Here is a 115,343-nt window from a genome sequence, read left to right on the forward strand (position 1 = left end):
TGCATTATAAACGGTATTATTACCATTAAGTGGACTATAAGAAAATAATATACCTTCATTATGCCTGGTCCTATTTAGGTCATTTACTATAAAATTAGCAGATGATAAGGCAGTTTCCAGATATCTTTTATCCTTTGTAATCTCAAAAGCTTCGAACAATGCCGAGGAACAAAAAGTAGTTGCTACAACGGTTGGTGTCTCTTTCGGAAATAAGAACAATCTTCTGGCCTGCCAATCGAAATTATATCCCCAGCAAGCACCAGAATAATTCTTGTTTTGTAATTTAAGTAATAGGTTAGAAAGATAATTTACCTTCTTGAGTATTTCCTCCTTTTTTCCAAACCTAGTATTCCCGGTTTTAGCTATTCTATAAAGATTACAATAACCACTTAAGAATAATCCTATACCTTTCGAATTATATTCCTTGGGAACCAATAGGAATTTGCGAAAATTAATTGGACTTCTTTTAAAACCCTGTATCCATGCTAACCTGGCAAGGTCCCAGTTTTGGAGACCCGTAGCATTAAACACCATAGAATTTAAGCCGTCATAAGGATCCCAGCCTTTAAACTCTTCTGTTTCGCAGTAATTCTTTAAATCGATAAAAGAGGCTATATTCTTAGATTTCAACTTGTGCTCCTGCATTTTTAATTGATTCAAGAACTTTAAAACTCGCTTTGGTTACGGCATATAAATCTTCAAAGGGAATAGGAGAAGATCCATCTTCAATTAGATGATCCATAAAACTCTCAACCATTTCTTTTTGTCCCTTATTCTGATTTAAAAGCTTTTTCTTTGACGGTTTTCCCTTACCATATATTTTCAATTCTTTAAAATCATTGATCACAGCAGTTGTGCCCGATGAGAATATTTCAATGTACTCCTTTGGAAGCTCCTTAGCACCATTGGCGTAGTAAGCTACTATCCCAGTCGAGCCATTTTCAAATTGAATTAAAATATTTACGGTATCATTTAATCCCTGTTGGTCTGGAAGCGCATTAGCAGAAAGCTTTACAGGCTTACTTCCATTAATAAAGGTAAGATAATCTATAAAGTGACATGCTTCCCCAATTATTCTACCGCCACCAATTTCCATATCCTGTATCCAAGTATCCTTAGGAATTGCACCAGCATTAATTCTATAGATCATAGACATTGGGCCGTCTCCAACCTCATTTTTTAAAGCCTTACTAAAAGGCGCGAATCTCCTGTTCACACCCATCATTATAGCTTTTCCAGATCTTACCTGCTCCTGCTTTATTTCATCAAGTTCTTCCTGATTTAGGCATAATGGTTTTTCAACAAAAATGTTTTTGTCTGATCTTAATCCCTTAAGTACATAAGAACCATGAGAGTCATGCCGGGTAGCTACAAATAAAGTATTTGTTTTGATATCGAGCACATCCTCCTCTCTGGAAGCGCAGAATTCAAAATTGAATTTTTCCGCAACTCTTTTAGATGTTGTACCATTATTAGTAAGCACTCCAATACGTTGAACCTCTTTAGTCGCTGGGAGATTTGGCAATAAATTACCCTGGGCATAACTGCCGGCTCCAATAAATGATATATTGATCTTTCCTGTTGGTTTTTTAGAGTTCGTTAGAACAGGTTCCTTTAGTTGTTCATTTCCAATATTATATTTTAAAGCTAATCCAATAAAAGGTTCTGTTTTTTTGACTACTAAGTCAAAAGCCTTAGGGGCGTCCTCGAAATCAAATTCGTGTGTTGTGAGGTAATCGATGTTGATCCTTTCCGCATTCAGTAAATGCTGAAAAGCTTCCATATTTCGCTTTTCGGTCCATCTTACAAATGCGACAGGATAATCCTGGCCTTTTTCCTCGTAATCCAGGTCATATCTTCCCGGTCCATAGGAACATGCCATTTTTAATTCCAATTCTTTTCGGTAATAATAAGGATCACGATCAAAACCGGTAGGCACAGCTCCAAGGACTACTACTTTTCCTTTTTTTCTGGCTATAGCCCCAGCGAAATTCACCGGGTCTAAACTTGAAGTTGCAGCCGCGATTACAACCGCATCAGCTCCTATCCCATTTGTAGCATTCAAGATTTTATCTTCAATGCCTCCCGTGTTCCGGCTAAAACCGTGATCAACTGCACCATTTTTAATTGCTAAATCGACAGCAGCATCTGAAATATCAACCCCGATAACATTTACACCGGAGGCTTTTAGAATAAGGCATGCTAATTGGCCTAACAATCCTAAACCAATGACCACACAACTTTCTCCCAGCCGGAGATCTGCCTGCCGGACTCCCTGCATGGAAATTGCTCCAAGCGTATTGTAGGCTGCGTTTTTTAAATTAGATTTTTCCTGTAGCTTTACACAAAGGTTTACCGGCACGGAAACAATTTCGGCATGATTTGCATAGCCGGCTCCGGCACAAGCCACCTTGTCTCCCACTTTAAATTCAGAAACTCCCTCTCCTACTTCTACCACTTCACCAGCACTACTATACCCAAGTGGTGAGTAAGCATCCAGTTTTTTTGTAACCGCTCTGTAAGTTTGTACTGGTCCTTGCTTTTTTAAAACATCCAGCACTTGTTTTACCTGCTGTGGTCTTTCTTTTGCCTTTCCAATCAGACTTTTTCTTGCAGCCTGAACGGTAGAACCTTCTGTTCCTGCACTAATAAGTGAATAATGATTTTTTACTATAACCATTCCTTTGCCTACCTGAGGATATGGCACTTCTTGTATCATCATCTCACCAGATCCAAGTTTTTGTGTAAGCTGTTGCATTTATTATATATCTAAGTGTTGGATAAAATATTTTAACTTTCCCGATTTTGTTTTCGGAATATACTTTGTGGAGTTAATATCTATTTTAAAATTATCAAACCTCTCAATCAAAATATTTTTTAGTATTTGATCATTGCAATTTTCCGAAGGAACATATAAAACATTTAGAATGCCCTTTTCTGACTGCGTGAATTGTATGCTTTCGATATAACTCCAAAAATTACCATGTATGCCAAATAAGTATGGACCAAATGCTTTTTTTTGACCTTGATTATCTAATACATATTCCTGCTTTCTCCCAATTATTTCATTTACTTTGAAGTACGAATCATCGCCACAGGTTCGTACTGATTTAGTAGCGTAGTCTTCGGTTATATAATTCTTGAATTGAGTACCATATTTATTAAGTGAGGTCGCAATTAACATGTGCTCATCATTTCGATCCTTATCTTCCATCAGGTTAACTTTTCCATAAGTAGGATAAAAATGAAATTCTTCGCAATTCCAGCAAAACCTGGCCAGAATAGCATATTCGCTATGGCCATACCAGTGAGCTATCGGAATACTAAAGGTTTTCATAATCCACTTCATCTGACTAATCGGAAATGTTTCCGAGCCCGCCATAATACCTTTAATGGGAAAAATTTTAAACATTTTCTCTCCAAAGAAATTAATTAACGACATCAACGAACTAGGATAAACGTGCAGAAAGGATGGATTTTCGTAGAAAAGCTGTTGTAAATAAATTTTATTTTTAGGGATAAAAAAGTCTTGAGAAATAATAAGTGCATTTTCAAACCAATTGTATTGAATACCATTTTGAGGTATATTACCTCTAACAACTATTCGAAAATCAAATGGATTGTACCCAATGGTTTTCCAAATATCATATATATATGCTCTCTCCTTTTGGCGAGCAAAAATTAAATCTTGATAAAAAATAAATGGTTTACCACTTGTCCCTCCTGTACTAACCTGTTTTATTGGTACTAGAGGATGCTTTTTTAGAAAATACAGAAAGTCATTTTTAATATCATTTTTGGAAATTAATTGCTTCTCTGATATGTTTAAATTTTGGTAGTCATCAATTCTATAAATATCCCACTTTTTTGACTTTCTTATTTTATCCACGTGAATCAAATAAGCAGGACCTAATATTAACTGTTTAATCCATTTCAGGAGATTTAACTGATTAACTATATAAGTAAACCTACTTTTCATCCAATAAACGACTATATAACTTTTCTATCAATTTAAAGTTCACTTCCTCTGTATATTTTTTATTAAACTCCCTCAAGCTATTCCCCCCTAATCTTTTTCTATAACTTCTATCAGTTATTAAAGATTCAGCACCATCTAAAAAGCTTTGGAGATTGTTAATATTATAAATGATGCCATTAACACCATTTTCTATTAACTCATTCCTAGGCCCAAGATTAGATGCTAAAACGGGGACACCCTGTGACATGGCCTCAAGAATTGTGATAGGCATACCTTCATACAAAGTCGAAGGGAAAACCATAAATGAACTTTCCCGTAGAAATTTCTTCACTTTAAGATTATCCATTTCTCCCATAAAGATAATGTTGGGGTTACTGCTAGCTAGAGATTTTGCACGTACTCCTAACGGTCCAGCGCCTATTATATAAAGAGGATAATCAATGTTTGTCCACATTTTTATTAGCTGTAATATTCCTTTTTCGAAGGACAACCTCCCAATGAAAACTGCTCTTTCTTTTTTTATTTCTTCATACCTCTCAATGGCGGAATTATCTATAAAGTTAGGTTTGACTCTAATTTTATTTATAGGTACTCCAGTTTGTGATAATTTATTCTTAGCAAACTTTGAAAGAACAATGTAGTTATCAACTAAATCTATAAGTTGATTCAATTCATCCTTTGTTTTCGTGTAAAGTCTATATTGTAGGCTACTCTTCAAAATTGAACCTTGCGAACAGCGGTGCAAAATAACATTAACCGGACTTTTGGTAACACATTTTTCACATGCTCGCCCTTTCCTATCCATAAAATTTCCACAAGGCACCATCAATCTGTAATTATGCAGTGTAAGGACAGTTTTTATACCTCTATCTTTAGCAGCTTGGAAAATAGAAGGAGTTAGAACGAACTTATAATTATGAACATGGAGAATATCAGGTTTAAATTCATCCATTATAAAACCAATTTCCTTTTTACTTTTTTCAGACCAATGGATGTTTTTAAATAATTTTAATTTTTTGTAATAATTAAAATCATCTATCTCTGAATTGCTTCTTTCATAAGTTTTAACCTTAACTCCGTTTTTTTCTAATAATTCTACTTCCGCTCTAAAAACCATAGCCTCTCCACCTACTGCAAAGTCGCCATAGTGATTATGGACAATTAAAATCTTCATACCACTTCAAAATTTAGATTTGGAAATTGAACAAATGCTTTCATTTACAATAATTCATTGTAATGGGTTCCAACTTATCTTTATATTAAACTTCTTTAAGGGTGACTTTAGAAATGGTTTGATATAATCCCTAGACAACCATAATTCTAGCCAAATTTGGAAGAATAAGAATGAATTTAGTTTAGTTATTTATAAAAAAACCTGTAATCTCCTTAGCTTTTGTTATTCCATTATTCTGTTCAGAAACGAGTTTCGATTTCGAAGCAATCTCATTTCGAAAATCATCATCTTCTATCATTTTCGAAAGTTTTGTCTTTAAATCTTCTAAATCTGTAGGATCGAAAACAATATCCTGATAAAATTCTTCAATCAAATTATCATGGACACCAGATTTATTTGATATTAAAGGAGGCAGACCGCTGCATATAGCTTCAGTATAAGTTTGAGGCCACCGATCTTTTAAAGATGGATGAAGGAATATATCTGCATTACGATAATAAGAATAGATGTCACTAGGATCTATAAATCCTGGAAATTCCACTTTTAGATTATGTTCTTCCGAATACTTCATTAAACGTACCTTCTCCGGTCCTTCTCCAACGACAATTAATTTGATGCCTTTTGTCACTTCTAAAGAACTTAAAGCTCTTAAAAGGAAAATTGTATTCTTAAAGTCGAATTGAAATCCAACCGTTAATAACACTAAATCAGTCTTATCATTGGAAATTGGACTGGCAACGAGATTTTTATGAAACTTTTTATCATCTCTTGTATTATTCCCTAAAATAAATTCATCCTTAAAATTGGATTTTAAATTGTGTAAATAATCCTGAGATAATTTTGAATAATATATTGCTCCATCAAATGACTTTAAGAGTAAAACCCTCACTATTTCATGGGCTTTGGAAACGCTGCTCTCGGAAAGAATCGTTCCTCCCCACCAAATATAATTTTTGCATCTAAATATTATACGGTAGAATAATGGTGAAAGGTAATAATACGGCATACCACCTATTACTATAAAATCTGGTTTTTTACTAATTAAGAATTTTAATAATTCCAGCAGAACTGAAATCTTATAACTAGAATTTATAAATGTAGAAAAACGTAAAAATGACTCATTTTCAAATAAAGATACCTTTGATTTATGATTTGAACGATCTGATACAAATATGAAATTATATTCAATTTGTTCGTCTTTCACAAGTTCATTAAAAAAGTCTACCCGGTAAGAGACAGGAAAATTAGAAATTAAAACTCCCTTTTTTTTCATCTCAAATACTCTTCAATTAACCTGGAGTGCTGATCCCAAACCGGCTCCCTTAATACTTCATCAACTAATAGTTTGCCGTTGGTCTTTAACCTATTAAGTAAACTAGGGTCTTCAAATAATCTTATTATCTTATTCTTAATGTCCTCAGGGTTACCTTGCTTAATAAACAGAGCATTTTTTTCATCATCTAACATATAGGGAATACTATTGACAGCTGTCGTAATTATTGCAGTGTTAAAATACATAGCTTCATAAAATACCCGTGGGAATCCCTCTGAATAACTAGGTAAAATTAAGACATCAGCTTGCCTGTATTCTCTAAATAATTCAGGACCGTTTTTAATAAAACCCTTCAAATTAATCCGATCCTGAAGATTGTTTTGTTTAATGATAGTTTTTAACCCTTTTTCCTCAACACCTTCTCCAATTATTGTCAATTTGAAATTATCTTGTGGATTAAGCATTATAAATGCTTCAAGTAAGTCATAAATTCCTTTTTGACTTTTTAATGAACCTACAAATAACAGTTTATATTCTTTACTGTCTACTTTTGATACTTTAGTATTATCATCGGAAAAATTCTGTAGATTAATTATCGGTTTAGTTTCAAAAACATCATCATTCCATCGATCATATTTCTTTTTTAGTTGTCCACCTGTAACTAATAGTGCGGCACTCTTCTTTGAAATTAGACTATCAAAAAAATTATTCAAGAAGGGAGTAAAGGATAATAATTTCCTCTTAGTATTCGAAAGGACCGTTAGCGATTCTCTCGTATTTAGTTTCCAATCTGTTCCATGATACAGGATATATTTCTTTTTAAAAATAAATGAAATAAAAGCTGCAATTACTCCTGTGTAAGTTGGCATAAAAATCAAAGAAATATTTTCCTTTTTAACCTGCCTGCATATAAGTTTAACCCGTGACAAATAAGAATTCGGCAATTCAATTACCCTAATTTTTTCAGTGTTCAAATTTTGAGTATGGAAGGAGAGTTTTTCCTCCGAAATTGGAGTTATAATAAAAATATTTTCTTTTTTTGAAAGGTTTTCGAGGTAATTGACAAATACCTCTTTCGCGTAAAATTCATTACCTTTTCTACCTATATTAGAATGAAAAAATATATTCATTATTGACGTAAAAGTTGATAATATTTATCAAGTGTGTTCTCTATACCAAAAGTTGAAGCAGATTCCCTTGCACTAATAGCAAAAACAGCTAATTCTTCAGGTGATAATTTCAACATTTTTAAAATTTTCTGAGTCAGGTCAGGTACATTATCCTTTTCGAAATGAAAGCCATTCTGCCCATCTTTGACCATAGAGGATAATGATTCGATATTACTGGAAATAACAGGGATTCCCTGGGATAAAATTTCTATTAAGGAAATGGGCAAACCTTCTCTTCTAGAAGGCATAATCGCTATATCTGCAGAGGAAATATATTGAAATGGTTCAGTTTTACTTCCTAAGAGGGTAATTCTATCTTCAAGATTATTTATTTTAATTAACCTTGAAATATGAGAATACAATTTACCATCTCCAATCATTTTCAGATGCCAATTATGTTTAAGGACATCTGGATTATTTAAAGCTTTAATTAAAATATCATAACCTTTCGCATCTACAAACCTCCCTAGGGTGAAAAAATTTTTTTGATCTTTTATATGACCATCTGAATATTCAGGGTTAATTCTAGAAAAATCAATGCCATTTCTAATAACTATAACCTTTTCAGGAGGCAGTTCCAAAACCTCTGTTAAATAAGATTTGACCGATTCAGAAATTGCAACGATTTTTAAGGAACAAAATTTGTATAAGATTTTGGCTATATATTCCTTCATTCCCCCCTTAGGATAAATATTTGTGCTGTGTACTACAGGAAATATTTTAACCTTGGAAAGTTTTGCAGAAATAAGTGAAATTTTATTAGCCCTTTCCAAATGTGAGAATCCGTATTTAATATCATTTTCTTTAAAGTATTTTGTGAGGGCCAAAATATTCTTCAAATTATAATTGCTATCTATTATCTTGACAATAGTTCGTTTGTTACTGATTTGCGGCAATAACATTTTACCGCCAGAGAGAAGTATTAAGTAAATCTTATCTTCATCTTTCCAATTATTGATAATATCGACAACTAATTTTTCTCCTCCACCCATTTGAAGAGAATTAATTACAAATGCAACATTCGCCATAAATTAATGGATTATATTGTACTGAAAGATTTCAGTTCAACCCTTTTTAAATCAGCCTTTAGGAAAGGTATAAGTGCTGTAATGATAAATATATGTTTATAATGAACCCCGTGATTATCTAAAAAAGAACCTAAGATCATAATTAGGGGAACTGTAAGAAATACCCAGCAAATTGAGATATATAAATAATCGTGTTGTAAAATTGTAGAGATTCTCTTTCTTAGTTTAAAACTGAACTTTATGAGACTAATAAGAAATATATAATATAAAAGAAATCCTAGAATACCGGTTTCAGATAAATATTGTAGAAAAACGGAATGTAAAGATATTTTTTGAGACGATCCGAACGCATGTATGGTGTTATATGGATTATTAATATCACTAAAACTTTTATATCCATAACCAAAAATAGGGTGATCCATAAACATTGTCCAGGCATCTTCATAAATCACAGACCTCCCAGAACTTAATGAAGCTAGACCTTTATCTTCGAAATCTAATTCGACATTAGAAACATCACTCGATTTCCTCAAAAAGAATTCTTCTCCAATAGGGGAATTTAAAAACATAACTAGGACAATACACAGAAAAGCAAACCCGATAATTTGATTAATATTAATTCTTTTGCCAAAGGAATAATTTAACAAAATAAGAAGGACCCCAATTCCAAAATTTAATCTTCCTTGAGTTAAAACCATGGCGAAAAATAGAAATATTAGAGTCTTATTATTGAAAAAAAAGCTCCTATAGCCGCTCCTTATTCCCGCAATGCAAAATATAATTGAAATCAAAAGGTAAAATCCAACTTGTCTAGGATTTCCAAACAGTGAAACAAAAGTAATAAATGAATCTAACGATAAAATTAAACCTACAAGGACAAAGAGTTTACAAATCTTATACCATATCTCTTCTAAATCTTCCTGAACAATGGAACTTTGAACAATAAAAATTAGAAAGAAGTTGTTGAAAATTGTCAGATCAATAGTTCCAAAATATTTGAAGTTTGTAAAAGCGAAATAAATAATAGTAACTAATAAAAGTGAAATATGCTTATTGAATTTGGCAACTATTCTACCATTATTAGCTATTAATGATATTACTATACTAAAGAGAAATATAGCTGAAAATGGAATTCCTCCTAATGATTCATAAAATCTTATTGGTAACATGCTATCTATAATAGCCACATATAAAATATTGACTGGATTTTTACTACAATACAGAAATACACTAAACCAGGTAAGGAGAATAAGACCTACTACCATAATTTGTTTTTATTAAACATCCAAAACAAATTCTTCCACACAAAACTTTTATTCTCTTCGAGAACCTTGTGATAAATATCTTTAGTTTTAATTGCCCCTATTTTTGAATCATATTCCGCTTCAATATATTGCTTATTAAATCGTTCATAAGGCTTCAAAGAGAAGCCTGTATCGTCCAATTGTTTTAAAATTCGGTGTAAAGAAAACTCAACACTATTTTGCCCTAATTTTCGACCTGAAAAATTATAATTAGAGATATGTTCCACATTAGATTTATTAACCAGGACAGAGCCCTTCTCATCGAAACCTAATAACACTACAGCCTTTCCTAAAGCCATTGCTTCTAGAAGGCCTCGCCCATGACCTACGGTTAATTTACTATTGACATAATATTGATAGATTAAGTCTTGATCATTTAGTTCACCTAAAAACTTGAAATCAATTCCATTTTCAGATTTCAAATTAATCAGGCTTGCTCTTTCTTGACAATACCCACGTAACTCTCCATCTCCGGCAATAACAATATTTAATCCATGCTTTGGTTTGCCAACTTTTTCTAATTCATCAAATAAATTATCCAGCAATCCTTTCTTAGCTTTCATTAACCTCATTGCGATAAAAACAAAGTCAGAATCAAATCCGGATTTCTTTTTAAAAACCTTAAAATTATCTATTGGTAATCTTTCTTTGATCAAAAAAATTCTGTTTAAATCAAAAAAATAATTATTTGTATTATATGCATTTTCTAATTCTTTAGAAAAGACAATAAGGGCATTGGAATATGGTAGGAAGAATGGAAGTGGTTTACCCCCGGCCTTCGTAAATACAATTTTTTTTTTGACAAAAAAATTGTTCAAAAGAGCAGCCAAAAAACCTCTATAATCCATCGCATGTATTACTGAAATTCTATTTGCAGTAATACCTTTTAAAATTTTAATAAAATTATACAAGGCAAATAAGACATTATTCCTGGAAAATTTTAAGGGTATATATCTAACACCTAATTCTTTGAAGGCATCAGCTTTTTCTCCATGAGGAGCCATTAAAACTATATTGTGAACCCCCTCTAATTTTCTCAGATCTTTTATTAAGGCATACGTTGAATTAATGTGCCCCCCCTGTCCCAAGGGCCATCCTATGATAAATAAAATTTTCACCTACCTGATTAAATTATTCTTTGTTCTACTTCCAACTGAACCCCAAAGTGTTTAAGAACCTCTGATTGAATATGATCAATTAATTTTAATATATCGTAACCGGAAGCATTCTCATAATTGATTATAAAACCACTATGCTTTTCAGAAACCATTGCTCCTCCTACTCGATATCCTTTTAGTTTCAATTCATCTAACAATGGTCCAACAAAACGTCCTTCAGGTCGCTTAAATACACTTCCACAATTTGGATAGTTCCGAGGTTGCTTGGCCCAACGTTTCATTTTAATTTCTTCCATTTTAGCATTAATAGCTTCCTGATTGCCTTCTTTTAGACGAAACGATGATTTAAGGACTAATTTATCTGGATTCTGTTGGAAGAAACTATTTCTATATTCAAAGTGTATGTCTTCCACAGATATTTCTTCAATAAGATTCTTTGACCTATCAAAATATCTGACCTTTGTAAGTAAATCTTTAATTTCTTCTCCACTAGAACCGGCATTCATTACTACTGCACCTCCCACTGAACTTGGAATGTCGTAAAACATTTCAAATCCAGACAATGATTGATTTAAGGCAATTTGACTTAACTCTAAGAGAGTGGCTCCAGCTTCAGCAACAATTTTTGAACCTTCAACTTCAATTTTATTAAAACATCCATTTAAAATAATAAATGGTTCATCATATTTCTCCTTTGAAAGAATTAAATTATTTCCATTCCCAATTATATATGGTTGAGAATCTTTCAATTCTGAAAATAATCTAACTATATCACTTTCGCTATCCGGAAAAAATACTGTATCACAGTAACTGGTAATTCCATAGGAATTAAATTTTTTCAGATTAAAGTTCTTGAACGACTTCACCCTTTAAAATTTTAAAATTTGAAACTCCTAAATTTTTAAGTTTATTTTCTAGATTTTCGTAACCCCTTTCTATCATCCAGGCGTTTTTGATGGTGGTTGTGCCTTCTGATATAAGTCCCGCTAATAATAACGAAATTCCAGCCCTGAGGTCAACAGCAATAACTTCGGTACCGTATAATTTTTTGCCTCCTTCAATAACTAAAAGATCTCCTTCTACACTATAATTCAACCCCATCTTTGCAAATTCTTCCGCATAACCATATCTTCCTGGAAATCTAAGGTCAACGATTTTAGAATTACCTTTTGAATTAGCACCATAAAGCGCGAATAACGGTTGCATATCTGAGTTTATTCCGGGATAAGGGCCTGTACTTATTTCTACTGGATAAGGAATACCTCCCCTTACTATCATAGAAGAACCATTACGATAATATTTCATTCCACTTTCCCTTAAAAACACCATAGGCACTTCAAGATGTTCAAATGGAAAGTTCTCAATTTCTACGTCACCACGGGTAATTGTTGCTGCAATAGCCCAGGTTATTGCTTCCATGTTATCTGGTATGACTGTATGTTGAGTTCCTGAGAGTTCATTTACACCATTTACAACTATACATTTTTGCCCTTGAACCTCAATACTAGCGCCCATTTTATTCAGCATTTCAATCAAATCGAGAACCTCGGGCCTAATATGTGGGTTCCAAATTGTTGTTCTTCCTTCTGCTAATGTTCCACATAATAAAGCATTTTCAGTAGCTCCTGTCGATCTTATTGGCAATTGAATATCGGCGCCTTTCAAATTACCTTCAACACTAGCACATAAACACTCGTTTTCCTCCCATACTTTAGCTCCCATACTTTCAAGAACCATAACATGTAAATCAAATTTCCTGTCCCCTAATTTACATCCACCGGGCATAGGAACACTTCCTTTACCAAATCTGGTTACAAGAGTACCTAATATCAATAGTGTGTTACGAATAGAACGATCTTCCCATTTTAGTTGAGTAATTGGAGAATCTGTATTTTCAATAATAGAAACCTGATCATTATGAATTCTATATTCTTTTCCTAATTTTTTAATCATTTCCAGATGTATTTTCACATCTAGCAATCCGCTAGGAAAACCATATAAATGTATTGGTTCCCTAGTAAGCAAAGAGGCAGCAATTAGTTTAAGGGCACTATTCTTTGCGCCACTTACTTTAACCTTACCCTTTAGAACCGATTTTGAAATTTTAAATTCTTTTTTATCCATCATATTTTTCTGATTTAATACATCAGTTTGCTTAAATTTTCATTATTGCACTTAAACCGTATTCGAAAAAGTTTTAATACCACTAATTCAACCTCATTTTAATTAACTTAAACATTATTACTAAAAAGGTGATTAAATAAAAGCTTGCTAGAACCATTGAATATAATAAGATCGAATAATTAGAGCTAATATTGAATAAATAAGCACAAGCAAAGGAAACTGTAATTAGAATAATTCTAATTATGTTAATCCTAAGTTGTAAATATTGCCATTCTAATACATTCAAAATATGCATTACCGGACTAACAATAAATTTCGCAGAAACTATAAAAATTAAAAATCTGGAAATATTACCAGCATCTCGCCAATTCTCTCCAAAAATATATTCGAACAAATCTGGGCCAAATAATAGAATAACAAATAAGGCCGGCAAGCTCAACAAGGTTAATTTTTTTATTACTCCAATCGTTAATTCATAGATTTTTCTATTATTATTTTTCCCATATTGGGCTATTTCAGCAAAATAAACATGGGAAACAGAGCTTCCTATAAGATTAATAGGAGCACTGATTATAGAGCTAGCCAGTGCGAATAAGCCTAAAAATTTCACTCCAAATAATGCCGCTATAAAGAATAAAGGTAGTCGCGGCCCAAAACTTAAAAGGAATTGGGAGCCGGTTTGATACAATGGAAAATCCTTATATTTTCTTCCAACTACTAATAATTTTTTATAATTGAAATTATTAAATAATCTGATTTTATTTTTCCGAACACTTTTAAACAGAGATATAATACCGGCACTTTTTTCAGATGTCCCTCCTATAATTAAACCATAGCCTCCAAAACCGGCAAATCCGGCAAAAATTTTAAAAGCGGATCCTGTTATGCTTTGAGCAAATTTTGTTTTGGTTAATATTTTAAAATCTTTTTTCCTGATAGCCCAATATGAAAATAGATTATACATTCCTATCAAAAGACATACAATAGGAATAACCCACAAAAATTCTCTTAGAGATTCAATACCGAAAAAGGTTAAAAGAAAACCTCCAAATGAAAATATAGTAAGAGCCAGTATGGTAATAAATAAAATAAGAACCAATATTCCCAGCTCTATCACATATTGAGCTATTTTATCCGATTTGGCTATAGGGATTACTACTTCATATCTTAGTGTACTTATAGATGCCAAAATTCCGATAATAGAAAATAGCAGAGAGTAGACGCCAAAATCGTCTGGAGTATACAACCTAGTAATTAAAGGAGTTGTAAACAACGCTAAGGCTTGAGCTAATGCTGTTCCGGAAGAAACTAATAATACATTTTTTAAAAACGTATTATTTCTAATTTTAGTAATTAAAGCTTTCAACTTACTCTATAAATACGGAATAATTATTTAGACCACTGTTCAATATATTATATATTAGATAATTCTCACTTTTATAATTTTACAGGCCTTAAATTTTCCCAATACCATTCCACCGCCTCGGTAATTCCTTCTTCAATTTTAAATTTTGGGTCATATCCCAATAAATGTTTTGCTTTATCTATAGAGGCTAAAGAATGAGGAATATCCCCAACACGGTTTGGCCCATGCTTGATCTCAACCTTACTAATTTCTGGATCAAATTTAGATAAGTGGGTTTTAAGCAAGTGAGTTAATTCAAGTAAATTAGTTCTATCCCCTACAGCAGCATTGTATATTTGATTGAGGGCATTTTTATTTTCTGTGGTAATAGCTAACAAATTCATTTGAACCACATTGTCTATATAAGTAAAGTCCCTGGAATAAGTACCATCGCCATTAATTACAGGACTTTCATGGTTCATCAGTTGGATCACGAATTTTGGAATAACAGCTGCATAAGCACCATTAGGGTCCTGCTTTCTTCCAAACACATTAAAATACCTAAGTCCGATAGTATCTAAACCATAAGCCTTATGAAAAATATCTGCATAGAGTTCATTGACATATTTCGTTATGGCATAAGGAGATAAAGGCTTACCTATTTCATCTTCTACCTTAGGTAATTTCTCGGAATCTCCATAAGTAGAAGAACTGGCAGCATAGACGAAACGTTTAACACCCGCATCTCTAGCTGCTACCAACATGTTTAAAAATCCAGATACATTAACCTCATTACTGGTTATTGGATCATTTAAAGACCTTGGCACAGAGCCTAAGGCAGCTTCATGCAATATATAATCCTTACCGGCACAGGCTTTATGACAGGTTTCCAGGTCTCGTATATCACCCTCTATTAAGGTGAAATTCGAATGATCTATTATCGCATCAAGATTGTACTTATGTCCGGTAGCAAAATTATCTAGACAGGTAACTTCTGCCTCTAACATTATTAGTTCTTCACAAAGGTTAGAACCAATAAATCCAGCTCCGCCAGTAACTAATATCTTTTTACCTACTAATTTTTTAAATCTCTCTTTTTGCATTTAAAGTTTACCGTTTACGGTTTCCAATATTCCTTTTACATCATACACCACAGCGTCTTCATTCTTAAGCGCATCCAAATCCATTGATAAAAACTCCTTATGCGCCACGGTTAAAACGACCGCATCGAACTTTTGCCCTTCGACAAGCTCAGGACTGCAAGTAAGTTTATATTCGTGCTGAACCTCTACTGGATTTGCCAAAGGATCATAAATAGTAATATTAGTGCCGTAGGATTTCAATTCTTCGACCACATCTACCACTTTAGTATTACGTACATCAGGACAATTTTCTTTAAAGGTGATTCCCAGCACCAGGATGTTTGCTCCCTTAACCTTCAGATCATTTTGAAGCATCAGTTTGATGACTTCTGAGGCTACATATTTACCCATGGAGTCGTTCATGCGCCTTCCAGCAAGGATGATCTCTGGGTGGTATCCAATTTCCTGTGCCTTTTGAGCCAGGTAATAAGGATCTACTCCTATACAATGACCACCAACAAGTCCGGGTTTGAAAGGTAAAAAGTTCCATTTGGTGCCAGCCGCCTCTAAAACATGATTAGTATCGATATTCATTTTATTGAAGATCTTAGCCAATTCATTCACAAAAGCGATGTTGATATCACGTTGTGAATTTTCGATCACTTTAGCAGCTTCTGCTACTTTAATAGTCGGAGCTAAATGGGTCCCGGCAATAATAACCTCCTTATAAAGTGCATCTACTTTTTTACCAACCTCGGGAGTTGACCCTGCAGTAACCTTTAATATCTTCTCTACCGTATGTTCTTTATCTCCGGGATTGATGCGCTCGGGCGAATAGCCTACGAAGAAATCTTCATTGAATTTCAAACCACTTACTCTTTCCAGCACTGGCACACATTCGTCCTCGGTAACTCCTGGATAAACTGTAGATTCATAGATCACTGTATCTCCTTTTTGTAACACTTTTGCTACAGACTCACTGCTTTTGTAAAGTGGAGTCAGGTCTGGACGGTTATTTTTATCAATTGGAGTTGGAACTGTAATGATGTAATAATTACAGTCTGCGATTTCCTCCAGGTGACTAGTAACATATAAACCAGTGTTAATTTCTTCTTCAATCTCGAAATCACCTGCTATCTCAAGCTTAAAGCTTTTTACAGGATTTGATTGCTTTAATACAGCCTGAAGAATATTATCTTCAACCTCTAAAGTACTGTCATGTCCTTTTTTCAGCTCATTAATTCTTGACTGATTGATATCGAATCCTACCGCAGGAAATTTTGTAGCAAATAGCCTGGCTAGTGGCAAACCCACATATCCCAATCCAATTATGGCAATTCTTGGTCTTTCGTTGATCATTTTCTTAAAAATATTGAAGTAAAAACAGGGCTTCGCCGCCGTGAGTCACATATGGTAACTCTCGTAAAAATTTTTGATAAAACCTGAGTGGATAATCCTAATCAAGGGCATGACCAGGAAAAATGATAAGTAGGGTTAAGTTCAGGTTGTTTCTTTGAGGCGGCAAATATAACCTCACCTCTTAGGAAGCACAAAATTATAAGTGTTAAATTTTTAACTTAATTTTATAAGTCTTTAACGAAAAGGAAGAAAACTAAAAAATAGTTGAAAGATACTCAGCGTTTTGAGTTAAAATATGGTTTTATTAAGTTAAAAAAAACTTATTAAAATTACACAAAACACTGTGAATCAGACTGCAAAACAGCAATAAAGGCTTAAAAATCTATCAGAAATAACAGCTTCCTCCGCGCCGGGTTGAAGATGAATTACTCCCGAAAATCTTATAATTCAGACTAAGCAACACCTGGTTTAATCGACCTTCATCAAAATAAGCCCGGTTGCCGTTATTATAATTAACAATTTGAAAGTCCTCAGACGGAAAGGTGAAGTCATATCTTAGATCCAGTTCCAGCCTATTAAAGCTTATTTTAAATCCAATTTGAGCGGCCAGATTACTATGATCATCTAACAATGGCTCCCGGGTGTTTTCCATTTCTTTATTAAGAATGAACTGGTAGGCTGGGCCGGCATATACATCCAAAGACTCCAAAACATTATATCCAAATAACAAGGGCAAACTGAACTTTTCTAAACTATAGGTAGAAGGTGACTCCTGAAACTCAAATTTCCCACTGGTCTTATTTAAAAATACCTCCGGTCGCAATAGCCACTTACCGAAACTCATCTCGAGAAAAGCACCGGCCTGGTAACCAAAATCAGATTCTGCGCTATATTGCACAGCATTTCGAAGTACTTCAGACCCATTATCATTCAGGCTATAATTCACCCCGGCCTTTACACCAATACTATATTTCTGGGATTTTACCGCGTGGCTTGAAAGAACTGAAAGTAGAATTACAGCTATAATTATTCGGGGATTTAACTGGAAAAATGTATTCATTTATTTATAAGTAGGCTTTGATTATATAGGACAATAAGGGATGGAATTCTATTGATTATGATGGCAAATTAAGGGTTAAAGCATTTATAATACATCCTGAACATTAGCGGTGAGCGTCCACCCTATATCAGGCAGGATTAGTTTAAGCTTCTTACTCCCGACCTCTTTAATGATGGCCTCCTTTTTTGCCAGTTTACCCGATTTTATCTCGACTTTATCCCCAGGTTTCAGGTTGTTGACTTCAAAACCATCCAGGCGGTCATTATTCAACCAGGATCTTATAGCTTCGATCTCTTCGGGTTTAGCAATAGCGGGTTTATTCAGCCAGTTTAAAAAACCAAGAACTCCTGGAGCATCGAACACACGGTTTCGATTACTATTTTCCAGATTAGCAAATAGATAGGTTCTAAATAAGGGTAAAGTAACTTTCTTTTTTCGATCTGTCCATTGCCTCACTTCTGTAATCACCGGACAATAAACATCCAGTCCTAGATCTTCAAGGATCTTAGCCGATTTGATTTCATGTTGCGGTTTTGTACGTATTACATACCAGGGCATACTGCGATTTTTATCTTCAGAATGTAAATTTCTCGCAGTAGGGTATCTATGAAAGTGGAGAAATTTTGAATAGGCAAAAATACAATTTTTTAACGAGCTGTCAAGGGAGAAGTTAGTTGTGAGTTGTGAGTTGTGAGTTGTGAGTTGTGAGTTGTGAGTTGTGAGTAAATTAAAATTTAGAATTGAATATTGTTCATTGTTCATTGTTTATTGAAAAGACAGCCTTCGACTGCGCTCAGTCTGACAGGCCATATCGCACAAAGAACCATAAAATACTAAATACATTTTACAGTCTAAAGATTACAAACTACGAACACCGAACTACGAACTACCATAGATTTCTCCCTTCGCTCGAAATCACACTGGAAGTGAGAATACTGAAAATTCTTTATAATAACTGTTTATTGTTTATTGTCTTTGCGAGGCTTCGCCGAAGCAATCTCAACTATAGTATCCAGATCAAAGAACTACAGACTAAAGGCTACATTCTAAAAACTATGAGCTACAAACACCGAACTAAAAACCATAAACTAAAAAAGCCTGAACTTTCGTTCAGGCTTTTTGCACTTTGTTGGCCTACTAGGGCTACTATACTTTTTTAATAGTTTTTAACCAGTATTAACGCTGTGTATTAGCGTGTGACTACCATTGGTTTAATCCTGTTTAATCGATGTTAATCAATTTTATAAAATTTTTTTCCCCCTATAGAGCCCCCTGTTTAATCAATTTTAATTAGTTTTAATAAGAATTCCACTACATTCTATTAATTTCAGTTCAAATATATGCAGGTATCCTTCACCCTTCGAAAAGATAAAATCACTAAAAGTGGGCTGATGCCTGTAAGAATGTTGATTACTTCTAATGGCGAGAGAATTCGAAAAAGTGTGCGCAACGTAAAAACCCTAGAGAAGTATTGGAAGAATCAAAGAATTAAACCTAACCTGAAATCTGAGGATTATAATTTTCATGTAGAATATAATAAACAGCTAGATGATCTGGAAAATAAGGTTAAACTAATATTTCGATATGCTCTTTTGAATGATATCGAAGCTGACAAAAATTATATTCTGCAACAGTTAGAGAACAAAAACTTTGGCAAAAACTCCATCGCTCCCAAATTCATTAAGTCGTTTGATGAATTTATAGAAACTAATCGCAGCTCTAAAGCAGAGGGTACAATAAAAAAATATGTATCAACCATAAATTTTATAAAAGACTTCCAAAAGTATTCAAATTACGATCTAAGCTTCAATAATATCGATTTGAATTTCTATGAAAAATTCCGTGATTATGCTTTCAATGAAAGGAATACTCTAAATAATTATTTTGGAAGACTCATAGCTGGAATCAAAACCTTTATGAACTGGGCTTATGAAAGGAATTATCATGAGAACCTTGAGTTTAAAAAGTTCAAAACGATTCATAATACTATCGAAGTTATTTACTTAACGATGGATGAACTGATGGCGCTTTATAACTATAAGTTCGATTCTAAAAGATTAGAGCACGTTAGAGATTTCTATTGTATGGGTGCGTTCACCGGGCTACGTTTCAGTGATTTGAGCCAACTAAAGCCATCTAATATTTACCCTGATGAAATTCGGCTGAGTATTCAGAAAACTAAAAGCATAGGGCATGTAACACCTCTCAATAATTTTTCTAAAGCGATACTTAAAAAGTATGCCGGCACCATCTACGAACCTATTCCTTCAATTTCTGGACAAAAATTTAATAAATACATAAAGGAATGTTGCAAAAAAGTGGGAATAGATACACCAGTTAATACTACAAGATATATTGGTCAAAGACGAGTAGATAAAGTACAGCCAAAGCATGAGCTCATCACTAGTCACACCGCCAAAAAGACCTTTATTACAAATTCTCTATTCCTCGGAATGAAGGAAATGGTTGTTCGAAATATAACTGGAAATATTGATGAAAAATCATTTAAGCGTTATGTAGAAATTGCTGAAGATTTTAAAAAGCAGGAAATGGATAATACCTGGAATAAGCTTTAAAAAATGCGATTTAATAATAAAACTAAGGTGAGACACCTAAAAAAACTTAAATATAGATATCCCGTATTATTCCATAAAATCATGTACTTGGATGATATAAATCATCTAAATCCAATAGATAGATCATTCTACTTTATTCAATTAAGGGAGAAATTTTATAGAATAAATAAAAATAATATAGGTGAGGATGAATGGATTGATGAAGAAGGTATTATTGAAATTGAAATAAAAGATTTTAGACCTGTAGGAATTAAGAAAGAATATACTTGGGAGAAATTCATCAGCGATATAGATGAATATTTGGTAAACAAAATTAAAGCTTCATTAAATACTCTAAAAATAAGCTATGGACTCTCCGATCTTGACTGGGTATTGACCAATCCAAAACCTATTTTACTGAACGATCCTAATTTGCTAGCCATTTCACCATTTCTTTTTACTCTGAAAGATTGGATGAAAATAATAAAAAACGATCTTTCAAAAATTTATGGAAAGTCTGAACAAAAGATTATTAATAATAGAGATTTAAGTAAACAGGCTAAATTAGCGTTTAAAAGAAAATTAAGCTCACTACCGAATGAAATTGAAATTCGAACTGGAACGAATTCAATTAAAGATTACAAACAGAATTTTACCTGGGTATACCTTAAAATGTACAAAACAGACCTTTCATGGTTAATTTTAAATTTCGATTTTCAGCAGAATTTAGGTAAAGAAAACATCTATTTGTATTTAGAAGGATTCGTTACACGAAACAAAAAACAAAGACTAAGAAATTTACTTGCTTTTAATTATGATAAAAAGAAAATCTATACAATATTTTTCATATGGCTCGATATAAAAAAACAAAATAAAGAGAAAAGAGAATTAATAAAGGAGTTCATAGACACCTTTCATTCCTCAAGCAACAATTTTGAGGAAATGAACATCCCTAATTTAAGCGTTTTTAAAGAATCAAGATATGAACTATTATCTTTAATAAAATTTCTATCCAATTGGCCTAAAAATATAAATAGGGACAAAACACCTACTGAAGAAATAGTTAAGTTTAAAAAGGTTCCAGATCTTTTAACCCTGTTTAAAAAGCTTCAATTATTTCAAGAAATTAATGATCCAAATACCTTCCGAAATTATTATTACAGCAAGACAGAATTTCCCAACGAAGCTGTAAAAAGAATAAAACATCATTTACACTGAGGAAATTATTATCCTGCTTAAAAGCAACGATAGCTAACATTTCGTAACTACAAAAAAATGTGATCTGCCAATTTTTTAGAACATTAATAGAATTTAGCAAAACAGAACAGAAATGAATTGTTTAACTAAATTTATTATTTATGTACAAACCTATTCTTTATGGTTTCACAAAAAAAGACCTTGAATACACAGTAGAACTGGTTGTAAACAGGATTCGGAAAACCGAGTTAGTAAATCAGACCGTTATAGATCCAAAAGAAGATCGACTTTCCCAAAAAGAGGCAGCTAAATTATTTGGTAAAACTGAGCAATGCTTAATTGGGTGGAGGAAAAAGAATCTTATCCCATTCTATAAAATAGCAGGTTCCGTATTCTATTCTAAACGAGAACTTCTCGAAACCGCTCGAAATAATCCCGACTTGGTTAAATCTTAACTAAAAAAACGTGGAGCTGTCACTCCACGTCTAATTCTTTTTACAACCGTTTAACTAGTTGAAAGCTATGCAAATATACGGCTTTTCAACAAAAAATTCATTTTATGAAAGCTAAAAATATTTTCTATGGATTTGAAAACCCAAAGAACAAAACCGTTTACCATCAAACTTCAGATTACATCTTTTCCAAATACAAATTGCGCTACAATGAAATTTCCCATGATTACGAATTACGACTTTTAAATAATACTAAATGGCGAATATTGAATTTACAGTCTTTATTAATTGAACTTGAAAGTGAGGGCATAAAAATATCAATAGCTAAACTCGAAATCTTTATCAAATCTGATTTTATAGAGTCCTATAATCCTATGCGCGATTATTTTGAGAATTTACCGGAGTGGGACAAAGTTGATTGGATAAAAAAATATGCAGAATTTGTCCCAGTAGAATTTGCGGACCAATTCCAATATCACTTTAAAAAGTTTTTAGTACGTGCTGTAAGATGTGCATTAGAACCTAATTATGTAAATAAACAATGCTTTGTCTTGGTACATCCAGGTCAGAATTCTGGTAAAACTTCCTGGTGTAGAGACATTTGCCCACCTGGATTGAAGGCATATTATACTGAAGAAATTGGCCGGGGAAAAGATGCAAACATTCAATTAACCAGGAATTTCCTAATTGTTTTTGATGATTTTGATGGTGAAAATAAAAAAGACTTGGGTTCGCGGAAAGCTATGATGTCCAAGATGAGAATCAACGAGAGACTACCTTATGATCGTAAAAATTCTAAACTCCCACGCATATGCTCATTTCTCGGATCTACTAACGAATTCACATTTCTGAAAGATGAAACTGGCTCTGTTAGGTGGCTTTGTTTTGAATTGAAAGGTAAAATAGATTTCACTTATAAATCAGAAATAGATATAAATAGCATTTGGGCTCAGGCCTATTATTTAGCCTATAAGGATAAATCTTTTGAGCCAACCTTAACTCTGGAAGATATCCGATTAAATGAGATTCGAAATTCTAAATACCGAGAATTATCTCAGGAAGAAGAAATTCTTACAAAGTACTATTACCCAGGAAAAGAAATGACTGATTTCTTAACTGCAACAGAAATTACCAATGACCTTAATTCTCTCAATTTGTCTTTAAGTAAGATAAATATGGGAAGAGCACTTAGCGCTCAAAATTTTCCGAGAGTGAAACATCCAAAGCGACAACTGTATGGCTATTTGGCAAAACCTCTATTCAAAGTTAGCCCTTGGGAATTAGAAAATAAATAAATATTAAAATCATCTTACCTATTTACCTAGATAAAGGTGGTTCCCTAAATATCAAGTATTTCAAATAGGTAAGATTAATGAATTAAAGTCACCTTCAGCTTACCTCAATTAGAGACCTTAGGTAAGACAGGCGACTTAATTAATCATTGATTCCAACTACAAATAATTGATTATCAATACATAGGTAAGAAGGTAATTTAAAATTTTAAAATATGAAAAAAAAGATAAATTGTGAGTCAGCCAAAAAAATCGACTTACTTGATTTACTGCAACAATTGAATGCAGTATGTAAAAGAGAAAATAATAATGAAGCCTGGTTTCTCAGTCCTTTCCGCAACGAAACTAAACCCTCTTTTAAAGTTTCAAAAAGATTAAATAAATGGTATGATCACGGGGAAGGAATCGGGGGAAACCCTATTGACTTGATTACCCATTTAAAAAATTGCTCAGTAAGCAGTGCATTAAGCTTTTTGGGCGAGGGTTCTTTTTCTTTTCAACAGCAGAAAATTTCAAGAGGAAAAGAGGAATTTAAGTATGAAGTCCTTAAAGAACAGAATTTACAGAATAGAGCGTTATTAAATTATCTGAAATCCAGAGGTATATCTCAAACTATAGCAAAAACCTATTGTTTTGAAGTTTACTTTAAGTGCCAGGGTAAGAATTACTTCGCCATTGCATTCAGAAACAATTCAGGTGGTACAGAGCTTCGCAATAAATATTTTAAAGGTTGTAAAGGCGCAAAAGATATTACCACTATAAATAACAACTCACACACAGTAAAAATTTTCGAAGGTTTTATAGACTTCCTTACTTATCAGGATTATTTTTCCTTCAATTCAAATGCTTCTGATTTTATCATTTGTAATTCCACAGCATTAGTTCGAAAAGCAACTCCCCTCCTAAAAAATTATAACTCTATAGAGATATTCTTTGATAATGATGATGCCGGTAGACGTGGTTTCAATTTCCTAAAGAGTTGTAGAACAAACGTCATAGACAATAGTCAGAAATACAAAGATTTCAAGGACTTAAATGAATTTATCATGAATTCTCAACCTCATAAATAATTAATTAAACAGAGTGGCATTTCAAGAGGTGTGCTTGTGGCCCAAAGGCCAAAACACACTCTTGTTTTGCTCATTCTATTCACAAAAAGAAAACAAAAAAAATGAAACAAGTAGTTACAAAATTTCGATGTACCATTTTTGAAAAAAAACTTATAAGAATAAAAGCCAAAAATGCTTCTTTAAGTGTTAGTGAATATTGCAGAAGATCAGCTATGGATAAAAAAGTCGTTCAAAGGTTAACCGAAGAGGAAATTGAAATATATCAGAATCTGGTAACATTCCACAACAACTTCAAATGGATTGGTAATATGTTTAGGAAAAAAGATCCAGGTCTAACCAAGGCGGTATATGATTTAGCTGATGAAATAAAAGAACAATTAAAAAAATTAAATAAATGATAAGTAAAGCCTCTTGTTTATCCCACACTAAAGCTTCCATTAAATATGGATGGAACAATGAAAAAGACGCTGAAATTGTGTTTAATCAAAATTTAATAGGAGATAATCCTGCAGAGATCTCAAAGGAATTTGCAATGATTCAGCGATTGAATACGGTTTGTATTAAAAATACTATAAGTATTGTAATAAGTCCCTGCATAGAAGATAAAGAAAAATTGAATAAGCGATTGTTGAAAAACATTTGTGAACGGTTTATGGAGAAACTTCAATTTGGTGATCGTCAAGCCATAGGATTCACCCACAACGACAAAGCACATTTGCATATTCACCTTTACTGTAACCGCATCAATTTTCAAGGTAAGGCTTATAATGATTCATTTATTAGCAAGGAATGTCAGAGAATTGCAAAAGAAATAGCAAAAGAGTTGAATCTTACTACTGTCGAGGAAATTCAAATAAGGAAAAGAAACAAAACAAAAGCCGTACGAAATGAAATCCTTAAAAATCATCAATCGGTAATAAAGAAAAAACCGAAAACTATAGATGAATATTTCAAACTTTTAAAACAAAAGGAAATTGAAGTCAGACCGATTATCAATAAATCAAACCAGTTGCAAGGATTCCGATACAAATTCAAAAACTCAGAATTCAAAGGCAGCGAAGTAAATTGGAAATTGACAGGTTCTAATTTAATTAAAGAATTATTTCTTGACTCGAAAACTATTAAAAACAGGAAAATTGAAATAGGGTCTGACCTTTATAGTTTACATCCTAGTCTAGAAAAGGCGTTAAAACGCGATAACGGAAATAACAGAGGAATAAATAGATAAGTATGGCAAAAATTGAAGAAATAGTCGGTTTAATGACCGAAGAAATTGCTGAATTCAGAACATCAGTAGAAAAATTAGCTGAGATAAATAAAAAACTATCTCAAATGAAAGTAAAGCTAGATTTAGATGATGTAAAAAACACTTTAACTAAAAACCTTGAGGAGCAGAATAAAAAACAGGAAAGATGCCTTTGTCATCTTCAAGAAGTAGTAACAAAAACTGTAGATTCTCAAGAACAACCACGCTGGATGATTATCTCTAAATTATCTCTTGCTCTGCTATCCTTGCTTTTTGTATCCTATTCAATTTATAAAATCAGTTCTATCCCAGATATAGAAAAGGCAGCATATGATAAAGGCCAGGAGCAGGTTCTAACTCATGTTAAAAAATTTCTCAGCGAGAATAAAGATGCTAGTCACATTTATAATGAATGGTTAACCAAGAGCAATTGATCATTAAACCTAATTAATTCCTTTTTAATTAGAGACTTCACCTCTTTTTTCTTTAGCAAAACTAGCCAGTTCATTTTGATAAGCGCCTTAAAGCCGCGATGCTTTTTACACGCTTTTATCATAATGAATTGGCTTTTCTGTTATGCACGAAAAAAAAATGTTGAAATTTTAATTAATTAAAACCTGAATATTATGAAAGATCAGAATTCTAAAAAATGTTTAACTAATCAAGAGATTATGGAGCATATTATGAATGATATAGAGAAAATTGATATCGGCAGATTTGATTATATCTACATCCCAAATAAATCCGATTTTACTAAAGCAATGACACACTCAATACTAGAAACATGTAAAAGACTCGATTTGAGAGTCGTACGAGAGGTAGATATCAAAATGCCAGAACATATAAGAATAGCCCACAAAAGAAAGACCTGCATTGGGAAAGTAGATTTCATAATAATTAACCCCGATGAGAAAGATATTGCGATTGAATTAGATAGTTCTAATAAGCAATACAATTACAAAAAACTGGAGGTATCTGCAGAGATTGGCTACAAGGCCGTTTGGATCGTATGGAAAAGAAATACATCTGGTAAACCCTACAAGTCTTCTTATAAGGATGATCATAGCCAAAAAAATCATGAATTAGGATTTGTGAACAATAACGTAAGTATTTTAAGACACACTTTTCATCCCAAACTGAAATAGAAGGCCTAGGCTCTTTCTACTAGGAAAGAGTCTTTTTTTGTTGATTTTGATGATATGCATTTAACAATCATTCAACACATTTTACTTGTCTAGTTCCAGATATTATTAATATAAAAAACCCCATAATATAATATTTATTGAATATTATATTAATGGATTAATATTTTAAAGCTTTATAGTATAAAACCTATTCAACCTTAAAACAGAAAAAAATTTATATCGACCCAAGTCCCAATTTAGAATCTCAGAAGATGATTGAAATGTATTTCACAATTAAAACCATTAATGATATTGAGGGCTTTGTTTATTCGGAAGAGGAATTTTTAAAGAAGTTTAAAAACGGCTATCCTTTCAATGATTTAAGAACTGCGAAATATTACGCCATTTATAAAGACCGATGTCACAACCAGGAATTTGAGATTATTATCAATAGCAGGACTCTACTATATGAACATCTAAACTCACCTATTGCTATCTGCAACGGATGTAATATTACTCAATCTACAAATGACTCCATATTTAATTCGTCTGTATAGTTCCCATTTTTTTCATTATGTAATAGGCATTTTGATGTATGATTTTTTTCCAGATTTACCTTGATAATTTCAATATTTTAATTGCCCCACGCATCACAAATGTGAAGACAATACCGCCAATGATCAAATCTGGCCATTTACTTCCTAAAAAATAAACCAAAACACCCGCCAAAATTACTCCGCCGTTCACGATAATATCATTTGAAGTAAAAATGGCACTGGCTTGCATGTGGACTTCGTTACTTTTAGCTTTGTTGATTAGCCATAATGAGATTAAGTTTCCGGCAAGTGCCAAAGAAGAAATAATAATCATCCACTGGAATAAAGGAGTTTCACTACTCATAAAAAACCTGCGCAAGACTTCTGTAAATCCAAGAGTCGCCAGTAACATTTGAAAGTACCCACTAAATTTTGCGACCTTCTTTTTTCTTGAAACTGCACCACCTACTGCAAATAAACTCAGCGCATATACTATCGAATCTGCCAGCATATCAAGAGAATCGGCGATAAGGCCCATCGAAGAAGATATCCAACCCGTAATCATTTCAACAAGAAAAAACCCAAAATTAATACCCAACACCCACCAAAGAATATTTTTTTGTTTGGTTTCGTTTTCCATAACTGGAACTTCCGCCTCTTCTGATCCTATAAATTTATCACCCAATTTTAATTCTGAAATCGAGGAATGAATGTCTTCAATCCCTTCATGATGATATACTTCAAGTTTTCTATTGGGGATATCAAAATCAAGATACTTTATCTGTTCATAAGATTCTAGTTTCATCCTGATCATCTGCTCCTCGGAGGGGCAGTCCATTTGACTGACTATGAAGGTACTTTTGTTCATTTTTTATAAGCTAAAAGTCTTAATGCATTAAATACTACCAAAAGTGTGGAACCTTCGTGTATAACTACCGCTACTCCAATATTTGCGAAACCAAAAATTGTTGCGGGGATAAGCAAAGCCACAATTCCAAGACTTACCCATAGATTCTGCTTAATAATTGCTTTAGCTTTTCTACTTAATCCAATAGCAAAGGGAAGGGTTTCCAATTTATCGGCCATAAGAGCAATATCAGCGGTTTCTAAGGCAACATCACTTCCCGCAGCACCCATAGCGATTCCTACGGTGCTATTTGCCATGGCAGGCGCATCGTTAACACCATCGCCTACCATTGCTACTTTAGATTCTTTCTTTTTCAGTTTTTTTATAGCTTCTACCTTTTCTTCCGGCAATAAACTACCCCAGGCATCGGTCAATCCTATTTCTTCTGCCACAGCGTCTGCTACCTTCTGGTTATCACCGGTAAGCATGATCATTCGTTTAATTCCTATTTCCTTCAATTCAGAAAGGGTCTTCTTTGCTGCCTCCCGTGGGGTGTCCATTAATGCAATGATGCCTATATATTTTTCATTCTTACGAAGAAGCATCGTGGTGTTTCCACCACCTTCGAGATCGCGTACTTTTGTAATTATTTCTTCCGAAGGATTAGTATCATTTAGTTCTTCATATAGATCCAAATTACCAACATAGATCTTATCATTTCCCAAAGTTGCTTTAATACCTTTTCCTAACACGGCTTCCAGATTGGAAGCATCCGGGCTTTCCTCGCCTTCCAGGCGCTCCTTTCCATCACGAACTACTGCTTTGGCCAGGGGATGATCACTTAAACTTTCTACGGCTACTGCTATTTTGAGAAGTTCATTTTCTGAAATATCCCCAAGTTGTACTACTTGCGTAAGTTTTGGCTTTCCTTCCGTTAGAGTGCCGGTCTTATCAAAGGCGAGGGCGGTCAATTCTCCCAAATCCTCTAGTGGTCGGCCTCCTTTAATTAATACACCACCACGGGCCGCTCTGGCCACTCCACTCAATACAGCACTCGGGGTCGAGATTGCCAACGCACAGGGACTTGCAGCTACCAGTACCGCCATTGCCCTGTAAAAGCTGGCGCTAAAGGGTTCGTCAATAACTAAAAAAGCGAACAAAAGAATTCCGACCAAAATAAGAACGGATGGCACAAAATATTTTTCGAATTTATCGGTGAGCAACTGGGTAGGCGATTTTTGAGTCTGAGCTTCGTTAACCAGTTTCACCAACCGGGAAAGCGTTGAATCTTTGGCTGCTTTGATAACTTTAATCTCCAAAGTATTGTTCCCATTGATCGTTCCTGCAAAAACGCGGTTTTCATCTTTGATATCATCTACCTCAGAGTAATCCTTCTCAACATTTTCTACGGGAACTTTATCTACCGGTACACTCTCCCCGGTTATTGGAGCCTGGTTTACACTACTCTGCCCGTCTACCACTACGCCATCTGCTGATATTTTACTATTTGGTTTTACGACAATGATATCTCCAATAGTGAGTTTTTCGATACCAACTTCTTCCGTTTTACCATTTTTCTTAACCAAAGCTGTTTTTGGTGCCAATTCTGCCAATGCGGCTATAGATTTGCGTGCTTTGTTCATTGCATAATGCTCCAGGGCATGCCCCAGGCTGAAGAGAAATAATAATAATGCCCCTTCTGCCCATTCTCCCAAAATAGCTGCTCCAATAGCTGCGACCAGCATGAGAAAATCAATTTCAAATCCACCTTTGGCTACGGTTTCCACAGCTTCTTTAGCAGTATAAAATCCTCCAAAGAAATAGGCTCCTATATAAAGTGCAAGGCTAATCCATTGGGGAACTGATTCTACAAAGGATAATCCAAAACCTATTCCTAACAAAACACCACAAATAATAGCAAAAATAAGCTCTGTATTTTTCCCAAAAATACCTCCGTGTGCGTGGGAATGTTCTTCACCTGCCCCGTGGCTATCAGCCTCTTCATGATTCAGTTCATCTTCAACTTCATGCTGATGTTCCTGGATCATCTCATTTTCTTTATTTAATTCATCAGAGGTTTTTTCCGAAGATTTAAAGCCGTTGTCATGACCAGAGGAACTTTTCTTGACTTGTAGGTTTTCTTTTTTAAGCTTTGTAGTTATCTCATCAAAACTTGTTTCTCGTTTATCATATTCTAAACGGATCATTCCTCCGGCATTGGCGGAACCTTCCAAAACACCATTGGTATTTAGCAGACTCTTTTCTATAGTTCTTGCATGTCGGGTATGTCTAATCCCCTCAACCTCTATAAGAAAATGTCCATATTTCTCGGTAATTTCAGCCCCGGTTCTTTCTGCCAATGATTGAATGCGGTCAATAGAAATAATGTCGGGATCATAATGAAAACACAGTTGTGGCACCGTATCTTCCTGATCGTCTTTTATATGCACTTTATCAAGACCTTCCTTGGCTTCTAATTCCTCAATGAGCCTTTGCACACAGGTATCTTTTTCATTTGGCACCTGAGGTAGCAGTACCGGAATTTTGAGTTGTAATTTTTTCATATCCCTATTGGTTTTAAATCCATCTTTTAGCCTCTTCCTTTTCGGTAAGGTCGAAATATTTAACTTCCGAATTTGTAAAAACATCAGTAGCTCTCGCCGCCCATTGCTGCCATTCTTTTTCACCTACAATAGCCATTTTTCCGTAATCGGAAATATGGGCGGCATCAACTTTTAAATCTGCCCAGATGCCCTTGAGATCATAGCCCTCAAAGTCAACCAGCTCAAAAAAGAAATCCACCTTATCCCCATTTTCGACAATATTATGTATCAAGGGATGAATTTTCTCTATATCCTCCTTAGATATTTTACCATTGATAGTAGCGGATATCAAATTGCTTTTTTCCGTTTTGGTTATATGGATCATAGTTATTTCTGTCTTTTAAGTGATACTATACTTGATTTCTCTTGCTTTGGTATAGGCTTCCCAACCTTCCTTTGCTGCATAAGGTACAATGAGCAGTGCCGCGACAGGATCTGCCCACCACCAGCCCAGCCAGTTTACCAATAGTAAACCGGCAAGAACAACTACGGTTTGGTATAGGCAGATAAAGGTATCTTTGGCATCGGCAAGTAAAGCTGGGCTGTCCAGCTTATGTCCATATTTTCTTTTGAAATAGATAAGAATGGGATTGATGATTAGAGAAATAATTAAAATGATTAATCCCATGGTACTCCAACTTGCAGTTTCCTGACTAAGGAGTTTTGTGATTGAATCATAAGAAATGAATATGCAGACCAACGTAAATGATACTGCAATTACATAAAGCGTGATCTTCTTGCGTTTTTTGACTTTTTCTTCGTCAATGCCCTTGAGCTCGCCGTGCAGCCGCCAGCCTAATGTGGCCGCACTTATCACTTCTATTGTACTGTCCAGTGCCCATCCTATAAGAGCAGAACTATTGGCAGTTATTCCTGCAATTAGAGATACTATTACTTCAATGGTATCATAAATGACATTCCATATTTGAAGCGTTCTTGCCTTTTTTAAATCGTTTTTTCTTTTTGTTTCCATAAGCTGATTTTGGTAATCTCCATACTATATAGTTCCATTTTCACCTTTTTTTTAAATGCTTCCTTCCTCTTCAAAAATTAAACACCACTACATTTCTCACATATTCCCTTTACTACCAGGTTTACATTTTCTGCCATATATCCCTCTGGCAGGTTAATATGTGGAATCTTATGATCGGTCAAACAAACAGTTTCATCACAATTATTGCAATGAAAGTGGATATGTAAGTCCTGTTCTACTTCGCAATTACAATCACTTTCACAGAGCGCATATTTTGGTATGCCTGTGCCATCATCTATTTGATGCACAATGTCCTTTGTTTCAAATGTGCGTATTGTTCGAGATAATGTAGCCCGGTCCGCTTTTCCAAAAGCATTTTCAATTTCGGTAAGGGTTACGGCCCTGTCTTTTTTGGCCATAAATTTATAGATCAGGATACGCATGGCTGTTGGCCGAACTTCGTGTGCCTCTAAATTTTTTTCGATATCACTCATTTCCATCATTATTTAATCCAGATCGATTCAAAGATTCTCCGGTTTTTATTCGGAAGGCATCTTCAATATCTGAAAGATAAATAATTCCATCACCGGGTTCAGTTGTTTTTGCATTCTCAAGTATAATATCGATTGCTGATTGTGCTTCTTCATTTTGACATACCAATTCTAACTTTACCACCGGGCTGTCGGTTACACGAAAATCCAAAGAAGGCGACGCGCCTTTTGCTTTAAATGCCCCGGTACCTTCCCCCTGGGACAGCGTCATACTTTTGAATCCGCTTTCGCTAAGGGATTCTATCACTATTTGAACCCGTTTTGGTTTTATAAATGCTTTTATTTCTTTCATCGCTGTTTTATTAATTCTTTATTAAGGATGAACCCTCTGGAACTTTAATTAAGACAAACATTTTACAGAGAGCCCATCCATCTAAATTTTTAAAATTCTATTTAATGACCATGGGAATTTTGGCTTTTCTGCATTTCAGATACCAGGTAATAGGCATTATCATAAGCAACTAAAGTACCTTCTGGAAGTGGCTCCAGGAGTTTAATTTCAACCCATCCATCTTCATTTATCCCTGTCCTTACCTGTATCGGTTTTAATTCCCATTCTGTTTTACCTTCTTCCTGATGTTTTTGAGCTGTAAAGATGTAAGGATTTCCCTCTTCTTCTATCACTGCCTCTTCAGGTAGAGCAGGCACTGCTTCTTCTCCTGTCCGAATTTTTCCTTTAATATACATCCCCGGAATAAGATAATCTTCTTTGTTTTCTATTTCTGCATGAACATGCACCGCTTTGGGATTTTGTTCAAATTGCTTCCCTACAGAATATATTTTTCCTGTGAGATTGCTACCGGGAACTGACTCCAGGGTAAAAGAAATCTTTTGACCTTCTTTAACCTTATAAATATCTTTTTCAAAAACCATTAGATCGGCATGAACGTGCTCATTATCAACTACCATGAACATGCTGGTTTGTGGTTCTACATATTGGCCAATTTGCACCTTTACTTTTTCAATATAACCTTCTATAGGGCTTACTACCGGGATATATTCATACAGGGTGCCATTTCTTACCTGGGAGGCTCCCAAGTTTAACTGTCTTAACTGGGATTCGTAACCACTTACCTCTCCCTTTACCGACTGAAAATCTGCCTGTGTTTGTTGAAATGACTTTCCAGAACCTACTTCTGCCTCGTATAATCGCTTCTGTCTTTCAAATTCCTTTTCCAAAAACTGCATACGGTTATAGGCGTTAATATATTCCGTTTGTATTTTCGTCAAATTGGGATGAGATAGATACGCCAGTACCTGACCTTTATTTACCTTATCACCTTCAATAACTTTTATCGAATTAATATTCCCCCCTAAAACGGCAGTAACCGTAGCTTCATATTGCGGCGGCACTTCCAACTGCCCATTGGCTTCCACTATTCCTGATAATGCTTTTTTAGGTAAGGTATCTACTTTGATTCCCAGACTATTAAATTTCAATTCTGAGAGATGAACCGAACGCATGCCACCTTCTTCTCCTTGAGATTTGTCTTCATTCATAGTTGGATTTTCAGTTTCTAGAGAAACAGCTTCTGATGTTTCAGAATTTTCTTTACACCCAAAGAACAGACTCAATGATAGGGCAAGCATTAGAATATTTATTGATCTTTTATTCATATCGTTTTTCTTTCTTAGTTTTAGTTTGATTCTGTGAGGTAATATTCGAGCTGATAACGACTATCGAGATAATCATCAAAAGCACTCCATGCGTTTACCTCGATTCTAATAGCATCTCTTATATTTTGAAGGAAGGTTACGTAATCTATAGCACCTTCCTTAAATGCCAATACTGATCCTTCTTGTTGCTCCTTAGCCAAGGGAAGCGCTTCATCCCTATAATAATTCCATGAGTTTCTCCATTTTATGAATTCTTCTCGCATATTTTTATAGGCAGTTTCGAGCTCGAGTTTATCCTGGTAAAAATTTTGCTCTGCAATCTTCCGATTTACTTGTGCTTCCTGAGTACGGCCTAACTCAGGTCCAAAGAATAACGGAATTTGAATTCCGATTTGATATTGGAAGAAACCCGATTGTCCATTAATTTCCTGCCTGGCATACTGACCCTGAAATTTGGGTAGAAATTCAGATTTTCGTTCTCTGGTAACCGCTTTTGCAACATTCACTCTCTGTCCTGAAACTTCAAGAGCCGGATGCGATTTGAGCGAATCTATCAGAAAGTTTAAAGGTTCATCTAATGCTTGGGAAGGTAAATCTGGCACATCATAGATCGTATCACTAACAAACCATAAATTTAAACGCTGTAATGATCTCAGGTAATCTCTATAAGCTTGTTCTAACTGTATTTTCACCTCATTCCCCTGATTTGAAGTAGCAAGATACTCCAGTTTAGAGGTAGCTTCTGTTTCATACCTGATTCGTGCAGCTCTTTCAATGTCTTCAAAAATTGAATCCATTTTCTTATATACCCGATACCTCTTTTTACTTGTATAAACTGAAGCCCAGGCCCTGCTTACTTCACGTTCCACTTCTAAGGTATTTAGTTCTAAAGCATTTTCAGCAAGTGCCACCCTTTCTTTTTGCAATTTTAACCGAGGGGCAATTCCAAAAACATCTATGCCTTGTTGTTGAACACCAATTTGAGTATAGATCCCATCAGAACCATTTCCTACCTCTTCTTTTCCTGTAAAGATTTGGGTATTCCCAAAATCATAGGCAGTTTTACGCAGTACTTCTTCGCTTTCAATTTCAAGCTGGGCAGCTTTTAGCTGAGGAAAGTTTTTGATGGCTATTTCGCGGGCTTTTTTCAAACTTATGGTCTGTAAAGTATCCTGTAGTGGATATTCAGATGAAACAGCATCAGATTGTGCATTTACGGAAAAGGTTCCGCCTAACATCAAACCAATTATCAAAATCGTAGCTAAAGATCGCGTATTGGAAGAACCTAGATTGTTCTGTTCCTTCTTCTCACGTCTTCTCTCTACGAAGGTATATAACACTGGTAATACAACCAGCGTAAGCAAGGTAGCCGTAAGCATACCACCTATTACAACTGTAGCAAGTGGTTGTTGAACTTCTGCACCGGCAGATGTGGAGAATGCCATTGGTAAAAAACCGAAAATATCTGTTGTTGCTGTTAACATAATAGGTCGTATTCGTTCTTTGGTTCCTGTAAAAATTCTATCTTTTATACTGGTTACTCCCTCTTCTTTCAAAGAATTGAATCTGTTTATTAGTACCAGTCCGTTCAAAACTGCAACACCAAACAGTACAATGAAGCCTACACCTGCTGAAATGCTAAATGGCATACCTCTTATCCAAAGGGCAAATACACCTCCGATAGCAGCCAATGGTATCGCCATATAGATCATGATAGATTGGGAAAAAGATTTTAAGGCAAAATATAGAAGCACGAAAATCAGGAATAAGGCTATCGGTACCACAATCACTAATCGATCTTTGGCACTCTGAAGGTTTTCGAACTCCCCTCCATAAGTAATATAATAACCTGGTGGCAATTCTAATTCCTCATCTAATTTTTGCTGGATGTCGTTCACCACAGACTCTACATCCCTTCCCCGGGCATTTACACCTACATAGGTTCTTCTATAGGTATCATCTCTTGAAATTTGCATAGGGCCCGGAACATACTCAATATCTGCTATTTCTTTTATAGGCACCTGAGTTCCGTCTGGAAGATCGATATACATACCACGCAAATCATCAATATTCTTTCTATGATCTTCATCAAATCTCACAACTAAATCGAATCGCTTTTCACCTTCAAAAATGACCCCTGCCGTTCCTCCGGCAAATGCTGTACTTATATAATCATTGACTTTCTGAATATCCAGTCCATATTGGGCAACTTTATCACGGTTAAATCTAACTGTCATTTGTGGGAGACCGGAGGTTCTTTCAGCATTAACATCACCAGCTCCAGGTACAGTTTGGATAATATTGGCCATTTCCTGCACTTTTTCTGACAATACCTCTAAATCCTCACCGTACAACTTAACCGCAATATCTTCTCTAACCCCTTCTAATAACTCATTAAATCTCAATTCTACAGGTTGAGTAAACACTAGATTAACACCTGTAAGATCTTCATTTAGTTTTTCCTTAATCTGTTCAATAAGCCCTTCTTTAGTTTCAGAACTTGTCCATTTATCTTTGTCCTTCTCAAGGATTAAGTACATATCGGCAATATCCATTGGCATGGGATCTGTGGGAATGTCAGCTACTCCAATTCTGGCCGTTACCGTTTTAATTTCAGGAAAGTTTTCTAAGAGTATATTTTCAATTTTTTTTGAAACTTCAATAGACTCTGTTAGTGAACTACCTGGTCTTATTAGAGCCTGCATGGCGATATCTCCTTCATCAAGTTGAGGCACAAATTCTCCTCCCATTCGGGAAAAAAGAAAACCGGCTATCACAAGTAAAACAGCGGCAGAACCAATAACGATCAGCTTCAATTTTAAGGCTCCTTTCAACAAAGGCATGTACACCTTTTGTATTCCGCCAATTATCTTGTCACTTATTTTTTCCAGCCAGCGTTCAAACTTTCCAAACCAGTTCTTTTTATTTTGAATTGGTTTCATGAATAAAGCCGACATCATAGGCACATAGGTAAGACACAAGAATATAGCACCTATCATGGCAAAACCGAAAGTGTAAGCCATCGGCTTAAACATTTTACCTTCTACCCCGGTAAGAAAAAGAATGGGTGTAAATACGATAAGAATGATAATTTGTCCAAAAAATGCAGAGCCCATCATCGTACTTCCAGCATCATAGGCTACTTCATCCATTTTCGCCTGGTTGAATTTTATTTTTCCAGATCTAATCCGTTTTTGTATTTCATATACAGTACCCTCAATGATGATCACTGCACCGTCTATAATAATTCCGAAGTCGATTGCTCCCAAACTCATTAAATTTGCCCAGACATTGAATTGCTTCATCAATATAAAAGCAAAAAGAAGTGATAATGGAATGGTAGTAGCAGTTATAAGACCGCCTCTTAGACTACCTAATAATATTACTAAGGCAAAAATCACAATTAAGGCACCTTCCAGTAAATTTGTTTTAACAGTGTCGGTTGTTCGTGCTATCAACTCACTTCGATCAATGATTGGTGCTATAGTCAAACCTTCAGGTAGAGACTTCTCAACTTCAGCCATACGATCTTTCACATCCTGAATAACCGCGTTAGGATTAGCTCCTTTCAGCATCATGATAATTCCTCCAACGGCTTCTTCCCCATCCTGGGTAAAAGCTCCATAACGTACCTGATTACCAAACTGAACATTTTCTGCAACATCACCAATCGTTATCGGGATTGCGTTTTCTGTAGTAATTGCAATTTTCTTGATGTCCTCCAGAGAACGGATTAAGCCTTCACCCCTGATAAAATTTGACATTTTATTTTTCTCGATATAAGCCCCACCGGTATTCACATTATTTCGTGCCAGTGCCTCATAAACTTCAGAGATACTTATACCCATACTGTTTAATTTTTCCGGGTTGACTGCTACCTCATATTGTTTTATGGAGCCTCCAAAAGAGTTTACTTCCACCACACCTTCCAATAAGGTAAGCTGTCGCTTGACTATCCAGTCCTGAATAGTTCGTAGATCCATGGGGGAATATTCGGTTTCATACCCCTCCTTTGGTTTTATTGTATATTCATAAATTTGACCCAGTCCGGTTGAAATAGGTCCCATAGCAGGACTTCCAAATTTATCGGGAATGGTTTCTCCCAATTCATTAAGTTTTTCCTGTACCAGTTGCCGAGGAAGGTATGTTCCCATATCATCTTTAAAAACAATAGTAACTACCGAAAGTCCAAAGCGTGAAATAGAGCGAATTTCTGTAACTCCAGGTAAATTACCCATCGACAGTTCTACGGGATAGGTTACAAATTGTTCAATATCTTCTGTTGCAAGATTAGGTGACTGGGTAATCACCTGAACCTGATTATTAGTAATATCTGGTACCGATCCCAGGTTAACGGTAGACATGGACCAAATACCAGTACCTATAAGGGCTAAGGTGAGTAGTCCAATAATAAATTTATTATTAATGGAAAATGAAATGATTCTATTGATCATATAAAAAAATTAATTCAGTTAAACATCTCGATATTCCCTAAGTAGAAGAAATCGATAGCGTCTTGGTCTTCAGAAAAACCGGGACTTTTGAAAAAAAGGATATAACTATCCTCTAAAAAAACTGAATTAAACTTTTGGAGGATCTAAAAAGGAAAGAATAGGTTCTTCCGCTGAACTGTCAAAATGAGCAAAAGCTTTAGATGGAATTTCCACAATTAAAGGCTCGAAGTGTGAGGAACCAAAATCTACTGTGTGAACATGGCAGCAATGGCAACTACAAAATGGAGGGCATAAATCTACTACATTTTCATGTGAATGGTCGAAATCTAAATCCTGATTAACAATTACTGTTACTTCTGAATCAGAAGTCAATTGTGAAGTATCATTATCATTACACGCTAATAAATTAAGCCCAAGTACGTAAAGAGATAATATGAGTGCCATTATTTTCACATCACAAAGATAATTAAATTGGCATGCACAGGGTGTGCAAAAAATATTGTAGCCATATAAATTTCAAATGGATGAAACCACGAGTCCTTACTACACCAATTGAAAATTCAGGGAAAACTAGTCATGAATATTCGTGAATAATTAAATAATAATAATTTTCGCCCCCTATTTAACCCCCTGTTAAAACAAAAAACCCTCAACTACAAGTAGTTAAGGGTTTTTCTTGTTGGCCTACTAGGGCTCGAACCTAGACTCTTCTGGACCAAAACCAGACGTGTTGCCAGTTACACCATAGGCCAATGCTTAAATGCGGATGCAAATTTAAAACAAAGTTTAGTTTACACAAACTTTTTATTGAAATTTTCCTGAAAAATTTAGCCTTTATTTTTCCCTGGCCCGCTTAGTCTTCATTTTCAGCTTTTTCCAAAATAAATGCTTTTGTCTTTCGTTTTTAAAGCATTCAGCATTTTATTATTAAATTCGCCACTTTAGTACAACTACTCTAGTATTTATGACAGATCTTAACTTTAGTAAGTGGAACAAAATCCTGGGATGGCTGGTTTTTGTGATCGCTTTGACTACCTACACGCTTACTCTGGAACCAACGGCAAGTTTTTGGGACGCCGGGGAATATATTGCTACCTCTGCAAACCTGGAAGTGGGACACCCCCCGGGAGCTCCATTTTACCAGATGATGGGCGCATTTTTTTCAACATTCGCCCCAGATAATTCCAAGGTTGCTTTAATGGTGAACTTTATGTCTGGTTTTGCCAGCGCCATAGCGATCATGTTTATGTTCTGGTCTATTACCATGCTGGTTTTAAAAGTTGCCGGCCCGGTTTCAAAACTGACTCCGTCGAAAAAAATGGCGGTTCTGGGTAGTTCTTTAGTAGGATCGCTGGCTTTTACATTTACCGATAGTTTCTGGTTCAATGCTGTGGAAGCTGAAGTTTATGCCATGGCCGCCTGCTTTATGAGCATCATGTTCTACCTGGGCCTTAAATGGGAAAGAGACATGTTCACCCCGAGGGGCAACCGCTGGATCATCCTGATCTCTTTGGTAATTGGACTGTCTTTTGGAGTTCACTTTATGGGGCTTCTTACCCTTCCGGCAATCGGATTCCTGTATTTCTTTAAAAACTATAAAGAAGTGACCGTTAAGAATTTTATCATCGCGAATGTGGTGGTGGTTGCAGTCCTAATGTTCATTTTCAAACTTCTGCTTCCTTATACCCTTACCTTCTTTTCGGCTTCTGAACTTTTCTTTACGAACAGCCTCGGAATGCCATTTAATACAGGAACGGTCATAGCGCTGCTGGTTATAGTTGCCGCTTTCTATTTTCTGATAAATTACACCCGAAAGAAAAACCTTTATAAATACAACACCCTGTTATTATGTATACTATTCGTGCTAATAGGATTCTCAAGTTGGGTGATGCTACCCATACGAAGTAACGCTCCAACCGTTATTAACGAGAACAGTCCCGATAACGCCAGGGAATTACTGGCTTACTATAACCGGGAACAATATGGAGAAACGCATTTATTCTATGGTCCGCAATGGTCTGAAATGTACTCAGGCCTAGATGCAGATAATCCATATGAAGACGCTAAACCTAAATATGAAAAAGACGAGGAGCTTGGAAAATATGTGATCGTTAACGAATACAAGAATGCCAAGCAAAACCTTGATGATGATCATAAGGCGGTCCTGCCACGTATGTGGAGTACAGAGCATGCTGTAAATTACATGGAGTTTACCGGCCCACTGGATTTCAAGATCAAAGCTGAATACCAGGGAGAAGAAAGACTTATACAAGCTGTAAACGAGTTTAAATCCCAATTCTCTCGCGGAGAGAGAGATATGGAAGACTACCATAACTTTCTAAGACAATTCAGCGAATACATTGACGTGGAAAAACCAAGTTTTGCTGAAAATATTGGCTACCTGCTGGAATACCAGATTGGCTATATGTACTGGAGATATTTCATGTGGAATTTCACCGGTCGTCAGGATGATATTCAGGGGAAATATACCGACCTCCACGGAAACTGGATCAGCGGAATAGACTTTATAGACGAAATGCATATTGGCAGCCAGGACAACCTGCCTTCAGATCTAAAGGATAATAAAGCCCGTAACACCTATTTCTTCCTTCCGTTCATTCTTGGATTGATAGGACTTGTTTTTCATCTGAAAAGAGACAAAAAGAATTTCTGGGTATTGATGGTATTTTTCCTGTTCACGGGAATTGCTTTAAAAATATACCTGAATGAACGCCCATTCGAGCCCAGGGAAAGAGATTACGCTTTGGTAGGATCTTTCTATGTTTTTGCGATCTGGATTGGCTTTGGAGTGTATGCGATATTTGATAAACTTAGAACCGTGATAAGCCCTAAGATAGTCGCGCCGGTTGTCATCGTAGGAAGTTTACTTTGCGTTCCTGTGCTGCTGGCTTCAGAGAATTGGGACGATCATGATCGATCAGGAAGAGATTCAGCTTTGGTCATGGCTAAGATGTATCTCGATTCGGTAGACGAAAATGGAATATTATTTACCATAGGAGATAATGACACCTTTGCACTCTGGTATGTTCAGCAGATCGAAAAGTACAGAACAGACGTTCGTATCGTGAACACCAGTCTTCTTGCTACCGACTGGTATATCGACCAGATGAAGCGTAAGGCTTTTGAAAGTGATGCGCTGCCATCTCAACTGGATAACGATTTTTACAACGGTAAGAACGATGCGATCTTCCTTAGAGAGGTGACCCAGGATACGATCCCAATTGGAACCTGGATGAATTATATTGAAAATGAAGATCCACGTACGCAGGCAGAGCTACAAAGCGGAACCTTCATTAATACCTTTCCTTCGAGACACGTGAGGATCCCGGTAGATAAACAAACCGTACTGAAAAATAATATCGTGGATGAATCTGAAGCTGATGAGATCGTAGATCATATCGATATAACCATCGGGGACCAGATCCTTTATAAGAACCGCCTATTAATGCTGGATATCCTGGCAAATAATGACTGGAAAAGACCGATCTATTTCACTGGCGGAAGCTTTGGTGATGAAGATTACCTGTGGATGAAAGATTACCTGCAACTGGAAGGGGTAACCTATAAACTGGTACCTATTCGTACACCATTGAATCCGCGAAATCCATTCGACATGGGTAGAGTGAATACAGAAAAGATGTACAATATCGTGAAGAACTGGGATTGGGGTAATATGGGATCAGATGATATTTATCACGATCCTGAAACCCGCAAGAATTCTATTACTTACAGAAGTAACCTTGCAAGACTGACTGAAAATCTACTAAGAGAAGGGGATACGATTCATGCTGAAGAGATCCTTGACCTGGGCATGAAACATATGCCGGTGGAATATTATGAATACTATACCCTGCTGGAACCTTTTATCACCGGTTATTACGAAGTAAACAAACCGGAAAAAGCCAGGGAGATCTGGGAAAAGGTCGCTAAGAAATACCAGGAAAACCTGGAATTCTTTAGCAGCTGGGAGGTAGAACGCCAATACAGGTATGCCGATGAGATCATAACAGATATGGAACGCTATCGCGGGCTAGTAGATATGATGATGGTTTATGAGGACCGGGAGACCGCGCAGAAGAAGGCAGAGGAATTCAACAATTACCTGCGCCTGTTCAGACATTTTTACCGTCAGGATGAAGAAATCGATGCCGACATAAAATCTCCTGAAGAAGAGATCATGGAAGCATTGGATGGAGCGGTGCCTGTGGAATCAAATATTGATTCAACCGCTATGGACTCTGTTGAAGAGTAGTGAGTAGTGAGTAGTGAGTAGTGAGTAGTGAGTAGTGAGTAGTGAGTAGTGAGATAAGTTGTTTCAAGGTTGCTCATTTGCGCATCATACGGACCAAAACTTATTAATTATTATGATGAATATCAGCCTGAGCGCCCTGAGCTTGTCGAAGGGTTGAAGGCTGATTTAGATTCATGCAGCGGAGAATCACCAAATTTTCAACAGAGAAAATCCTAAGAAATCGCTAATCTCTGAATTAGGTCAACGATAAAAAAACTTACCTTAAAGTTGAGATCGCTTCGTTGCACTCGCGATGACAGGTGAATTCAAAGATGAGAAGTTGAAATAATGAAATTATTATACTATATACCCAGAACGGCCAACAGATAATACAGAACATTAGAAATGAAACTCTTCCGTGCAAAATATCCATCTTTTCTTAAGCTTTTGTTCCCGGAAAGACTCACGCACATCGAGGACGATAAAGGCATCTACCTAACTTTTGACGATGGCCCGGTGCAGGAAGCTACGCCTTGGGTTTTAGACCTGCTTGGCAAACATGAAGCTAAAGCCACCTTCTTCTGTATAGGCGACAATGTGAAAAAACACCCAGATATTTTCCGAAGAATTATCGAGGAAGGACATGGTATTGGCAACCATACTTTCAATCACCTCAACGGCTGGAAAACTTCTGAATCAGAATATTTAGAGAACACTCAGCTGGCGGAAAAGATCATGACTGAAACCGGCAAGCAACTTAAAACTAACAACTCTAAACTACAAACCCCGAACTATTCCCTTTTTCGTCCGCCTTATGGGAAAATCAAAAATTCACAGGCAAAATCCTTAAAAGAGCAGGGCTATAAAATTGTAATGTGGGATGTAATAAGTGGTGATTACGATCGTGAATTTTCAGGTGAGGAATGCCTTGAAAATGTAATCGAAAACGCAACGCCAGGAAGCACTATCGTTCTCCATGACAGCAAAAAAGCGTTTAAAAACTTAAAGGTAATCCTTCCGCAGATACTGGATCACTACAAAGAAAAAGGATTGGAATTCAGAAGTCTTAAAGGTGTTCTTTAAGCAGACCTATGAGCGTATTGGCATCCTGTTCTCCGCTATGCCTCCACTTCATCTCTCCAGACTTGTAGATCATTAAGGTTGGCAGACCTTTTACACGCAGGGCTTCAGCCAACTGGGAGTTTTTGTCCACATCTATTTTAATAACTTTCGCCTTATCTCCCATTGCCGCCGCGACGTCTCTAAGCACCGGATGCATCGCTACAGAGGCATCATTCCATTCGGTATAGAAATCTAATAGTACCGGGATATTTAAGTCTACTAATTCACCAAATTTTGACATAATTCAGGATTTATTTTTAGCTCATGGCAACTACCACTTATGCCAGCTTTAATCAAATATAGGAAATTCTTGTAATTATGCGGGTTTCGAACCTCTTTTCAGTTCTATGACACTAATCTCGGGCCAGATGCCAACCCGTCCAGGATAGGCTAAAAATCCGAATCCGCGATTCACATTAATATAACGACCGGCCTCCTCATATATTCCTGCCCAGTGTTTATAACGGTACTGCACAGGACTCCATTTAAACCAACCCGGGATCTCGATGCCAAACTGCATTCCATGCGTATGTCCGCTCATGGTCAAATGATACTTCTTAGGATGCGTTTTCACCTCCTGTTCCCAGTGCGAAGGGTCATGGCTCAACAGGATCTTGAAATCATTCTCTTTTACACCTTCTCCGGCCTTTTCAAGATCACCTGCTTTTTTGAAGCCTCCGGCTCCCCAGTTCTCCACGCCTACCAGAGCTATTTTCTGACCGTCTTTTTCAATGAATCGATTCTCATTGAGCATCAGGTTCCAGCCCATTTCGGCATGTGTCTTTTTCAGGTTTTCAAGATTCTGAATTTTCGCCTCCTGACTTTCCCAGTTATGATAATCACCATAATCATGGTTTCCTAAGATGGAATAAACACCATCTGGCGCCTTTATTTCTGAAAACAGCTCTTTCCAGTTGTCCATTTCTGAAGCCTTATTATTCACAAGATCACCCGTAAAAACCACCAGGTCGCTCCCCTGCTCTTTCAGCAGATCAACACCATATTGTATCTTATTTTTATTATCGAAACTACCGCTATGCACATCACTGATCTGGCTTATTCGGTAGCCATCGAAAGCTTCGGGAAGATCTTCGAAATAGAGGGTATATTTTAAGACCCTGAAGTTATATCGACCCTTATACATTCCGTAGAGCAAACCTGCAAAAGGAATTGCGGCAAGACCAATGGCGATGGTGCTAATGAACTTTCTGCGGGAAGGCATATCAAAACTTTCAGAAGGGCCAAAGAATTTCTGAATCCCGGCAATTGGCAATCGAACCACATCTTCTCCCAGCATCACTAACGAAAGAACAATTTTCCCCACAAAAAAGGCCAGGAAAATACCAATCGCATAACCTCTGCCGCCTCCAAATCCATCATTTGGTGCCGGCTGATTGAATTGATAGAATAAGTTTGCAATGACTATAGCCGAAATGATGAAGTAGAGCATTCCAACCCAGATGTTCTTTGAAAAGACCCGTAAGACCTGGTAAGCATAAAGATCAACGATAAGATAGATCGCTGCAAGAATTAACCAACGCATTAAAACAATTTTTTACGAAGATATTGTGAATCCCGTTTGAAGCGTAGGTTTTTAATTCATTTTAACTAATAACGAAATAGGCAGGATAAATTATTTACCCCGCCTATGTCTTCCAAACCAAACTATAAAATTTACTGTGCGCTCCAGCCACCGTCCAGCACATAGGCCGATCCGGTGATCGCTGAAGAATCTTCCTTCGCTAGAAACAATGCCAGTTCGGCAATCTTCTTCTCCGGAATGAATTCCTTAACGGCCTGTTTCTTTAACATGACCTGTCTTACTACTTCTTCTTCGGAAAGGTTATGAGCTTTTGCCTGATCTTTTATCTGTCCTTCTACCAAAGGAGTTTTTACGTAACCGGGACAAATCGCATTGCAGGTAATATTACCCCCTGCTCCTTCCAGTCCCAGAACTTTGGTAAGACCAATAACCCCATGCTTAGCCGAGACGTAAGCAGATTTATATTCTGATGCCCTTAAACCATGCACCGATGAAATATTAATGATCCTTCCAAAACCGTTCTTTTTCATGGACGGCCATACTGCCCTTGAGGCTACAAATACCGAAGAGAGGTTGATCGCAATGATATCGTTCCATTTCTCCAGCGGAAATTCTTCTACTTTAGAAACATACTGTATCCCGGCATTATTGATCAACACATCTATCTTTCCGAATTCTTTCAGGGTTTTAGCGATCAATTGATTGATGGCTTCCTGATCTTTTAAATTCGCGTTAGAGAAGGCTGTTTTCACCGAATTTTCTATTCCTATCTTTTCGGCGATCTCAGGCCCATTCTTTTCCAGCCCATGGAACATGATATCATAACCGTTCCGGGCAAATGCCACGGCGATAGATTTTCCTATTCCACTGGTGCTACCCGTGATCAATGCAACTCTACTCATGATCTAAAAAATTTTAAAAGTTCTTCATTAAATTGCTCCGGCTGATCCATGGTAACCCCGTGACGGGAGTTTTTGATCACTTCCAGCCTGGCATTTTTCATTTTCGACGTATAAGATTCCTTTAATTCCACCGGGGTGTAATCCAGATCTGAAGCCACCACCAGCGCTGGAACGTCTATTGTTTTTACTTTCTCTCCGATCCCCCAATCCATCAGGGTAATGAAGGAATTATAATATGCCTCCAGGTCGTTGAGACTGGCTCTTTCATAGAACGCATCGCGGAGATGCTTTTGTTCTTCTTCCGGAAACATGCCTTCAGCAACTTTTTCTGCCATGGCGTTCATTCCCTTGGTCCGCAATAATTCTGTACGCTCTTTGATCATCTGCTCTCCCATTTGGCCTAGCGCATTAAAATCTGGCGCAGTATTTACGATGACCAATTTCGAGATAAGCGATCTATACTTTACAGCCATTTCGAAAGCAACGGCTCCTCCCATAGAAAAACCTACGAGCATACATTTTGATATTCCCAGTTCATCGAGGAGATGTTTCATATCCTCGGCACATTTGGAAACCCCGTAAGCCTCTTTTCCTTCAGGCTTGGAAGAATTCCCATGCCCTCTCAAGTCTGGAGCTATGATCCGGAACTCCTTAGAAAAAGGCTCCACTTGCAGATCCCAATCAGCTTTGGTAGATCCTAACCCATGGAGAAGAAGAATTACTTCTCCTTCTCCCCGGTCAAGATATTCCAGGCTAATCCCGTTCTTTAAATCTTTTTTCCTGATCATCTGTCTAACAGGATTTGATTCTTAATTCTTTCCTATTGGCAGGTGATATTTTAGCTCAACCAAGAACAATCTTCCGATCTCTGGAGAAGCTACGAACTGTCTTACTTCAGAATCAAACAGGTTGGTTACAGAAGCTCCCACGGTCCAGTTCTCATTGAATTTATATCCTACATTCAGATCAAGATTGAAGAATCCTCCTAACGGCCCATAGTTCCAGGTTCTACCATTTCTGGCATTTTCGATCACATCATCTACCCCATCTCCATTAAGATCCTGAGTTTCTGCAGCGATATTGATCCCTGAAAAGAAATCATATTCCTGCACATATCTTCCGTAAAGTGAACCGAAGAATTTTGGTCCTGTGTAGTAATATCCGATTCCGAATTTATTTTCAGGAGTATTCAAAGGAAGGTCTGTATCTAATACCAAACCATCTCTGTTCCCGTCATTGGCAGGATCATTTTTGTCTATATCGTATCCAAAATATGAGTAGTTGAAAGAAAGCCTGTTCTGGTCGTTGATGAAGTAATTGATCCCAAGATCTGCTCCGTAAGTATCAACCTTACCGAAGTTAAGATAGGTAAGCACAAAAGATCCATCTGAACCAGGAATTAAATCCCCTATTGGAGTATCACCTCTTCTGGCCACCGGAGAGGTCGCAGAAATATTGATCAAAGGGCTCAGGAAGTCTTCAGACATATTGTAGTAAGCATTCGCTTCGAAGAAAGTCTTTTCTCCAAATAACTTTCCTTTATATCCAACTTCCCAGGACTTGATAGTTTCCACTTGCAGTTCAGGAATTTCTGTTCCGTCTTGAAGGGTGAATCCTTCCCCGTTACCTAATACAAGACCTCCAAAAAGGTTTCCGCTTAGGTTAAGAATAGATGGAGCGGCGATCCCTTTTCCATAAGTAAGTCTGAAACTACCAAAATCGAAATTCTTTACGATCGCAGCTTTAGGAATGAAGTTTCCTCCATATAATTCATGATCATCATATCTACCAACAAAAAGAAGGTCTAAACCGGCATCTTCGAAAGTATATTCCAATTGTCCATAAACACCAACCTGGTCTATTTTGATCCCTCCTTCATCCAAAAGATAAGTTCCTTTAGAATCGGCATTATCCTGCTGATATTGCGCTCCAATCACATAGGTTAAATTCCCGAAATTGTTGTTGTACTGAGCTTCAGCATTCAGTCTTTTAGAAGCATCTTTAAATACAGATCCTCTAGGGAGGCTAATCCCACCATTCGGGATACCTTCGATTGGGAACCACTGTTCAGTAAAAGATCTTTCCAAAGCTTCAGCTTCAGTAAATCCATTATTTATAAAAGAAACATAGTTCTGTGTACGCTGGTTGATCGCGTAAGTATCATCTGTCTTACTCCAGGTATGGTAAAGGTTTCCATAGAAATGAGGAGACACATATTTTAACTGAAGGTAGTCTATAGACCAATCCTTGATCTGGTTTCTACCAGCATTGGTAACTCCAAGATTCGAGTTATTACTATGTCCGTAAGATGCGATAAGGTCACTGGTTTCATCTAAACCGTAGTATACCGCTGCACCATATTTTGTAGTAGAAAAATCTCTGTCAAGTTCTAATTCGTCATATGCAGTAGTTCCTACATATACAGAATCCACATAATCGAATTCTTCTCCCTGGGTTCTTTCTCCCCAAACTTTAAAAGCAAGATTATCATTCACTTCCATGGCATAACGGCCACGAGCAGTGAATTGCTTCTGGTTACCAGCACCTAATACAAGGTCTAAACCTTCAGAAGTACGAGGATCTTTTGTTAATGTGTTTACAAGTCCGTTATGAGCGTTTGGCCCATAAAGAGCTGCGTTAGGTCCTAAAATGATCTCAACTCTTTCGATATCCTCTTTAGTGATCGTAGTAAATGAGCCTAAAGGAAGCCCTGTGGCTACTAATGAAGATATCCTGCCGTCTTCCACCTGAAGGTTTTTGGAGTTAAAGGCAGAGTTAAATCCACGAATGTTGATCCCGGTTCCCTGAACCCCTGTTCTTACGAAGTCAACCCCTTTTTGTCTCGCGGCAAGTTCACCTGGATTTGGACCAGGAAAATCTGCTATCTGCTGAGCGCTGATCACGTTTACCGTAGCCGGAGCCCTCGTTATTTTTTGTGGTCTTCTATTTGCTGAAACTACCACCTCATCCATTACAGATGCTGAAGGTTCCAGGCTAAAATCCATTTTCATATCCTCACCAGCTTGTATGGCAATATCTCTGGTAACGGTCTCATACCCTATAAAAAATACTTCGATAGTATAATTATCGGGATCAAGCTCAAGTTTATAATATCCACTTTCGTTGGTTGTAGCCCCGGTATTGGTCCCTCTTACAATTATATTGGTTCCTAGTAAAGGTTCCCCGGTAGCGGCATCGGTTATAGTTCCGCTAATACTTCCCGTCTGAGCGTACGCAAATACCCCAAACAGTAAGCTCATCATGGTGAAAAGTTTGATCTTCATAAAAGATGTTTTAAATTATTTTAAGACGAATTTAACAAGAGGTTGCACCAATCGACACCCGAGGATAAGATTGTGAAGTATGACCAATGGTTTCTTAGGCGGAATTTAGCCTCAAAGAGAACTTTTACCCTAGTAAATTAGAGACTTGTCGCTAAAGTGTGACTTTAATTTTGAAAAGAACCCCGGCTGGGTAAAAGCAAGTCTATCTATGAAATCATCTAAGGCGATGAATCCTTCTGAATCCAGCTGGGAAGCAGATTCTATGCTCTGGATAAGCTGCTCGAAAAGTTTATCTTCAGAATACTGCCCGTTGAGATAATTGGCCAGATGATAATACCAGTGGATCTTCGGAATAAAGTTTTCACGCCCCATGACCTCAGCTTCTCTCTCCAGCAAATTGTACTTATTGGTAACCTTTATCACCTCAACAGGCTTTTCAGCCGTAGTAAGCAGCATTAAATAGTTAGAAAAGAATCGACTCCAGCGATGCTCAAAAACATACTTTCGGTTCTCATGAAGAAAGTTCCTGGCAAAGGTTTCAGCAATGGCGATCCTTTTATTTCTAACCAGCGTACGCACATAATGCGTGGCGAAGCCTAATTTCTGATGATGATTAAATGATGCCTTAAAAAGTTTATAGTTTTCGGTAAGCAGATCAAGAGCCTCTTTATTCTTATCCTTTTTCAGCAGGATTGCTACCAGGTTATTCAGGTAAAAGAGTTTATCACTATTATCCTGCTTCACCGATAAATGCGCATAATATTCAGCCTGGTCCAGATCATTAAGGTTGGAATGCAGGATCACCCGATTTGCATAATAGTTGAATAGCACGCGGCGGGAGTACATTAAACCGTTCTTGAAACATTCATCGATATAATCGAACATTTCTTTAGCTTTTTCATACTCCTTGTAGTTGAAATACAAGAAAACCAGCCTTATAAAAGCGTGGTATTTATTTCGACCATCGAGTTCATCGTCATATAAATACTCCAGAAGTTTCGATTCCCAGTGCTTGGTATTGATCTTTTGAGAGGTATACTGCCTGATAAGATCCTTGGTAGCATGAAAGATCTCATCTTTCACCTTTAATGACTTCAGGTAATATTTCTCATTTTCTCTGAGAAATTCACCGGTTACTTCACAATCCTGGTATCTAAACCTCACTAGCAAATAGTCCTGGTATTCTCTTACCAGCTCATAGAATTTCTGAAAATAAAAAGAGGTATGACCATATACGCTAATAAATTCCAGCAGCTCCTTTTCTTCGGGAGAGGAAATGGTATCGGTAAGGATCTGTTTTTCGATATGGCTCAGGTACTCAAGGTGAGCGTCCACATCTGCCTTTTTCAGCTTTTTGGAGATCCATTTTTTGATGTAGGCATACTTACGTTTGTCAATATTTTCATCAAAATCTTCTGAAGAAAAAAAACGCTCGGCATTACGGCAAACCTTATTTAAAATCTCTTCCTTTTCATCGTCCCTTATTCTATTCTCCTTTTGCAGGTAGGCTGCCTCATGGGGCAATACGCCTTCAGAAAAATCGGTGAATATTTTAAGTTTAGATTTCATTATTCAAGAAAATCCCTGATCTCTTTATTTACTTTTTCAGATTGTTCAAAATTAACAAAGTGCCCCGCTTCATCGATGGTTTTCACTGCAATATTATTGAATTTTTCTTCGGAAGTCTTAACGAGACTAGCTATACTTTCAGAAGGATGAAAATACTTGTTAGGAATGAGCATATCGTTCTTCCCGAAGATCATTAAAACCGGAATTTCAATTTTGCCGATTTCGTCGATCACCGGCTCCTCCAGCATGGCATGTATGTTATTTACCACGGTTTCTGCATAATCCTGAAAATCTTCCGCAGATTTCATAGCGATACGATCATCTACCATGGCCTGGGCATCTTCGGGGAAAGAATAGAAATTCATCTTGTAATTAGCCAGAACCTGTTCATCTGAAGCTCCCACCAGCATCGCCGGTGTATATGAGGCTTTCATAATGGTAGCTTCCTGAGCGGTGAAGGTCTCGATGCCCGCGGGCGCGATTAGGACCAGTTTTTTATAGGTTTCCGGATATTTTAAAACTGAATGCATGGCAATCTGCCCACCCATGGAATGACCTGCCAGAACAACATTTTTAAGATCCATCTTCTCTACGATTTCATTTAATATGCCGGCATATTCTGAAAGGCTGTAATCGGTCTTGCTGCGGGATGATTTCCCATACCCGGGAAGATCTATAGCGATACATCGATAATCTGAACTTAACCCGGCTATATTTTTCTTCCATGAATCCAGATTACTGGAAAGACCATGAACAAAAAGAAGGGTCTCTTCTCCACTACCTTCATCGGCATATGCAATCGTTTCAGAATTTAATTTAATGGTTTTCACAGGCAGATGGTAGGTTACTGTTTCACTTATCTTTTCTTGTGCGGCTAGGGAGGTTAAGACCAGGCTGAAAAGACTAAATAATATCCTTTTTTTCATATTGAATAAGCTTAAACATTTCTTTTAATTTTTTCCGGTCTATTTTCCCAATTCCAGATTTAGGCAGGGAATTCAGGAAAACAAAATGTCTCGGAACTTTATAAGAGGTCAAATGATGCTTTAGTTTTTCGGTGAGCCCATCTTCGGTAAGATCCTGTATATTACCCTGCAAAAATGCTACTCCCACTTCTCCCCAGTCCTCATCTTCTACACCAATGACCGCAGCTTCTTTCGCGAAATTATTTTTTAGAATCGCATTCTCGATTTCTAGCGGATAAATATTCTCACCCCCGGAAATAAACAATTGATTCTTCCGGCCTACCATATACATAAAACCTTCGGCATCCATCCTTACCATATCCCCGGTGTAAAACCAGTCATCCCTTATCTTTTCCAGGGTATAGGCCGAATTGTTCCAGTAGCCCGGGGTAACGATAGCGCCTCTTAAGCATAGTTCACCGTGTTCATTGGCACCGACTTCTTTCCCATCTTCATCAACGATCTTATGGTCCACATAAAAATTAGGCTTCCCTATCGATCCCTTTTTCCAAATGGCATCATGATGATGCAGGGAAGTGATACAGGGCCCGGCTTCGGTAAGACCATAACCCTGCCTGAGCAGGATGCCTTTTTCAGCCCATTTATCAATTAACGGGATAGAAAGATCTTCCCCCCCAACTACAATATATTTTAATGCTGGTGCTTTAAAATCCTTGAAAGCAGGATGCTTAACCATCATCCTGAGCATGGTAGGAATGGCTAAAAAGAGACTGATAGAATTCTTCTGAATATAGTAAAGAACCTTTTTAGGTTTAAAAGATTTCAGAAAATCCACCCTAGCCCCGCGATGCAACATTGGTAAAAGCAGCACATTCCATCCTGAGGTATGATAGGGCGGCAAGGCATTCAGGGTAAAATCTGCCGAGGTGATCTCCAATTGAACCGAGGTATTCAAACTATTCCAGAAAAGCATGCGGTTTGTATAAAGCACACCTTTTGGTTTCCCGGTGGTTCCCGAAGTATAGAAAATGAAAACTGCCTGTTCGGGATCTATTTCGGTAAGCTTTTGCTCAATTTTCACTGCTGAAGATTCTTCAAAAAGTGCTTCCAGGGAAACCTCATTAAAGAAAACCTCGTTCTTTAGATCCTGTTGCTTCAGCTGAAAATCATCTTCGAAGATCAATAATTCCGGCTCAACATCCTGAACGCAATAGGCCATTTCTGAAACCGTAGAACGATAATTCAATGGAACCAGGATCGCGCCCATTCTTTGCGCCGCGATAAATAGAATCAGATACTCTGGAGAATGTGCCGCCAGCACGGCAATACGATCTCCTTTTTCAATAGAATATTCCTTTTTGAGATAAGCCTCTAGTTTCAGGGAGAGCAGATTCAACTCTTTATATGTATAGACCTTCCCGGAATCGACCGATGCCACCGCCTTTTTATCGGGGGTGTAATCTGACCATTTTCCTATCCAATCGAAATAATTCATGCTTTCTTTCTACTTACTAAATATAGAGAATTACCAATAACAAAAGATGCCACAACGGCTATGGCCGCAGATACGCCTGGATTGTTCACCGGCTCCTGCATATAGTGAGTTATCCTGCCATAGTAAATAATAAAATGGATCGCCACCGCTGAAAAACTCGCGATAAAAACCGCATTCTTACTCACCTTCTTGAAATAAATACCAAACAACACCGGCACAAAAGCGGCCGCGAAATAGGCGTATACCCCATTCTGGGCAAAAATAGCCACGCTCACATTAGGATCTACGATCTGGTCGTAGCTCAAAAAGAAACTTACTATCGCTAGCAATATGATCACGATCTTATTCAGGCCTACCTGGTTGAAATTTTCATTCTTACTCAACGGCGCAATAAGATCTGTAGTAATAGTCGTTGAAAGCGACTGAATTAATGCTTCCAGAGTAGATAATCCCGCAGAGATCAATCCCGCTACAATGATCACCCCCACCCCGGCAGAAAATGTTTTTACTACGTAGGCAGAAACCAATTCATCCATTTTCAAAGCTGTGCCGTCAAGACTGAGATCTGGAAAAGTGATCCTCGCATATAAGCCAACCACCACTACCAGGAAGAAAAAACTCATACAAATTATTGCTACAGTAAGATATTCATTGATCGCCTTTTCACTTCTTAGAAAAAGCGTTTTAGTAATAATATGTGGCTGACAAACAATAGCAATCCCGATAATGATCTGGCAGATGATAATTTCAAAATAATCCCTGAACAGAAAACTTTCCGGATTCGTAGTTTTAGTAAGATTAGGATCTATTTCATTCAGCAAGCTAACAAAGCCATCAAACCCATTCGAGAAATATTCAGATCCAGACATCAATAAAATGATCGCAACCACAAACATGATGATCGCCTGAACTGTATTGGTGTAAACCATCGAATTAGCCCCACCAAACATTGTATACCCAAACACAAAAGTGATCAAGCCCATGAGGACATAGAAAGGTTCCAGGTTAAGAGATTTAGAAATGATCTGGGTTAGACCTACACAGATAAGAACAATAAAAGTGATGAGCAATAACGAAAGAATGGCAAAGAAAATAGTGAGCCCTTTTGAATCGTAACGCTTCCCTATCCATTGCGCCATGGTCAAGGCTTTCACAGTTGAACCATATTTCTGGAAAGATTTTGTAAAAAATATAAGGGACGCAAAGATCGCTATAGGCATCACGATACCAAATGAGATTAATCCTGAGAAACCGTATAACGCGATAAACCCTGGATTTATAATAAAAGTTGCCGCACTGGTCATGGATGCCGCCAGTGATAAACCTACCGCCCAGGCAGGAAATCCACTACTCCCAATAGCGAAATCATCTATATTCTTGGTTTTGAGATTCCCTCTTATCACAAAAAAGAGAATTACCATGGCATAGACCACAAGGAGAATAGTAACGTATAGTGACCAGGTTTCTGAGGCGAACATAAATATGATATTAAGGTCGTGAAATTAAGATTATATTAACATGAATCAACCTCAATCAAAGATTTTAAAAGTATGACTTAAGACTCATATAAAATTTTCAATCGCTTAACGACTGTTCAAATGCTATTACCATAAGTGCGACTTATCATTATTAAGCCTTTATCGAGGCTTTTAATATATTTACATCAAGACTTAGTTTACCATAAAAACCCGGTAATGAAGCGTAGAAATTTTATAATTAATACAGGTATAGCCGGAGCAGCCTTAAGCGCTACTCCTTCCCTGTTCTCCCAACCAATATTAAACGAATTAAAGATGAATAAAAGTTATCCGGTAGCGGTAGCGACCTGGAATTTTCAGAATGCCACTAAAATGGCCGGAAAAATGCTCGAAAATGGTGCTTCAGCTTTAGATGCCGTGGAAAAAGGCGTCATGGTAGAAGAAGCAAACCTAAAGAATACCACTGTTGGAGATGGCGGAGCACCAGACCGTGATGGTAATGTCACCCTGGACGCCTGCATTATGTCTCCGGAAGGAAATGCTGGTTCGGTAGTTTACCTAAAAGAGATCGCTCACCCGGTATCAGTTGCCAGGAAAGTGATGGAAGAAACTCCACATGTGATGCTTGCCGGGGAAGGCGCATTGCAATTTGCCATTCAGCAAGGCTTTCAAAGAAAGAACCTGCTCACAGAAGATTCAGAAAAAGCATGGAAAGAATGGCTGGAGCATAAAGAATACAAACCTATTATCAATATTGAAAACCATGATACCATCGGGATGTTGTGTCTCGATGAAAATGGAGATATCGCGGGAGCCTGCACTACCTCGGGACTTTCTTATAAAATGAATGGTCGCGTGGGAGATTCCCCGATCATCGGCGCAGGATTATTCCTGGACAACGAAGTAGGCGGAGCTGTTGGCACCGGGATGGGAGAAGCCATTATGAAAAGCGTGGGTAGTTTTTTGATCGTGGAATTAATGCGACAGGGAAAATCTCCGCAGGAAGCCTGTGAAGAGGCGGTGATGAGAACTGTGCGAAAAGCACCAAATCATAAGGATTTCCAGGTTGCTTATGTAGCCATGAATAAGCAAGGCGAAATTGGATCTTATTGCATACATAAAGGATTCAGTTATGCGAAGTTCCATAATGGCGAAAGCACTAATAATTTGAGCCTTTCCTATATGGAAGAGTAGTATTTTTCACATCCTTTCCTCGAATGAAATAATGATCATCATTCATTGAATTCGAAATTCCTGGTTCAATACTCGAATTTCACATGTCAGGCTGAGCGCAGTCGAAGCCGATTGAAATGCATAAAGTAAATGGATTGTTATTTGCTTATTGTTCATTGTTTGCAAGGAAGAGTGCTAATATCTTTGTAGTTTTGAAACATTCTCAATTTTATATTTAAACATTTCAGATGGCCGATCAGAAACGCCTTTTTTTACTAGACGCTTACGCTTTAATTTTCCGCGGATATTACGCTTTTATCAAGAATCCAAGGATCAATTCCAAGGGATTCAATACTTCCGCGATCATGGGATTCACTAATTCACTCTTTGATGTGATAAGACGTGAAAAACCAGATCACCTGGCCGTATGTTTTGACAAGGGAGGAAGCGAAGCAAGGACTGAAATGTATGAAGAATACAAGGCCCACCGGGATGAAACTCCGGAACCTATTCGTGAAGCGATCCCGATCATCCAGGATATTTTGAGAGCGATGCATATTCCGGTAGTGGTACAGGAAGGTATGGAAGCCGATGATATTATAGGCACCCTGGCCAAGCAGGCCGAAAAGGAGAACTATAAAGTTTATATGGTCACTCCAGATAAAGATTTTGCTCAGCTGGTTTCCGAAAACATATTTATGTATCGTCCTGCAAGAATGGGTAATGGTATTGAGATCTGGGGAATTCCAGAAGTTCAGAAGAAATTTGAAGTGGAAAGACCGGAGCAGGTGATAGATTTTCTTGGAATGATGGGAGACGCCGCAGATAATATTCCGGGACTACCGGGAGTTGGTGAAAAGACCGCCAAGAAATTCATCAAGCAATTCGGAAGCCTCGAAGGCTTACTGGATAATACAGATCAACTTAAAGGAAAGATGAAGGAAAAGGTCATAGAGAATGCTGAACTGGGCCGACTTTCCAAAAAACTAGCTACCATTTTTGTCGACTGCGATGTTAAGTTCCATGCTGAAGATTACGAACTTTCAATGCCCGATGCTGAAAAAGTACAGGAGATCTTTGACGAACTTGAGTTCAGAAGATTAAAAGATCAGTTCATCAAACTTTTTAGCGGAGAGGAAGACACTCCGCAAACCCAGGTTACCAATTCACCTTCAGCTAAGAAAAACGCGCAGGCGACTGCCGGTGCTGGACAATTCTCTTTATTTGGTGGTGACGGTGAAGAAATAGAACGAACTTCTTCCAGAACAAACCTGGCAGACACTCCACATTTTTACCAGGCCATCACTACAGATATGGCCAGGAAACTTTTTATCGAGAGACTTCTGAAGCAAAAAAGCGCTTGCTTTGATACCGAAACAACCAGCCTGAATCCGCTGGAAGCTCAACTGGTGGGAATCGCATTTTCATGGGAAGCAGGAAAAGGATTCTACCTGCCGTTCCCTGAAGAGAAAGAAGAGGCTCAAAAGCTCATCGAAGAACTAAGAGAGTTTTTCGAAAATGATAAGATCGAAAAGATAGGTCAGAACCTTAAATATGACATCGAGGTTCTGGATAAATATAATATTGAAGTAGCGGGTCCTCTATTTGATACTATGATCGCGCATTACCTGATAAATCCGGATATGCGTCATAATATGGATGTACTTGCCGAAACCTACCTGAATTACTCTCCGCAGCCAATTTCAGAATTGATCGGTAAAAAAGGAAAAAATCAGGGTAATATGAGAGATGTTGCCTTGGACAAACAAACTGAATACGCTTCAGAAGATGCCGATATCACTTTTCAGCTAAAAAAGCTTTTTGAAAAAGAGCTGGATGAAGCCGAAACCAGAAAACTTTTTAATGAGATCGAAATTCCATTAGTTCAGGTGCTGGCAGATATGGAGCTGGAGGGCATCAGGCTGGATGAAAAATACCTGAAGTCTCTATCTGAAGCACTAGCTTCAGACATCAAAGATCTTGAAGCTAAAATTTACGAGGAGGCAGGAGAAGAATTCCTTATTAGCTCTCCAAAACAATTAGGAGTTATCCTTTTTGAAAAACTGGAACTTTCTAAAAAACCGAAGAAAACCAAGACAGGACAGTATTCAACCAGCGAAGATGTACTTTCTGTTCTGGCAGACGAGCATGATATTGTTAGGCATGTACTTGATTATCGCGGTCTAGTAAAACTACAGAACACCTATGTGGATGCTTTACCAAACCAGGTAGAGAAAACTACGGGAAGAGTACATACAGATTATGTACAAACCACTGCTGCCACAGGCAGGTTAAGTTCAAATAATCCAAACCTTCAGAATATTCCAATTAGAACAGAAAGAGGAAGACAGGTTAGGAAAGCATTTGTACCAAGGGACGAAAATTACGTATTACTTGCTGCCGATTACTCGCAGATAGAACTTAGAATCATTGCGGCTCTGAGTGAAGAGGATAATATGATCCAGGCTTTTAAGAATGGTGAAGATATTCACGCTTCCACGGCGGCAAAAGTTTTTAATGTGCCTCTGGAAGAAGTTACCAGGGAACAAAGAAGTAATGCGAAAACGGTGAATTTCGGGATCATCTATGGAGTTTCCGCCTTTGGATTAAGCAACCAGACCTCACTTTCCAGGAGCGAAGCCAAGGAATTAATAGACACTTATTATAAGACCTATCCAAAACTTAGCAATTTCATTGCAGACCAGGTAGAATTCGCGAGGGAGCATGGTTATGTTTCAACGGTTTTAGGAAGAAGAAGATATTTAAAGGATATCAACTCCAGAAACCAGGTAGTTCGTGGAGCTGCTGAACGTAACGCGGTAAATGCACCTATCCAGGGAAGTGCGGCAGATATTATCAAGCTCGCCATGATCAATATTCATAAAAAACTGAAAGAAGAAAATTACAAAACAAAGATGTTGCTTCAGGTACATGATGAACTGGTTTTTGATGCTCATAAAGATGAACTGGAAAAAGTTCAGAAAATGATAAAATCTGAAATGGAGAACGCTTACAAACTGGAAGTTCCGTTAGATGTAGATCTTGGTGTTGGCGAAAACTGGCTGGAAGCACATTAAAAAGAACGCAATGAAGAAGGGATTTTTGCTTTTTCTGCTTATTGGTCTTTTTACATCCTGCAAAGATGAAAAAACGATAAGCTCCTACGACCCCGTGAACTGGGAGACCAGAGAAGCTAAGATCAACCTTTTAGATTCTTTGCAACAGGGCAAAACTTATTTATCGGTCTATTCAGAAATATACAGCCAGAGCGAACATAAAACTCATAAACTCACCTCTACCGTGAGTATGAGAAATATGAATTCCAGGGATACGATCTTTATCAAAAAAGCGGAATATTTTAATACGGAAGGCGAAGCGATTCGCAGCTATTTTAATCACCCCATTTATATCGCTCCATTAGAAACAGTGGAGATAGTGGTAGATGAAACAGATACAGAAGGAGGAACCGGCGCGAATTTCATATTCGAATGGGCTATTAAAAACAACACTTCCAAACCTTTATTTGAAGGGGTCATGATCTCGACCTCGGGACAGCAAGGCCTTTCTTTCACTACGAGCGGAGTAGATCTAAATTAAATCATTATAGAAGCAAAAAACCTCACAGCCTGATAACTGTGAGGTTTTTCCAACTAACACTAAAACTACAATTAGAAAAGGTATACTATGATTTAGTATACTCAAGTTCTAAAATTCTTATCGGTGACGCCTGGGTATTTCCCGGATCATTCACATATTGATTTGATTCTATCTTTGTAACATCGAACGAGAACTTATTTGTCTCGAGATTTATATGCTTCTTATGGGTATAGGTAGAAGAATTAATATCCAGAGTTAAAATCAAACTATCATTTCTCACTTCCCAATTTCCATTGTCCATTCTATCAGACAAACATGAAAACTGATTTTTTGAAGTTCCCGCTTCAAAAGTCATTTGAGCATTATTACTTATAAACGTTCCATCTTCATTAAATGTTATACTCATAGTGTTAAAACATACAGTCTCATTTAAAAGATTCTTACTATAAGTATTATCGTCGTTTAGATCAACTGCAGTATCAGATACCATCGCAGATAGATCCCAGTGACCCAGCATATCGTTTTTTGTCACCGCGGTCGCGTCACTTACTTTTAATTGTGAATCCAGGGAAACTTCTTCCTTACTACAACTTAAAAAGGACAGAGATAGCAAGCAAAAGCCGGCTAAAACTTTTGTTTTAAATAGATTAGTCATTTTCGGGGGCATTAAAATTCAACACAAAACTAAGTAACACGAAGGAATTTTATGACTTTTTTAACACCATTATTGCCTTTAATCGAATTTTAACGCATTTTATCTTCCTGAAATAGCCTATTCAACGAATGCCTGTACCATATTTTGCCAGCAGGAAGCATTTTCTGTAATATGATTTTGAGGAGAAAAAGTTCTTAAGTAGATTTGACTGAATATCAGACCCTTCAAAGCAAATAAAATAATCTTTTCGCTATTTGCTATTAGAATTTATAATTGTACATTTGCACCCCTGTTTTCCCGATTGAGATTCGGGTAAATGGGATTGGAATGTTTAATAATTAGTAAAATCAATTGGTGTGGACACATTAAGTTACAAAACAGTATCGGCTAACAAAGCCACCAGAACCAAAGAATGGGTTGTGGTAGATGCTGACGGACAAAATTTAGGTCGTCTTGCTTCAAAAGTAGCATACCTACTTAGAGGAAAGCACAAGCCTAACTTCACCCCACATGTTGATTGCGGAGACAATGTTATTGTATTGAATGCGCAGGGAATCAACTTAACAGGAAAGAAATGGGACGCGAAAGAATACATCCGTCACACAGGCTTCCCGGGTGGACAGAAAAGTCTAACAGCTGCCGAATTATTCGAAAAAGGTCCGGAGAGACTTGTCGAAAAGGCAATTAAAGGAATGCTTCCTAAGAACAAACTTGGAGCAGACCTATTCAGAAATTTAAAGGTTTATGTGGGATCAGAACACGATCACGAAGCTCAAAAACCTAAAACTATTAACTTAAACGACGTTAAGTAATGGAGGTAATTCACAAAATTGGCCGTAGAAAAACTGCTGTGGCCCGTGTATATGTTTCAGAAGGAAAAGGAAACATTACCGTAAACAAGAAAGACCTTAAAGATTACTTCACAACTGGTACCCTTTTATATAAAGTAAACCAGCCAATGATGCTTACCGAGAACGAAGGAAACTTCGACGTTAAAATTAACGTATACGGTGGTGGTATCACTGGACAGGCTGAAGCGATCCGTCTTGCACTTTCCAGAGCTATGGTAGCGCTAGACGAAGAAAACCACGCTGCTCTTAAGCCAGAAGGTCTTCTAACTAGAGATCCACGTATGGTAGAACGTAAGAAATACGGTCAGAAGAAAGCCCGTAAGAAATTCCAGTTCTCTAAACGTTAATCTTATTACCGGGATATTTTCCGGGGAGTTCATAAAAAAATTAATTTTTTGTTGTTATTCTGTTCATGCCGGGCAGAAGTTAGTTTAGCATCTAAACAGTCAGGGCCGTACTTAAAAGTAGCCACCTGAATGTTGCTATCTCAACAGAACGTAAACTATTACAAAAATGGCAAACAAAGTAGAAGTAAAAGAATTACTTGATGCTGGTGTTCATTTTGGACACTTAACCAGACGTTGGAATCCAAACATGGCTCCATATATCTATATGGAACGTAACGGGATCCACATCATCAACTTATATAAAAGTGCTGCTAAAATGCAGGAAGCAGGTGATGCTCTTGCAAAGATCGCAGCAAGCGGAAGAAAGATCCTTTTCGTAGCTACAAAGAAACAAGCGAAAGAGATCGTTGCTGAACAGGCTGAAAAGGCAAACATGCCTTATATCACTGAGCGTTGGCCTGGTGGTATGCTTACAAACTTCGTTACTATTCGTAAAGCTGTTAAGAAAATGGCTTCTATCGATAGAATGAAGAAAGACGGAACTTTCAACTCTCTTTCTAAAAAAGAGCGTCTTCAGGTAGATCGTCTTAGAGCTAAGCTAGAAAAGAACTTAGGTTCTATCGCAGACATGTCTAGACTTCCAGCTGCGCTTTTCGTTGTAGATACTACACGTGAGCACATCGCGATTAAAGAAGCACAAAAACTAAACATTCCAATTTTTGCGATGGTAGATACCAACTCCGATCCACGTGAGGTTGATTATCTAATTCCATCTAACGACGATGCTTCTAAATCCATTAGCAAAGTTGTTTCTTACGTTGCAGATTCTATCGTAGAAGGTCTTTCTGAAAGAAAATCTGAAAAGTCTTCTAAGAAGAAAGAAGAAAAAGCTTCAAAAGAAGAGAAGTCAGATAAAGCTCCAAAAGCAAAAAAGGAGAAAGCTGAAGTTCCTTCTAAAGATGCCGAAGACAAAAAGGCAATGAAAGAAGCTAAGAAAGATGTAAAGCTTGAATCTAAGAGTGAAACTTTAGATAAAGCTAAATCGTCTAACGAAGAAGAATAAAATAACGTTTTCATAAAATCTAAAAGTCGTTTAGTTTCTTTCTTTACAGTGAGTTTCTAAACGACTTTTTTTAAATAAAAGACAATATTATGGCTAAGATAACCGCCGCTGAAGTAAATAAATTAAGAAAAGCTACTGGTGCAGGAATGATGGACTGTAAGAAAGCATTAGTAGAAGCTGATGGTGACTTTGACGCTGCAATCGAATTGCTACGTAAAAAAGGTCAGAAAGTTGCTGCTAAGAGAGCCGACAGAGATTCTTCTGAAGGTGCTGCTATCGCTCAGGTTAATGGTGACAACTCTAAAGGTGTGATCATCTCTCTAAACTGTGAGACAGACTTCGTAGCAAAGAATGATGACTTCATCAAATTAGCTAATGATTTCGCTGATATGGCTCTTAACTACTCAACTAAAGAAGAGTTATTGAAAGCTGACTACAACGGGATCACTGTTGAAGAAAAACTTACTGAGCAAACAGGAGTTATTGGTGAGAAGATCGAGATAGGTGCATTCAAAACTTTGGAAGCTCCATTTGTAGGATCTTACATCCACGCTGGTAACAAGATCGCTGTTCTTACAGGTCTTTCTAAGAACGTAGACGGAGCTGAAGAAGCTGCGAAAAACGTTTCTATGCAGGCTGCTGCTATGAACCCTGTAGCTCTTGATGAATCTGGTGTAGACCAGGCTACTATCGATAAAGAGATCGAGATCGCTAAGGATACTTTAAGAGAAGAAGGTAAGCCAGAAAACATGTTAGACAAGATCGCTCAAGGAAAACTTCAGCGTTTCTTCAAAGACAACACTTTGGTACACCAGGCGTATATCAAAGACAACAAGCAAAGCGTTGCAGATTACGTTAAATCTGTAAACGGAGACCTTGAAGTAGTAGGATTTGAAAGAGTAGCTTTAGGATAAGCTCATATCATATAAATTCTGAAAAGAGGTTTTATTCATTTAAAACCTCTTTTTTTGTTCTCTTATTTTTGTATCCGTCCAAGGAAGCGTCACCTTGAGCGCAGTCGAAAGTTGAGCTTCTCAACAGATTCTGAACCAAATTCAGGATCACAAGTGCTGTCATTTCGAGAAAGCGAAGTAACTAAGAAATCTCTTAGTAGAAACGTCACTGCGAGCAATGCGAAGCAGTCTCATGAGATTGCTTCACTACGTTCGCAATGACAATCAATGCATAATTCATACTTTTACAAAATGTCTCAAAAACCCTTCAAATTTAAACAATTCAGTATAGACCAAGATCGTTGCGCGATGAAAATCGGCACAGACGGTGTGCTTCTTGGAGCCTGGTCTTCCCTGGAACATCAACCAAACAGTATCCTGGATATTGGCTCAGGAACAGGGCTTATTGCATTAATGCTGGCTCAGAGATCTGATGCTGAATTGATCGACGCGCTTGAAATTGAAGAGAATGCTTACGAGCAGGCTGTGGAGAATTTTGAAAAAAGTGACTGGGGCGACCGACTATTCTGCTACCACGCAGGCTTCGATGAATTTGTTGAGGAAATGCAGGATGAAGAGGAATATGACCTGATCATCTCTAATCCTCCTTTTTACTCTGAAGATTACAAGACCGGAAATGAAAACAGGGATAAGGCGCGTTTTGCTGATTCCCTTCCGCTTACTGAATTGATCGAAGGAGCTTCCCTCCTACTTTCCAAAAAAGGCCATTTTGATATTATCATTCCGTTTACAGAAGAACAAAACGCTCTTGAAATTGCAGCAGATCACATGCTTTTTCCACTTAAGATAACGAGGGTCAAAGGCACTGAAGATTCCCCAATTAAAAGAAGCCTCATCAGTTTTGGTTTTCAGAATACAGCACCAGAAATCGACGAACTCATTTTAGAAATTTCGAGACATAATTATACCGAAGAATTCAAAGCTCTGGTTAAAGATTTTTATTTGAAATTATAAATCGACGAGTTTCGTCACCCTGAACCTGTTTCAGGGTCTCTAAAAGATGCTGAAACAAGTTCAGCATGACGAACACTTCAATAATATTTTGTCCTCATTTTGGACTTCGGGACCCATCGGCGAAAAATCCGTAAAAAAGAATTGCTTTTTGAGGCCGATTTTATAAGGCTGAGTTCATTTCTTTTAGGATTCAAGCAGTGAAGGATGAATAAAAAAATGAAGCGCAGATTTTGCATGCATCCGACGACCGAAGGGAGAGGAATGCATTTTTTCATCAATGGAAAAAAGAAAAAGCAATCCTTTCTATAACAAACCACCCTTAACCACTAGCGTTTCATCACCCTTTCCCGATGCTTCGGGAGTTTCAGGGTCTCTAAAGGATGTCGAAACGAGTTCAGCATGACGTTAAAATCGAAGGAATAAAAAGATTGCTTCTCATAAAAGACTTGGTTACATTTGTTGGAAACACGACACAAATGAAACCAGATCTTTTTCAGGCTCCTGATTATTACAATCTTGACGACCTCCTTAGCGACGAACATAAAATGGTGCGCGACGCCACACGCGAGTTTGTAAAGCGTGAAGTTTCCCCGATCATTGAAGAAGCAGCTCAAAAAGCTGAATTTCCAAAACAGCTCATTAACGGACTTGCTGAAATTGGAGCTTTTGGACCATATATTCCAGAGGAGTACGGCGGAGCAGGCCTGGACCAGATCTCCTACGGATTGATCATGCAGGAAATTGAACGTGGGGATAGCGGAATCCGTTCTACTGCTTCCGTTCAATCTTCACTGGTGATGTATCCAATTTTCAAATACGGAACAGAGGAGCAGAAAAAGAAATTCCTTCCGAAATTGGCATCCGGAGAAATGATCGGTTGCTTTGGATTGACCGAGCCAGACCATGGTTCTAATCCTGGTGGAATGACTACCAATTTTAAAGATAAAGGCGATCACTATTTGCTAAATGGAGCGAAAATGTGGATCTCGAATTCACCTTTTGCTGATATTGCTATCGTCTGGGCTAAGAATGAAGAAGGAAGGATCCACGGTTTGATCGTGGAAAGAGGAATGGAAGGTTTCACCACTCCGGAAACTCACAACAAATGGTCACTTCGTGCAAGCGCGACCGGAGAACTGATATTTGACAATGTAAAAGTACCAAAGGAAAACCTGATGCCAAACAAAACAGGATTGGGTGCGCCTCTTGGATGCCTGGATTCAGCAAGATATGGCATCGCCTGGGGAGCTATTGGAGCAGCGATGGATTGTTATGATACTGCCCTAAGATATGCTAAGGAACGAGAGCAATTTGGTGTGCCGATTGCTGCAAAACAGCTTCAGCAGAAAAAATTGGCCGAGATGATCACAGAGATCACTAAAGCTCAACTGATGGCCTGGAGACTTGGAACCTTAAGAAATGAAGGCAAAGCAACTTCTGCGCAGATCTCTATGGCAAAAAGGAATAACGTGGAAATGGCTATCAAGATCGCCAGGGAAGCAAGACAGATTCTTGGCGGAATGGGAATTACCGGTGAATACAGCATCATGAGGCATATGATGAACCTTGAAAGCGTAATCACTTATGAAGGTACTCACGATATTCATTTACTAATAACCGGACTTGATATTACTGGGCACGCTGCTTTTTAAAAAAACCGTCACACTGAACTAGTTTCAGTGTCTAAATCTAAAGATGCTGAAACGAGTTCAGCATGACGTAATTCTTATTTAAAAGAAGCGTAGCGAAATGAGAAATCTCTAGTAAAATGCAATAGAGATCCCTCCCTCTGGTCGGGATGACATACGAGGAAATTATAACAGATCAAAACAAGGGCAACGTTTACAACGCTTGCCCTTTTTATATTTTTCACAGCATTCTTTTTTCAAGGGTTTAGGCTTTTTAGCAGAAACTCCTTCCACCCTCAAATAATCCTTAGATTTATTTGAATAGAATACGATCACATTTATACTATTGATAATTTTTAGGGCCATATATTTAATTTAACTCAAAAGCCTGAGTTACTGAGTTAAACAAGCTATAAAAACCCGCTAAGATTTTCTAAATAGCACCTCAGCTTTTACCTTTGCAATAAATATGCAATAAATATGATCAAAGAGATAAACGAAAGTTTAGAACCTCTAACCAACCAGTTAATAAATCATCCCTTATATAAAAAGATAAATACCCCGGAGCAGCTCCAGATCTTTATGGAGCATCATGTTTACGCGGTATGGGATTTTATGTCCCTGCTTACCGCGCTTCAGGAGATCCTTACCAAAACCACCAATCCGTGGCTGCCGGTGGGAGACCCGGAAATACGATACCTCATCAATGAGATCGTTCTGGCTGAGGAGACCGATATCAACATTCATGGTAAGAGACAAAGTCATTTTGAAATGTACCTGGATGCGATGGATGCTGCAGGAGCAAACCGGAAGAAAGTAGAAGAATTATTGATGCAGGTCACTCATGGCACCGATATATTTTTGATCATCGCGACCAGTAAATTACCTATTAGCATCAAGCAGTTCCTGAAAAATACTTTTGAGGTGGTATATAGCCGGGAACCTCACAAGATCGCCTCTGCCTTCACCTTTGGCAGGGAAGGACTAATTCCAGACATGTTCTCGTCCATAATAGAGAAAGTGCAGAAGAACTTCCCTGAGGACGATCTGAGCCTTTTTAAATACTATTTTGACAGGCATATCGAGCTTGATGGTGATGAGCATGGCCCGATGGCCTTTAAAATGGTGGAAGACCTTTGCGGAAATGATGAGAGAAAATGGCAGGAAGTAAAAGATACCGCTGAAAAGTCATTAAAAAGCAGGCTGGAACTCTGGGATGGCATTGAAGCTGAAATTGAAGCCAAGCCAGAACTGGAATATGCTTAATAAAATTGCACCAATTTGGTTGCAATCACTATTAAAAATAAAAAACCTGAACTCTTAAGTTCAGGTTTTTTATTTAATGTTCTTCGGTAGAAATTAAATTTCCATCTGAATCATAATATTCGGTTTTATATAGTCCTTCTTCATGATCTCGATATTTAATATAATACGAGCCATCTTGTTGATTGAAATAGGTTGCTTTTGTTAAAGCCGCTTCATAGTCCGTTTCAATCAATTCATATAGAAATTCAGATCGATATTTTTCATGACGAATAACCCATTCCAAATCGTTGTACAAAATTATTTCTTTTGAATCTGGATTTTGTTCAGAATTTTCAACGATTATCTGTTTTTCAAGAGTATAATCATCTCTATAGGTATATTCTCTAATTCTTTCAGAATTTAAATTTTCCCCAAAATATTGTTTCCAAGTATGCATTTCCCCAAAATCCTCGTAAGTCCATTCAGTCCTAGACCTTGGTTCTGTAGAATCCAAATCAGAAATTTGCTCATATTTCTTCTTACCATTATCAAAATATCCATATTCAATTATACTATTTGAAACTCCTTGACCACCTTCTTCAAAAATTGATGTTTTCAACACTTGATTCTTCTCATCAACTTCTTCAATTTTCCATCCATAGAAGTAGGTACTATTAGGACTCGGGCTATACTTCAGAGATTTAATTTCTGCATCTTCTCCATACTCCAGATAAAAATAGCTAAGAAAACCATCGCTCCCATCTTGTTTAATATGATTTGAAGTATAATGTATTGGATAGCCAACAGAGTTGTATTGCAGATATTCATGTTTTAAAATATGCCTCGATGGATATTTTTCGTAAGCGTTTGATTCTGTTATACGACCTTGCTCATCATAAATGTGAATCCAGGTCACATTTCTAGAATCGGTTTCCCATCTTTCAATAATATTAAAAAAAGGACCTGAATCTAAACCTTGGCGAGTATAAGGTTCTCCCAAGGTTTTTGCTAAATGTACAGCAGCTTCTTCAGGCAACACAACCTCTATATCTGCCAAAGTATTCTTATTCACTTCCAGAACGAAATTCCCTAAAGTTTCAATAATATTAGAATTAAAATCGATTTGATTTTCAGGTAGGAAAGCAACTGCGTCCTGACTAATTGAAATTCCATTCGAAGGATTTTTATCAGCATCTAAGGTTTGCAAAAACGCACTTATATTTTTAACCTCAGGAGATTCAAGGTTTGCATTAGGAGTAGAGGCTATCTCTAAAGGTGTTATTATTGATTTACCTTCGGCAGTTCCTAAAACAATATTTCCAACTTTAAAAGTGACGCTTTCACTAGGTAAGTATTCAAACTCTCCGGAAGAATTCGTGACTCCATTTTGAGTAGGGGTAGAATATTTCAATCCCTGAACTTCAGAATCTATAAACTTACCTTTTGAAATCTGTATTTCGGGTTCTGGTAGTTGATTAGGGGATTCTCCAAGCTCTTCCTCAGAACATCCATAAATTAACATTACAGAAAGAATGGCAATTTTACTAAATAATCTCATTATTTTACTTTAACGTGGCCGGCTAAAATAAAATTTATTTTAAGATTTCTATAACATTTTAGAATTTATTCCGAAGCAGGAGCGATACGTACCTCCAGGCCATCCAGGCCTTCGGTGATAGGGATCTGGCAACTAAGCCTGCTATTATCTTCCACGAAAAACGCCTGGTCCAACATATCTTCTTCCTCGTAACTCTTTTCTGGAAGCATATGCTCAAAATTCAAAATATAGCACTGGCAGGAAGCGCACATGGCCATCCCTCCACAAATACCTATGGTTCCTTCCGGAGCCAGTTCATAAGAACGGATCACTTCCATAAGGTTCATATTCATATCTGTTGGAGCATCTACCCGGTGGGCCTCTCCTTCGCGGTCTATTATAGTGATCTTAACGTCAGACATTTTCTTTTTTATCAAATATCGTCATTCTGAACTTGTTTCAGAATCTAATCAAAGATGCTGAAACTCCCGAAGCATCGGGACAGCTTGACGCAAACTAATTTATACTCTTAACAACTTCTTTTTTCGCTTCTTTCTTACTTCCGTCGAAGCCGCTAACCCCACTTACCGTGGTATACTTCATCACGTATTTCTTATCTGGGTTTATACGCTGATAGGCGCTCTGACACATAATCGCTGCCTCATGGAATCCACAAAGAATAAGCTTCAGCTTACCTTTATAGGTATTCACGTCTCCAATTGCGTAGATCCCAGGAATATTCGTTTGATAATCATATGCATTATCAACCTTGATCGCATTCTTTTCAATCTCAAGACCCCAATTAGCGATAGGTCCAAGCTTTGGTGAAAGTCCGAATAAAGGAATGAAATGATCTGTTTCCTTGATCTCTTCTTCCCTTGCTTTATCCTTATGTCGAATCACTACCGAATCCAGTTCACCTTCGCCTTTCAGATCCACAACCTCTGCATCGGTAATAAGATTGATCTTCCCTATCTTAGAAAGTTCCTCAACCTTTTCCACGGAATCCAAAGCTCCACGGAAATCTTTTCTTCTATGAACCAAAGATACTTCTGATGCAACATCGGCAAGGAAAATACTCCAGTCTAATGCTGAATCTCCTCCACCAGCGATCACTACTTTTTTATCACGGTATACTTCCGGGTCGCGGATAATATAAGCTACGCCTTTATCTTCATAATCCTTGATAGAAGGAATAGGCGGTTTTCTAGGTTCAAAACTACCAAGCCCACCGGCGATCACCACTACTGGAGCGTGATGTTTGGTTCCTTTGCTTGTAGTAACAATAAAACTTCCGTCTTCCTGCTTATCGATGGTTTCTGCCCTCTCTCCAAGAGTGAATCCCGGTTCAAAAGGTTTGATCTGTTCCATTAGGTTATCCACAAGATCCCCTGCCAATACTTCCGGAAAACCAGGAATATCATAAATGGGTTTCTTGGGATAGATCTCAGAACACTGTCCTCCCGGTTGTGGAAGAGCATCTATAAGGTGACACTTCAACTTAAGCAGACCGGCCTCAAAAACGGCAAAAAGACCCGTAGGACCGGCACCTATGATAAGTATATCGGTTTTAATCATGTTTGAATTCAATTAAATGGGCAGCAAATTTATCTTTCAACATTTACTACCTGTTCGATTTGAGGCACGTATTTCTTGATCGTCATCTCCACGCCACTTTTAAGGGTCATCTGGTTAACCGTGCATCCTACACACGCACCTTCCAGCTGAACCTTAACCAGGCGATCGTCTTCGATTGAAACTAAAGATATATTCCCTCCATCGCTTTCAAGAAACGGACGTATCTCTGCCAATGCCTTTTCAACATTAATTTTAACTTCTTCGCTTGTCATCTATTTCTTTTTAACAGCACTACATCCAGCCATGGTGGTGATCTTGATAGCTTCGGTTGGAGGCAGATCTTTGTTTCGGTTTACGGTTTCCTGTACCATATTTCTGGTGATCTCTTCGAAAGCAGCTTCTAAAGGAGTCGCGGTTTGAAGGGCCGCAGGTCTTCCTATATCACCTGACTCTCTTAAACTTTGCACCAACGGAATCTCTCCTAAAAATGGCACTTTCAGGTCTGCAGCAAGATTCTTCGCTCCCTCCTGACCAAAAATGTAATATTTATTTTCCGGAAGTTCCTCTGGTGTGAAATAGGCCATATTTTCTACGATACCTAATACAGGAACATTGATACTTTCCTGCTGGAACATTGCTACACCTTTTTTAGCATCGGCCAAAGCAACGTTCTGCGGAGTACTTACGATCACCGATCCAGTAATTGGAAGTGATTGCATAATAGATAAGTGAATATCACCAGTTCCCGGAGGAAGGTCTATTAGCATAAAATCCAGTTCACCCCAGTCTGCATCAAAGATCATCTGATTCAGCGCTTTTGCTGCCATAGGTCCTCTCCAAACCACAGCCTGGTTGGGCTTGGTAAAGAATCCTATAGAAAGGATCTTTACTCCGTAATTTTCAACCGGCTTCATTTTTGATTTCCCGTTCACGGTTACTGAAAGTGGTCTTTCAGCTTCAACGTCGAACATTATAGGAGCAGAAGGACCATAGATATCGGCATCAAGGATACCAACTTTAAATCCCATTTTTGAAAGGGTCACGGCCAGATTTGCGGTAACAGTAGATTTTCCTACTCCACCCTTACCTGAAGCTACCGCAATTATATTCTTGATCCCTGGAATAGCTTTTCCCTTTATTTCGGGCTGCTTTTTCTCGGGAGCCTGTATTTTGATGTTGACCTTAATTTTAGCTTTTTCGTATACCTTTTCGTGGATAGCTTTCATCACATCCACTTCGGCTCTTTTTTTAATGTGAAGAGCGGGAGTGCTAAGCACCAGGTCTACCACTACTTCATCACCAAAAGTCATTACGTTTTGAACTGCACCGCTTTCAACCATATTACTTCCTTCACCTGCTACAGTTATGGTTTCCAGGGCTTTTAAAATCTCTTTTCTGTCTAATTTCATATATGAATTTTAATCAGATTCTTGGGCTTATATAGACTGATTCTAAATGCAAATATAGTTGGAAAAGCTAAGAATACGAAGAATTTAGCAATATTAGATTTATAGAGCAATAGGAGGAAATTATAAAGGGGAAGGCTTATGAAATCAGGATAGTTCCTTCATGGGATCCCAGAAATATTTCTGAAAATCGATGATCTGCAGATCCTGCACTTTCACCCCTTCGGCTTCGAGCAATTGCTGCATGGCATTACTACCACCAAAATGATGTTTCCCGGTTAGTATGCCTTTACGATTCACCACTCTATGCGCGGGTACATCTTCTAAATTATGAGAGGAATTCATGGCCCATCCCACCATACGTGCACTTCGGGCAGCACCTAAATATTTTGCAATGGCACCATAAGAGGTTACCCTGCCTTCCGGAATTTTTCGGCAGACTTCATAGACCCTTTCAAAAAATCCGGACTTATCACTCAATTTCAGGTGTTTAATATTCTAACTAAAGCCACGATTATGAGAACAAGCATAAGACCAGCCATGAAATAATTGGAGTATTTGGCAAAAGACTCTGCTTTCTTTTCAATTTTATCAAATAGCTCTACGTAAAGGTAAAGAGAAGTAAAACTTCCCAGGCAGGCTGCCGTGGCAAAGGAAATGATCAAAGACCAGTCATAATCCATTCCTCCGCTAAGATCCATAGCTCCTGCTATAGCCACGAAATAAGGAATAGGAAAAACATTGAGAGCCGCGATAAGCATCCCCTTGAACAGGCTTTGTGCCTGAGCCTTCTGCCGGTTGTGCTTAACTCCTTTTTTATGCCTTGCTTTTATAAAAAAGTAGACCCCGAGAATACAAAATACTACCAGCCCTGCCCGAAGGATCATTCTTCTCACAAAAGGATGGTCAAAAATATACTTGGCGAGTAAAACTGCGATAAAAGCCTGGGTTAAAATTACGATCCCCGCACCTATAGCTACGAATAATCCGCTCTTTTTCCCTTTTTCAACACAAGTTTTGGCCACGGTCATGTTCACCAATCCCGGCGGAACCACCCCAATAAATGCTGCAAAATATGTGATCAGGAAAAGTTTTGTTTCTTCCAATAATTCTTATTTAATCTTGAATTGAATATACGTAATTGGTTTGCCTTTTTCAAGGTACTGTTTTTCGTAGAAAGTCTGTATACCTGTCACTTCTTTTGGAGAATATTCATTCTTATAAATATCATGATGTGCATATAGGATCTCATGTCCTTCTCCATGCAATAAACCAAGGGTATAACCATGCATAAATTCTGAATCTGTTTTAAGATGCATCGTGCCATCCTCTTTCAGGATATTCTTATATCGCTGCAGAAATTCGGTATTGGTTAATCTATGCTTGGTCCTTTTATATTTGATCTGAGGATCTGGGAAAGTGATCCAGATCTCACTAACTTCTTTGGCTGCAAAAACATGCTCTATAAGCTCTATCTGGGTTCTCACGAAAGCAACATTTTCCAGGCCTTCTTCGATCGCGGTTTTAGCTCCCCGCCAGAACCTTGCTCCTTTAATATCTATTCCAATAAAGTTCTTATCTGGGTTCTGCCGCGCCAGTTCCACGGTATATTCACCTTTACCACAACCTAACTCCAGGACGATTGGATGATCGTTTTTAAAAAAATCTTTGCTCCATCTGCCCTTTAATTCAAATAGATTATCTGTAAGCTCCTCCCTGGAAGGTTGGATCACGTTCTCGAATTTCTCGTTCTCCCTAAAGCGCTTGAGTTTGTTCTTACTTCCCACTAAATTTTAATATTTTGGCAAAATTAAAGAAAATCGACCACCCACCGATAATAATATATTTGTAAAATGCGAAATAAGAGGATATTGGTGGCTGCACTTAACTGGGGACTGGGACATGCGACCAGGTGTATCCCCATTATCAACCAACTGAGAGAGAGTAAATACGAGCCGGTCATTGCTTCAGACGGGCAGGCGCTACAGCTCTTAAAAAAGGAATTCCCCGATGCTATTTTTGAAGAGTTATCCTCTTATAATATAGCTTACACCAAAAAAGGAAGTAATCTAAAATGGAAATTATTACTGGATAGCCCGCGCATCATCAAAAATATTAAAGCGGAAAATGATCTTACCAAAGAACTTGTCCGGAAGTATGATCTAAAAGGAATAATTTCAGATAATCGATGGGGAGTTAGAAGTGAGCAATTAAAAACGAATATTTTTATCACCCATCAGATAAATGTACTAAGCGGGAGCACCACTTTCCTGAGTAGTTTCATCCAGCAGCGCTATATGGAAAAATTTGATGAATGCTGGATCCCGGATTTTTCGGGAGAAAATAATCTAAGCGGTATTCTAGGCCATGCTACCTCGACACCTAAAAATGTAAAATATATTGGTCCCTTGTCAAGATTTGAAAAAAGAGAAGTTCCCCTTATTTATGATTACCTCATTTTGCTTAGCGGTCCGGAACCTCAACGCAGTATACTTGAAAACATTCTTCTACAGGAATTTCAAAATTCCAAGTTCAAAATTCTATTTATTCGTGGAGTAATTTCAGAAGAGAGCAAAAATAATACTAATCCCAATATCGAGATCAAAAATTATTTATTTGGGAAATCACTGGAAGAAGCCATTAATTCAAGTAAACGTATAATTTCCCGTTCAGGCTACACCACTATTATGGACCTGGCAAAACTGGAAAAGAAGGCGTTCTTTATCCCCACCCCGGGACAGAACGAACAGGAATATATTGCAGAAAGATTGGAAAAAATGAATATTGCTCCATTCTGCAAACAGGAAGAATTCAGAATATCTAAGCTTGATAAAATTGAAAACTACAAAGGTCTAAGTGATCTCGGGAATCACACGTTCCTCGGGAACCTTTTTACTTTTTTCGAGGGTGAATGAAAATTCACTACCAACCCCAAAAACGCTTTCTACATATATCTTTTCTTCGTGAGCCTCCAGGATATGCTTAACAATAGATAATCCAAGACCAGAGCCGCCTTCCTTACGCGAACCACTTTTATCTACTCTATAAAAACGTTCGAACAAACGAGGAATATTTTCCTTTTCGATTCCTTCTCCGTTATCGGTTACTCTTACAATAACCTTATTTTTGATCAGGTTCTCGATACTTATCTCTGTAGTTCCTCCTTTTTTACCATATTTAATGGAGTTCACGATAAGGTTGGTAAGTACCTGTTGTATCCTTTCGCGGTCTGCCCTCACGTAAATGGGCTCTTCATATTCGATATCGAAAGTCAGGGTAATATTTTTCTTAGCGGCCTTCATCTCCAGAAGGTCAAAAGAAGCCTGTATCAATTCTACTATATCGAAGGTCTCGTAGCGTAAATGCAGATCACCGGTTTCCAGTTTGGTGATCATATCCAGGTCTTTCACGATGTAGATCAACCTTTCCACCCCTTTACTCGCCCTGGTAAGATATTTTTTCCGGATAGCCTTATCCTTATGCGCGCCATCCAAAAGTGTAAGAATATAACCCTGCACGGTAAAAAGCGGAGTCTTAAGCTCATGGGAAACATTCCCCATGAATTCTTTTCTGTAGGCTTCCCTCACCTTTAATGTTTCGATCTCCAGCTTCTTGTCTTCAGCAAATTTCTTTACCTCACGGGTTAGAGAAGACATGTCTGTGGTGATCTGGCTTGGACTTAAAGTTTTTGAATCCAGAAGCGAAACATTGTCATAGACCTTTTTAATTCTACGGTAGATGAATCGCTCTACCCTGTATTGAATAATAAGGAAAGTAAAAATGTAACATAAGAGAGCAAAAATCAATAATGCGATCCAGATTGTTTGCAGGTCCAGAAAAATAAATACGCTCAATAAAAGAGTTAGAAAAACACTTATATAAAGGGAAGTTCTTAAGGCAAATCTATATGAGCGTTTAAAACTTTGCGACATTAAACAACAAACTTGTATCCAACTCCTTTAATGGTTTTGATCCTGTCATCACCAATTTTCTCCCGGAGTTTTCTAATGTGTACATCTATGGTTCTGCCTCCTACCACAATATCGTTCCCCCAAACATTATCTAGTATATCTTCTCTTGTAAAGACCTTACCTGGTTTGGATGCCAATAAAGATAAAAGTTCAAACTCTTTTCTAGGAAGGGACATCTCCTCTCCATTCTGGATGATCTTATATTCTTCCCTGTTTATGGTAATATCGCCAAGTTTAACGACGCTAGAAGATGTTTCTTCATCGCGATATCTTCTTAACAATGCCTTTACTTTACTTACCAACACCTTAGGTTTAATTGGCTTGGTAATATAATCGTCTGCCCCGGCATCGAATCCAGCCATCTGGGAATAATCTTCTCCTCTTGCGGTTAAAAAAGTAATGATCGTTCCTTCCAGGTCTGGTATCTTTCTTATTTGCTCACAAGCCTCTATTCCATCCATTTCTGGCATCATAACGTCCAGGATAATAAGATGAGGTTTATTTTTCTTGGCCAGCTTAACGGCATCTGCACCATTGTCTGCAGTGATGACATTATAGCCTTCTGAAGATAAATTATACCCCACTATTTCCAGGATATCCGGTTCATCATCTACCAGTAAAATTTGAATGTCTTTTTTCTTCATAACGAATTAAGATGTGGTTAAGAGACCATAAAATTAACCAATAATTTGAACTATTAACCCATTAACACATTAGTAACATTAAACTAACCCTTTAATGACAAATGATTAATTCTAAGGTAACATCCTCCTTGTGTCTTCGCCGTTAATTTGCAGCGAGATTTTATAGCAAAAAACAGAAATGAAACGATTCTTATTTTTATCATTGATTTTTATTGTAACCGCAATGCAGGCGCAGGAAGCAACAACCGGAGCCATAGGCGGAAAACTTTCCGATAAGGAGATGAACGGTGAACCCCTACCTTTCGCCAATGTCTTACTAAAGGACTCTGCAAAAGGAACAACATCAGATTATGACGGAATATACTTATTAGATAAACTAGAGCCAGGAACCTATACAGTAGTATTCAGCTTTGTTGGATATGAAACTTTAGAAGTTCCTAATGTTGTAGTTGAAGCCGGAAAAGTTACCGAGGTAAATACAGAACTAGGATCCAGTGCAGCTGCTTTAGATGAAGTAGTGATCACCACTGTTTCCAGAAGAGATTCTGAAGTAGCCTTACTTATAGAACAAAAGAATTCAGTAGATATCAAGGAAAGCATCGGGGCTCAGGAATTAGCCAAATTAGGAGTTTCCGATGCCGCCACAGCAACCACAAAAATTTCAGGAGTTACCAGTAGTGAAGCTTCAGGAGATATTTTTGTAAGAGGACTTGGTGACAGATATCTGTATACTACTATGAATGGTCTTCCAATCCCTTCAGACGATGTGGAGCGTAAGAACATTGACCTAGGTTTATTCCCAACGAGAGTTATCCAGAATATTTCTATTAGTAAGAACTATTCCGCAGAAAATTCTGCAGACCAGGCTTCAGGTAGTATAGACATTACTTCCAGAGAACTTAGAGGAAAAAGCGAACTGGACCTGGGAATGAGATTTGGAGCGAATACGAATGCCGTTGGACAATTCAACAATTTCAAGGTTTCTCCTAATCAACAGGATGTATATTTTGGTTTCTACGATCAAAACATTCCAACCGAATTTGCGCTTAACAACCAGAGCTGGGATCCACAAAATGCTGTATTCCCAATTAACAGAAGATATGCTCTTACTGCAGGTAAGGAATTTGGAGATCTTGAAGTCCTTTTCACTGCATCAAATTCAGTTGATTTCGAATACAATCAGGGAACTTTCGCCAACTATCGAAATAACGATTTTGAAGATGGTTTCACCGATGCGACCAACTATAAAAAGACAGATAATAACACTGCGCTTTTAGATCTAGGCTACCAGATCAATGATAACAACAGGATCAAGGCTACCAGTTTATTCATCAATAAAGTAAGCGATGAAGTATTTGAAGGTGGTAGAAATGGTGAAGGTATCGTTTTTGAAGAAAGCGACCGTGGAGATGATTTCAATCAATTTGTACGCGACCAGAATACCAAACAAACAAGGCTTTGGGTAAATCAATTACATGGTTTTCACGAAATGTGGGACAGTAAGAACGAGATCGAATGGGCTGCAGGTTACAATATGGTAGATGCAGATGAGCCTAACCGTATTAGAAACGAGGTGAACCTTCATCCTACTGAACCTATCTTACTTGGTGAAACGGGAGCTTTTCAACAGAGAAAATCTAATCAGCAGATCGATGATCGCGAGATCAACGCATTCATCCAGGATCAATACAATTTTATCCAGGACGAGGAATCAGAGAAGAAGGCTTTCATTAAACTAGGTGGTAACTTCAGAAATAAAGAAAGAGACTTTTATTCGAAATTCTATGGGGTTGAAGAAAGAAACTTCAACACGGTTAATCCTGAATCTATAGATAATCTAACCGGAATATTCACTACAGAGAATTTTAACAGCAGAGCTTTGGTGGTGAACAACCTGAGCCCTGACCTTTATAATGGTACGCTGGAATCATTATCTGGTTTCGCATTCTTTAACTATGGGAATGAAAAATGGAACCTGAATGTTGGTGCCAGAGTTCAGAAGGATGATATAGATGTTGTTTTCGACGTGAATAACTACCCGTCAAACCTTCCGAATTTTGTTAACAAGTCTTACGACAATATTTATCCAAGCATCAATTTTAGATTCTCGCCAAACGAAGATTCGAACATAAGACTGGCAGCATCCAGAACCATTACTTTACCAGAATTCAAGGAGATCGCTCCTTTTGAATATGTAGCTCAAACAGGTTTGATCACCAGAGGTAACCCAGAGTTGGAAGCTTCTACCAACACCAATTTTGACATTAAGTACGAGATCTTCCCAAGTTCAGGTGAATTGATCTCCCTTACCGGATTCTATAAGAACATCAACGATCCTATTAACAAAGCGAGAGAAAGAGGTTCTGCACCGGTATTCTCTTACTTCAACGCAGGAGACGAAGCGAATATCTATGGATTGGAGCTTGAAGCAAGAATGGATGTCATCGAGAACGAAAATGAAGCTGGATTAGACGTAGCTGTGACAGGTAACGTGACCAGAATGTGGCACAAGCAGGATCTTAAAGATGTATACAATGAGAATGGAGATTTCATTAGAACTTTCCGTTACAACGGGAAAGATGAGATCGGACTTCAGGGAGCATCAGACTGGATCTTCAACGCCTCTTTAAATGTTTCTACTGAAACTGAAAATCCTTTCACAGCAACCCTGGTTGGAGCATATGCTTCAGATAAGATCTTTGCTTTGGGTAACCCAGAGAGCCAGAGATTAGACCAGATAGATATTCAGTATAACGATGAGATCATCGAAAAAGGTTTTGTGACCCTGGACCTAATCATGTCTAAAGAGCTTAATGATAACTGGTCTTTAGAATTCAGAGGACAGAACTTATTAAATCCTGAAATCGAGAGATACCAGGAAATAAGACCAATTTCAGGAAACGTACCTGCATCGAACCAAACAGTAAGATCATATGACCGGGGCGCTGTTTTAAGCCTTGGAGTAAACTATTCTTTTTAATCGATTAGAATTTAAATAACCACAACCATTTTTTAAAAATTAGTACCAAGATTATGAAAAACGCAAAAAAAATCATGTTAATGGCTGCGATCTCGATGGGATTGCTTGCAACATCGTGTAGTGATGATAATAGCATTGAGCCAATTGACCCATCAGATGACAGCGGACAAATACCATCTGAAGACGTAGAGCTTAACGGATCTGTAAATGAAGACAGAACCCTTGATGCTTCTGAAACATATAGCCTTACTGGAATTCTTTCAGTAGAAGCTGGCGCGACTCTTACAATTCCAGCCGGAACTCAAATAATAGCAGATACAGATACAGACCAAAGTGATGCAACCAATGTTTATATCGTTGTTCAAAAAGGAGCACAAATAGACATTCAGGGTTCTTCATCTGCTCCTGTAGTAATGAGATCTGCTAGCGGAGAGGCAGGAACCTGGGGTGGTTTGATCATCGCCGGTAATGCACCCACTGCGGCAGGATCTAATGCCACTGCAGAAGTTGGAGGAATTATTTATGGAGGTGAAGATGAGTCTGATGATTCTGGGTCTATCAATTACCTTGTATTATCTGATGCAGGAGCGGCTATCAATGCTGAATCTCAATTCAACGGATTGTCTCTTTATGCGGTAGGTTCTGAAACTTCTATCCAGAACGTTGCTTTAGTGAATGGAGCAGATGACGGAGTAGAATTCTTTGGCGGTACCGTTTCAGCTTCAAACCTATACCTTGAAAATAACGAGGACGACGCGGTAGACTGGACCGAAGGTTGGAGTGGATCTTTAGATAACGTGTATGTTCTTCACACTATAGAAAACTTCTCCACGGCTATTGAAGCAGACAAAGAGAATGGAAATCCAATGATCACTAATTTCACTGCGGTTTCTACTACTGGTGGAGTTGCACTTCAGTTCAAATCTGTATCTGGAGCTACGATCACAGGACTTTCACTTTCTGGATATGATACTGCGGTAGATATCACAGATGACAATAGAACAGATCTTTCAGGAATCATCTTAAATGGAGCTCCGGTTGATCTAAACCTTGATTACTCAGGTGATCCAACGGTAGATGTATCTATGTTCGATTGGATCTCCAACAGAGGCCAGGTATCGGTTCTACCTTCTACAATAGAAGGAAATCTAACCTTAGATGCAAGTAACGAGTATGTAATTAGCAATACTGTTTCTGTTGAAGATGGAGGAAAACTTACTATTCCTGCAGGTACTCAGATCACTGCCAGAAGCGACAGCGAAACCGACGCTACGAACATTTACATCGTAGTTCAACAGGGAGGAATGATCGAAGTAAATGGAACCGAATCTAATCCTGTAGTTATGTCGTCTACTTCCGGTGCGGCTGGAAGCTGGGGTGGTCTTGTGATCGCTGGAAAAGCTTCTACAGACGAAGGTATTAATGCTACTGCAGAAGTTGGTGGAATCCTTTATGGTGGGACAGAAGACGAGGACAATTCAGGTTCTATCAATTATCTAATCCTTAAGGATGCCGGTGCAGCAATTAATGCTGAATCTCAATATAACGGTCTTTCATTATATGCTGTTGGATCTGGTACTACTATCGAAAATATCGCGATCATGAACGGTGCAGATGATGGAGTAGAATTCTTTGGAGGAACTGTTTCCGTTAAAAACATTTACCTGGAAAATAACGAAGATGATGCTGTAGACTGGACCGAAGGATGGAGTGGTACTATCGAAAACACTTATGTTAGCCACACCATAGACAACTTCTCTACGGCTATCGAGGCAGACAAAAGAGATGCGTCTCCTAAGATCATCAATTTCACTGCTGTGTCAACAACAGGAGGAACTGCATTACAGTTCAAAGCTACTTCTGGAGCGGTTATCGAAGGACTTTCACTTTCAGGTTACGAAACAATCATCGATATCACAGATGACAATAGAAACGATCTTTCTGGTATTACCATAGACGGAAATATTGTAGATGTAGCGGCTGCATATGATGCTGAAGCGACAGTAGATATCAACATGTTCGACTGGGCAATGTAATCGAGACATCATTTCATAATGATTTGAATATCAAGAATTAGCCAATATAAAAGGGTTGCAACGTGCAACCCTTTTTTTTATTATAATTTTTTATATTTAGGTAATTTCAATGACAAGATTTTTGAAATTTTATTTGTATGTTTGTTTAAACCTCGATCACAAAGAATGAAGCAAAAGTACCTATTTACCTTTTTTCTTTTCTGTTTCCTGATGATTGCCGCTCCGGTAAACGCTCAGGAAGCTGCTCGTGCGCCGCAGCGAACCGAAATCCCTATTGATGGTTTGTCTATTTACCCTAACCCTGTTACCGGAGGTAAAGTTTATATTTCTACCACCAAAAATCAGGAAAAGGAAATTGAGATTTATAATGTCTTAGGAAAGCCCGTTCAAAAAACGCGTCTTAGAGGTAGAGAAATGGACGTTTCTTCTTTAACTCCCGGAATCTATATTCTTAAGATCCAGGAAGGCAAAGCCAGAGCTACCAGGAAATTAGTGGTAAAATAAGTTTCTATATTTTATTTTTTTGACGAGCTTCTGTTTCAGAGGCTTTTTTTATTCCTTAATTTTGATGAAATCTTCGAGAGCTCTCTATGCTGGAAAATAAAATTTTTGAAATTTCAACGCGATCTGAATTTGAAACTCTGAGCCTGGAAGTCTTCAAATATCAATTCAAAAACAATATCGTTTATCAGAACTTCTGCCAATTGTTGGGCAGAGATGAGAATTCGGTAAAAACTATAAAAGATATCCCCTTTTTACCCATTGAATTTTTTAAAAGCAAAAAATTAATAAGCGGCAAGGCTGCGCCGCAGATCACTTTTACCAGCAGCGGAACAACCGGCCCGGCTACCAGTAAACATTATGTTAGCGATCTAAGACTATACGAGAAAAGCTTTATGGATGCCTTTAGACGATTCTACGGGAATCCGGAAGATTATACTTTCCTTGCCTTACTGCCATCCTATTTAGAACGCACAGGTTCTTCCCTTATTTATATGGTCAATGCTCTTATAAACCATTCAAAAGACAAGGAAAGCGATTTCTACCTGAACAACCTGGATGATTTATCCAGCAAACTTAAAGAACTGGATCAAAGCGGAAAAAAGGTATTTCTAATAGGCGTTTCCTTTGCCTTGCTGGACCTTGTTGAAAAGGATCAGTTCAGCTTAAAAAATACCATTGTAATGGAAACAGGTGGAATGAAGGGCCGCCGGAAGGAAATGATTAGGCAGGAACTTCACCAGGAATTAAAAAATGGTTTTGGAGTAGATGATATCCATAGCGAATATGGTATGACCGAGCTGCTTTCACAAGCCTATTCTACCGGAAAGGGAATTTTTGAATGCCCCCCATGGATGGATATTCTTATTCGTGATCCCGAAGACGCCTTAACTTTTCTCGAAAATGGCAAAACAGGCGGCATCAACGTCATAGATCTCGCCAATATAAATTCCTGCTCTTTTATTGCCACCCAGGACCTTGGGCGTAAAAAAAATAAAAATATTGAAATCCTCGGAAGGTTTGATAATAGTGATGTTCGAGGGTGTAACCTCTTATTACTTTAAAATTTTTTTTAGCCCTAATGTAAAGTAAATGAAAGTTTTACGACCCACTTAGTGCAGAGTGCAAAATGACATCCCAAGCGTTTTCATTCTGCGGCTAAGTGAAAATTTTTCATATTAGATTGGTTAGTTAGTTGCAAAGCCTTCAGGATCTCTCCTGAAGGCTTTTGTATTTTAACTAATTTCAATCTAAAGCAACGGATTTTATTCAATCAAAGCGATCCAGATTATCATACAGATCGCCAGCGCAATCATGATATAGCTTACAATATTCTCTAATTTAGTGTTACTCATGTCGAATCTTACTGTAAAGATTTACGTAAAATTTTTCGACATGGTTTTAGCACTATATCATACCTGAGCCGTATTAATTTGCTCTGATAATGTATGTGTTCTTTTTCCCTTTGTTAAGGATCACATATTTCCCGTTTATAAGATCTGAAGTAGAAATAGTATAATCTTCTTTAACCTTCTCTTTATTCACTGAAACTGAATTCTCTTTTAAAGCTCTTCTGGCTTCCCCGTTAGAAGCTAGAAATCCGGTTTTAGCGGAAAGCGCACCTATCATATCAAGTCCGGCCTCAATTTCGCTAAGGGCTACCTCTGCTTGCGGAACACCTTCAAAAACATCAAGGAAAGTTGCTTCGTTCAGTTTTCTGAAATCATCGGCAGTACTTTTACCAAATAGAACTTCAGAAGCAGCTAAAGCATTTTCATATTCTTCTTCAGAATGCACCATCGTGGTCACTTCCCTTCCAAGAACTTTTTGTAGCTCTCTCTGGTGAGGTGCTTCTCTATGCTTTTCTATAAGAGAATCTATCTCGTCCTTACTAAGCAAGGTGAAGATCTTGATATATTTTTCAGCGTCCTCATCACTTGTATTTAACCAGTACTGGTAAAATTTGTAGGGTGACGTTCTATTCGCATCCAACCATACATTACCACCTTCGGTCTTTCCAAATTTGGTACCATCTGCCTTAGTGATCAAAGGACAGGTTAAAGCATATCCTTTCCCATCACCAATTCTTCTGATTAGCTCGGTTCCCGTAGTGATATTTCCCCACTGGTCACTTCCACCCATTTGCAGGGTACAATCAAATTCTCTGAATAAATGAAGAAAATCATATCCCTGAACCAGCTGGTACGTGAACTCCGTAAAAGACATTCCTTCTGATGAATCTGAAGACAAACGCTTCTTTACAGAATCCTTTGCCATCATATAGTTCACAGTAATATGTTTCCCTACGTCCCTGATGAATTCAAGGAAAGAGAAATCTTTCATCCAGTCATAGTTATTTACCAAGACCGCGGCATTGTCATTTTTTGAATCGAAATCAAGAAACCTGGACAACTGCTCTTTTAGCGCATTCTGGTTATGTCTTAGAGTCTCTTCATCCAGTAAATTTCTTTCTGCAGATTTTCCCGAAGGGTCGCCGATCATTCCCGTTGCTCCTCCAACCAGGGCATAAGGTTTATGTCCGCAAAGCTGAAAATGCCTCAACATCATCACTCCTACCAAATGGCCGATATGTAATGAATCTGCCGTTGGATCTATCCCAACATAAGCAGAACGCATAGCTTCCATTAAGTGTTCTTCAGTTCCCGGCATGGCATCGTGCAACATTCCTCTCCAGGTGATCTCTTCAACGAAATTCTTTTCCATATTTAAAAATTCAGATAAAAAATAGCCGTAAAGATACCATTTACTCTTATTTTTCCTAAGTGCTTTAGCTATATTTACCACATGATTCTGGTAACCGGAGGAACAGGTTTAATTGGCGCCCATCTATTGTATGAACTGGCGCAGAAACACGAAAGGCTTAGAGCAGCTATAAGACCTACAAGTGATATCGATCAGGTAAGAAAGGTTTTTGGCTACTACTCTAATAACGCTGAAGCCGATATTCTTTTTGAAAAAATTGAATGGGTACAGGCAGATATCAATAACATTCCTGCCCTGGAAGAAGCATTTAGAGGAGTAGAATATGTATATCACTGCGCTGCCCTTATTTCTTTTGACCCTTCAGACGAAAAGAAACTTCGCAAGATCAATATTGAGGGTACCGCCAATATTGTGAATCTCTGTATTTCCAATAAGATCAAGAAACTATGTTATGTGAGCAGTGTTGCGGCCATAGGTTCTGAAGTAAATGCAAAAGAAGTCACAGAAACCGCAAAATGGAATCCTGAAGGAGACCATAATGACTATGCCATCTCCAAATATGGTGCAGAGATCGAGGTCTGGCGGGGAACCCAGGAAGGACTTGATGCGGTAATCGTTAATCCAGGAATCATCATAGGACCCGGATTCTGGGATTCTGGAAGCGGAAAGATCTTCAAAAGAATAGACAAGGTGTTAAAATATCATTTCCCAAAAGTAAGCGGATTTGTGGGAGTGAATGATGTAGTTAGAAGTATGATCCAACTTATGAATTCTACAATTAAGAATGAAAATTACATCCTCATTTCAGAAAACCTGAGCTTTGAGAATGTGCTTAAAAATACTGCTGAATACCTGAATAAACCAGCACCCAGTAAACAGTTAAAGAAATGGATGATCACCCTGGGTTGGATATTTCAGAAGATCGGAAGTTGGTTTGGTGCTAAAAGAGAAATTACCCGGGCATCTATCAAGGGCCTGTATGCAGAAACCTTTTACAGTAATGCGAAGATCAAAAACGATCTGAATTTTCAGTTTACACCCGTAAATGAAGTATTAAAGGAAACAGCCGCGATTTACCTAAAAGATCACTAATTCTGCCTATCGGAGGTACTATCGAACCTAACCGGGGGCGCGATCAAACTATCAATATCCTTTTTTAAACTATCTCTTTTCTTAGATTTTAGGGAACCAGTTTTGAGTGAATCTACCGATAAGGAATCAAGGGCCTTTAAAGAATCCTTTTTGGCCAGCTTTATACTATCCTCTATTCGCACTTCTATTTCCCGCAAAGAATCCAATCTTGTTTTAAGGATCTGCAGTCTGACCTTTACACTATCATAAATACGCTCATACTGATCATATTTTTCAGTATAATAATCATTGCTGCGCTCAAACTGAAGGCTATCTATATCGAATTTCTCATATATATATTCTTTAGGCTTGATCCCCGTTTCTTCCAGCTTTTGCTTATTGTAATTTCGAGCAGCGTTTACCAATGATAGTTCGGTTAGGACTTCTACCATCTTATCCTCAGGTATGAGATCATCGGGTTTTTCTGTTTTCTCGAGATCCTGGCAGGATGCCAGGACTATAAACAGGAAAAGATAAAGAACGCTATTTCTGAAATTATCGGTCAAAGCTTAATCTTTCAGCATTTTTGGCGAATGGAGTATGTTTGAAATTCTTATACACCAGGTTACCATTCACAAAAGTATGCGTGATCCTTGATTTAAAGGTAGTACCTTCAAATGGAGACCATTGACATTTGGAATAAATATTATCTGGCTGCACTGCCCACGGCGAATTAAGATCTACCAGCACAAGATCGGCCTTATAGCCCTCTCTTATGAATCCTCTTTTTTCGATATCGAATAATATAGCCGGGTTATGACATGCTTTTTCAACGATCTTTTCCAAAGTTATTTTCCCCTGGTGATGCATTTGAAGCAAAGCAGGTAATGCATGTTGAACCAAAGGACCTCCGCTAGGAGCCTTAGTGTACACATTTTTCTTTTCTTCCTTGGTATGAGGTGCGTGATCTGTAGCCAGAACGTCAAGACGATTATCGTTCAGGGCCTCCAATAAAGCTTCCTGATCTGCCTTAGTCTTTACGGCCGGGTTCCACTTTATATAAGTCCCTTTTTTGGCATAATCTGAATCATTGAACCAAAGGTGATGTATACAAACCTCTGCTGTGATCTTCTTATCTTTAAGTGGCTTTTTATTGGTAAAAAGGCTTAGTTCTTTTGCTGTGGAAACATGGAAAACATGAAGTCTGGCTCCGGTCTTCTTGGCTAAAGCCACAGCTTTTGAAGAAGATTTATAACAAGCCTCTTCACTTCTTATCTTGGGATGCAGCTCGATAGGGATATCATCTCCATATCTCTTCACGCATTCCTCAAGGTTCTTTTTAATGGTATCTTCATCTTCACAATGCACAGCGATCAAAACAGGAGACTTCTTAAAGATCTGCTCAAGAACTTTCTCATTATCTACCAGCATATTCCCGGTAGAAGAACCTAAAAATAATTTTAAAGCCGCAACCTGCTTAGGATCTATCTTTTCGATCTCGCTAAGGTTATCGTTAGTACCGCCAAACATGAAAGAATAGTTGGCGTAGGAAGTTTCAGAAGCTATTTTGAATTTTTCTTCAAGCTCCTTCATGTTGGTAGTTTGAGGAAGCGTATTTGGCATCTCAATAAAGGAGGTAATCCCACCGGCTACGGCAGCCCTGGAACCTGTTTCAATAGACTCCTTGTGGGTAAGCCCTGGCTCTCTAAAATGAACCTGGTCATCTATCAGCCCCGGCAATAAATAGGTGCCTTCAGCATCAAATATGTTTACATCGGGAGATTTTGCGCTAATACTTTCAGCAATTTCTACAATTATACCATCTTCAACGAATACATCCCCATCTGTAATTTTTCCTTCGTTAACTATCTTAGCGTTCTTGATTAATACCTTTTTCATTAGACCTTTTTCCTGTTAAACAGACTTTTAAGCTTCATTTTTATTACCCCAAACACGGCTTCAGAAATTATGGAGCCGCTCATTTTTGAAGTTCCACGGGTCCTATCTGTAAATATTACCGGTACTTCAACTATTTTATAATTTAAAAGATGAGCTTTAAACTTCATCTCTATCTGGAAAGCATAACCTATAAACTGAATTCTATCCAGATCTATTGCCTCCAGCACTTTTCTTTTATAACAAACAAATCCGGCGGTTGTATCCTGAATATCCATACCGGTCACAAATCTAACATATCTTGATGCCAGCCAGGACATTAACACCCTGTTCATGGGCCAGTTAATCACATTTACCCCGGTAATATACCTGGAACCGATGGCAACATCTGCCCCATCCCTTTTACAGGTATTGTATAACCTTACCAGGTCATTGGGATTATGAGAAAAATCGGCATCCATTTCAAAAACATAATCGTATTCTCTCTTCAAAGCCCATTTAAAACCGTGAATATAAGCGGTTCCAAGGCCTTGTTTTCCCAATCTTTCTTCAAGGAACAATCTCTCCGGGAATTCTGCCTGCAGCGTTCTAACCCTGGTAGCGGTACCATCGGGAGAATTATCATCTACGACCAGAATATGAAATTTACGTCTCTGCGAGAACACATTCCTAATAATGCGTTCTATATTCTCTATTTCATTAAAGGTGGGTATAATAATTATCCCATTTCCCATTCCCAAATATTTTGCACAAATGTATGCAAATTAAAATTTCAAATCTTTATGTTCAGCTACCCGAATAAGGGGCAAAATTTTACATTTGTAAAAAATTATTCCATGCAGGCAACCGAGAGGATTTATGAATATCAAGACTGGATCACCATTCTTTTTCTATCCTGTTTTGTTCTTCTGGTAGTGGCCAAAATTTTGTTTCCTCAACGTTTTGAGGAATTTACCTCCCTACTGAACTCGGGCAAATTTATAGCCTTTAAAGGAAAGGAGAATAAAGCTTTTCATGGTTTTAACATTTTATTACTTACCCTACAGGCAGTTTCGGTTTCCATATTCCTGTTTATTATATATCGCTACTTTCGGGAAGGACAAACTCCAGACCTGGTGATCTTTATAAGGATCTTTACCGCCTACTTTTGTTTTGTTCTTATCAAGGCCGGAATTGAAAAGATCATTGGAAATATTTTCGAAATTGATGAAAAGGTAGACTATTACATTTTTCAGAAATTTAGTTACCGGAATTTCATCTCGATATTTCTTTTATTCGCATCTTTATTTTTAATTTACACATTCTACCCTACAGCTCTTATAATAGGCATAATAGGCGGTTCTGCAATTATTGCGAACGCTATTGGGCTTTTTATCATTTACAGGAGAAATCAAAGTGCAATTGGCGCCAATTGGTTTTATTTTATTTTGTACCTTTGCGCACTTGAAATCGCCCCTTATATAATTTTGTATAAGCTAATTACAAACTAAAGAGGACCTAATAAAGTTTAATATATGAAAGTGAAAACAATTTTGGTTTCTCAGCCAGAACCTAAGGTCGAAAATTCACCTTATTTTGAGCTAGAGGAAAAGCAAAAAGTTAAAATTGATTTCATCCCTTTTATCCATGTGGAAGGAGTTCCGTCTAAAGAAGTAAGACAGCAAAAAGTTGATCTTGCGAATCATACAGCAATCATACTTACTAGTAGAAATGCTGTAGATCATTTCTTTAGAATTGCCGAGGAAATGAGATACAAGGTACCAGATACTTTAAAGTATTTTTGCCTGAGTGAGGCCGTAGCCTATTACCTGCAAAAATATGTGGTGTACCGTAAAAGGAAGATCTATGTTGGTAAGAGAACTTTCGCTGAACTTGCTCCTCTTATCAAGAAATATAAGAACGAAAAGTTCCTTTTGCCTTCTTCAGACATGCTGAAGCCAGATGTTCCTAAAACTTTGAACAAGCTAGGAGTAGAATGGAAAAAAGCGGTTTTTTACAGGACGGTAGTTAGTGACCTTTCCCACTTGAAAGATGTGACTTATGACATCCTTGTATTTTTTAGCCCTAGCGGAATCAAATCTCTTTTTGAGAACTTCCCAGATTTCAAACAGAATGATACGCGTATAGCCGTTTTTGGTAACACAACTATCAAAGCTGCGAAAGAACACGGACTTACCGTTAACATCAAAGCTCCAACTCCAGAAACTCCAAGTATGACCATGGCGATTAATAAATATATCTGCGAGGTCAACAAGAAATAATATTCTTACTTCATTTATAGAATAAAAAAATCCGGTCAAATGACCGGATTTTTTCTTTCAACTAACAATTAAAACTATTCGACCGGGGCACCATTCATAATTTCTTCATTCGCATATTCCTCGAATTTACTGAAGTTCTTTCTGAAGAAATTTGATAGTTCTTTCGCTTTACGATCATAAGCATCTTTGTCTGCCCAAGTGTTCTTTGGATTTAAAACTTCTGAAGGTACTCCTTCACATGTTTTAGGCATTTGCAGGCCAAAAATATCGTGAGTTTCATATTCAACATCTTCAAGTTTTCCTTCTAATGCCGAGCTAATCATCTCACGGGTGTATTTCAATTTCATTCTGCTTCCAACACCGTAAGGTCCACCGGTCCAGCCAGTGTTCACCAACCATACGTTCACGTTCGCAGCTTTCATTTTCTTACTAAGCATCTCTGCGTATTCTGTTGGGTGCAGCGGCATAAAAGGAGCGCCAAAACAAGCTGAGAAACTTGGTACCGGCTCATCTACACCAGCTTCGGTTCCAGCAACTTTAGCAGTATATCCACTAATAAAGTGATACGCAGCCTGTCCCGGAGTAAGTTTGCTTATTGGAGGCAATACCCCAAAGGCATCTGCGGTAAGGAAAAATATGTTCTTTGGATTCTTCCCTGAAGAAGGTTCCTGAATATTATTAATATGGTGAATAGGATAACTTACCCTTGTATTCTGGGTAATGCTGGTATTTTCAAAATCTACATTGCCATTTTCATCCAGAACAATATTTTCCAGTATTGCTCCTGGTTTGATGGCGCGGTAAATATCCGGTTCATTTTCTTCAGAGAGATTGATCACCTTAGCATAACAACCTCCTTCGAAATTGAAAATAGTATTTTCTTCTGTCCATCCATGTTCATCATCCCCGATTAACTTCCTCTCAGGATCTGCAGACAGGGTTGTTTTACCAGTACCAGACAGTCCGAAGAAAATAGCGGTATCTCCTTCTTCTCCAACATTGGCGGAACAATGCATAGGAAGGGTATTTTTATATACCGGAAGAATGAAATTAAGCGCTGAGAAAATTCCTTTTTTGATCTCCCCGGTATATCCAGTACCTCCTATAAGCGCGATCTTCTTGCTAAAGTTAAGGATAGCAAAATTCTCCTGACGGGTTCCATCCACTGAGGGATCTGCTTTAAAGCCGGGAGCGTTTATGATCAACCAGTCTTCCTTGAAGTTTTCAAGTTCTTCATCCTCTGCACGAAGAAACATATTAAAGGCAAAAAGATTAGACCAGGGATATTCGTTCACAACACGAATGTTCAAACGGTATTTATCATCTGCACAGGCGTAAGCATCTCTGGCGTAAACTTCTTTACCGCCCAGGTAAGCCACTACTTTGTCATATAATCTATCGAACTTTTCTGGATCAAAAGGAATATTGATATCTCCCCACCAAACTTTGTCTTTGGTGACCTCGTCTTTCACTATAAATCTGTCTTTTGGAGATCGGCCAGTAAATTCACCAGTATTCACCGCCAGGGCTCCGAAAGAGCTCTCTACTCCCTGTCCAAGTTTTATTGTTTCATCGTGAAGTTCCTGTGGAGATAGCTGATAATGTACTGTGGCATTTTTGATCCCGTAATCCTCTAACGAAATCGTTTTCGTAATTTGAGTGTTGTCGACCATAAAAAAATCAATTCTGTTGTTTGTTTAGGCGTACAAAAGTAAAAATCTTAAGTAGATATATCGTTAAACAAAATCAATTTATTTCTTTTTTAACTTTATGAAATTCAGCAATAATATTGCCCATGCAAGTATTAACAGGGTTCCTCCAAGGGGTGTTACCAAAGCTATCGATTTAAAATCTATTCCAGACAGCGAACTGGTAGACAGTAAATAGATAGATCCGGAAAAAAATATCACCCCGGTTAATAACAGGTAATAGACCCAATTGATCTTTTTTTCAGTTAGAAAATCAAAACCTCCAAGGATCAAGAATAAAAAGGCATGATACATTTGAAAACGAACTCCCGTTTCAAAAGAATTCAGTGATTCTGCTGAAATCGTTTCTTTTAATCCATGTGCAGCGAAAGCGCCAAATATTACCGCGGTTAATCCAAAAATAGCTCCGGTAATTAAAAATCTCCTGTGCATTATTTCAATTTTATTTAACTCAAAGTTTTAATACATTCGTCAACAACTACACAAAACTAACTTAATTTATGCGAGAAATTTTAATTGTGGGAGCAGGAAAATCTACCTCTGTTCTCATAAATTACCTGCTACAGCAGGCCGATAGTGAAAACTTATTTTTACGAATTGGTGATATAGATATCGAAAACGCCAGGAAAGCCTGCAATAACCACTCTAAATGTGAGGCTTTTGAGCTGGATGTATTCAAAAAGGAAAGCCGTGAACCGGCGATTAAACGTGCAGATATCATCATTTCCATGCTGCCCGCTAGATTCCATATAGAAGTTGCCAGGGATTGTTTGAAATTCGGAAAAAATATGGTCACCGCTTCTTATATAAGCGACGAGATGAAAGCGCTGGATGAAGAGGTTAAGGAGAAAGGACTCATCTTTATGAACGAGATTGGAGTTGATCCCGGCATAGATCATATGAGTGCTATGCAGGTAATAGACCGCATTAGGGATAAAGGCGGGAAGATGCTGCTTTTTGAATCCTTTACCGGCGGCCTGGTTGCTCCTGAAAGTGACAACAACCTATGGAACTATAAATTCACCTGGAATCCACGAAATGTTGTAGTGGCGGGTCAAGGAGGTGTTGCTGAGTTCATCCAGGAAGGCAAGTATAAATACATCCCTTACCAGCGTCTATTCAGAAGGACTGAATTCCTGGAAATTGAAGGTCATGGCAGGTTCGAGGGATATGCCAATAGAAATTCCCTTAAATATCAAAGTATCTACGGACTCGAAAATGCCCTTACCTTATATAGAGGAACTATAAGAAAGGTAGGTTTTAGTCGTGCCTGGAATATGTTCGTGCAATTAGGAATGACAGATGACAGCTTCGAGATGAAGAATTCTGAAGACATGAGTTATCGTGATTTCATAAATTCATTTCTTCCATATTCTCCAAGTGATTCGGTGGAATTAAAGGTTAGGCATAATCTGAAAATAGACCAGGATGATATTATGTGGGATAAACTAATTGAATTAGACCTTTTTAATCCTAATAAAAAATTAGGCATCAAAAATGCAACTCCCGCCCAGGCACTCCAAAAGATATTAATGGACAAATGGACCTTGTCTCCAGAGGACAAAGATATGATAGTGATGTATCACAAATTTGGATATGAACTCAACGGAGAAAAGAAACAAATAGATTCTACCATGGTGCATATTGGTGAAGATCAGTCTAAAACCGCCATGGCTAAAACTGTTGGCCTACCTGTAGCAATGGCTACCATAATGATACTGAACGGTGAGATCAAAACTCCGGGAGTCCAATTACCTATTCAAAAAGAGGTATACGAGCCATTATTAAAGAAACTAGAGGAGCAGGATATTATATTTAAAGAAAAAGAAACAGAATACCTCGGATACAATCCTTTTGGGGAAGTTGGCAATTAAGAATGAGAAGCAATTTTGTATTTTAGCTTTACCATCAAAAAAATCACCCTATGAAAATTGTCAATGATAATGTTAAGCTGGACGGGATAGATAAGACGATTCTTAATTTCCTGATGAAAGATGCAAAAAAACCGATCCTGGAGATCGCGAAGAATATTGGTATTACAGGTGCAGCCGTACATCAACGTTTAAGAAAACTAGAAAAATCTGGCTTGATCGAAGGCTCTAAAATGATGCTGGATGCAAGGCTACTAGGTTATAAAACGATGGCTTTTGTCGGGGTTTACCTGGACAAGGCAGTTAGCAATCCACAAGCAGTAAAACAATTAAGTGAAATTCCGGAAGTTATAGAATGTCATTACACAACAGGTAACTGGTCTATATTTTTAAAGATCCTCTGCCGGGATAATGAACATTTAATGCATGTCCTGAATAAGAATATACAGGCCATTGATGGGGTCTCCAGAACAGAAACCTTTATATCGCTGAATCAACAAATAGACCGGCAAATAAAGATCTAAATAAAAAAAAGCTGCCTTATCGGGCAGCTTTTTTTTATTGATATACTATTTAATTTAATCTCTTCCCATAAATATCCCTACGAAATAAAGCAGGGTTGCTAAAGAACCAACGGCTGCTACCACATATGTTCTTGCTGCCCATTTAAGAGAATCTTCAGCAGCATCGTGTTCTGCACTTGTCAGCATATTTTCAGTTTCCAGCCAAACCAGGGCTCTTTTACTGGCATCATATTCAACTGGTAAAGTAATGAAGCTGAAAAGTGTTCCCATTCCATACATTATTATACCCAGAAGAAGAACAGTCTGCCCTACTCCAACTCCAACCATGGTCATTAGAATAAGACCTCCAAAGATAGCCCATTGCGATAATTTAGAAGCTACACTTACCACCGGTACGAGTTTACTTCTCATTTGCAGCCAGCTGTAAGCCTGAGCATGCTGTACGGCATGACCACATTCGTGGGCTGCAACAGCTGCGGCAGCGGCATTCCTTTGCGAATATACGCCTTCACTTAAATTCACGGTTTTTTTAGCTGGGTTGTAGTGATCTGAAAGCATTCCTGGTGTAGAGATCACCTTCACATCATCTATTCCGTTATCCCGTAACATTTTCTCAGCGATTTCCTTACCGCTCATTCCATTTTGCAAATGAACTTTAGAGTATTTTTTGAATTTACTCTTAAGCCTGTTGCTTACATACATACTTACTATAAAAATAAGTCCTGCAATTATATAATATCCCATCATAGGTCAATTTTTTTTATCTGTTTATAGGTAATCAAAGATATCAAAAATCTAGCCAGATCAGTTCAATTTAGAAGGCTGTAAAAGGCCAAAAGAAGTTAATTTCTATTAAATGCTTCCTAATGCAACTCAAAAAAATGCCTATATATTTCACAAATTCAGATATTAGCTATATTTGCAACGATTAATAAAAATCAGCTATGCAATACAACAGAATACTTTTAAAACTATCCGGAGAAGCTTTAATGGGAAACCGCCAATATGGCATTGATCCAGAGAAGCTGGCAGAATATGCAGAAGAAATTAAATCGGTAGTTGATAAAGGTGTTGAACTGGCCATAGTTATTGGTGGAGGGAACATTTTTCGCGGGGTTGCCGGAGCAAGCCGCGGAATGGACAGAGTGCAGGGAGACCACATGGGAATGCTTGCTACTGTGATCAACGGTCTTGCTTTACAAAGCGCCCTTGAAGATGCCGATATCCAGACCAGATTACAATCAGCAATAAAGATCAACGAGGTTGCAGAACCTTTTATCCGCAGAAAAGCGATACGTCACCTGGAAAAAGGAAGAGTGGTTATTTTTGGTGGAGGAACGGGAAATCCATATTTCACAACAGATTCTGCAGCAGTGCTTAGAGCCATTGAGATCAAAGCCGATGTTATTCTAAAAGGTACGCGTGTAGACGGAATCTATACTTCAGACCCTGAAAAAGATAAAGAAGCGACTAAATTCGATTTTATTACATTTGAGGATGTTATTAAAAAAGGCTTGAAAGTAATGGATACCACTGCTTTCACTTTAAGCCAGGAAAACGAATTACCAATAATCGTGTTCGACATGAACAAACCCGGAAACCTTCTTAAAGTTGCCACCGGTGAGCGTGTTGGAACAAAAGTGAACCTATAAATCTGAACTTGAAAATTACTATAAAATGGATGAAGTTGAATTTATTCTAGAAGAAGCAAAAGAAGGAATGGAAAAAGCCATTTCGCATCTTAAAAAACAACTTTCGAATATACGCGCGGGAAAAGCAAGTCCAAGCATGCTTGGTAGTGTAATGGTTGAATATTATGGAGCTCAAACTCCACTTCAACAGGTTGCCAATGTGAATACTCCAGATGCCAGAACCCTGTCTATTCAGCCTTTTGAAAAGAGTATGATCCAGGAGATCGAAAAAGGGATCATGATGGCAAATCTTGGTTTCAACCCAATGAACAACGGGGAAAGCGTTATCATTAATGTACCACCACTTACCGAAGAAAGAAGGAAACAACTTTCCAAGCAGGCAAAAGCTGAAGCTGAAGATGCTAAGGTTGGTGTTAGAAATGACAGAAAACAGGCAAATCAGGAACTTAAAAAACTTGATATTTCTGAAGATCTTTTGAAAACTTCTGAAGATGAAGTTCAGGAATTAACCAATAGTTATATTGAAAGAATAGACAAGATTCTTGCAGTAAAAGAAAAAGAGATCATGACCGTTTAATGCTCTCTCCAACACATAAGATTGCCGGCTTGGATCTGAAATAACTTCAGATTTGATCCGGCATTTTTTATTTTAATCATTTTATAAGCAACAACCCTTAATGCGATCTTCCCTACTCATAATTTTATTCTTTTTTTGTTCGGGCCTGTTTGCGCAGACGATCCCGGGTAGGGTAATAAATAAGCAAACCAAGGAACCTCTTGCTTATGCCGAGATCCAGCTGGGTGAAGACACCCAGGTATTGACCAATATCGACGGTAGTTTCGAGATACAGTTAGAAAAAGACCTGGACAGTATCCGTTTTTCCTATGTGGGTTACAAAACCTTAAAAGTTCAGATTAGTAAAGACACCAGGTATTTACAGGTTGGAATGACGCCGGTCTACGAGCAACTGCAAACCGTTATGATCTCAGACGGAAAAAATCCTGCAGATCTCATCATAGAGAAAGCGATTAAAAACCGGGAGAAGAACGATCCTGAAAAAGCATTACCGGGATTTAAATATAAGGCCTACACCAAATTTATTATTGATAATGAACTTGGTAATATAGAGATGATCGCTGACTCCACTTCGGCGGCGATGCAGACTATAATCAATGAAGGAAGGGGTTACCTTTCTGAAAGAGTTTCAGAACATTTATACGATCAAAAAAGGGGCGGAAAAGAAAAGGTCCTTGGATTAAGAACTGCAGGTTTTAAAGATCCTGTCTACAACGTACTGGCGATGGACATTAATCCTTTTTCACTTTATAAGAAGGATTATAATCTTTATAAAACAGAGTATGCGGGTCCTTTAGCCGATAATGCCTTTAAAAATTACGAATACAGGATACTCGATACCACTGCAACCGAAAGGCCGGCATACCTGGTCTATTTCAAACCAAAACGTGAAAAAGTGGTTGCAGGCCTGGAAGGTATCTTATACCTGGATACCGTGAGTTTTGCTATACAGAAAGCAAAAGCTCAATTACTGGGTGCCATCCGGCTAGAGGTAAACCATACCTACAAATATTATCCTGAAAAAGACCTCTGGTTCCCTGCTGGACAGTCTACAAAAATAAGACCTGGATCAGGGGGAAAAGAAATCGCTGTTTTTGGCGGAACCATACAGATGGGCGCTGTGCAGCAGAAAAAAGGAGTCTTAAGCACTATTTTTGGCTCTGAAGAGATTTCCAGAGATATTTACCTGAATTCTGTTACCAGTAATTACGAAATCGATCTGGATTATACTGGAAAAATAGAGAATCCGGGAGCAGAGATAGACATAAATGAGGTTGCAGTGAGCAAACCCGAAGAATTCTGGGCTGCAAACAGGCAACTTGAATACGACGTTCGCGACAAAGCCACAGAAAAGAAAGTAGATAGTCTTCTAAAAGCCGGGAATATTGAACGCAAGATAGAAGTAAAAAAAGCCATGGCTTCGGGCTCCTACCCCTTAGGTTTCTGGAATGTTGACCTTAGTAAAATATTCAAGTTCAGTAATTATGAAGGGATTCGCTTAGGTTTTGGCGGAAGCACCAACGATCGTTTTAGCGAAAAATATAATCTAAACGGCTATACGACTTATGGCTTTAAAGATGAAGTTTTAAAATACAGCGCAGGTACTCAGATCTACCTGAATAAGAAAACAGGCACCAACCTTAATTTTTCGATCACAAAAGACATACAGGAAGCGGCTTCTTTTAAATATCTAAAGGGAGAAAATACCTTCGCTATCCTGGTTCCACGTTTTGTAAACATCAATTTCTATTACACCTATAATAGATATGCAGCCGGACTGGAACATCGAATCACTCCAAAATTAGATACTCAGTTTCAAATTGCGAGAGAAGAGATCACCCAAACCAGGGCATACAGCTTTTTGCACGAAGGTAGAAGCTACGAGGAATATAACCTGGCCAAAGCCACTTTGTCTTTTATATGGAGACCTTTTTCCAAATTTTTGAATACCCCCGAAAGCAATATCATCCTGGAAAAGGAATTTCCTCAATTCACAGGACAGATTGAACAGTCTTTTTCGAGTTTTGGAGGCGATTTCAACTTTACCAGGATAGGTTTTAAGGCTGAACATGAGATCAAAAGGCTGGACAGGTCCAGAACAGAATTCATTCTCGAAGGAAACTATGGTTTTGGAGACCTGCCATTAACGCACACTTTTCATGCAAATCCCAATAATCCAGACCGGGAAAATGTTTTCAGACGGTTTTCGATCGCTGGTAGAAATAGTTTTGAGACCATGTACTATAATGAATTCTTTAGTGATAGGCAGGCCACTATTCACATAAGGCATCAATTGCGACCTTTTATCATCTCGAAAAGCTTTCAGCCAGAAATGGTTTTTATTACCAGATATGCCATTGGAGATTTTGACAATCAGGACAAACATCAGGATATTGCCTTCAACACCCTAAACCATGGATATGCTGAATCTGGAATTGAATTAAATAAGATCCTTGCCGGTTTTGGACTAGGGGCAGCGTACAGATACGGGGGATATCACCTTGAAAGATTCAAAAAGAATTTCGCTTTTAAATTCACTTTGCAACTTCAGCTGTAATTATCCCAATATTAATCGTTTAATACGAGCTAATTAAAGGAGCTTTTTTCTAACTTTGCGCCGCTAAAATAAAGCCATGCATAAGATATTCAGCTTTGGATTCTGGAATTCCATCGCCCGCCTTATTCTAAGAAACAGGATCATCATCATCATTTTGATCGCCGTTGCCACGTTCTTACTTTCTACACAATGGAAGAACATGCGCTTTTCTTATACGGAAGCCAATCTGATGCCTAAGGACCATCCGGTCAATATCAGTTATGATGATTTCCTGAATAAGTTTGGTGAAGAGGGAAATCTTATTTTATTAGGAGTTCAGGATTCGGCACTTTTTACGCCTGAAAAGTTCAAAGCATGGAACGAACTTACTCGCAAGCTTACCTCCTATCCAGAAGTAGATCATATCATTTCCCCGGCAAGTCTTCAGGAACTTAAAAAGTTTGAAGACCCCAAGCGCTTTGAAATGGTGCCGGTTTTACCAGACAACGAACCAGACAGTACCCAACTGAAGGAGTTTGAAAAAAAGCTTTTTACAGCGCTGCCTTTTTACGAGAACCTGGTTTATAGTTCGCATTCGAATACCATCCAATCTGCGATGTATCTGAATAAAGAACTAGTGAATACAAAAGCCCGAAAGATCTTTGTTCTGGAAGAACTGGACCCGCTAATCCAGGAATTCGAAGAAAAATATGATATTGACGTTCGCGTTTCGGGGATGCCTTATATACGAACCCTGAACGCTCAGAATATCGTAGACGAAATTGGATTATTTATCCTGGCCGCTCTACTGGTAACTTCATTGATCTTCTTTTTCTTTTTCAGATCAATAAGAGCTACATTAATTTCAATGTTCACGGTTTGTATCGGGGTGATGTGGGCCTTCGGGGTAATTGGATTGCTGCATTATGAGATCACTATCCTAACCGCATTGATCCCTCCACTAATTATCGTGATAGGTATCCCGAACTGTATTTTCCTGATCAACAAATATCAACAGGAGATCAAAAAGCATGGAAACCAGGCTAAATCTTTACAAAGGGTTATTACCAAAGTAGGGAACGCTACTTTATTAACGAACCTTACTACGGCTTCAGGTTTCGCCACTTTTATTTTAACCGACAGTCAGTTGTTAAGAGAATTTGGAGTGGTAGCCTCTATAAATATCATCGCTATATTTGTATTGAGCTTACTGATAATTCCTATAATCTACAGCTACCTAAACCCTCCAAAGGATAGGCACTTAAGACACTTAACTAAAAAGTGGATCGGTGGTCTAACGGCCTGGATGGAGAACATGGTTAGAAACCACAGGATCGCCATCTACATCACTTCGCTAGTTTTACTCGTTGCAAGCATCATCGGTATATACACTATCAAGATCTCCGGAAGCATCCTGGAAGACATGCCGCATAACACCGCTTTCTATAAGGACGTGAAATTTTTTGAGAGTGAATTCGACGGGGTGATGCCTCTGGAAATTCTTATTGACACTAAAAGACCTAAGGGAGTGATGAAACTCTCAACCCTGAAAAGGATGGACGAACTGGAGAGTTTTATCCAGGACATTCCTGAACTTTCAAAACCGCTTTCGGTGAACAGGCTGGTGAAATATTCCAAGCAGGCATATTATAACGGCAATCCAAAATATTATCAGTTGCCTTCTTCGCAGGAGCGCAATTTTATAATGCCTTACGCGAAAAGTCTTTCGTCCAGTGAAGGAATTATGCAGTCCTATGTAGATTCTACAGGGCAATATGCACGTATCACGACTTTTATGAAAGACGTGGGCACCGAAAAAATGGAAGAGATCGAAAATGATCTGCTGCCACAGATAAATAAAATATTCCCTGAAGACAGGTATGATGTTTCTATAACCGGGAAAGCCCTGCTTTTCCAGAAAGGGACCAATTACCTGGTAAAGAACCTTATCATTTCCCTGGGGCTGGCCATCATTCTAATCGCCATTTTAATGGCCTGGATGTTCAGGAGTTTTAGAATGATCATTATCTCTTTAGTACCAAACCTATTACCCTTACTGGTAACAGCAGGAGTCATGGGATTCCTTGGTGTACCTATAAAACCATCCACTATACTGGTTTTTAGTATCGCCTTCGGTATTTCTGTGGATGATACCATACACTTCCTGGCAAAGTACCGACAGGAACTAAAGGCTAATAACTGGAAGATAAAGCGTTCGGTTTATGCTGCCCTAAAAGAGACCGGGGTAAGTATGTTCTATACCTCTATCGTCCTGTTCTTTGGATTTTCAGTATTCATGATTAGTAGTTTTGGTGGAACGGTTGCCCTGGGTGGTCTCGTTTCAGCCACACTATTGTTCGCCATGCTGGCCAACCTGTTGTTGCTGCCTTCTTTACTTTTATCTCTGGAAAGAAGCATCGCCAACAAGAAGGTTTTAAAAGAACCGGCCATGAAGATCATCGAGACCGAAGAAGATGAAAAAGAGTACAGTATAACAGATCGTAAGAATTAAAAAATATTATTAAAAACAGCCTGCTTGCTAAGCTTCAGGCGAAAAACTATCTTTGTTTTTTTCTAAATTTCAACTAAATGATACAAGCAAAAATCGCTGAAATACTGAAAAGCGATCAGTTTTTACAGGAATACCATGTTCAAGGTTGGGTACGCTCTTTCAGGAGCAATAGGTTTATCGCCCTTAATGATGGTTCAACCCTAAAAAACCTACAATGTGTTATCGATTTTGAAAATACCGATGAGGAGATAATCAAAAGGATTAATGTAGGAGCAGCGATCTCTGTGAAAGGGACCTTGAAAGAGAGTCAGGGTAGCCAGCAACGTGAAGAAATTGAAGTTTCAGAAATTGAAATTCTTGGCGACGCCAATCCCGAAGAAGTTAAGCTTACTATTCTTTCTCCTAAGAAGCATAGTATGGAAAAACTTCGTGAACAGGCACATTTGCGTGTTCGTACCAATACATTTGGCGCTGTGATGCGAGTAAGAAGCAGACTGTCTTTTGCGGTACATAAATATTTCCAGGACAGGAATTTCTTCTATGTAAACACTCCTATAATCACAGGAAGTGATGCCGAAGGTGCGGGTGAAATGTTCAAAGTAACCGCGATGGATCTTAAAAATCCTTCTAAGAACGAAGATGGCAGCATCAATTATAAAGAAGATTTCTTCGGAAAAGAGACCAATCTTACCGTATCTGGCCAGCTGGAAGCTGAAACTTTCGCTTTAGGTTTAGGACAGGTTTATACCTTTGGACCTACCTTCAGAGCTGAAAATTCTAATACTTCCCGTCACCTGGCTGAATTCTGGATGATAGAACCTGAAGTTGCTTTTTGTGATCTTGATGGGAACATGGACCTTGCTGAAGACTTCATAAAATATGTATTAAAATACATTATCGAGAACTGTAAAGAAGATCTTGAATTCCTTGCCGAAAGACAGGAAAATGAAGACAAGCTTAAGCCAAAGGCAGATAGAAGCGATATGAATCTTCTGGAAAAGCTAAACTTCGTACTGGAGAATAACTTTAAGCGAGTTAGTTATACCGAGGCTATCGAGATCCTTAAAAACTCGAAGCCAAACAAGAAGAAAAAGTTCAATTATATCATTGAAGAATGGGGTGCTGACCTGCAAAGTGAGCACGAAAGATATTTAGTTGAAAAACACTTTAAATGTCCTGTAATTCTTTTTGATTACCCAGCAAACATCAAGGCCTTCTACATGAGGCTTAATGAGGATGGTAAGACGGTTAGAGCTATGGATATCCTATTCCCTGGAATTGGTGAGATCGTTGGAGGAAGCCAGCGTGAAGAACGCCTGGACGTACTTAAGGAAAAGATGGCCGAACTGGACATTCCTGAGGAAGAACTTTGGTGGTATCTTGACACCCGCAAGTTTGGAACCTGTGTGCACAGTGGTTTTGGATTAGGTTTCGAAAGACTGGTACAATTCACTACCGGAATGGGTAACATTCGTGATGTAATTCCTTTCCCAAGGACTCCACAGAACGCAGAATTTTAATTTTTTGAAAATACTAGAAACGCATATAGTTCCTGCAATCTCAGAAGAAATAAGGTTGCAGGAATATGCGGTTTCTGTTTTTACTACCATACAAACCCGCAGCGGACTTAAAAAAGCGATCAAAAAGGGTTTGCTCCTCATAGATGGTCAAAAAGCATCCACTGCCGACTGGATTAAAGAAGGCCAGAAAATTGACCTTTTACAACCTGAATTTCCCATGAAGAAGATCTTTAAGCTTGACCTGGAGGTATTGTTTGAAGATGAACATATCGCCGTGGTGCATAAACCCGCGGGATTTCCTACCAGCGGGAATTTTTTCAAGACCATAGAAAATGCCTTACCGCATAATCTTTCGAGATCTAAAGAAATCGATGCGCTACCCTATCCTCTACCCGCCCACAGATTAGACAACCCCACCGCCGGAATCCTCCTTTGCGCCAAAACCAGGAATTCCCTGATAAAGCTTCAGCAGGATTTTGCCGAAAAGAAAATCGCCAAGATCTATTTTGCCCTGGTGCATGGGAAACTGGAGAACGATCTAAATCTGGATTCAGAAATAGAAGAAAAACCGGCTACGACTTTGGTCAAACCACAGAAATTTTTCAAAATTTTCAATGATTCATATACGCTTGTCGAAGCAAAACCGTTAACAGGAAAGACACATCAAATAAGGATACATTTAAGCAGAAATGGGCATCCTATTGTTGGTGATAAAATTTACGGGATCAAAGAAAATGATTATTTCAAGAATAAGAATCTCTTTCTTTTTTCCGGAGGAATATACTTCTCTCACCCGGTAACCAAAATAGAAATGAACCTGAAACTGGAGTTACCGAAGAGATTCAGAAACCTGAGTAATTACAGGGTGTATTAACAAAATTTTACCACTAACATTAGCTGTGCCAAAGATGAGTTGGCCTGTATTTTCCTTATTTTTGTTAGAGACGTAAAATTTATGCTGAAGCAACAATTAAATTTCAAATTATCCCAAAAGCTATCTCCCCAGCAGATCCAGCTCATGAAACTTATTCAATTACCTACCCAGGCATTTGAACAAAGGATCAAGCAGGAACTTGAGGAAAATCCGGCTTTAGAAGACGGTAAAGAGGAAAAAATTGATGAATATGAAGATCTGGGAAATGAGAATACTCCTGAAGATGATTATGATAGCGAGACCATAGAAACAGATATCGATGTTGATGAATATCTAAGTGACGATGAGATCCCAAGTTATCGCCTAAATGCTAATAACTACAGTGCAGACGACGAAGACAGACAGGTGCCTTATGCCGCCGGGACCTCTTTTACCCAGCACCTCAAAACACAGTTGAGCACGGTAAGACTTGAAGAAACCGAAGAGGAGATCGCAGAATTCCTGGTAGGAAGCGTTGATGAAAGCGGTTATATACGCCGTAGCGTTCAGGATATTGTAGACGACCTGGCTTTTACCCAGAACATATATACAGACGAAGAGACTGTAGAAAAGGTTCTTAAAAAGGTTCAGAAACTGGATCCTGCCGGTGTTGGAGCAAGAAGTCTGGAAGAATGTCTTATCATTCAGCTAAACCGAAAAGAGCCCACTAAACAGGTCGAACTCGCCAAGGATATTATGGAAAGGTCTTTTGACCATTTCAGCAAGAAACATTATACCAAATTACTTTCGAGACACGACATCACCGAGGATGAGCTTAGGGATGCCATTGAAGTGATCGAGCATTTGAATCCTAAACCGGGAGGTGCCTATTCTGGAAATACCAGGATGGTAGAACATGTGATCCCGGACTTTACCATAAAGATCGAAGACGGTGAATTGCAACTTACCCTAAACGGGCGAAATGCTCCCGAAATGCATATCTCCAGGGACTACAATAATATGCTTAAAGGCTATAAGGAGTCCAAGGAAAAAACGAAAGCACAGAAGGATGCGGTAATGTTCATCAAGCAAAAACTGGATGCCGCTAAATGGTTCATAGAAGCCATCAAACAACGCCAGCAAACCTTAATGGTGACGATGAGTTCTATCATGAACTATCAGAAAGAGTATTTTCTTACCGGGGATGAGCGAAACTTGCGACCAATGATCCTTAAGGATATTGCAGATGAGATCGAAATGGATGTCTCCACTGTTTCCAGGGTAGCGAATTCAAAATATGTAGACACCCCATACGGAACAAAACTCATAAAAGAGTTTTTCTCTGAATCCATGAAAAATGACCAGGGAGAAGATGTTTCTACGAGGGAGATCAAGAAGATTTTGGAAATGTCTATCGAAGAAGAGGATAAGCGAAAACCATTAACAGACGAAAAGCTAGCGAAAGTTTTAAAGGATAAAGGATATCCTATTGCCAGAAGAACCGTTGCAAAATACAGGGAACAGTTAGACATTCCGGTTGCCAGATTACGCAAAGAAATTTAATGAGAATACTACTTAAGCTTGCCTCTTTTTTATTTCACCCGCTATGGATGCCCTTTGCCGGAAGTCTTTTTTATTTTCTTTTTACCCCAAGATTCTTTCCACAGGAGATCATTAAAGCAAAGTTATTAGCCATTGCCATTATCACTATATTCATTCCTGTGGTGTTTTATTTCCTGCTTAAAAACCTGGGTAAGGCAGAGAGTATTTTCCTGGATAAAGTTGAGGAAAGAAAATGGCCGCTTTTCTTCTTTATCATGTTAAGTTTGATGGTACTTAACCAGGTGCTTAACATCTATAATTATCCTGCCCTGTTCTACTACTTTGCGGGTATTCTTATTTCTACAGCCATAGCTTTTATCTTTACCTGGCTCAAGATCAAAATGAGCCTGCATATGGTTGGAATAGCAGGTCTCTTAATGTTCGTTATAGGCTTCTGTTTTTACTTTCACCTGTACTTTATATACACGATAAGCTTCCTGATCGTTGCGGCGGGACTAAGCGCTTCCTCACGCTTATACTACAAAGCGCATACTAAATGGGAATTAATGTTAGGCTTTATTACCGGCCTGGTACCCCAGATACTTATGTTCAGTTTTTGGTTTACAGAATATAGAATGTCAGACCTATTTTAAGGGTAGAAAGGTCGATAGAGTTGCCATCTACTGCAACGTCCTTAAAAAATGGATTTAAGGCATAGTAGAATTGGAAATTAAAGGTGTTATACCCAAAGGTAAAAGTTGTTCCTAATCTAAATCTATCTAATTCAGAAACATCATTCACAATGATCTCTTGATTGTCATCCAGGTAACGGCTTCTAAAATGATAAATATATCCTAAGCGAAATCCACCGTAGATTCGCCAGAATTTATAGGTCTGAGGTGTAGAAGTACGCCACCTGAACTCTATTGGGGCTTCTACCAGTTGAGTGGTAAACCTGTTCGTGCTGTAATCTACTTCATCATCCAGGCTTTGGAAAACAGTAGAACCGTCCTCATTCTTACCAATGAACAGATTCTGCCCATAAGTATTGATCGACCAGCCTAAGCCAACCCCAATAGCCACATTTCTCCTATGGTTCAAAGGGAAATCTCTAATGAAGCCAAGATTTAAACCTCCAGAGAAGCTCTCCTGGGAAATGTTTGAGGGCCTATTAGTAATAAGATTAAAATGAAACCCAGCGTAGAACTGGTCTTCCCTGTACAAACTATCTATGGTAAAGGGAATGGTATCGGGAATTTTATACCGGTCTTCATCCTCCTGCGAATTTGATAGCAAAGGCAATACAAATAGAAGTATCAGGATTATTTTTTTACCGGTCATTGTTTTTAAATCTGGAGTTTAAATATAAAAAAACATCCTGTCTGATTTTACCCAGACAGGATGCTTTATATAATTAAATCGAAAAGATTATTCAACGTTTTGCATCGCATCACCAACTACAGTAGTGTAGTTGATCTTAAGTGCTTCAGCTTTTCTCAATTCTTGTTTAATATCTGAAACAAGCCCCATATTAGTCTCTTCATCTACCTTTAAGGCAGTTGTTAGATAAGGAACCAATTCCTCTCTTTTAGACTCTCTTTCAGAATAGATAAATTGCTGTACTTCTTCAACACTAGCAAATTTATCGTTTAACTGAATACGTGCTTCTGTTCCATATTGAGCCTGGTATCTCTTGCTTGGTTTCCCTGCATAGATATACATGATCAAATCTTTCTTATCAAGTTTCTCAACCTGGTCCGCAAACGGTAATTTGTTTTCGATCATCAGAGTGTTCTGACGCATTACTGTTGCAACCATAAAGAAAAATAAGAGCATAAAAACGATATCAGGTAAAGATGCCGTACTAATCGCAGGCAAATCTCCAGACTTCTTCTTTTTAAATTTAGACATAATTAAAGTCGTTTTCGTTTGTTAATAGCTCTCTAGCTTGTTGGTTCAGCTTCAGATAATTTCTGTGGAATCATATCTGTGATCACATCGATCTTTTCTTTAAGGGCATCTTTGTTGCCGTTATAGTTTGGATCGTTGTAATTTTTCTCCATTTGAGTAAAAGACATTCCATACATTCTCTGAGCTTCACGATCTCTTAGCTGATTGTAGGCAGCTACAAGTTCGTTCTGTACAGCGATATATGTTCCGTACTCTGTACCACGGTTGTTAACCAGAGAAATAATAGCTTTCTGAGGATTCACCGAAGAGTTAGGATCTTTGGCGCCCTGACAAAAGCTACAAGCTTCATCACCGGTACCACCACCGTTATCTAAGAACTCAACAGCTGCTTCACGCAATTCTGAAAGTTCCATGTCTTCATCTTCTACCAGCAACTGGTTGTTACTGTTCACCAGTACGGTAAAGATGTTTCTTTGTTTAATAACCGGAGGCTCAACGTCTTCAGGTTGCCATGGCGGTAACTTCCTGCTTATCCCGCTATCTGTTTCAATGGTAGTAGTTACCAGGAAAAAGATTAGAAGTAAGAAGGCGATATCTGCCATAGACCCGGCGTTAACTTCCGGTGCTGATCTCTTTGCCATATTATTTAGCCAATTTTTTAATTCCAGAGAATACCATCGCAGCGATAGCTATTCCGGCAAGGATGTAGAAAGTAATTAAACCTGCTCCAACCCAATGATCACCAGATGCTGAAAGCATGCTACCGTCCTTAAGTTCCTTTGCTGTACCATCACTTAACACATAAGCGATAACTACGATCACTAAAAATGATCCTATAGCAATGATTGTGTTCTTAATATTACCTCTGAATAAACCTACGATCACAAATATTGCAACTAGTACAACGACTGCAGCTAGAACCAAATAAGCAATCCACATGTAAGGGTCTAAATGACTCCCTTGCAGGTCTGCCGAGGCTTTAATGGCATCATCTCCGGTGGCGATAATCCTTCCCAGAAGGATCATACCTACCACACCAAGAGCTAGTGCCAGATATTTTAATATTTTATGTAAGCTCATAATTTAGTTTGTCTTAGATTCTTTTTTTATTCTTGTAAGCTACTAACATATCGATAAGTAGAATAGACGCGTCTTCCATATCGTTAACGATACTGTCTATTTTAGCAATGATATAGTTGTAGAAAATCTGAAGAATAATCGCAACGATCAAACCAAATACTGTAGTAAGAAGTGCTACTTTAATACCTCCTGCCACAAGTGACGGCTGCATATCTCCAGCTGCTTCAATACGGTCAAAGGCCTGAATCATCCCGATTACAGTACCCATGAATCCAAGCATAGGAGCCAATGCGATAAATAAAGAAACCCAAGATACGTTCTTTTCAAGTTGTCCCATTTGAACACCTCCGTAAGCAACAACCGCTTTTTCAGCAGCTTCAATACTTTCGTCAGCTCTGTCTAGACCTTGATAATAGATAGAAGCAACAGGTCCTTTTGTATTTCTACAAACTTCCTTAGCCGCTTCGATACCACCACTGTTAAGAGCGTCCTCAACGTTCTGAGCAAGCTTCTTAGTGTTAGTTGTTGAAAGATTTAAAAAGATAATTCTCTCAATGGCGATAGCCAGACCAAGAATTAAACACAATAGAACGATCCCCATAAAGGCAGGACCACCTTCGATGAAACGTTTTTTAAGTTCCTGGTGAAAACCAAGTTCTTCTTCTTCCAAATCATCACCGGCTGCTGTTTCCTCGTCATCTTGTACAAAGGTCACAATCGTTCCTGGCAAAGTATTCGCGCTGTTAGCCGCCTGTAGATTGTAGGCCCCAAGAACCGTAATCGCGGCGATTACCAAAATAGAAAATAATCTTTTCATTACTGTTTGTCTTAATTTAATTAGTTAAAGGGTTAAAGATATAAATTATTTTTAATAAAACACTTAGCAGAGAGGAAGGGATTCGAACCCTCGATACGCTTGTGACGTATACACACTTTCCAGGCGTGCGCCTTCGACCACTCGGCCACCTCTCTGTATTTGTTTAGGGGCGGCAAATAACAAAAAAAAAACTTGCCCGTCAAGTACATCCCGTTAATTTTAGGACATTTCCCCTCTTAAAGAAGTTTCATAGATCGTCTTGAACACCTTAGGAGATAAATCTTTCCCCAATAAATACATCAACTTTGATATTGCAGCCTCTGTAGTTATGTCCTTTCCAGACACTACTCCTACCTTCTTTAAGCCAACACTGGTCTCATATTGCCCCATGGTCACGCTACCTCCAATACACTGGGTTACATTCACTACTCTTAGCCCGTCCTGGATCTTCCTTTTCAAAATATTCAGGAACCAGGGTGCATTTGGCGCATTACCGCTACCATAGGTTTCAAGGATCACTCCTTTGAGGTTTTCCTTGGAAAGAATATGCTCCACCGTACTTTCTGTTATACCGGGAAACATCTTCAAAACAAGCACCTCATTATCGAATCCAGTATGTAATTTAGTCTTTTGTTTTCGGTTTGGCTTCCATAAAGACTTATAATTTACAGATAAATATACTCCAGACTCCGCCAAAGCAGGATGATTCATGGAAGCAAACGCTTGAAAATGCTCCGCATTTACCTTGGTCGTTCTATTGGCCCGGTAGAGCTTATATTCAAAATATAAACCCACTTCCGTTATTACAGGCCTGCCATTCTTTTGAAGCCCGGCAATCTGTATACTGGTAATTAAATTTTCTTTTGCGTCTGTTCTAAGATCTCCAATTGGCAATTGTGAACCCGTAAAAATGATGGGTTTTGTAAGATTTTCGAACATAAAGCTCAAGGCAGATGCCGTGTAAGACATGGTATCACTTCCATGCAAAACCACAAATCCGTCATAAAGATCATAATGATCGTTGATGGTTTTGGCTATAAGCTCCCAGTAAGCGGGATTCATATTAGAAGAATCTATAGGATTCTCGAAACTCAAAGTTTCTATTTCATGTTCCAGGATCTTTAATTCCGGAATATTCTGCAAAAGCTCGTCGAAGTTGAAAGCTTTTAATGCTCCGGAATCATAATCCTTGATCATACCAATGGTACCACCGGTATAAATAAGCAGTATTCTGGAGTTATTCTTCATTCAAAGACATTTTATTGATCACAGGATTCGCATACATTAACAAGTAGCTGTTCAGCGCCAAAGGATTCTTTACATCTACTCTCCTGGCTACACGGCGATCGAATTGTCTTTTTTCTTTTTCGGTATAGTTATCTTCAAACCTGGTATCGTTCTTTAATAAATCATAGGCGATATAGTTCGCAGGCCAAAGTTTATAATTTCTGTAAATGGCATTATCTATTAAAGTAGCAACTTCTTTCAATTGCTCATTAATAGAAAGATCCTTTGCTCTTATAGCATCAAAATCCTCTGAAGTGAGCACCTGCCCTGCGTTGATCTGGATTCGACCTTTCTGGCCCATCGCGCCTTGCATGATACTATTAAAATCTTCGTTGGCTGTTTTCTTATACTCCTCTTTCATCCTCTTGGCGAGAACTTCAGGCATCTTCAGCATATCTGTAGGATCCAGCTCATACGAAATCGCAACCGGCACGATCTTCAGCTTGGCGAAATAATCGAGAATATCCATATCTCCTTTAGCCATTCCCAGCATCTTTAGAACACCTTGCTGAGTAAAGTCATTCCCATCTTTAGTTCTTCCTTCCCTCTGAGCCATCCATACTGAACGTTGTTCTTCCAGCAAAAGAGTCCTGATATATTCTGAAAGTTTCATAGAACTTTTCAGCATTTCCCGCGGACTCTGGTTACGAAGCACCAGAAAATTCCGGTTCAATTTAGACAGAGCCATTAAAAAAGGCTTCTGCACCAGGTTATCACCGATCGCCGAAGCGGTCATTACCAGGTCGTGATTATAAAGATTGTAATTAATCAGGGAAGTATCGAGAATGATATCCCTGTGATTGGAAATATAAAAATAGGATTCTGAAGGATCCAGCTCATCAAAACCATTATCACTTAAACCTTCGCTTGTTTTTTCCAGTACCTTTTCAACACTCAGGTAGATCACTTTACTTTGAAAATCTTCAATGGAGTGACATTCCTCAACAATTGCCTGAATATCGCTGAACTTTAGTTCAGGAAAAGTGAACTGTAGCAAGGCTTTTACCATAGGATGATTCACATACTCCTTCAAGGCCGCATTAACCTCTTCATCCTTATAAAATCTTATATCATCAAAATTTCGCACCTATTCCAAAATTATTTTGACAAATGAACAAAAAATCTCTTTAACAGCTTTAAATTCCGAAAACTTCCTTTGAGTTTTTTGTAGTTATCTCAGCTACTTCTTCAATTGGTAAATCATATAAGGCGGCCAGCTTTTCAACAACTTTTAGAATATATACGGGATCATTTCTTTTTCCGCGGAAAGGCGCCGGTGCCAGGTAAGGTGAATCTGTTTCCAGAACGATCTCCTCCAATGGGATCTCGCTAATAAATTTATCTACTCCGCCATTCTTAAAAGTAACCACTCCACCGATTCCCAGTTTCATATTATAAGAAAGCGCTTGTTTGGCCTGTTCCAGGTTTCCGGTGAAACAATGAAAAATACCGAAGAGCTTGTCGTCTTTCACCTCTTCCAGCACTTCAAAGATCTCATCAAAGGCATCACGACAATGGATGACTATAGGCAAATCCCTGTCTTTTGCCATCTGGATCTGTCTTTTAAAAGCTTCCTTCTGAATATCCAGGGTAGATTTATCCCAGTAAAGATCTATCCCGATCTCCCCAACGGCGTAGAATTTTCTTTTATCCAGCTCCTCCTCTACATGTTTAAGTTCTTCTTCAAAATTCTCCTTTACATGCGTTGGGTGAAGCCCCATCATTAAAAAGACATTATCTGGAAAAGCCTTTTCCAGCTCATACATACTCTGAGTGGTTTCAGAATCTATGGCCGGGATAAAAAATCTTTTGATATTATTATCTATAGCTTTCTGGATAGCTGCTTTGCGATCCTCATCGAAGGCATCGCTATATAAATGTGTATGGGTATCTGTAATTATCATAGCTGCAAAAGTAATAGAAGAAAGCAGAATGATAAAACTACCAGGTCCTAAAAACCAATAAGTTCTTTGCCGGAGATACTCCGGAAAAATCCAACTGGATATTAACCTCTTCTAACTTACCGTTGCAGTAATGCTTCCACCACTTATGGAGGTTGAATACACCCTTAAACTCCTGGTGGTTCCAGATTCACCCTGAGGACCACGAATTACATCTCCGTCTTCCTCATAACGGGAAAAGTGCAGCTGGCACTCAATATACCCCTCATCTTCTACCCAAACTAATTGACCACCCTGATGCGGACAAACAGCTTCTGTAGCAACGAAATCGGCCGAAGTATTACCTTCACCAATACGAAAGAACAAAACTCCGCTGCTAGTAACCTGATCACCTATATCTGCCAGGCTTGATAAGTTCACCGATACCGTGGTTGGCCCACCTCCATTTCCCGGAGGATTGGTAGTTCCACCACCATCATCGCTGGAACTACATGCAGATAAGGCACATGCCCCGGAACAGGCTAACAAGACTCCTTTAACCAAAAATTCACCTCTTTTCATAATTACGCCTTTATTAAATCAAAATTCAGTTACTTATTTTCTTTGGACCCAGATTGAAATTTCTCGATATCATAAATCCAAACCTTACTCCACCGTCAGACCAGCTTTTTGTGGTATTCTGTATGAAATTATTAGCTATTATAGCCTGGGAATTCTGGAAGTTTAACGCAAAAACATGGCCGCCGGTCTCTATTTCCACGCCTACTCCAAACGGATTGTAATAATCTGTTTGCAGATCATCTGGCCTGCTTAAACCGTTTACTATGGTATAATCTGCTATAATCGAAATTCTTTTAAAGATCTTTACCCTTGCACCAAATCCAAGCGCAAAAAGATTTTCTGAATCTTCAAAATCCTGAATTTGAGCTTCAGGCCGTATCAAAAAACCAGGGTTAAGCATCAAAGAAACTCCCGGACTAAATTTTCTTGCCAGAATCACCTGAAAAAAATGTGAGATCCTATCAGATTCCTTATCAAATTCATTTCTGGAGAAAGGCTCGCGGGTAATCCAACTGCTCTGGCCGAATAAAGTAACAGAAAGCGGCAACCCATTTTCTTCCTGCCAAAGCAACCTGTACTTCACAAGTCCGCTATAGGATTCATTATACTTGCTTCGGCCTATTCCAACCGTTAAAGCATCGGTAATTCCATAATCAAACCCCAGATAAAGATCGGTTGCGATATCCAGACCGAATAAAGTATTCGAACCTCCAAACTCACCGCCAATATCTCCAAACCTATGCCCTACCCAAAAAGCGAGATTCTTCGCCTTTTGAGTCTCATTGGTCTGCAATAGAACAAGTCGCGGACTTTTGAATGTAGCCTGAACTTTATAGTCTTTTTCTTCAGAAATATCTGCCATGATACTATCTACATCCTGAGCCTGAATTATAGCGCAGATCAAAAAAACCGGAATCAGTAAAATTCTTTTCATTGTGTAATAATTTGATAATTGGCATTTACAGTTACCTCTATAACTTCGGCAATATTCTCCCACAGTATCTTGGGGATCTTAATATCATGATCTTTACAGGCCACCTCAAATCGGGATTCCAGTGTCAAGGTTTTACCATTATTCTGCATCGTAATGGTCGCGGGAAGTTCCCTTTTCCTGGAAACGCCATGCACGGTAAAATCTCCTTTGAAAACGATGTTTTGAGGAACTGTCGATTCCAGATCAATGGAACTACTGCTTTCACCTTTAAAACTCGCTTCCGGAAATTTTTCACTTTCCACATAATTTTCATTAAAATGCTCCTGCATTAAGGACTTTTCAAATTCAAAAGACCTCATCTTTACCTTAAAAGAAATAGCTGCATTTTTAGAATTGATAACCGAAATACCTTCTGTAGATACCGCCTCAATATCCTCTACAGGTGCAGATGAAAAAAAACTAATTTTTGCTGAAGTTGTTTGATAGAATTGGGCATTGATCGAATTAAAATTCGAACATAGAATCGTCAATATTAGAAACAGGGTAAGACGCATATCAAATATTTACGAAAAAAATAAGGGTATAGTTTTAACCTATACCCTTATAAATTTACACAATATTTGTTAAAATACAGAATTAAACCACACTTATATTATTAATTGCTTCCGTTTTTAATAATGTATTCTGAAAGATATTTTGCATCCTTTTTTATTCCGCCTAAAGTAGCAGAGCCCCTGGTATGTAGCCACGGCAATCCAATAAAATAAAGCCCTTCAATATTACTAACACCCCGGTAATGCTCGGGATAACCATTCTTGGCCAGCTCCAAACCTTCAATCCAGCTGAAATTGGGCCTGTAACCAGTTGCCCAGATGATATTCCTCAGATCCTTGATCTTTTTCTTTTCGGTTACTATTAACTCTCCTTCGGCATTCTTTGTTTTTCCTACCGGCTCCACATTGTCTCTTTCCAGAATTTCTTTTACCGGAGTTCCAATCACCGGCTGCCTGGATTTAGAGATCTTTCTCCCCAGCCAGGTATCCCTGCTAAAGCTCAAGAATCCAGATTTTGTGAACCACCACCATAAGGTCTTCCCTAATATTTCCTGCGGAAGCACTTTTACATCTGTGGTACCCGAAAAATAAACACCGCGGTCATCCTGAGAAACCTCATCAAGGATCTGGAATCCGCTATCTCCAGCACCAACTACCATCGCCTTACCTTCCTGAAGTTGATTCGGATTCTTGTAATAATTACTATGTATCTGGAAAATATCCTCGTCTATCTTTTTAGAAAATGGAGGTGTATAAGGAATATGAAAAGGTCCGGTGGCGATAACCACGTTCCTGGCTTCAAGATCA

The 115,343-nt window shown here is 38.1% G+C and carries 103 protein-coding genes and 2 tRNA genes (2 of these 105 only partly in view); 39 read left to right on the forward strand and 66 right to left on the reverse strand.

Annotation, left to right across the window (positions count from 1 at the left end; all coding sequences use genetic code 11):
• The 16 genes from C8P64_RS02270 to C8P64_RS02345 all read right to left on the reverse strand — a co-directional run.
• On the reverse strand, window positions 1–645 hold the 5' portion of the coding sequence (locus C8P64_RS02270; protein WP_108170433.1) for a glycoside hydrolase family protein. The gene continues 585 nt to the left of window position 1, outside the view; only the first 645 of its 1,230 coding nucleotides appear in the window; it begins with the start codon at window positions 643–645; its stop codon lies off the left edge, out of view.
• A complete protein-coding gene (locus C8P64_RS02275) occupies window positions 620–2,758 on the reverse strand; it encodes a bi-domain-containing oxidoreductase (RefSeq protein ID WP_108170434.1) in 2,139 nt (712 codons plus the stop codon). The genes C8P64_RS02270 and C8P64_RS02275 overlap by 26 nt, the downstream gene beginning before the upstream one ends.
• Before the next feature lie 3 nt (window positions 2,759–2,761).
• Complete coding sequence (locus C8P64_RS02280) at window positions 2,762–3,979, reverse strand: hypothetical protein (RefSeq protein WP_108170435.1); 1,218 nt, start codon at window positions 3,977–3,979, stop codon at window positions 2,762–2,764.
• The gene (locus tag C8P64_RS02285; protein WP_108170436.1) at window positions 3,969–5,153 is read right to left on the reverse strand and encodes a glycosyltransferase family 4 protein; all 1,185 of its coding nucleotides are present in this window, start codon (window positions 5,151–5,153) and stop codon (window positions 3,969–3,971) included. The genes C8P64_RS02280 and C8P64_RS02285 overlap by 11 nt, the downstream gene beginning before the upstream one ends.
• Window positions 5,154–5,334: 181 nt before the next feature.
• Window positions 5,335–6,426, reverse strand: coding sequence for a glycosyltransferase (locus C8P64_RS02290; protein ID WP_108170437.1), 1,092 nt, complete (start codon window positions 6,424–6,426; stop codon window positions 5,335–5,337).
• On the reverse strand, window positions 6,423–7,556 hold the full coding sequence (locus C8P64_RS02295; protein WP_108170438.1) for a glycosyltransferase: 1,134 nt from the start codon (window positions 7,554–7,556) through the stop codon (window positions 6,423–6,425). Before C8P64_RS02295 ends, C8P64_RS02290 begins: the two co-directional genes overlap by 4 nt.
• Window positions 7,556–8,623 (reverse strand): glycosyltransferase, encoded by a 1,068-nt coding sequence (locus C8P64_RS02300; protein ID WP_108170439.1) that lies wholly within the window; start codon window positions 8,621–8,623, stop codon window positions 7,556–7,558. Before C8P64_RS02300 ends, C8P64_RS02295 begins: the two co-directional genes overlap by 1 nt.
• 11 nt (window positions 8,624–8,634) lie before the next feature.
• Entirely contained in the window at window positions 8,635–9,888 is a 1,254-nt protein-coding gene (locus C8P64_RS02305) for an O-antigen ligase family protein (protein ID WP_108170440.1), read from the reverse strand.
• On the reverse strand, window positions 9,882–11,045 hold the full coding sequence (locus tag C8P64_RS02310; protein ID WP_146167166.1) for a glycosyltransferase: 1,164 nt from the start codon (window positions 11,043–11,045) through the stop codon (window positions 9,882–9,884). Before C8P64_RS02310 ends, C8P64_RS02305 begins: the two co-directional genes overlap by 7 nt.
• Before the next feature lie 8 nt (window positions 11,046–11,053).
• Entirely contained in the window at window positions 11,054–11,911 is an 858-nt protein-coding gene (murB, locus tag C8P64_RS02315) for a UDP-N-acetylmuramate dehydrogenase (protein ID WP_108170442.1), read from the reverse strand.
• On the reverse strand, window positions 11,889–13,172 hold the full coding sequence (gene murA, locus C8P64_RS02320; RefSeq protein WP_245889641.1) for a UDP-N-acetylglucosamine 1-carboxyvinyltransferase: 1,284 nt from the start codon (window positions 13,170–13,172) through the stop codon (window positions 11,889–11,891). The genes murB and murA overlap by 23 nt, the downstream gene beginning before the upstream one ends.
• Window positions 13,173–13,251: 79 nt before the next feature.
• Window positions 13,252–14,535 carry a lipopolysaccharide biosynthesis protein gene (locus tag C8P64_RS02325; protein WP_108170443.1) on the reverse strand — a complete coding sequence of 428 codons (1,284 nt, stop codon included), beginning with the start codon at window positions 14,533–14,535 and terminating at the stop codon, window positions 13,252–13,254.
• A 71-nt stretch (window positions 14,536–14,606) separates the two neighbouring features.
• Window positions 14,607–15,617 (reverse strand): SDR family oxidoreductase, encoded by a 1,011-nt coding sequence (locus C8P64_RS02330; protein ID WP_108170444.1) that lies wholly within the window; start codon window positions 15,615–15,617, stop codon window positions 14,607–14,609.
• The gene (locus C8P64_RS02335; RefSeq protein ID WP_108170445.1) at window positions 15,618–16,955 is read right to left on the reverse strand and encodes a nucleotide sugar dehydrogenase; all 1,338 of its coding nucleotides are present in this window, start codon (window positions 16,953–16,955) and stop codon (window positions 15,618–15,620) included.
• 385 nt (window positions 16,956–17,340) lie between these two features.
• Window positions 17,341–18,015, reverse strand: a complete 675-nt coding sequence (locus C8P64_RS02340) for an outer membrane beta-barrel protein (RefSeq protein WP_108170446.1) — start codon at window positions 18,013–18,015, stop codon at window positions 17,341–17,343.
• Between the two features lie 84 nt (window positions 18,016–18,099).
• A complete protein-coding gene (locus C8P64_RS02345) occupies window positions 18,100–18,573 on the reverse strand; it encodes a UpxY family transcription antiterminator (RefSeq protein WP_170106618.1) in 474 nt (157 codons plus the stop codon).
• 782 nt (window positions 18,574–19,355) lie between these two features.
• Between C8P64_RS02345 and C8P64_RS02350 the strand changes: the two genes are divergently transcribed.
• The 9 genes from C8P64_RS02350 (at window position 19,356) to C8P64_RS02390 (ending at window position 26,972) form a co-directional block, all read left to right on the forward strand.
• A complete protein-coding gene (locus C8P64_RS02350; RefSeq protein ID WP_108170448.1) occupies window positions 19,356–20,591 on the forward strand; it encodes a phage integrase SAM-like domain-containing protein in 1,236 nt (411 codons plus the stop codon).
• Window positions 20,592–20,678: 87 nt separating this feature from the next.
• Window positions 20,679–21,788 (forward strand): hypothetical protein, encoded by a 1,110-nt coding sequence (locus C8P64_RS02355; RefSeq protein WP_146167167.1) that lies wholly within the window; start codon window positions 20,679–20,681, stop codon window positions 21,786–21,788.
• A 140-nt stretch (window positions 21,789–21,928) separates the two neighbouring features.
• Window positions 21,929–22,222 (forward strand): helix-turn-helix domain-containing protein, encoded by a 294-nt coding sequence (locus tag C8P64_RS02360; RefSeq protein WP_108170450.1) that lies wholly within the window; start codon window positions 21,929–21,931, stop codon window positions 22,220–22,222.
• A gap of 104 nt (window positions 22,223–22,326) precedes the next feature.
• A complete protein-coding gene (locus C8P64_RS02365) occupies window positions 22,327–23,514 on the forward strand; it encodes a VapE domain-containing protein (protein ID WP_108170451.1) in 1,188 nt (395 codons plus the stop codon).
• A gap of 212 nt (window positions 23,515–23,726) precedes the next feature.
• On the forward strand, window positions 23,727–24,581 hold the full coding sequence (locus tag C8P64_RS02370; protein ID WP_108170452.1) for a toprim domain-containing protein: 855 nt from the start codon (window positions 23,727–23,729) through the stop codon (window positions 24,579–24,581).
• A gap of 101 nt (window positions 24,582–24,682) precedes the next feature.
• Window positions 24,683–24,979: a mobilization protein MbpA gene (mbpA, locus tag C8P64_RS02375; RefSeq protein ID WP_108170453.1), complete on the forward strand. Its 297-nt coding sequence runs from the start codon at window positions 24,683–24,685 to the stop codon at window positions 24,977–24,979.
• Window positions 24,976–25,809 (forward strand): relaxase/mobilization nuclease domain-containing protein, encoded by an 834-nt coding sequence (locus C8P64_RS02380; protein ID WP_108170454.1) that lies wholly within the window; start codon window positions 24,976–24,978, stop codon window positions 25,807–25,809. Before mbpA ends, C8P64_RS02380 begins: the two co-directional genes overlap by 4 nt.
• 2 nt (window positions 25,810–25,811) lie before the next feature.
• Window positions 25,812–26,261, forward strand: a complete 450-nt coding sequence (locus C8P64_RS02385; protein ID WP_146167168.1) for a DUF6730 family protein — start codon at window positions 25,812–25,814, stop codon at window positions 26,259–26,261.
• Between the two features lie 366 nt (window positions 26,262–26,627).
• Window positions 26,628–26,972, forward strand: coding sequence for a hypothetical protein (locus C8P64_RS02390; protein ID WP_146167169.1), 345 nt, complete (start codon window positions 26,628–26,630; stop codon window positions 26,970–26,972).
• A gap of 591 nt (window positions 26,973–27,563) precedes the next feature.
• Here C8P64_RS02390 and C8P64_RS02400 read toward each other — a convergent pair.
• From C8P64_RS02400 to C8P64_RS02445, 10 genes are all read right to left on the reverse strand, one after another.
• Window positions 27,564–28,355, reverse strand: coding sequence for a cation efflux transmembrane domain-containing protein (locus C8P64_RS02400; RefSeq protein WP_211307582.1), 792 nt, complete (start codon window positions 28,353–28,355; stop codon window positions 27,564–27,566).
• Complete coding sequence (locus C8P64_RS02405; protein ID WP_108170458.1) at window positions 28,352–30,898, reverse strand: heavy metal translocating P-type ATPase; 2,547 nt, start codon at window positions 30,896–30,898, stop codon at window positions 28,352–28,354. The genes C8P64_RS02400 and C8P64_RS02405 overlap by 4 nt, the downstream gene beginning before the upstream one ends.
• Before the next feature lie 13 nt (window positions 30,899–30,911).
• Window positions 30,912–31,262: a SpoIIAA family protein gene (locus C8P64_RS02410; protein WP_108170459.1), complete on the reverse strand. Its 351-nt coding sequence runs from the start codon at window positions 31,260–31,262 to the stop codon at window positions 30,912–30,914.
• A 15-nt stretch (window positions 31,263–31,277) separates the two neighbouring features.
• Window positions 31,278–31,910 (reverse strand): cation efflux transmembrane domain-containing protein, encoded by a 633-nt coding sequence (locus C8P64_RS02415; protein ID WP_108170460.1) that lies wholly within the window; start codon window positions 31,908–31,910, stop codon window positions 31,278–31,280.
• 77 nt (window positions 31,911–31,987) lie between these two features.
• Window positions 31,988–32,404, reverse strand: a complete 417-nt coding sequence (locus C8P64_RS02420; RefSeq protein WP_026934554.1) for a Fur family transcriptional regulator — start codon at window positions 32,402–32,404, stop codon at window positions 31,988–31,990.
• Window positions 32,397–32,753: a P-II family nitrogen regulator gene (locus tag C8P64_RS02425; RefSeq protein WP_026934555.1), complete on the reverse strand. Its 357-nt coding sequence runs from the start codon at window positions 32,751–32,753 to the stop codon at window positions 32,397–32,399. The genes C8P64_RS02420 and C8P64_RS02425 overlap by 8 nt, the downstream gene beginning before the upstream one ends.
• Before the next feature lie 101 nt (window positions 32,754–32,854).
• Window positions 32,855–34,078 (reverse strand): efflux RND transporter periplasmic adaptor subunit, encoded by a 1,224-nt coding sequence (locus C8P64_RS02430; protein WP_245889644.1) that lies wholly within the window; start codon window positions 34,076–34,078, stop codon window positions 32,855–32,857.
• Window positions 34,079–34,098: 20 nt separating this feature from the next.
• Window positions 34,099–38,532: a CusA/CzcA family heavy metal efflux RND transporter gene (locus C8P64_RS02435; protein ID WP_108170462.1), complete on the reverse strand. Its 4,434-nt coding sequence runs from the start codon at window positions 38,530–38,532 to the stop codon at window positions 34,099–34,101.
• Between the two features lie 126 nt (window positions 38,533–38,658).
• On the reverse strand, window positions 38,659–38,976 hold the full coding sequence (locus C8P64_RS02440) for a DUF6660 family protein (protein WP_170106619.1): 318 nt from the start codon (window positions 38,974–38,976) through the stop codon (window positions 38,659–38,661).
• Window positions 38,977–39,211: 235 nt separating this feature from the next.
• Window positions 39,212–39,284 (reverse strand) — tRNA-Gln (locus C8P64_RS02445).
• 212 nt (window positions 39,285–39,496) lie between these two features.
• On the opposite strand from C8P64_RS02445, the gene C8P64_RS02450 reads away from it, so the two are divergent.
• Window positions 39,497–42,805, forward strand: a complete 3,309-nt coding sequence (locus C8P64_RS02450; RefSeq protein WP_108170463.1) for a glycosyltransferase family 117 protein — start codon at window positions 39,497–39,499, stop codon at window positions 42,803–42,805.
• A gap of 384 nt (window positions 42,806–43,189) precedes the next feature.
• Window positions 43,190–43,867: a polysaccharide deacetylase family protein gene (locus C8P64_RS02455; protein ID WP_108170464.1), complete on the forward strand. Its 678-nt coding sequence runs from the start codon at window positions 43,190–43,192 to the stop codon at window positions 43,865–43,867.
• On the opposite strand, the gene C8P64_RS02460 is transcribed toward C8P64_RS02455, so the two are convergent.
• The 9 genes from C8P64_RS02460 to C8P64_RS02500 all read right to left on the reverse strand — a co-directional run bounded on the left by C8P64_RS02460 (window position 43,851) and on the right by C8P64_RS02500 (window position 55,103).
• The gene (locus C8P64_RS02460) at window positions 43,851–44,147 is read right to left on the reverse strand and encodes a thioredoxin family protein (protein ID WP_108170465.1); all 297 of its coding nucleotides are present in this window, start codon (window positions 44,145–44,147) and stop codon (window positions 43,851–43,853) included. The genes C8P64_RS02455 and C8P64_RS02460 overlap by 17 nt on opposite strands.
• Window positions 44,148–44,222: 75 nt before the next feature.
• Window positions 44,223–45,449, reverse strand: coding sequence for a metallophosphoesterase (locus C8P64_RS02465; RefSeq protein WP_108170466.1), 1,227 nt, complete (start codon window positions 45,447–45,449; stop codon window positions 44,223–44,225).
• 131 nt (window positions 45,450–45,580) lie between these two features.
• Window positions 45,581–46,351 carry a 3-hydroxybutyrate dehydrogenase gene (locus C8P64_RS02470; RefSeq protein ID WP_108170467.1) on the reverse strand — a complete coding sequence of 257 codons (771 nt, stop codon included), beginning with the start codon at window positions 46,349–46,351 and terminating at the stop codon, window positions 45,581–45,583.
• Window positions 46,348–47,139 carry an alpha/beta fold hydrolase gene (locus C8P64_RS02475; RefSeq protein WP_108170468.1) on the reverse strand — a complete coding sequence of 264 codons (792 nt, stop codon included), beginning with the start codon at window positions 47,137–47,139 and terminating at the stop codon, window positions 46,348–46,350. The genes C8P64_RS02470 and C8P64_RS02475 overlap by 4 nt, the downstream gene beginning before the upstream one ends.
• A gap of 21 nt (window positions 47,140–47,160) precedes the next feature.
• Window positions 47,161–49,635 carry a TonB-dependent receptor gene (locus tag C8P64_RS02480; RefSeq protein ID WP_108170469.1) on the reverse strand — a complete coding sequence of 825 codons (2,475 nt, stop codon included), beginning with the start codon at window positions 49,633–49,635 and terminating at the stop codon, window positions 47,161–47,163.
• Window positions 49,636–49,764: 129 nt separating this feature from the next.
• The gene (locus C8P64_RS02485) at window positions 49,765–51,204 is read right to left on the reverse strand and encodes a tetratricopeptide repeat protein (protein WP_108170470.1); all 1,440 of its coding nucleotides are present in this window, start codon (window positions 51,202–51,204) and stop codon (window positions 49,765–49,767) included.
• Complete coding sequence (locus C8P64_RS02490; RefSeq protein ID WP_108170471.1) at window positions 51,204–52,130, reverse strand: alpha/beta fold hydrolase; 927 nt, start codon at window positions 52,128–52,130, stop codon at window positions 51,204–51,206. The genes C8P64_RS02485 and C8P64_RS02490 overlap by 1 nt, the downstream gene beginning before the upstream one ends.
• Entirely contained in the window at window positions 52,108–53,625 is a 1,518-nt protein-coding gene (locus C8P64_RS02495) for a class I adenylate-forming enzyme family protein (protein ID WP_108170472.1), read from the reverse strand. Before C8P64_RS02495 ends, C8P64_RS02490 begins: the two co-directional genes overlap by 23 nt.
• The gene (locus C8P64_RS02500) at window positions 53,622–55,103 is read right to left on the reverse strand and encodes a sodium/pantothenate symporter (RefSeq protein WP_108170473.1); all 1,482 of its coding nucleotides are present in this window, start codon (window positions 55,101–55,103) and stop codon (window positions 53,622–53,624) included. Before C8P64_RS02500 ends, C8P64_RS02495 begins: the two co-directional genes overlap by 4 nt.
• Window positions 55,104–55,319: 216 nt before the next feature.
• Here C8P64_RS02500 and C8P64_RS02505 point away from each other — a divergent pair, with 216 nt between their 5' ends.
• The 3 genes from C8P64_RS02505 (at window position 55,320) to C8P64_RS02515 (ending at window position 59,873) form a co-directional block, all read left to right on the forward strand.
• Window positions 55,320–56,297, forward strand: a complete 978-nt coding sequence (locus C8P64_RS02505) for an isoaspartyl peptidase/L-asparaginase family protein (RefSeq protein WP_108170474.1) — start codon at window positions 55,320–55,322, stop codon at window positions 56,295–56,297.
• 227 nt (window positions 56,298–56,524) lie between these two features.
• Window positions 56,525–59,353: a DNA polymerase I gene (gene polA, locus C8P64_RS02510; protein WP_108170475.1), complete on the forward strand. Its 2,829-nt coding sequence runs from the start codon at window positions 56,525–56,527 to the stop codon at window positions 59,351–59,353.
• Window positions 59,354–59,363: 10 nt separating this feature from the next.
• On the forward strand, window positions 59,364–59,873 hold the full coding sequence (locus C8P64_RS02515; protein WP_108170476.1) for a DUF3124 domain-containing protein: 510 nt from the start codon (window positions 59,364–59,366) through the stop codon (window positions 59,871–59,873).
• An 85-nt stretch (window positions 59,874–59,958) separates the two neighbouring features.
• Here the strand turns inward: C8P64_RS02515 and C8P64_RS02520 are convergent, their stop codons facing one another.
• Window positions 59,959–60,528 carry a DUF5004 domain-containing protein gene (locus tag C8P64_RS02520; protein ID WP_170106620.1) on the reverse strand — a complete coding sequence of 190 codons (570 nt, stop codon included), beginning with the start codon at window positions 60,526–60,528 and terminating at the stop codon, window positions 59,959–59,961.
• A gap of 356 nt (window positions 60,529–60,884) precedes the next feature.
• Here C8P64_RS02520 and rplM point away from each other — a divergent pair, with 356 nt between their 5' ends.
• The 7 genes from rplM (at window position 60,885) to C8P64_RS02560 (ending at window position 67,611) form a co-directional block, all read left to right on the forward strand.
• Entirely contained in the window at window positions 60,885–61,340 is a 456-nt protein-coding gene (gene rplM, locus C8P64_RS02525; protein ID WP_108170478.1) for a 50S ribosomal protein L13, read from the forward strand.
• Complete coding sequence (rpsI, locus tag C8P64_RS02530; protein WP_108170479.1) at window positions 61,340–61,726, forward strand: 30S ribosomal protein S9; 387 nt, start codon at window positions 61,340–61,342, stop codon at window positions 61,724–61,726. Before rplM ends, rpsI begins: the two co-directional genes overlap by 1 nt.
• Before the next feature lie 166 nt (window positions 61,727–61,892).
• Complete coding sequence (gene rpsB, locus C8P64_RS02535) at window positions 61,893–62,789, forward strand: 30S ribosomal protein S2 (protein WP_108170480.1); 897 nt, start codon at window positions 61,893–61,895, stop codon at window positions 62,787–62,789.
• Window positions 62,790–62,878: 89 nt separating this feature from the next.
• Window positions 62,879–63,703 carry a translation elongation factor Ts gene (gene tsf, locus C8P64_RS02540; RefSeq protein ID WP_108170481.1) on the forward strand — a complete coding sequence of 275 codons (825 nt, stop codon included), beginning with the start codon at window positions 62,879–62,881 and terminating at the stop codon, window positions 63,701–63,703.
• Window positions 63,704–63,994: 291 nt separating this feature from the next.
• Entirely contained in the window at window positions 63,995–64,717 is a 723-nt protein-coding gene (locus tag C8P64_RS02545; RefSeq protein WP_108170482.1) for a tRNA1(Val) (adenine(37)-N6)-methyltransferase, read from the forward strand.
• 476 nt (window positions 64,718–65,193) lie between these two features.
• Window positions 65,194–66,369, forward strand: a complete 1,176-nt coding sequence (locus C8P64_RS02550; RefSeq protein WP_108170483.1) for an acyl-CoA dehydrogenase family protein — start codon at window positions 65,194–65,196, stop codon at window positions 66,367–66,369.
• A gap of 456 nt (window positions 66,370–66,825) precedes the next feature.
• Entirely contained in the window at window positions 66,826–67,611 is a 786-nt protein-coding gene (locus tag C8P64_RS02560) for a DUF3050 domain-containing protein (protein WP_211307583.1), read from the forward strand.
• 73 nt (window positions 67,612–67,684) lie between these two features.
• On the opposite strand, the gene C8P64_RS02565 is transcribed toward C8P64_RS02560, so the two are convergent.
• From C8P64_RS02565 to trmB, 8 genes are all read right to left on the reverse strand, one after another.
• Window positions 67,685–69,148, reverse strand: a complete 1,464-nt coding sequence (locus C8P64_RS02565) for a hypothetical protein (RefSeq protein WP_108170486.1) — start codon at window positions 69,146–69,148, stop codon at window positions 67,685–67,687.
• Window positions 69,149–69,213: 65 nt separating this feature from the next.
• Complete coding sequence (locus C8P64_RS02570) at window positions 69,214–69,549, reverse strand: 2Fe-2S iron-sulfur cluster-binding protein (protein WP_108170487.1); 336 nt, start codon at window positions 69,547–69,549, stop codon at window positions 69,214–69,216.
• Window positions 69,550–69,643: 94 nt separating this feature from the next.
• A complete protein-coding gene (locus C8P64_RS02575; RefSeq protein WP_108170488.1) occupies window positions 69,644–70,705 on the reverse strand; it encodes an NAD(P)/FAD-dependent oxidoreductase in 1,062 nt (353 codons plus the stop codon).
• A gap of 29 nt (window positions 70,706–70,734) precedes the next feature.
• A complete protein-coding gene (locus C8P64_RS02580; RefSeq protein ID WP_108170489.1) occupies window positions 70,735–70,977 on the reverse strand; it encodes a NifU family protein in 243 nt (80 codons plus the stop codon).
• Entirely contained in the window at window positions 70,978–72,114 is a 1,137-nt protein-coding gene (locus C8P64_RS02585) for an Mrp/NBP35 family ATP-binding protein (RefSeq protein WP_108170490.1), read from the reverse strand.
• 144 nt (window positions 72,115–72,258) lie between these two features.
• Window positions 72,259–72,591, reverse strand: a complete 333-nt coding sequence (locus tag C8P64_RS02590) for an MGMT family protein (RefSeq protein WP_108170491.1) — start codon at window positions 72,589–72,591, stop codon at window positions 72,259–72,261.
• Between the two features lie 2 nt (window positions 72,592–72,593).
• Window positions 72,594–73,217 (reverse strand): LysE family translocator, encoded by a 624-nt coding sequence (locus C8P64_RS02595; RefSeq protein ID WP_108170492.1) that lies wholly within the window; start codon window positions 73,215–73,217, stop codon window positions 72,594–72,596.
• Between the two features lie 6 nt (window positions 73,218–73,223).
• A complete protein-coding gene (trmB, locus tag C8P64_RS02600) occupies window positions 73,224–73,898 on the reverse strand; it encodes a tRNA (guanosine(46)-N7)-methyltransferase TrmB (RefSeq protein WP_108170493.1) in 675 nt (224 codons plus the stop codon).
• A 66-nt stretch (window positions 73,899–73,964) separates the two neighbouring features.
• On the opposite strand from trmB, the gene C8P64_RS02605 reads away from it, so the two are divergent.
• A complete protein-coding gene (locus C8P64_RS02605; protein ID WP_108170494.1) occupies window positions 73,965–75,026 on the forward strand; it encodes a glycosyltransferase in 1,062 nt (353 codons plus the stop codon).
• On the opposite strand, the gene C8P64_RS02610 is transcribed toward C8P64_RS02605, so the two are convergent.
• Window positions 74,964–76,043, reverse strand: a complete 1,080-nt coding sequence (locus C8P64_RS02610) for a sensor histidine kinase (RefSeq protein WP_108170495.1) — start codon at window positions 76,041–76,043, stop codon at window positions 74,964–74,966. The genes C8P64_RS02605 and C8P64_RS02610 overlap by 63 nt on opposite strands.
• Window positions 76,043–76,726 (reverse strand): response regulator transcription factor, encoded by a 684-nt coding sequence (locus tag C8P64_RS02615; protein ID WP_108170496.1) that lies wholly within the window; start codon window positions 76,724–76,726, stop codon window positions 76,043–76,045. Before C8P64_RS02615 ends, C8P64_RS02610 begins: the two co-directional genes overlap by 1 nt.
• A gap of 178 nt (window positions 76,727–76,904) precedes the next feature.
• On the opposite strand from C8P64_RS02615, the gene C8P64_RS02620 reads away from it, so the two are divergent.
• The 4 genes from C8P64_RS02620 to C8P64_RS02635 all read left to right on the forward strand — a co-directional run bounded on the left by C8P64_RS02620 (window position 76,905) and on the right by C8P64_RS02635 (window position 83,307).
• On the forward strand, window positions 76,905–79,706 hold the full coding sequence (locus C8P64_RS02620) for a TonB-dependent receptor (RefSeq protein WP_108170497.1): 2,802 nt from the start codon (window positions 76,905–76,907) through the stop codon (window positions 79,704–79,706).
• A 53-nt stretch (window positions 79,707–79,759) separates the two neighbouring features.
• A complete protein-coding gene (locus C8P64_RS02625) occupies window positions 79,760–81,742 on the forward strand; it encodes an autotransporter outer membrane beta-barrel domain-containing protein (protein WP_108170498.1) in 1,983 nt (660 codons plus the stop codon).
• A 165-nt stretch (window positions 81,743–81,907) separates the two neighbouring features.
• Window positions 81,908–82,246 carry a T9SS type A sorting domain-containing protein gene (locus tag C8P64_RS02630; protein ID WP_108170499.1) on the forward strand — a complete coding sequence of 113 codons (339 nt, stop codon included), beginning with the start codon at window positions 81,908–81,910 and terminating at the stop codon, window positions 82,244–82,246.
• 86 nt (window positions 82,247–82,332) lie between these two features.
• On the forward strand, window positions 82,333–83,307 hold the full coding sequence (locus C8P64_RS02635; RefSeq protein ID WP_108170500.1) for a LuxE/PaaK family acyltransferase: 975 nt from the start codon (window positions 82,333–82,335) through the stop codon (window positions 83,305–83,307).
• A 364-nt stretch (window positions 83,308–83,671) separates the two neighbouring features.
• Here C8P64_RS02635 and tyrS read toward each other — a convergent pair whose 3' ends face one another.
• The gene (gene tyrS, locus C8P64_RS02640; protein WP_108171252.1) at window positions 83,672–84,967 is read right to left on the reverse strand and encodes a tyrosine--tRNA ligase; all 1,296 of its coding nucleotides are present in this window, start codon (window positions 84,965–84,967) and stop codon (window positions 83,672–83,674) included.
• An 81-nt stretch (window positions 84,968–85,048) separates the two neighbouring features.
• Here tyrS and C8P64_RS02645 point away from each other — a divergent pair, with 81 nt between their 5' ends.
• Entirely contained in the window at window positions 85,049–86,059 is a 1,011-nt protein-coding gene (locus C8P64_RS02645; RefSeq protein ID WP_108170501.1) for an NAD-dependent epimerase/dehydratase family protein, read from the forward strand.
• Here the strand turns inward: C8P64_RS02645 and C8P64_RS02650 are convergent.
• Genes C8P64_RS02650 through C8P64_RS02660 form a run of 3 tightly spaced genes read right to left on the reverse strand, consistent with a single transcriptional unit; the run spans window position 86,056 to window position 88,668 of the window.
• The gene (locus C8P64_RS02650) at window positions 86,056–86,604 is read right to left on the reverse strand and encodes a DUF4296 domain-containing protein (RefSeq protein WP_108170502.1); all 549 of its coding nucleotides are present in this window, start codon (window positions 86,602–86,604) and stop codon (window positions 86,056–86,058) included. The genes C8P64_RS02645 and C8P64_RS02650 overlap by 4 nt on opposite strands.
• Entirely contained in the window at window positions 86,594–87,937 is a 1,344-nt protein-coding gene (locus tag C8P64_RS02655; protein WP_108170503.1) for a dihydroorotase, read from the reverse strand. The genes C8P64_RS02650 and C8P64_RS02655 overlap by 11 nt, the downstream gene beginning before the upstream one ends.
• The gene (locus C8P64_RS02660; protein WP_108170504.1) at window positions 87,937–88,668 is read right to left on the reverse strand and encodes a polyprenol monophosphomannose synthase; all 732 of its coding nucleotides are present in this window, start codon (window positions 88,666–88,668) and stop codon (window positions 87,937–87,939) included. Before C8P64_RS02660 ends, C8P64_RS02655 begins: the two co-directional genes overlap by 1 nt.
• Before the next feature lie 102 nt (window positions 88,669–88,770).
• Between C8P64_RS02660 and C8P64_RS02665 the strand changes: the two genes are divergently transcribed.
• Together C8P64_RS02665 and C8P64_RS02670 are read left to right on the forward strand one after the other, a co-directional pair.
• Complete coding sequence (locus C8P64_RS02665; RefSeq protein ID WP_108171253.1) at window positions 88,771–89,424, forward strand: DUF4271 domain-containing protein; 654 nt, start codon at window positions 88,771–88,773, stop codon at window positions 89,422–89,424.
• Window positions 89,425–89,448: 24 nt separating this feature from the next.
• Complete coding sequence (locus tag C8P64_RS02670) at window positions 89,449–90,195, forward strand: uroporphyrinogen-III synthase (RefSeq protein ID WP_108170505.1); 747 nt, start codon at window positions 89,449–89,451, stop codon at window positions 90,193–90,195.
• Window positions 90,196–90,269: 74 nt separating this feature from the next.
• Here C8P64_RS02670 and pckA read toward each other — a convergent pair whose 3' ends face one another.
• Both pckA and C8P64_RS02680 read right to left on the reverse strand, forming a co-directional pair.
• On the reverse strand, window positions 90,270–91,868 hold the full coding sequence (gene pckA, locus C8P64_RS02675; RefSeq protein ID WP_108170506.1) for a phosphoenolpyruvate carboxykinase (ATP): 1,599 nt from the start codon (window positions 91,866–91,868) through the stop codon (window positions 90,270–90,272).
• A 78-nt stretch (window positions 91,869–91,946) separates the two neighbouring features.
• Entirely contained in the window at window positions 91,947–92,336 is a 390-nt protein-coding gene (locus tag C8P64_RS02680; RefSeq protein WP_108170507.1) for a DUF423 domain-containing protein, read from the reverse strand.
• 68 nt (window positions 92,337–92,404) lie between these two features.
• Here C8P64_RS02680 and C8P64_RS02685 point away from each other — a divergent pair, with 68 nt between their 5' ends.
• Together C8P64_RS02685 and C8P64_RS02690 are read left to right on the forward strand one after the other, a co-directional pair.
• Complete coding sequence (locus C8P64_RS02685) at window positions 92,405–93,778, forward strand: saccharopine dehydrogenase family protein (RefSeq protein ID WP_108170508.1); 1,374 nt, start codon at window positions 92,405–92,407, stop codon at window positions 93,776–93,778.
• Between the two features lie 50 nt (window positions 93,779–93,828).
• Complete coding sequence (locus tag C8P64_RS02690; RefSeq protein WP_108170509.1) at window positions 93,829–94,299, forward strand: Lrp/AsnC ligand binding domain-containing protein; 471 nt, start codon at window positions 93,829–93,831, stop codon at window positions 94,297–94,299.
• Window positions 94,300–94,353: 54 nt separating this feature from the next.
• Here the strand turns inward: C8P64_RS02690 and C8P64_RS02695 are convergent, their stop codons facing one another.
• Window positions 94,354–95,046, reverse strand: a complete 693-nt coding sequence (locus C8P64_RS02695; protein WP_108170510.1) for a zinc metallopeptidase — start codon at window positions 95,044–95,046, stop codon at window positions 94,354–94,356.
• A 197-nt stretch (window positions 95,047–95,243) separates the two neighbouring features.
• On the opposite strand from C8P64_RS02695, the gene pyrH reads away from it, so the two are divergent.
• The 8 genes from pyrH (at window position 95,244) to C8P64_RS02735 (ending at window position 106,144) form a co-directional block, all read left to right on the forward strand.
• Window positions 95,244–95,951: a UMP kinase gene (pyrH, locus tag C8P64_RS02700; protein WP_108170511.1), complete on the forward strand. Its 708-nt coding sequence runs from the start codon at window positions 95,244–95,246 to the stop codon at window positions 95,949–95,951.
• A gap of 25 nt (window positions 95,952–95,976) precedes the next feature.
• Window positions 95,977–96,528: a ribosome recycling factor gene (frr, locus tag C8P64_RS02705; RefSeq protein WP_108170512.1), complete on the forward strand. Its 552-nt coding sequence runs from the start codon at window positions 95,977–95,979 to the stop codon at window positions 96,526–96,528.
• Between the two features lie 100 nt (window positions 96,529–96,628).
• Entirely contained in the window at window positions 96,629–99,085 is a 2,457-nt protein-coding gene (locus C8P64_RS02710) for a DUF5686 family protein (RefSeq protein ID WP_108170513.1), read from the forward strand.
• A gap of 76 nt (window positions 99,086–99,161) precedes the next feature.
• Complete coding sequence (locus C8P64_RS02715; RefSeq protein WP_108170514.1) at window positions 99,162–101,576, forward strand: efflux RND transporter permease subunit; 2,415 nt, start codon at window positions 99,162–99,164, stop codon at window positions 101,574–101,576.
• Window positions 101,577–101,653: 77 nt separating this feature from the next.
• A complete protein-coding gene (gene asnS / locus C8P64_RS02720) occupies window positions 101,654–103,096 on the forward strand; it encodes an asparagine--tRNA ligase (RefSeq protein WP_108170515.1) in 1,443 nt (480 codons plus the stop codon).
• A 4-nt stretch (window positions 103,097–103,100) separates the two neighbouring features.
• Window positions 103,101–103,970 (forward strand): RluA family pseudouridine synthase, encoded by an 870-nt coding sequence (locus tag C8P64_RS02725; RefSeq protein WP_108170516.1) that lies wholly within the window; start codon window positions 103,101–103,103, stop codon window positions 103,968–103,970.
• An 81-nt stretch (window positions 103,971–104,051) separates the two neighbouring features.
• Window positions 104,052–105,512 carry an RNA polymerase factor sigma-54 gene (rpoN, locus tag C8P64_RS02730; protein WP_108170517.1) on the forward strand — a complete coding sequence of 487 codons (1,461 nt, stop codon included), beginning with the start codon at window positions 104,052–104,054 and terminating at the stop codon, window positions 105,510–105,512.
• Window positions 105,512–106,144: a hypothetical protein gene (locus tag C8P64_RS02735; protein ID WP_108170518.1), complete on the forward strand. Its 633-nt coding sequence runs from the start codon at window positions 105,512–105,514 to the stop codon at window positions 106,142–106,144. Before rpoN ends, C8P64_RS02735 begins: the two co-directional genes overlap by 1 nt.
• Here the strand turns inward: C8P64_RS02735 and C8P64_RS02740 are convergent.
• From C8P64_RS02740 to C8P64_RS02800, 13 genes are all read right to left on the reverse strand, one after another.
• Window positions 106,113–106,832 carry a porin family protein gene (locus tag C8P64_RS02740; protein ID WP_108170519.1) on the reverse strand — a complete coding sequence of 240 codons (720 nt, stop codon included), beginning with the start codon at window positions 106,830–106,832 and terminating at the stop codon, window positions 106,113–106,115. The two genes, C8P64_RS02735 and C8P64_RS02740, sit on opposite strands and share 32 nt — an antisense overlap.
• 87 nt (window positions 106,833–106,919) lie before the next feature.
• Entirely contained in the window at window positions 106,920–107,402 is a 483-nt protein-coding gene (locus tag C8P64_RS02745) for an ExbD/TolR family protein (RefSeq protein WP_108170520.1), read from the reverse strand.
• 32 nt (window positions 107,403–107,434) lie between these two features.
• The gene (locus C8P64_RS02750) at window positions 107,435–108,043 is read right to left on the reverse strand and encodes an ExbD/TolR family protein (RefSeq protein WP_108170521.1); all 609 of its coding nucleotides are present in this window, start codon (window positions 108,041–108,043) and stop codon (window positions 107,435–107,437) included.
• 1 nt (window position 108,044) lies between these two features.
• Entirely contained in the window at window positions 108,045–108,482 is a 438-nt protein-coding gene (locus C8P64_RS02755) for a hypothetical protein (protein ID WP_108170522.1), read from the reverse strand.
• 13 nt (window positions 108,483–108,495) lie between these two features.
• Window positions 108,496–109,299: a MotA/TolQ/ExbB proton channel family protein gene (locus C8P64_RS02760; RefSeq protein WP_108170523.1), complete on the reverse strand. Its 804-nt coding sequence runs from the start codon at window positions 109,297–109,299 to the stop codon at window positions 108,496–108,498.
• A 67-nt stretch (window positions 109,300–109,366) separates the two neighbouring features.
• Window positions 109,367–109,454: transfer RNA gene (locus C8P64_RS02765), tRNA-Ser, on the reverse strand.
• A gap of 64 nt (window positions 109,455–109,518) precedes the next feature.
• Complete coding sequence (locus tag C8P64_RS02770) at window positions 109,519–110,547, reverse strand: asparaginase (protein WP_108170524.1); 1,029 nt, start codon at window positions 110,545–110,547, stop codon at window positions 109,519–109,521.
• On the reverse strand, window positions 110,537–111,673 hold the full coding sequence (locus C8P64_RS02775; RefSeq protein ID WP_108170525.1) for a 1-acyl-sn-glycerol-3-phosphate acyltransferase: 1,137 nt from the start codon (window positions 111,671–111,673) through the stop codon (window positions 110,537–110,539). Before C8P64_RS02775 ends, C8P64_RS02770 begins: the two co-directional genes overlap by 11 nt.
• Window positions 111,674–111,722: 49 nt before the next feature.
• The gene (locus C8P64_RS02780; RefSeq protein WP_108170526.1) at window positions 111,723–112,490 is read right to left on the reverse strand and encodes a TatD family hydrolase; all 768 of its coding nucleotides are present in this window, start codon (window positions 112,488–112,490) and stop codon (window positions 111,723–111,725) included.
• Between the two features lie 111 nt (window positions 112,491–112,601).
• Window positions 112,602–113,048 (reverse strand): QcrA and Rieske domain-containing protein, encoded by a 447-nt coding sequence (locus C8P64_RS02785; protein ID WP_108170527.1) that lies wholly within the window; start codon window positions 113,046–113,048, stop codon window positions 112,602–112,604.
• Between the two features lie 25 nt (window positions 113,049–113,073).
• Window positions 113,074–113,982, reverse strand: a complete 909-nt coding sequence (locus C8P64_RS02790; protein WP_108170528.1) for a DUF5777 family beta-barrel protein — start codon at window positions 113,980–113,982, stop codon at window positions 113,074–113,076.
• Entirely contained in the window at window positions 113,979–114,536 is a 558-nt protein-coding gene (locus C8P64_RS02795) for a YceI family protein (RefSeq protein WP_108170529.1), read from the reverse strand. The genes C8P64_RS02790 and C8P64_RS02795 overlap by 4 nt, the downstream gene beginning before the upstream one ends.
• A gap of 101 nt (window positions 114,537–114,637) precedes the next feature.
• Window positions 114,638–115,343, reverse strand: partial view of a flavin-containing monooxygenase gene (locus C8P64_RS02800; RefSeq protein WP_108170530.1) — the 3' portion only. It continues 341 nt past the right edge of the window; 706 of the gene's 1,047 nt are visible here — the last part of the coding sequence; its start codon lies off the right edge, out of view; it ends in the stop codon at window positions 114,638–114,640.

It is taken from the genome of Christiangramia gaetbulicola, from assembly GCF_003054225.1.
Lineage (GTDB): Bacteria > Bacteroidota > Bacteroidia > Flavobacteriales > Flavobacteriaceae > Christiangramia > Christiangramia gaetbulicola.

Bases quoted from the DNA above. Each gene is read 5' to 3' on its own strand.
- C8P64_RS02625 (WP_108170498.1), top strand. From the start codon at position 79,760: ATGAAAAACGCAAAAAAAATCATGTTAATGGCTGCGATCTCGATGGGA.
- polA (WP_108170475.1), top strand. From the start codon at position 56,525: ATGGCCGATCAGAAACGCCTTTTTTTACTAGACGCTTACGCTTTAATT.
- mbpA (WP_108170453.1), top strand. From the start codon at position 24,683: ATGAAACAAGTAGTTACAAAATTTCGATGTACCATTTTTGAAAAAAAA.
- C8P64_RS02345 (WP_170106618.1), bottom strand. From the start codon at position 18,573: ATGCCCTGGTATGTAATACGTACAAAACCGCAACATGAAATCAAATCG.
- C8P64_RS02475 (WP_108170468.1), bottom strand. From the start codon at position 47,139: ATGATCAGGAAAAAAGATTTAAAGAACGGGATTAGCCTGGAATATCTT.
- C8P64_RS02350 (WP_108170448.1), top strand. From the start codon at position 19,356: ATGCAGGTATCCTTCACCCTTCGAAAAGATAAAATCACTAAAAGTGGG.
- C8P64_RS02685 (WP_108170508.1), top strand. From the start codon at position 92,405: ATGCGAGAAATTTTAATTGTGGGAGCAGGAAAATCTACCTCTGTTCTC.
- C8P64_RS02300 (WP_108170439.1), bottom strand. From the start codon at position 8,623: ATGGCGAATGTTGCATTTGTAATTAATTCTCTTCAAATGGGTGGAGGA.
- pyrH (WP_108170511.1), top strand. From the start codon at position 95,244: ATGCAATACAACAGAATACTTTTAAAACTATCCGGAGAAGCTTTAATG.
- C8P64_RS02565 (WP_108170486.1), bottom strand. From the start codon at position 69,148: ATGAGATTATTTAGTAAAATTGCCATTCTTTCTGTAATGTTAATTTAT.
- frr (WP_108170512.1), top strand. From the start codon at position 95,977: ATGGATGAAGTTGAATTTATTCTAGAAGAAGCAAAAGAAGGAATGGAA.
- C8P64_RS02400 (WP_211307582.1), bottom strand. From the start codon at position 28,355: ATGAACAAAAGTACCTTCATAGTCAGTCAAATGGACTGCCCCTCCGAG.
- C8P64_RS02425 (WP_026934555.1), bottom strand. From the start codon at position 32,753: ATGAAAGAAATAAAAGCATTTATAAAACCAAAACGGGTTCAAATAGTG.
- C8P64_RS02755 (WP_108170522.1), bottom strand. From the start codon at position 108,482: ATGAGCTTACATAAAATATTAAAATATCTGGCACTAGCTCTTGGTGTG.
- C8P64_RS02295 (WP_108170438.1), bottom strand. From the start codon at position 7,556: ATGAATATATTTTTTCATTCTAATATAGGTAGAAAAGGTAATGAATTT.
- C8P64_RS02610 (WP_108170495.1), bottom strand. From the start codon at position 76,043: ATGTCGCAAAGTTTTAAACGCTCATATAGATTTGCCTTAAGAACTTCC.
- C8P64_RS02435 (WP_108170462.1), bottom strand. From the start codon at position 38,532: ATGATCAATAGAATCATTTCATTTTCCATTAATAATAAATTTATTATT.
- C8P64_RS02670 (WP_108170505.1), top strand. From the start codon at position 89,449: ATGAAAGTGAAAACAATTTTGGTTTCTCAGCCAGAACCTAAGGTCGAA.
- asnS (WP_108170515.1), top strand. From the start codon at position 101,654: ATGATACAAGCAAAAATCGCTGAAATACTGAAAAGCGATCAGTTTTTA.
- C8P64_RS02485 (WP_108170470.1), bottom strand. From the start codon at position 51,204: ATGAAATCTAAACTTAAAATATTCACCGATTTTTCTGAAGGCGTATTG.
- pckA (WP_108170506.1), bottom strand. From the start codon at position 91,868: ATGGTCGACAACACTCAAATTACGAAAACGATTTCGTTAGAGGATTAC.
- C8P64_RS02460 (WP_108170465.1), bottom strand. From the start codon at position 44,147: ATGTCAAAATTTGGTGAATTAGTAGACTTAAATATCCCGGTACTATTA.
- C8P64_RS02615 (WP_108170496.1), bottom strand. From the start codon at position 76,726: ATGAAGAAAAAAGACATTCAAATTTTACTGGTAGATGATGAACCGGAT.
- C8P64_RS02440 (WP_170106619.1), bottom strand. From the start codon at position 38,976: ATGGCACTCATATTATCTCTTTACGTACTTGGGCTTAATTTATTAGCG.
- C8P64_RS02405 (WP_108170458.1), bottom strand. From the start codon at position 30,898: ATGAAAAAATTACAACTCAAAATTCCGGTACTGCTACCTCAGGTGCCA.
- C8P64_RS02365 (WP_108170451.1), top strand. From the start codon at position 22,327: ATGAAAGCTAAAAATATTTTCTATGGATTTGAAAACCCAAAGAACAAA.
- C8P64_RS02335 (WP_108170445.1), bottom strand. From the start codon at position 16,955: ATGATCAACGAAAGACCAAGAATTGCCATAATTGGATTGGGATATGTG.
- C8P64_RS02520 (WP_170106620.1), bottom strand. From the start codon at position 60,528: ATGACTAATCTATTTAAAACAAAAGTTTTAGCCGGCTTTTGCTTGCTA.
- C8P64_RS02570 (WP_108170487.1), bottom strand. From the start codon at position 69,549: ATGTCTGACGTTAAGATCACTATAATAGACCGCGAAGGAGAGGCCCAC.
- tsf (WP_108170481.1), top strand. From the start codon at position 62,879: ATGGCTAAGATAACCGCCGCTGAAGTAAATAAATTAAGAAAAGCTACT.
- C8P64_RS02645 (WP_108170501.1), top strand. From the start codon at position 85,049: ATGATTCTGGTAACCGGAGGAACAGGTTTAATTGGCGCCCATCTATTG.
- C8P64_RS02630 (WP_108170499.1), top strand. From the start codon at position 81,908: ATGAAGCAAAAGTACCTATTTACCTTTTTTCTTTTCTGTTTCCTGATG.
- C8P64_RS02385 (WP_146167168.1), top strand. From the start codon at position 25,812: ATGGCAAAAATTGAAGAAATAGTCGGTTTAATGACCGAAGAAATTGCT.
- C8P64_RS02750 (WP_108170521.1), bottom strand. From the start codon at position 108,043: ATGGCAAAGAGATCAGCACCGGAAGTTAACGCCGGGTCTATGGCAGAT.
- C8P64_RS02580 (WP_108170489.1), bottom strand. From the start codon at position 70,977: ATGACAAGCGAAGAAGTTAAAATTAATGTTGAAAAGGCATTGGCAGAG.
- C8P64_RS02430 (WP_245889644.1), bottom strand. From the start codon at position 34,078: ATGAATAAAAGATCAATAAATATTCTAATGCTTGCCCTATCATTGAGT.
- C8P64_RS02585 (WP_108170490.1), bottom strand. From the start codon at position 72,114: ATGAAATTAGACAGAAAAGAGATTTTAAAAGCCCTGGAAACCATAACT.
- tyrS (WP_108171252.1), bottom strand. From the start codon at position 84,967: ATGGAAAAGAATTTCGTTGAAGAGATCACCTGGAGAGGAATGTTGCAC.
- C8P64_RS02330 (WP_108170444.1), bottom strand. From the start codon at position 15,617: ATGCAAAAAGAGAGATTTAAAAAATTAGTAGGTAAAAAGATATTAGTT.
- C8P64_RS02480 (WP_108170469.1), bottom strand. From the start codon at position 49,635: ATGAAGATCAAACTTTTCACCATGATGAGCTTACTGTTTGGGGTATTT.
- C8P64_RS02690 (WP_108170509.1), top strand. From the start codon at position 93,829: ATGAAAATTGTCAATGATAATGTTAAGCTGGACGGGATAGATAAGACG.
- C8P64_RS02275 (WP_108170434.1), bottom strand. From the start codon at position 2,758: ATGCAACAGCTTACACAAAAACTTGGATCTGGTGAGATGATGATACAA.
- C8P64_RS02710 (WP_108170513.1), top strand. From the start codon at position 96,629: ATGCGATCTTCCCTACTCATAATTTTATTCTTTTTTTGTTCGGGCCTG.
- C8P64_RS02760 (WP_108170523.1), bottom strand. From the start codon at position 109,299: ATGAAAAGATTATTTTCTATTTTGGTAATCGCCGCGATTACGGTTCTT.
- C8P64_RS02290 (WP_108170437.1), bottom strand. From the start codon at position 6,426: ATGAAAAAAAAGGGAGTTTTAATTTCTAATTTTCCTGTCTCTTACCGG.
- C8P64_RS02490 (WP_108170471.1), bottom strand. From the start codon at position 52,130: ATGAAAAAAAGGATATTATTTAGTCTTTTCAGCCTGGTCTTAACCTCC.
- C8P64_RS02560 (WP_211307583.1), top strand. From the start codon at position 66,826: ATGATCAAAGAGATAAACGAAAGTTTAGAACCTCTAACCAACCAGTTA.
- C8P64_RS02575 (WP_108170488.1), bottom strand. From the start codon at position 70,705: ATGATTAAAACCGATATACTTATCATAGGTGCCGGTCCTACGGGTCTT.
- C8P64_RS02605 (WP_108170494.1), top strand. From the start codon at position 73,965: ATGCGAAATAAGAGGATATTGGTGGCTGCACTTAACTGGGGACTGGGA.
- C8P64_RS02740 (WP_108170519.1), bottom strand. From the start codon at position 106,832: ATGACCGGTAAAAAAATAATCCTGATACTTCTATTTGTATTGCCTTTG.
- C8P64_RS02340 (WP_108170446.1), bottom strand. From the start codon at position 18,015: ATGAATACATTTTTCCAGTTAAATCCCCGAATAATTATAGCTGTAATT.
- C8P64_RS02620 (WP_108170497.1), top strand. From the start codon at position 76,905: ATGAAACGATTCTTATTTTTATCATTGATTTTTATTGTAACCGCAATG.
- rpsB (WP_108170480.1), top strand. From the start codon at position 61,893: ATGGCAAACAAAGTAGAAGTAAAAGAATTACTTGATGCTGGTGTTCAT.
- C8P64_RS02790 (WP_108170528.1), bottom strand. From the start codon at position 113,982: ATGAAAAGAATTTTACTGATTCCGGTTTTTTTGATCTGCGCTATAATT.
- C8P64_RS02450 (WP_108170463.1), top strand. From the start codon at position 39,497: ATGACAGATCTTAACTTTAGTAAGTGGAACAAAATCCTGGGATGGCTG.
- C8P64_RS02305 (WP_108170440.1), bottom strand. From the start codon at position 9,888: ATGGTAGTAGGTCTTATTCTCCTTACCTGGTTTAGTGTATTTCTGTAT.
- C8P64_RS02495 (WP_108170472.1), bottom strand. From the start codon at position 53,625: ATGAATTATTTCGATTGGATAGGAAAATGGTCAGATTACACCCCCGAT.
- C8P64_RS02715 (WP_108170514.1), top strand. From the start codon at position 99,162: ATGCATAAGATATTCAGCTTTGGATTCTGGAATTCCATCGCCCGCCTT.
- rpsI (WP_108170479.1), top strand. From the start codon at position 61,340: ATGGAGGTAATTCACAAAATTGGCCGTAGAAAAACTGCTGTGGCCCGT.
- C8P64_RS02505 (WP_108170474.1), top strand. From the start codon at position 55,320: ATGAAGCGTAGAAATTTTATAATTAATACAGGTATAGCCGGAGCAGCC.
- rpoN (WP_108170517.1), top strand. From the start codon at position 104,052: ATGCTGAAGCAACAATTAAATTTCAAATTATCCCAAAAGCTATCTCCC.
- C8P64_RS02370 (WP_108170452.1), top strand. From the start codon at position 23,727: ATGAAAAAAAAGATAAATTGTGAGTCAGCCAAAAAAATCGACTTACTT.
- C8P64_RS02660 (WP_108170504.1), bottom strand. From the start codon at position 88,668: ATGGGAAATGGGATAATTATTATACCCACCTTTAATGAAATAGAGAAT.
- C8P64_RS02465 (WP_108170466.1), bottom strand. From the start codon at position 45,449: ATGCGTTGGTTAATTCTTGCAGCGATCTATCTTATCGTTGATCTTTAT.
- C8P64_RS02550 (WP_108170483.1), top strand. From the start codon at position 65,194: ATGAAACCAGATCTTTTTCAGGCTCCTGATTATTACAATCTTGACGAC.
- C8P64_RS02785 (WP_108170527.1), bottom strand. From the start codon at position 113,048: ATGAAAAGAGGTGAATTTTTGGTTAAAGGAGTCTTGTTAGCCTGTTCC.
- C8P64_RS02410 (WP_108170459.1), bottom strand. From the start codon at position 31,262: ATGATCCATATAACCAAAACGGAAAAAAGCAATTTGATATCCGCTACT.
- C8P64_RS02780 (WP_108170526.1), bottom strand. From the start codon at position 112,490: ATGATAATTACAGATACCCATACACATTTATATAGCGATGCCTTCGAT.
- C8P64_RS02745 (WP_108170520.1), bottom strand. From the start codon at position 107,402: ATGTCTAAATTTAAAAAGAAGAAGTCTGGAGATTTGCCTGCGATTAGT.
- C8P64_RS02470 (WP_108170467.1), bottom strand. From the start codon at position 46,351: ATGAGTAGAGTTGCATTGATCACGGGTAGCACCAGTGGAATAGGAAAA.
- C8P64_RS02455 (WP_108170464.1), top strand. From the start codon at position 43,190: ATGAAACTCTTCCGTGCAAAATATCCATCTTTTCTTAAGCTTTTGTTC.
- C8P64_RS02420 (WP_026934554.1), bottom strand. From the start codon at position 32,404: ATGAGTGATATCGAAAAAAATTTAGAGGCACACGAAGTTCGGCCAACA.
- C8P64_RS02695 (WP_108170510.1), bottom strand. From the start codon at position 95,046: ATGATGGGATATTATATAATTGCAGGACTTATTTTTATAGTAAGTATG.
- C8P64_RS02770 (WP_108170524.1), bottom strand. From the start codon at position 110,547: ATGAAGAATAACTCCAGAATACTGCTTATTTATACCGGTGGTACCATT.
- C8P64_RS02360 (WP_108170450.1), top strand. From the start codon at position 21,929: ATGTACAAACCTATTCTTTATGGTTTCACAAAAAAAGACCTTGAATAC.
- C8P64_RS02680 (WP_108170507.1), bottom strand. From the start codon at position 92,336: ATGCACAGGAGATTTTTAATTACCGGAGCTATTTTTGGATTAACCGCG.
- C8P64_RS02795 (WP_108170529.1), bottom strand. From the start codon at position 114,536: ATGCGTCTTACCCTGTTTCTAATATTGACGATTCTATGTTCGAATTTT.
- murA (WP_245889641.1), bottom strand. From the start codon at position 13,172: ATGATGGATAAAAAAGAATTTAAAATTTCAAAATCGGTTCTAAAGGGT.
- C8P64_RS02665 (WP_108171253.1), top strand. From the start codon at position 88,771: ATGCAGGCAACCGAGAGGATTTATGAATATCAAGACTGGATCACCATT.
- C8P64_RS02380 (WP_108170454.1), top strand. From the start codon at position 24,976: ATGATAAGTAAAGCCTCTTGTTTATCCCACACTAAAGCTTCCATTAAA.
- C8P64_RS02635 (WP_108170500.1), top strand. From the start codon at position 82,333: ATGCTGGAAAATAAAATTTTTGAAATTTCAACGCGATCTGAATTTGAA.
- C8P64_RS02415 (WP_108170460.1), bottom strand. From the start codon at position 31,910: ATGGAAACAAAAAGAAAAAACGATTTAAAAAAGGCAAGAACGCTTCAA.
- C8P64_RS02655 (WP_108170503.1), bottom strand. From the start codon at position 87,937: ATGAAAAAGGTATTAATCAAGAACGCTAAGATAGTTAACGAAGGAAAA.
- C8P64_RS02515 (WP_108170476.1), top strand. From the start codon at position 59,364: ATGAAGAAGGGATTTTTGCTTTTTCTGCTTATTGGTCTTTTTACATCC.
- C8P64_RS02500 (WP_108170473.1), bottom strand. From the start codon at position 55,103: ATGTTCGCCTCAGAAACCTGGTCACTATACGTTACTATTCTCCTTGTG.
- C8P64_RS02735 (WP_108170518.1), top strand. From the start codon at position 105,512: ATGAGAATACTACTTAAGCTTGCCTCTTTTTTATTTCACCCGCTATGG.
- C8P64_RS02545 (WP_108170482.1), top strand. From the start codon at position 63,995: ATGTCTCAAAAACCCTTCAAATTTAAACAATTCAGTATAGACCAAGAT.
- C8P64_RS02285 (WP_108170436.1), bottom strand. From the start codon at position 5,153: ATGAAGATTTTAATTGTCCATAATCACTATGGCGACTTTGCAGTAGGT.
- C8P64_RS02280 (WP_108170435.1), bottom strand. From the start codon at position 3,979: ATGAAAAGTAGGTTTACTTATATAGTTAATCAGTTAAATCTCCTGAAA.